At 37.4% G+C, this 115,343-nt stretch carries 102 protein-coding genes, 1 rRNA gene and 1 other RNA gene (2 of these 104 only partly in view); 56 read left to right on the top strand and 48 right to left on the bottom strand.

Going from position 1 to position 115,343, the window contains the following annotated elements:
• On the top strand, positions 1 to 1,927 hold the 3' portion of the coding sequence (locus ACJJVM_RS03575) for a PAS domain S-box protein (protein ID WP_405210835.1). 1,724 nt of this gene lie to the left of the window's left edge; 1,927 of the gene's 3,651 nt are visible here — the last part of the coding sequence; its start codon lies off the left edge, out of view; its stop codon occupies positions 1,925 to 1,927.
• 179 nt (positions 1,928 to 2,106) lie between these two features.
• Here ACJJVM_RS03575 and ACJJVM_RS03570 read toward each other — a convergent pair whose 3' ends face one another.
• From ACJJVM_RS03570 to ACJJVM_RS03550, 5 genes are all read right to left on the bottom strand, one after another.
• A complete protein-coding gene (locus ACJJVM_RS03570; RefSeq protein ID WP_339847634.1) occupies positions 2,107 to 2,616 on the bottom strand; it encodes a WG repeat-containing protein in 510 nt (169 codons plus the stop codon).
• Between the two features lie 18 nt (positions 2,617 to 2,634).
• Positions 2,635 to 4,047 carry a hypothetical protein gene (locus ACJJVM_RS03565; RefSeq protein WP_405210834.1) on the bottom strand — a complete coding sequence of 471 codons (1,413 nt, stop codon included), beginning with the start codon at positions 4,045 to 4,047 and terminating at the stop codon, positions 2,635 to 2,637.
• A gap of 158 nt (positions 4,048 to 4,205) precedes the next feature.
• On the bottom strand, positions 4,206 to 4,826 hold the full coding sequence (locus ACJJVM_RS03560) for a response regulator (protein WP_405210833.1): 621 nt from the start codon (positions 4,824 to 4,826) through the stop codon (positions 4,206 to 4,208).
• Positions 4,823 to 6,622 carry a sensor histidine kinase gene (locus tag ACJJVM_RS03555; RefSeq protein WP_405210832.1) on the bottom strand — a complete coding sequence of 600 codons (1,800 nt, stop codon included), beginning with the start codon at positions 6,620 to 6,622 and terminating at the stop codon, positions 4,823 to 4,825. Before ACJJVM_RS03555 ends, ACJJVM_RS03560 begins: the two co-directional genes overlap by 4 nt.
• Positions 6,623 to 6,671: 49 nt before the next feature.
• On the bottom strand, positions 6,672 to 7,247 hold the full coding sequence (locus tag ACJJVM_RS03550; RefSeq protein WP_405210831.1) for a hypothetical protein: 576 nt from the start codon (positions 7,245 to 7,247) through the stop codon (positions 6,672 to 6,674).
• A 249-nt stretch (positions 7,248 to 7,496) separates the two neighbouring features.
• Between ACJJVM_RS03550 and ACJJVM_RS03545 the strand changes: the two genes are divergently transcribed.
• Complete coding sequence (locus ACJJVM_RS03545; RefSeq protein WP_405210830.1) at positions 7,497 to 8,042, top strand: hypothetical protein; 546 nt, start codon at positions 7,497 to 7,499, stop codon at positions 8,040 to 8,042.
• A gap of 372 nt (positions 8,043 to 8,414) precedes the next feature.
• Here the strand turns inward: ACJJVM_RS03545 and ssrA are convergent.
• Positions 8,415 to 8,814, bottom strand: a transfer-messenger RNA (tmRNA) gene (gene ssrA / locus ACJJVM_RS03540).
• Positions 8,815 to 8,987: 173 nt separating this feature from the next.
• Between ssrA and ACJJVM_RS03535 the strand changes: the two genes are divergently transcribed.
• Together ACJJVM_RS03535 and ACJJVM_RS03530 are read left to right on the top strand one after the other, a co-directional pair.
• Positions 8,988 to 10,193 (top strand): NAD(P)-dependent oxidoreductase, encoded by a 1,206-nt coding sequence (locus ACJJVM_RS03535; protein WP_405210829.1) that lies wholly within the window; start codon positions 8,988 to 8,990, stop codon positions 10,191 to 10,193.
• 87 nt (positions 10,194 to 10,280) lie between these two features.
• The gene (locus tag ACJJVM_RS03530) at positions 10,281 to 11,201 is read left to right on the top strand and encodes a TIGR01777 family oxidoreductase (RefSeq protein WP_405210828.1); all 921 of its coding nucleotides are present in this window, start codon (positions 10,281 to 10,283) and stop codon (positions 11,199 to 11,201) included.
• Between the two features lie 48 nt (positions 11,202 to 11,249).
• Here ACJJVM_RS03530 and ACJJVM_RS03525 read toward each other — a convergent pair whose 3' ends face one another.
• Positions 11,250 to 11,915, bottom strand: a complete 666-nt coding sequence (locus tag ACJJVM_RS03525; protein WP_405210827.1) for a YceI family protein — start codon at positions 11,913 to 11,915, stop codon at positions 11,250 to 11,252.
• A gap of 244 nt (positions 11,916 to 12,159) precedes the next feature.
• Between ACJJVM_RS03525 and ACJJVM_RS03520 the strand changes: the two genes are divergently transcribed.
• From ACJJVM_RS03520 to ACJJVM_RS03480, 9 genes are all read left to right on the top strand, one after another.
• A complete protein-coding gene (locus tag ACJJVM_RS03520; protein WP_405210826.1) occupies positions 12,160 to 12,735 on the top strand; it encodes a nucleotide exchange factor GrpE in 576 nt (191 codons plus the stop codon).
• 83 nt (positions 12,736 to 12,818) lie between these two features.
• Complete coding sequence (dnaJ, locus tag ACJJVM_RS03515; RefSeq protein WP_298352333.1) at positions 12,819 to 13,946, top strand: molecular chaperone DnaJ; 1,128 nt, start codon at positions 12,819 to 12,821, stop codon at positions 13,944 to 13,946.
• A gap of 301 nt (positions 13,947 to 14,247) precedes the next feature.
• The gene (locus ACJJVM_RS03510; protein ID WP_298352334.1) at positions 14,248 to 15,186 is read left to right on the top strand and encodes an ABC transporter ATP-binding protein; all 939 of its coding nucleotides are present in this window, start codon (positions 14,248 to 14,250) and stop codon (positions 15,184 to 15,186) included.
• The gene (locus tag ACJJVM_RS03505) at positions 15,183 to 16,487 is read left to right on the top strand and encodes an ABC transporter permease (protein ID WP_405210825.1); all 1,305 of its coding nucleotides are present in this window, start codon (positions 15,183 to 15,185) and stop codon (positions 16,485 to 16,487) included. Before ACJJVM_RS03510 ends, ACJJVM_RS03505 begins: the two co-directional genes overlap by 4 nt.
• Positions 16,472 to 17,464: a mechanosensitive ion channel family protein gene (locus tag ACJJVM_RS03500; RefSeq protein ID WP_405210824.1), complete on the top strand. Its 993-nt coding sequence runs from the start codon at positions 16,472 to 16,474 to the stop codon at positions 17,462 to 17,464. The genes ACJJVM_RS03505 and ACJJVM_RS03500 overlap by 16 nt, the downstream gene beginning before the upstream one ends.
• Complete coding sequence (locus ACJJVM_RS03495; protein WP_405210823.1) at positions 17,457 to 18,353, top strand: DUF6268 family outer membrane beta-barrel protein; 897 nt, start codon at positions 17,457 to 17,459, stop codon at positions 18,351 to 18,353. The genes ACJJVM_RS03500 and ACJJVM_RS03495 overlap by 8 nt, the downstream gene beginning before the upstream one ends.
• Positions 18,354 to 18,355: 2 nt before the next feature.
• Positions 18,356 to 19,519: a sigma-54 dependent transcriptional regulator gene (locus tag ACJJVM_RS03490; RefSeq protein ID WP_299148199.1), complete on the top strand. Its 1,164-nt coding sequence runs from the start codon at positions 18,356 to 18,358 to the stop codon at positions 19,517 to 19,519.
• A gap of 8 nt (positions 19,520 to 19,527) precedes the next feature.
• Complete coding sequence (locus ACJJVM_RS03485) at positions 19,528 to 20,406, top strand: PPK2 family polyphosphate kinase (protein WP_405210822.1); 879 nt, start codon at positions 19,528 to 19,530, stop codon at positions 20,404 to 20,406.
• Entirely contained in the window at positions 20,399 to 21,826 is a 1,428-nt protein-coding gene (locus ACJJVM_RS03480; protein WP_405210821.1) for a M20/M25/M40 family metallo-hydrolase, read from the top strand. Before ACJJVM_RS03485 ends, ACJJVM_RS03480 begins: the two co-directional genes overlap by 8 nt.
• Before the next feature lie 5 nt (positions 21,827 to 21,831).
• On the opposite strand, the gene ACJJVM_RS03475 is transcribed toward ACJJVM_RS03480, so the two are convergent.
• Positions 21,832 to 22,206, bottom strand: coding sequence for a hypothetical protein (locus ACJJVM_RS03475; protein ID WP_405210820.1), 375 nt, complete (start codon positions 22,204 to 22,206; stop codon positions 21,832 to 21,834).
• A gap of 120 nt (positions 22,207 to 22,326) precedes the next feature.
• On the opposite strand from ACJJVM_RS03475, the gene ACJJVM_RS03470 reads away from it, so the two are divergent.
• The 3 genes from ACJJVM_RS03470 to ACJJVM_RS03460 are packed head-to-tail and all read left to right on the top strand — an operon-like array spanning position 22,327 to position 24,506.
• Positions 22,327 to 23,673: an MATE family efflux transporter gene (locus tag ACJJVM_RS03470; RefSeq protein ID WP_298352549.1), complete on the top strand. Its 1,347-nt coding sequence runs from the start codon at positions 22,327 to 22,329 to the stop codon at positions 23,671 to 23,673.
• A gap of 35 nt (positions 23,674 to 23,708) precedes the next feature.
• Positions 23,709 to 23,939: a hypothetical protein gene (locus ACJJVM_RS03465; protein WP_038600020.1), complete on the top strand. Its 231-nt coding sequence runs from the start codon at positions 23,709 to 23,711 to the stop codon at positions 23,937 to 23,939.
• A 3-nt stretch (positions 23,940 to 23,942) separates the two neighbouring features.
• A complete protein-coding gene (locus ACJJVM_RS03460) occupies positions 23,943 to 24,506 on the top strand; it encodes a phosphatase PAP2 family protein (RefSeq protein WP_298352367.1) in 564 nt (187 codons plus the stop codon).
• A gap of 8 nt (positions 24,507 to 24,514) precedes the next feature.
• On the opposite strand, the gene meaB is transcribed toward ACJJVM_RS03460, so the two are convergent.
• On the bottom strand, positions 24,515 to 25,561 hold the full coding sequence (meaB, locus tag ACJJVM_RS03455; protein WP_405210819.1) for a methylmalonyl Co-A mutase-associated GTPase MeaB: 1,047 nt from the start codon (positions 25,559 to 25,561) through the stop codon (positions 24,515 to 24,517).
• Between the two features lie 98 nt (positions 25,562 to 25,659).
• Positions 25,660 to 26,127: a DUF2383 domain-containing protein gene (locus ACJJVM_RS03450; RefSeq protein WP_405210818.1), complete on the bottom strand. Its 468-nt coding sequence runs from the start codon at positions 26,125 to 26,127 to the stop codon at positions 25,660 to 25,662.
• Between the two features lie 209 nt (positions 26,128 to 26,336).
• Between ACJJVM_RS03450 and ACJJVM_RS03445 the strand changes: the two genes are divergently transcribed.
• From ACJJVM_RS03445 to ACJJVM_RS03430, 4 genes are all read left to right on the top strand, one after another.
• Positions 26,337 to 26,882 carry an RNA polymerase sigma factor gene (locus ACJJVM_RS03445; RefSeq protein ID WP_035327995.1) on the top strand — a complete coding sequence of 182 codons (546 nt, stop codon included), beginning with the start codon at positions 26,337 to 26,339 and terminating at the stop codon, positions 26,880 to 26,882.
• Positions 26,866 to 27,471, top strand: a complete 606-nt coding sequence (locus ACJJVM_RS03440) for a hypothetical protein (RefSeq protein WP_038600036.1) — start codon at positions 26,866 to 26,868, stop codon at positions 27,469 to 27,471. The genes ACJJVM_RS03445 and ACJJVM_RS03440 overlap by 17 nt, the downstream gene beginning before the upstream one ends.
• Before the next feature lies 1 nt (position 27,472).
• A complete protein-coding gene (locus ACJJVM_RS03435) occupies positions 27,473 to 29,179 on the top strand; it encodes a hypothetical protein (protein WP_405210817.1) in 1,707 nt (568 codons plus the stop codon).
• 90 nt (positions 29,180 to 29,269) lie between these two features.
• Positions 29,270 to 29,953, top strand: a complete 684-nt coding sequence (locus tag ACJJVM_RS03430) for a peptidoglycan DD-metalloendopeptidase family protein (protein ID WP_405210816.1) — start codon at positions 29,270 to 29,272, stop codon at positions 29,951 to 29,953.
• Here ACJJVM_RS03430 and ACJJVM_RS03425 read toward each other — a convergent pair.
• From ACJJVM_RS03425 to ACJJVM_RS03390, 8 genes are all read right to left on the bottom strand, one after another.
• Positions 29,925 to 30,743, bottom strand: a complete 819-nt coding sequence (locus ACJJVM_RS03425) for a Cof-type HAD-IIB family hydrolase (RefSeq protein WP_405210815.1) — start codon at positions 30,741 to 30,743, stop codon at positions 29,925 to 29,927. The two genes, ACJJVM_RS03430 and ACJJVM_RS03425, sit on opposite strands and share 29 nt — an antisense overlap.
• Positions 30,744 to 30,808: 65 nt before the next feature.
• Entirely contained in the window at positions 30,809 to 34,171 is a 3,363-nt protein-coding gene (gene secA / locus ACJJVM_RS03420) for a preprotein translocase subunit SecA (protein ID WP_405210814.1), read from the bottom strand.
• Positions 34,172 to 34,266: 95 nt separating this feature from the next.
• Complete coding sequence (locus ACJJVM_RS03415) at positions 34,267 to 34,488, bottom strand: DUF2795 domain-containing protein (RefSeq protein ID WP_013751528.1); 222 nt, start codon at positions 34,486 to 34,488, stop codon at positions 34,267 to 34,269.
• A gap of 176 nt (positions 34,489 to 34,664) precedes the next feature.
• The gene (locus ACJJVM_RS03410; protein ID WP_035328013.1) at positions 34,665 to 35,240 is read right to left on the bottom strand and encodes a cob(I)yrinic acid a,c-diamide adenosyltransferase; all 576 of its coding nucleotides are present in this window, start codon (positions 35,238 to 35,240) and stop codon (positions 34,665 to 34,667) included.
• A 21-nt stretch (positions 35,241 to 35,261) separates the two neighbouring features.
• Complete coding sequence (locus tag ACJJVM_RS03405) at positions 35,262 to 35,450, bottom strand: hypothetical protein (RefSeq protein ID WP_405210813.1); 189 nt, start codon at positions 35,448 to 35,450, stop codon at positions 35,262 to 35,264.
• 124 nt (positions 35,451 to 35,574) lie between these two features.
• A complete protein-coding gene (locus tag ACJJVM_RS03400) occupies positions 35,575 to 36,264 on the bottom strand; it encodes an ABC transporter ATP-binding protein (protein ID WP_038600050.1) in 690 nt (229 codons plus the stop codon).
• Positions 36,265 to 36,389: 125 nt separating this feature from the next.
• A complete protein-coding gene (locus ACJJVM_RS03395; protein ID WP_405210812.1) occupies positions 36,390 to 37,004 on the bottom strand; it encodes an O-methyltransferase in 615 nt (204 codons plus the stop codon).
• A 217-nt stretch (positions 37,005 to 37,221) separates the two neighbouring features.
• On the bottom strand, positions 37,222 to 39,141 hold the full coding sequence (locus ACJJVM_RS03390) for an ABC-F family ATP-binding cassette domain-containing protein (protein WP_405212167.1): 1,920 nt from the start codon (positions 39,139 to 39,141) through the stop codon (positions 37,222 to 37,224).
• 268 nt (positions 39,142 to 39,409) lie between these two features.
• Between ACJJVM_RS03390 and ACJJVM_RS03385 the strand changes: the two genes are divergently transcribed.
• From ACJJVM_RS03385 to ACJJVM_RS03245, 29 genes are all read left to right on the top strand, one after another.
• Positions 39,410 to 40,195, top strand: a complete 786-nt coding sequence (locus ACJJVM_RS03385) for a polysaccharide biosynthesis/export family protein (protein WP_405210811.1) — start codon at positions 39,410 to 39,412, stop codon at positions 40,193 to 40,195.
• Between the two features lie 3 nt (positions 40,196 to 40,198).
• Entirely contained in the window at positions 40,199 to 42,637 is a 2,439-nt protein-coding gene (locus ACJJVM_RS03380; protein WP_405210810.1) for a GumC family protein, read from the top strand.
• Positions 42,638 to 42,642: 5 nt separating this feature from the next.
• A complete protein-coding gene (locus ACJJVM_RS03375; protein WP_405210809.1) occupies positions 42,643 to 43,515 on the top strand; it encodes an ABC transporter permease in 873 nt (290 codons plus the stop codon).
• Positions 43,515 to 44,330 carry a polysaccharide pyruvyl transferase family protein gene (locus tag ACJJVM_RS03370; protein ID WP_405210808.1) on the top strand — a complete coding sequence of 272 codons (816 nt, stop codon included), beginning with the start codon at positions 43,515 to 43,517 and terminating at the stop codon, positions 44,328 to 44,330. Before ACJJVM_RS03375 ends, ACJJVM_RS03370 begins: the two co-directional genes overlap by 1 nt.
• Before the next feature lie 6 nt (positions 44,331 to 44,336).
• On the top strand, positions 44,337 to 45,584 hold the full coding sequence (locus tag ACJJVM_RS03365) for an ABC transporter ATP-binding protein (RefSeq protein WP_405210807.1): 1,248 nt from the start codon (positions 44,337 to 44,339) through the stop codon (positions 45,582 to 45,584).
• Positions 45,585 to 45,586: 2 nt separating this feature from the next.
• A complete protein-coding gene (locus tag ACJJVM_RS03360; protein WP_405210806.1) occupies positions 45,587 to 46,471 on the top strand; it encodes an FkbM family methyltransferase in 885 nt (294 codons plus the stop codon).
• 9 nt (positions 46,472 to 46,480) lie between these two features.
• Positions 46,481 to 47,419, top strand: coding sequence for a glycosyltransferase family 2 protein (locus ACJJVM_RS03355; protein ID WP_405210805.1), 939 nt, complete (start codon positions 46,481 to 46,483; stop codon positions 47,417 to 47,419).
• Between the two features lie 22 nt (positions 47,420 to 47,441).
• On the top strand, positions 47,442 to 48,221 hold the full coding sequence (locus tag ACJJVM_RS03350; protein WP_405210804.1) for a glycosyltransferase family 2 protein: 780 nt from the start codon (positions 47,442 to 47,444) through the stop codon (positions 48,219 to 48,221).
• Entirely contained in the window at positions 48,221 to 49,081 is an 861-nt protein-coding gene (locus tag ACJJVM_RS03345) for a glycosyltransferase family 2 protein (RefSeq protein WP_405210803.1), read from the top strand. The genes ACJJVM_RS03350 and ACJJVM_RS03345 overlap by 1 nt, the downstream gene beginning before the upstream one ends.
• A gap of 3 nt (positions 49,082 to 49,084) precedes the next feature.
• The gene (locus ACJJVM_RS03340) at positions 49,085 to 49,864 is read left to right on the top strand and encodes a glycosyltransferase (RefSeq protein WP_405210802.1); all 780 of its coding nucleotides are present in this window, start codon (positions 49,085 to 49,087) and stop codon (positions 49,862 to 49,864) included.
• 73 nt (positions 49,865 to 49,937) lie between these two features.
• Positions 49,938 to 50,801 carry a glycosyltransferase family 2 protein gene (locus tag ACJJVM_RS03335; protein WP_405212166.1) on the top strand — a complete coding sequence of 288 codons (864 nt, stop codon included), beginning with the start codon at positions 49,938 to 49,940 and terminating at the stop codon, positions 50,799 to 50,801.
• Positions 50,785 to 51,870, top strand: coding sequence for a glycoside hydrolase family 99-like domain-containing protein (locus ACJJVM_RS03330; RefSeq protein WP_405210801.1), 1,086 nt, complete (start codon positions 50,785 to 50,787; stop codon positions 51,868 to 51,870). The genes ACJJVM_RS03335 and ACJJVM_RS03330 overlap by 17 nt, the downstream gene beginning before the upstream one ends.
• Positions 51,871 to 51,911: 41 nt before the next feature.
• Positions 51,912 to 52,979 (top strand): glycosyltransferase family 2 protein, encoded by a 1,068-nt coding sequence (locus ACJJVM_RS03325; RefSeq protein ID WP_405210800.1) that lies wholly within the window; start codon positions 51,912 to 51,914, stop codon positions 52,977 to 52,979.
• Entirely contained in the window at positions 52,976 to 53,923 is a 948-nt protein-coding gene (locus ACJJVM_RS03320; protein ID WP_405210799.1) for a glycosyltransferase family 2 protein, read from the top strand. The genes ACJJVM_RS03325 and ACJJVM_RS03320 overlap by 4 nt, the downstream gene beginning before the upstream one ends.
• 2 nt (positions 53,924 to 53,925) lie before the next feature.
• Positions 53,926 to 55,041, top strand: a complete 1,116-nt coding sequence (locus tag ACJJVM_RS03315; RefSeq protein ID WP_405210798.1) for a glycosyltransferase family 4 protein — start codon at positions 53,926 to 53,928, stop codon at positions 55,039 to 55,041.
• Positions 55,038 to 56,168: a hypothetical protein gene (locus ACJJVM_RS03310; RefSeq protein WP_405210797.1), complete on the top strand. Its 1,131-nt coding sequence runs from the start codon at positions 55,038 to 55,040 to the stop codon at positions 56,166 to 56,168. The genes ACJJVM_RS03315 and ACJJVM_RS03310 overlap by 4 nt, the downstream gene beginning before the upstream one ends.
• Before the next feature lie 89 nt (positions 56,169 to 56,257).
• Positions 56,258 to 57,421 carry a cytidylyltransferase domain-containing protein gene (locus ACJJVM_RS03305; RefSeq protein ID WP_405210796.1) on the top strand — a complete coding sequence of 388 codons (1,164 nt, stop codon included), beginning with the start codon at positions 56,258 to 56,260 and terminating at the stop codon, positions 57,419 to 57,421.
• Positions 57,414 to 58,289: an N-acetylneuraminate synthase family protein gene (locus ACJJVM_RS03300; RefSeq protein WP_405210795.1), complete on the top strand. Its 876-nt coding sequence runs from the start codon at positions 57,414 to 57,416 to the stop codon at positions 58,287 to 58,289. The genes ACJJVM_RS03305 and ACJJVM_RS03300 overlap by 8 nt, the downstream gene beginning before the upstream one ends.
• Before the next feature lie 2 nt (positions 58,290 to 58,291).
• The gene (locus ACJJVM_RS03295) at positions 58,292 to 59,692 is read left to right on the top strand and encodes a UDP-glycosyltransferase (RefSeq protein ID WP_405210794.1); all 1,401 of its coding nucleotides are present in this window, start codon (positions 58,292 to 58,294) and stop codon (positions 59,690 to 59,692) included.
• Positions 59,692 to 60,834, top strand: a complete 1,143-nt coding sequence (locus ACJJVM_RS03290) for a glycosyltransferase family 4 protein (protein ID WP_405210793.1) — start codon at positions 59,692 to 59,694, stop codon at positions 60,832 to 60,834. The genes ACJJVM_RS03295 and ACJJVM_RS03290 overlap by 1 nt, the downstream gene beginning before the upstream one ends.
• Positions 60,831 to 62,297: a glycosyltransferase family 2 protein gene (locus ACJJVM_RS03285; RefSeq protein ID WP_405210792.1), complete on the top strand. Its 1,467-nt coding sequence runs from the start codon at positions 60,831 to 60,833 to the stop codon at positions 62,295 to 62,297. The genes ACJJVM_RS03290 and ACJJVM_RS03285 overlap by 4 nt, the downstream gene beginning before the upstream one ends.
• Positions 62,294 to 63,325, top strand: a complete 1,032-nt coding sequence (locus ACJJVM_RS03280) for an exostosin family protein (protein ID WP_405210791.1) — start codon at positions 62,294 to 62,296, stop codon at positions 63,323 to 63,325. Before ACJJVM_RS03285 ends, ACJJVM_RS03280 begins: the two co-directional genes overlap by 4 nt.
• Position 63,326: 1 nt before the next feature.
• Positions 63,327 to 64,319 carry a glycosyltransferase family 2 protein gene (locus tag ACJJVM_RS03275; RefSeq protein WP_405210790.1) on the top strand — a complete coding sequence of 331 codons (993 nt, stop codon included), beginning with the start codon at positions 63,327 to 63,329 and terminating at the stop codon, positions 64,317 to 64,319.
• Complete coding sequence (locus ACJJVM_RS03270; protein ID WP_035328067.1) at positions 64,319 to 64,864, top strand: serine O-acetyltransferase; 546 nt, start codon at positions 64,319 to 64,321, stop codon at positions 64,862 to 64,864. Before ACJJVM_RS03275 ends, ACJJVM_RS03270 begins: the two co-directional genes overlap by 1 nt.
• On the top strand, positions 64,864 to 65,973 hold the full coding sequence (locus tag ACJJVM_RS03265; protein WP_405210789.1) for a glycosyltransferase family 4 protein: 1,110 nt from the start codon (positions 64,864 to 64,866) through the stop codon (positions 65,971 to 65,973). Before ACJJVM_RS03270 ends, ACJJVM_RS03265 begins: the two co-directional genes overlap by 1 nt.
• The gene (locus tag ACJJVM_RS03260; RefSeq protein ID WP_405210788.1) at positions 65,973 to 67,046 is read left to right on the top strand and encodes a glycosyltransferase; all 1,074 of its coding nucleotides are present in this window, start codon (positions 65,973 to 65,975) and stop codon (positions 67,044 to 67,046) included. Before ACJJVM_RS03265 ends, ACJJVM_RS03260 begins: the two co-directional genes overlap by 1 nt.
• A gap of 40 nt (positions 67,047 to 67,086) precedes the next feature.
• Complete coding sequence (locus tag ACJJVM_RS03255) at positions 67,087 to 68,412, top strand: O-antigen ligase family protein (RefSeq protein ID WP_405210787.1); 1,326 nt, start codon at positions 67,087 to 67,089, stop codon at positions 68,410 to 68,412.
• Positions 68,366 to 69,382, top strand: a complete 1,017-nt coding sequence (locus ACJJVM_RS03250; protein ID WP_405210786.1) for a glycosyltransferase family 4 protein — start codon at positions 68,366 to 68,368, stop codon at positions 69,380 to 69,382. The genes ACJJVM_RS03255 and ACJJVM_RS03250 overlap by 47 nt, the downstream gene beginning before the upstream one ends.
• Positions 69,383 to 69,418: 36 nt before the next feature.
• The gene (locus ACJJVM_RS03245; RefSeq protein WP_405210785.1) at positions 69,419 to 70,813 is read left to right on the top strand and encodes a sugar transferase; all 1,395 of its coding nucleotides are present in this window, start codon (positions 69,419 to 69,421) and stop codon (positions 70,811 to 70,813) included.
• Positions 70,814 to 70,818: 5 nt separating this feature from the next.
• Here the strand turns inward: ACJJVM_RS03245 and ACJJVM_RS03240 are convergent, their stop codons facing one another.
• The 11 genes from ACJJVM_RS03240 to ACJJVM_RS03190 all read right to left on the bottom strand — a co-directional run bounded on the left by ACJJVM_RS03240 (position 70,819) and on the right by ACJJVM_RS03190 (position 81,909).
• On the bottom strand, positions 70,819 to 72,015 hold the full coding sequence (locus ACJJVM_RS03240) for a DUF4105 domain-containing protein (protein ID WP_405210784.1): 1,197 nt from the start codon (positions 72,013 to 72,015) through the stop codon (positions 70,819 to 70,821).
• A gap of 106 nt (positions 72,016 to 72,121) precedes the next feature.
• Positions 72,122 to 72,457 (bottom strand): hypothetical protein, encoded by a 336-nt coding sequence (locus ACJJVM_RS03235; RefSeq protein WP_298352495.1) that lies wholly within the window; start codon positions 72,455 to 72,457, stop codon positions 72,122 to 72,124.
• Between the two features lie 343 nt (positions 72,458 to 72,800).
• Positions 72,801 to 73,991 (bottom strand): ADP-forming succinate--CoA ligase subunit beta, encoded by a 1,191-nt coding sequence (gene sucC, locus ACJJVM_RS03230; RefSeq protein WP_035328085.1) that lies wholly within the window; start codon positions 73,989 to 73,991, stop codon positions 72,801 to 72,803.
• A gap of 93 nt (positions 73,992 to 74,084) precedes the next feature.
• Positions 74,085 to 74,360: an ATP-dependent Clp protease adaptor ClpS gene (locus tag ACJJVM_RS03225; protein WP_035328087.1), complete on the bottom strand. Its 276-nt coding sequence runs from the start codon at positions 74,358 to 74,360 to the stop codon at positions 74,085 to 74,087.
• A 97-nt stretch (positions 74,361 to 74,457) separates the two neighbouring features.
• The gene (prmA, locus tag ACJJVM_RS03220; protein WP_298352504.1) at positions 74,458 to 75,318 is read right to left on the bottom strand and encodes a 50S ribosomal protein L11 methyltransferase; all 861 of its coding nucleotides are present in this window, start codon (positions 75,316 to 75,318) and stop codon (positions 74,458 to 74,460) included.
• The gene (locus ACJJVM_RS03215) at positions 75,318 to 76,922 is read right to left on the bottom strand and encodes a S8 family peptidase (RefSeq protein WP_405210783.1); all 1,605 of its coding nucleotides are present in this window, start codon (positions 76,920 to 76,922) and stop codon (positions 75,318 to 75,320) included. The genes prmA and ACJJVM_RS03215 overlap by 1 nt, the downstream gene beginning before the upstream one ends.
• A 2-nt stretch (positions 76,923 to 76,924) precedes the next feature.
• Positions 76,925 to 77,437: a hypothetical protein gene (locus ACJJVM_RS03210; protein ID WP_299151488.1), complete on the bottom strand. Its 513-nt coding sequence runs from the start codon at positions 77,435 to 77,437 to the stop codon at positions 76,925 to 76,927.
• A 106-nt stretch (positions 77,438 to 77,543) separates the two neighbouring features.
• The gene (gene tpiA, locus ACJJVM_RS03205) at positions 77,544 to 78,296 is read right to left on the bottom strand and encodes a triose-phosphate isomerase (RefSeq protein ID WP_038600150.1); all 753 of its coding nucleotides are present in this window, start codon (positions 78,294 to 78,296) and stop codon (positions 77,544 to 77,546) included.
• 205 nt (positions 78,297 to 78,501) lie between these two features.
• On the bottom strand, positions 78,502 to 79,578 hold the full coding sequence (locus tag ACJJVM_RS03200) for an ABC transporter permease (protein WP_405210782.1): 1,077 nt from the start codon (positions 79,576 to 79,578) through the stop codon (positions 78,502 to 78,504).
• A 1-nt stretch (position 79,579) separates the two neighbouring features.
• The gene (locus ACJJVM_RS03195; RefSeq protein WP_405210781.1) at positions 79,580 to 81,322 is read right to left on the bottom strand and encodes a BT_3928 family protein; all 1,743 of its coding nucleotides are present in this window, start codon (positions 81,320 to 81,322) and stop codon (positions 79,580 to 79,582) included.
• A gap of 47 nt (positions 81,323 to 81,369) precedes the next feature.
• Entirely contained in the window at positions 81,370 to 81,909 is a 540-nt protein-coding gene (locus ACJJVM_RS03190) for a DUF1599 domain-containing protein (RefSeq protein ID WP_405210780.1), read from the bottom strand.
• A 291-nt stretch (positions 81,910 to 82,200) separates the two neighbouring features.
• Between ACJJVM_RS03190 and folP the strand changes: the two genes are divergently transcribed.
• Both folP and ACJJVM_RS03180 read left to right on the top strand, forming a co-directional pair.
• Positions 82,201 to 83,034, top strand: coding sequence for a dihydropteroate synthase (folP, locus tag ACJJVM_RS03185; protein ID WP_405210779.1), 834 nt, complete (start codon positions 82,201 to 82,203; stop codon positions 83,032 to 83,034).
• A 113-nt stretch (positions 83,035 to 83,147) separates the two neighbouring features.
• Positions 83,148 to 86,165: a hypothetical protein gene (locus ACJJVM_RS03180; RefSeq protein ID WP_405210778.1), complete on the top strand. Its 3,018-nt coding sequence runs from the start codon at positions 83,148 to 83,150 to the stop codon at positions 86,163 to 86,165.
• Here the strand turns inward: ACJJVM_RS03180 and ACJJVM_RS03175 are convergent.
• The 5 genes from ACJJVM_RS03175 to thrS all read right to left on the bottom strand — a co-directional run bounded on the left by ACJJVM_RS03175 (position 86,117) and on the right by thrS (position 93,346).
• Positions 86,117 to 89,797, bottom strand: coding sequence for an IgGFc-binding protein (locus ACJJVM_RS03175; protein ID WP_405210777.1), 3,681 nt, complete (start codon positions 89,795 to 89,797; stop codon positions 86,117 to 86,119). The two genes, ACJJVM_RS03180 and ACJJVM_RS03175, sit on opposite strands and share 49 nt — an antisense overlap.
• Positions 89,798 to 90,041: 244 nt before the next feature.
• Positions 90,042 to 90,386 (bottom strand): 50S ribosomal protein L20, encoded by a 345-nt coding sequence (gene rplT / locus ACJJVM_RS03170; protein WP_021778208.1) that lies wholly within the window; start codon positions 90,384 to 90,386, stop codon positions 90,042 to 90,044.
• Between the two features lie 121 nt (positions 90,387 to 90,507).
• A complete protein-coding gene (gene rpmI / locus ACJJVM_RS03165) occupies positions 90,508 to 90,705 on the bottom strand; it encodes a 50S ribosomal protein L35 (protein ID WP_021778209.1) in 198 nt (65 codons plus the stop codon).
• 119 nt (positions 90,706 to 90,824) lie between these two features.
• A complete protein-coding gene (gene infC, locus ACJJVM_RS03160) occupies positions 90,825 to 91,337 on the bottom strand; it encodes a translation initiation factor IF-3 (protein ID WP_262485475.1) in 513 nt (170 codons plus the stop codon).
• Between the two features lie 65 nt (positions 91,338 to 91,402).
• On the bottom strand, positions 91,403 to 93,346 hold the full coding sequence (gene thrS / locus ACJJVM_RS03155; RefSeq protein ID WP_405210776.1) for a threonine--tRNA ligase: 1,944 nt from the start codon (positions 93,344 to 93,346) through the stop codon (positions 91,403 to 91,405).
• 413 nt (positions 93,347 to 93,759) lie between these two features.
• Here thrS and rrf point away from each other — a divergent pair.
• Positions 93,760 to 93,867 (top strand): 5S ribosomal RNA (gene rrf / locus ACJJVM_RS03150).
• Positions 93,868 to 94,354: 487 nt separating this feature from the next.
• On the opposite strand, the gene ACJJVM_RS03145 is transcribed toward rrf, so the two are convergent.
• A complete protein-coding gene (locus ACJJVM_RS03145) occupies positions 94,355 to 94,783 on the bottom strand; it encodes a DUF4268 domain-containing protein (protein ID WP_298354460.1) in 429 nt (142 codons plus the stop codon).
• Between the two features lie 2 nt (positions 94,784 to 94,785).
• Entirely contained in the window at positions 94,786 to 95,454 is a 669-nt protein-coding gene (locus ACJJVM_RS03140; protein ID WP_298354457.1) for a ZIP family metal transporter, read from the bottom strand.
• 82 nt (positions 95,455 to 95,536) lie between these two features.
• On the opposite strand from ACJJVM_RS03140, the gene ACJJVM_RS03135 reads away from it, so the two are divergent.
• The gene (locus ACJJVM_RS03135) at positions 95,537 to 96,685 is read left to right on the top strand and encodes a class I SAM-dependent RNA methyltransferase (RefSeq protein ID WP_405212164.1); all 1,149 of its coding nucleotides are present in this window, start codon (positions 95,537 to 95,539) and stop codon (positions 96,683 to 96,685) included.
• Positions 96,686 to 96,717: 32 nt separating this feature from the next.
• Here the strand turns inward: ACJJVM_RS03135 and ACJJVM_RS03130 are convergent, their stop codons facing one another.
• From ACJJVM_RS03130 to ACJJVM_RS03115, 4 genes are all read right to left on the bottom strand, one after another.
• Positions 96,718 to 97,443, bottom strand: a complete 726-nt coding sequence (locus ACJJVM_RS03130) for a DUF6048 family protein (RefSeq protein ID WP_405210775.1) — start codon at positions 97,441 to 97,443, stop codon at positions 96,718 to 96,720.
• Complete coding sequence (locus tag ACJJVM_RS03125; RefSeq protein WP_405210774.1) at positions 97,406 to 97,912, bottom strand: DUF6452 family protein; 507 nt, start codon at positions 97,910 to 97,912, stop codon at positions 97,406 to 97,408. The genes ACJJVM_RS03130 and ACJJVM_RS03125 overlap by 38 nt, the downstream gene beginning before the upstream one ends.
• A complete protein-coding gene (gene rlmD, locus ACJJVM_RS03120) occupies positions 97,912 to 99,327 on the bottom strand; it encodes a 23S rRNA (uracil(1939)-C(5))-methyltransferase RlmD (RefSeq protein WP_405210773.1) in 1,416 nt (471 codons plus the stop codon). The genes ACJJVM_RS03125 and rlmD overlap by 1 nt, the downstream gene beginning before the upstream one ends.
• A gap of 167 nt (positions 99,328 to 99,494) precedes the next feature.
• Positions 99,495 to 100,661, bottom strand: coding sequence for a mechanosensitive ion channel (locus ACJJVM_RS03115; protein WP_298354444.1), 1,167 nt, complete (start codon positions 100,659 to 100,661; stop codon positions 99,495 to 99,497).
• 211 nt (positions 100,662 to 100,872) lie between these two features.
• Between ACJJVM_RS03115 and rocD the strand changes: the two genes are divergently transcribed.
• Positions 100,873 to 102,153 (top strand): ornithine--oxo-acid transaminase, encoded by a 1,281-nt coding sequence (gene rocD, locus ACJJVM_RS03110; protein ID WP_299151463.1) that lies wholly within the window; start codon positions 100,873 to 100,875, stop codon positions 102,151 to 102,153.
• Between the two features lie 87 nt (positions 102,154 to 102,240).
• On the opposite strand, the gene ACJJVM_RS03105 is transcribed toward rocD, so the two are convergent.
• Positions 102,241 to 102,579 (bottom strand): CCC motif membrane protein, encoded by a 339-nt coding sequence (locus tag ACJJVM_RS03105; protein WP_298354439.1) that lies wholly within the window; start codon positions 102,577 to 102,579, stop codon positions 102,241 to 102,243.
• Between the two features lie 15 nt (positions 102,580 to 102,594).
• Positions 102,595 to 102,819: a DUF2752 domain-containing protein gene (locus tag ACJJVM_RS03100; protein ID WP_405212163.1), complete on the bottom strand. Its 225-nt coding sequence runs from the start codon at positions 102,817 to 102,819 to the stop codon at positions 102,595 to 102,597.
• A gap of 255 nt (positions 102,820 to 103,074) precedes the next feature.
• Here ACJJVM_RS03100 and ACJJVM_RS03095 point away from each other — a divergent pair, with 255 nt between their 5' ends.
• On the top strand, positions 103,075 to 103,623 hold the full coding sequence (locus tag ACJJVM_RS03095; protein ID WP_405210772.1) for a Smr/MutS family protein: 549 nt from the start codon (positions 103,075 to 103,077) through the stop codon (positions 103,621 to 103,623).
• Here the strand turns inward: ACJJVM_RS03095 and ACJJVM_RS03090 are convergent.
• Positions 103,613 to 104,545 carry a hypothetical protein gene (locus tag ACJJVM_RS03090; RefSeq protein ID WP_405210771.1) on the bottom strand — a complete coding sequence of 311 codons (933 nt, stop codon included), beginning with the start codon at positions 104,543 to 104,545 and terminating at the stop codon, positions 103,613 to 103,615. The genes ACJJVM_RS03095 and ACJJVM_RS03090 overlap by 11 nt on opposite strands.
• 209 nt (positions 104,546 to 104,754) lie before the next feature.
• Here ACJJVM_RS03090 and ACJJVM_RS03085 point away from each other — a divergent pair, with 209 nt between their 5' ends.
• Positions 104,755 to 105,912, top strand: a complete 1,158-nt coding sequence (locus ACJJVM_RS03085) for a cysteine desulfurase family protein (protein WP_405210770.1) — start codon at positions 104,755 to 104,757, stop codon at positions 105,910 to 105,912.
• A 1-nt stretch (position 105,913) separates the two neighbouring features.
• Here the strand turns inward: ACJJVM_RS03085 and ACJJVM_RS03080 are convergent, their stop codons facing one another.
• The 5 genes from ACJJVM_RS03080 to ACJJVM_RS03060 all read right to left on the bottom strand — a co-directional run.
• Complete coding sequence (locus tag ACJJVM_RS03080; protein WP_405210769.1) at positions 105,914 to 108,382, bottom strand: carboxypeptidase-like regulatory domain-containing protein; 2,469 nt, start codon at positions 108,380 to 108,382, stop codon at positions 105,914 to 105,916.
• Complete coding sequence (locus ACJJVM_RS03075; protein WP_405210768.1) at positions 108,372 to 110,081, bottom strand: M23 family metallopeptidase; 1,710 nt, start codon at positions 110,079 to 110,081, stop codon at positions 108,372 to 108,374. Before ACJJVM_RS03075 ends, ACJJVM_RS03080 begins: the two co-directional genes overlap by 11 nt.
• A 77-nt stretch (positions 110,082 to 110,158) precedes the next feature.
• Complete coding sequence (locus ACJJVM_RS03070; protein ID WP_405210767.1) at positions 110,159 to 111,052, bottom strand: DUF4249 family protein; 894 nt, start codon at positions 111,050 to 111,052, stop codon at positions 110,159 to 110,161.
• A 6-nt stretch (positions 111,053 to 111,058) separates the two neighbouring features.
• Complete coding sequence (locus ACJJVM_RS03065) at positions 111,059 to 113,437, bottom strand: TonB-dependent receptor (protein ID WP_405210766.1); 2,379 nt, start codon at positions 113,435 to 113,437, stop codon at positions 111,059 to 111,061.
• A gap of 123 nt (positions 113,438 to 113,560) precedes the next feature.
• A protein-coding gene (locus tag ACJJVM_RS03060) for an NADP-dependent isocitrate dehydrogenase (protein ID WP_405210765.1) crosses the window boundary here: on the bottom strand, positions 113,561 to 115,343 show its 3' portion. It continues 440 nt past the right edge of the window; 1,783 of the gene's 2,223 nt are visible here — the last part of the coding sequence; its start codon lies off the right edge, out of view; its stop codon occupies positions 113,561 to 113,563.

Below are 115,343 nucleotides of genomic sequence, written 5' to 3'. Positions count from 1 at the left end.
CTTTCAAATTTTAATGCAAAATCTAGAAGCTGGCGTCGTGGTGCACGCCCCAGATACCTCAATAGTGCAATGCAATGATAGAGCTTCAGAAATATTAGGTATTAATCAAGAAGATGTACAAGACAAGGGGCTGTGTTATATCAATTCTAAACTTATAAACTTTGATAAGTCACCACTAGCATTATCAGAATATCCTGTAAATAAAATTGCAGAGACTAAAGAGTCTATAAATAATCAAATCATCAGGCTTATAGGCCCGAATGATGAGGATGTAAAGTGGACAACTCTTAATGGTTTTCCCGTACTTAATGATGTAGGAGAAATTACAGAGATAGTTACGGTTTTTATTGATATAACTGAGCAGCGACAAAATGAAAAGGACAAACTTAAAGCCAAATTATTATTAGATAGGACCGAAAAAGAGTTAAGTGATGCTCAGACCCTTGCAAAAATAGGAAGCTGGCTGGTAAAAACTCCAGGTAATAAAATGGAGTGGTCTAAAGAGATGTATAATATTTGGGGCTATGATTATAATGAGGAGTTGCCAGATTATGAAGATGTTATCGATAGGGTACACCCAGATGATAAATTAGAGCTCCAAAAAATTCTTGACAAAGCCTTTACTTTAGGCAAACCATACAATGTAGAATTCAGAATTTTAATCCCCCACAAACCTCAGAAAACGATAAGATCAATATGTCAACCGGTAACTGATAATGATGGTGAAGTAATAAGCCTAGCGGGTACTAATCAAGATATAACTCAACAAAAAAAAATAGCTCAAGAACTTATAAGAGCAAAAGAAAAAGCAGAGGAGAGTGACCGATTAAAATCTGCATTTCTTGCAAATTTAAGCCACGAGATGCGCACCCCTATGAATGGTATTTTAGGGTTTTCAGAATTACTAAGGAGAAAAAACATATCTGAAGAAAAAAAGGATATTTATCTAGAACTTATAGAAAAAGAAGGACACCGTCTTTTGAGTTTTATCTCTAACATTGTTGATATCTCTAAGATAGAGTCTAACATCATAAATATTGAAAATTCTCATCTTAATCTCAATTCCCTTATTGATGATTTATATTCAAAATATCAATTAAAACTAGAAGGTACAAATGTTAAACTTGAAGTTAATAAGGGGCTATCAGGTACAGATAGCGGTATAGAAACTGATGAGAATAAACTCGTTCAAATATTATCTAACCTACTAGAAAACGCAATAAAATTTACAAAGGAGGGCTCTATAGAATTTGGCTACACATTAAAGGAAGAAATACTACAGTTCTATGTTAAAGATTCTGGAATAGGAATAGATGAAGAAGAACAAAAAAACATCTTTGACCGATTTACGCAGGGTAAAAGGGAGCAAACTCATAATCTAGGTGTAGGATTAGGTTTGTCTATTGTAAAAGGCCTAATTAAAATTTTGAATGGATCTGTATGGATAGAATCAAAAATGGGTGAAGGATCAATATTTTATTTTACAATTCCTTATAAAAAAGTAGTAGATAAGATTACTATTGTAAATGACCCTAGTGAAACAACTTTAGAAAATGGTGATTTTACAATTTTAATAGCCGAAGATGATAATTTGAGTTTTCTTTATGTAAAAGCTTGTCTTTCTAATTATAACTGTACCGTTATACGAGCTGTTAATGGTAAGGAGGCCGTAAAAATTGTTAATAAAAACCCCTCACTAGATCTCGTATTAATGGATATAAATATGCCAGAAATGGACGGTAACGATGCTCTAGTAGAAATAAGGAAAACAAATAAAGAAATAAAAATAATTGCTCAGACCGGTCTCGCTATGTCTGGTGATAAAGAAAAAATGCTCAATGCTGGCTTTACCGACTATGTATCAAAACCTATTTCTACCTCACAACTCATAAGCACAATAAACAAGCACTTAAAGATAGCAACGTAAGCTCATAGCTTCATAAACTCTTAACGTATTTGTTACCCAAAAATAATAAACCCCGCAAACACTAGTCTTACGGGGTTTAATGAATTGTAGGTTCCTATGAAGTTAATTTTAATTTGATGGAACTTAAGCCTCACGGATAATAATTAATGGTTCTCATAATTTTTAAGTGCAGATTTAGACTAGTTCATCTTCCTAGTGGCAGGGACATCCCAAACATCAACATATTTAAACTTTCTAATAATCTTACCTTTGGTGTTAATTACGCCCCACTTACGTTTATATTTTACAGCACACTGGTCATCCTTATATCCTTGTGCACCTCCAAAACCGTACAACAAGTCATCATATTTATAGTCAATGACAAGCTCTCCTTTAGTATTGATGAAGCCATATTTCTTGTTTAATTTTACAGAAAACAATCCTTGGCATCTCTCGCCTAGTTCTTTATAGATTATAGGGATAACAACTTCGTTGGCTTTATTAATAACACCGTATTTACCCTCATATTTTACTATGGCTAGCGGTTCTTCACCTTGAAAGGTTGGTTCGTCTTCAAAGCAATCATAAAAAAAATCTAGAACTTTATCATACTCATAAACCTGTCCTATCATTTCTTTTCCGTCTTGAGCATTCAAGAGTTGTACTGCACATAGAATTACTGTTGTCAAAATTAATTTTACTGTTTTCATATTATAGTTATTAGTTTGTTAATCACACTTCTTTCCAAAAATTGGCTTCGTGCCATCTTGAAATTTTACTACTAAGCACGTCTTGCTTTTGATATATTTTAAATCCTTTTTTAATTGGTCATTATTTGCATTTTTTCTATTCTTAGGGTGATAATAGAGTTCGATTTTTTCTACATATTCACTGTCTAGTAAACTTTGAGGTAGTGATTTGAGATACTTAGAATACACAGAAAACGTTTCTAGGTTATCTAATTCGTCAAAAACAGAAGAGTCAACATTTATGTGGGTTAAGTAACCATTTCCAATAAATGTGATATCATTAAGATTACTTAACTCTTTAATCTCTGAGTTTAGGGTAAAAGACCCTCCATTTAATAGATCTGAAGTTAAATCTCCTGTAGAGTACAAATCTAAGGTTAGGCTTTCTAGGTTTACTAATTTTTCAATGTCTTTAGGTAAACTTTTACTCTTATAATTTCTTAGTGTGAGACTCCTTAAATTTATAAGGTTATTAATGTTTTGGCTAAGCTTATAAGAATTCCAATTAGCAAACTCGGCTTTTTTTAGACTAGCCATTTTCTCATCAGTGATAAGACTTTGTTTTTTTGCTATTTCGGCTATATCATTATCTCTTTTTGCAATAGCGTTTTGATATGCTCTTTCTTTCTTTTCGCTCTCTATAGATTTTCTCCTATCTCTTTCTTGTAGTCCCGAAACTATACTATTTGAGATTTGGCTTACAGCATTTCCAAGTTGTTGAGAAGAAGTTTTAACGCTAGCGACACGATCTTGTGTTTCTTGCATAATTTCGGCTCCTCGCTCTCTATCTAGTCGAGCTGCCTTTTCTGCTGGAGATTCTTTTACGCTAAAATCAGTTGAATTTGTATCATTACTTTCGTTGGATGTTGCATTATCACTATTATCTGTTTTCGAGTTAGTATTGCTCGTATTATTTGAATAGTTTTCACTGTCCTCATCATTGGTGATATTTTGATTTGAAGTTAATAGTTTATTCCAAGCGGCATACATTTGATTCCAATACCCTTCAGCGTTTATGATTTTATCTTTGTGATAATTGTCCATACTATTACAGTACCTAGAATCATCATTACAAATCCTTTTAAAATCTTTATAGTAATTAGTTATCACTATTATATCACCGTCGATTGGGTTGTTCCAATCTGCCTTTACTTCATTTAATACTTTAATATTTGATTTGATTACAGAGACGGGGATAGTTTCGGGATTGCCTCCTGGGTATGTCACAATCGCTGTAGTACCATAGATGTCCTGAAAAAATAATTTTCCAGTTTTCAAATTGGTGCCACGATATATTTTGTCTTGAGCTTTTTCTGCTTTGTCATAGTCGTACGACTGAGAAAACCCATAGTTGCTGATTAAAATTAGAATGGTTGTTAAGAAGATTCTCATTTTGAATGGTTTTAATTCACTCAAAAATAAAATCTTAGATACCCAAGATAAATACCCAAACTTGGGTAAATATGGTATGTAAGTGATTACTTGTTTTATAGATTTAACTCGTTCTCAACGCAGTTAAAGTTTCTTAAGAAGATACTAGAATGCAATCACTATTCAAAATCGTATCGCTTTTGTAACCCATAGCGCAACAATTCTCCGGAGCCACTAAGGCCTAATTTCTGGATCATATTCTTACGATGTGTTTCTACTGTGCTTCTCGATATAAATAGGAGTTCGGCTATTTCAGGATTGTTTTTTCCTTCTGTAATGAGTTTTAGGATTTCCTTTTGTCGCTGTGTGAGCACATTAATTCCTACATTATTTTGAGAGGAGGCGGGAGTAGCAACACCTTTGTCATAATAATCTTCGCCAGCATTTACTTTACGCACGGCTTCAAGGAGTATGGAGAGACTAGAGTTTTTGAGTACATAGCCTTTTGCACCTGCAGCAATCATCTGGTCAATCGCTTTCTTTTGATCAAACATTGTGAAGGCAATCACCTTAGTTTCTGGAAATTCTTTTAAAATTTGTGTCGTTGCTGCTATGCCATCTATAATGGGCATTCGTACATCTGTGACTACAATCGATGGTCTTTTTTTGCTAACTAAGTCAATTAATTCCTCACCATTTTTTGCGAAGCCTACGAGTTCAATATCTACCTCATATTTTAGAAAGAGTGCAATCCCTTCACTAAAACTCAAATGATCTTCAGCAATGGCGAGTCGTATCATACTATTGGGATGTTGATTATGATTGACGTTCCGCGACCTTCTTTGGCGTCTATTGTTAAGTTTCCGTCAAGCGCCTTTATACGTCTTTCTATAGAGGATAAGCCCATTCCGTCTGTTTTTAATGATGTTTTTTCTGGATCAAATCCTTTGCCGTCATCTTCATATACAAGATTAATTTTATCTTCAAAATAAGTGAGGTCGATGGTTACCGCTTTCGCGAAAGCGTGCTTAATTGTATTTGTAATAAGTTCTTGAATAATCCTGAAAAGCGTAAGCTCCACCGCATTACCTATACGAGTGTCCTCCCCGTGAGAAAACACCTCAATGACCAGTTGGTTTGCACCTGAAACCTGTGCCGCATACTCCTTAATAGCAGGAAGCAAACCTAGAGAAATAGGATTTCCAGAGTTGCGCTCGTGAGCAATGCTGCGTACTTTTTGATAGGCAAGCTCAAGTATATCATCTGTTTTTTTAATGAGAGTTTCTTGCTCTTCTTCAAGCCTATTTTTCTTAATCTTAAGATTTTCCATATACAGCTTTAAGGTTGCAAGAAGTCCACCTAAATTGTCGTGTAGGTCCTCTGCTATGCGCTGTCTTTCTTTTGCTTGACCTTCTACCATAGCGTCTATGCTGGAGAGTTCTTGGTTTCTTAAAAGTATCTCGTTTTCTCGCTCTGTGAGTAATCGCTTTTTACGCTGATTTTTAATCAAGAAAATAGCTGTAAGGGCAATTGCAATAAGCGCAAGGAGTGTGGCAATGAGTAATGAACGATTAAGTAAACGTTTCTTTTTCTCAAGCTCATTTTCTAGTTCTAGTTCGCGCGTTCTATATAGGGTCAAGTTTTTATTCTGACTTTCAATTTGTGCGCTATCTGTATACTGTACATATAATTCTTTATAATAAAGAGCGCTATCAAGCGCCGCAATATTTTTATAATCTGAAGCGAGGTAATTATAGAGGTTACGTTTATTATTTATCTTAAACTGTTTTATCCCAATCTTATCTGCTCGACGCATATAGGTGATGGCCTCTTTAAAATTTTCATTAGAGCGAGGTACGGTAGCTCTATTGAGATGAGCATAAAACAGATCGTCTGAAGTTCCATATAATTCTGAAAGTTGCAACGACTTGTCAAAGTGATAAATAGCCGAATCCTGTTGCGTCGTAAAATTTGAATAATACAAGCCTAAGTAACTGTGATAAAGCTCCACTCGCGATGAATCTCCTATTCTTCTGGCAATTGCTTTTGCCTTATTCATTTGAGAGAAAAACTCTTTTTTGTGAGTAGCATCAAATTTTGCTGCCGCTAGACCTATTCTAGCAAGTAACTCACCTATTGGGTCATTGAGCTGCTGGCTATTAGTCAACAACGTATTGAGTAAATTCTTGTTTTCTATAGCTAGATGCTCTTGCGAACTAATAATATAATGCAGTTCATAGTTTAATCTATTTGCTTGAATAGGAGCGTTAGATTCTTTAAATAACTTCTGGGCAATCGTGAGGTTACGATAGGCAAGATCTTCTTGGTTTGCATAGCTATAAGATTTACCAAGGCTTTTGTTGTAGTATGCTCTGTCTATACCTGAAAGTGCTGTGCTATCGATTTTTTTAAGATAAACAGACGCTGTATTCATTTCCTTCTCATACATTCTAAACAAGACCTGTATGTTGAGAAGAACATTTTTGTTAGTCTGTGACGACTCAAAACCTTCTAGTACTAAAGCTGCTTTATCTACTTGCTTGTATTGCAGTAATGAGTCAATAGTTTTAATCTGCGCACTAAGTCGGATGCTCAAAGCGCAGAAAAAAAGGAGTAATATGTAAAGTCTTTTTACTGGCATTTTTTTATTCTGTACCTGGTTTTAGGACGCCGCCGTTTGTTGTTAAGGGTTGTGCTATTCCATCGACGCTTGATTTTTTCTTATATTCTTCTACGACTTCAGTAACCATTTCGTTTAATTCTGTCCTTGGTATCCTTCCATTGTTAGTGTGTTCAAAAGCCTTAAATAAAAGTACTCCAAGATTTTTCAAAATTTCATCCTCAAATAAATTGACATTTTCTTCGTGAACTGTAATTACCGGTAAACTTTTTTTAAAATCAATAAGTTCATCGAATTGTCCTTTTTCTGTATAAAATTCTAGCTTAAAATTATCACTAATTGCAGTATTATTACCAGTAGCTTTGTGGTTGTAAACATAAAGTATTCCTGCGACTTTGTTACCTGAATACAATAGGCTATGCTTACTTTTAGCTGTGTCATTTTTGTACAAAAAATTATACTTAGGTTTTCCATTAGTCATATTGTCCTTAGGCAAGCATACTACAAAAGAATAGCTACCGTCAGATTCAATGTACGCATCATCTGTAATATGAAAATTATCTAATGGTTCTCCACCACCGATATTACTTTTACTTGTCATATATTTTATTTTTTAAAATTATTTGTAAATATCTCTCATATTATCACTTTTGAAAATACCCAATCTTAGGTAGTTTGCATATTGTCTTTTGCACAATCGTTATGGGGAAATTTAACAAGGATTTACTAGGTGAGGTTGCAATATATTGAAAATAAGAATAATGCAATAGATATCCCTAAGGTTGGGTATAAAAATTAGACAGGAGGTATACTAGTTTTGATTTTTTGTAATTCTAAAAAGACATAATTTATGAAATTTTTTTACTCGACATTGGTAATACTTACCATATTGCTTTTAACAAGTTGCGGCACTATAAATAATCTAGGTGAAGGTGCTCATCTTGCAAGTTACAAAGCAGATAAAAGAGGAAGCCTTATAGTGGTTAAAGATGGACAAGCGACTATGCTTTCAGAAGTACAACCAGATGCTATTATATCTTCAGTTATGAAGTTCACTAATAAATTAGATATTAAAGGTAAATTTACAGCAGATCAAGCGGTTGATATCACACAGGCTGTTACAAAACTAGGTGAGCGTACCGAAGCAGTAAATATTTTAAGAGATGCCCTTTACAGACTTGCTGAAATTCAAAATTCTAAATGTGAAATAGACTCTGTGACGGAAAAAATTTTTATGAAAATTGTTGAAAGTGCAGAGACTATAGCACTTGCAGATAAAGAAAGTAGTGCAGCGGAAAACGCTAAAACTCAATTAGAGTTATTCACTAAGAGGAAGGATTATATAGAGAGGATTGGTTCAGATAACTATTTAAAATCACTCGATGACGATAATTAAGGTATATTCTTTTAGAAACGTAACCTAAATATTGAAACTGAATAACATTGGTCGCTCTAAGCGGGCTTTTTAGGGCTCAAATGATGTGTTAGTGTTGAATTTGAATAAATAAGAGAATGAGAGGATCGTTTTGTTGTTATATCCTGAAGTAAGGAATGATACGTAACCGCTGCATATTTTAATGAGGTAATGGTACATAGTTGTGGTTTAGCCAATATTAATATTTTAGACAATAAAAATAATCTAGACATAAAAGTAAGTTATCGTGTTTTATCAATTTTAAAAATGAATAGAATTGATTAAGTATTCTTGTCAACCTATTTGTTACCCAAAAATAATAAACCCCGTAAACACTAGTCTTACGGGGTTTAATTGTGGAGTCGGAGGGATTCGAACCCTCGTCCAAACAAGCAATGTTATTGCTTTCTACGTGTGTAGTCTCTGTTTAGATTTTCGTGAGATTGCCGGTCAGTGACTACCAACGCACCCCTTATCTTCAATTAAGTTTCTCTCTCGCATCAAAGCCCTACAAGAGATAGGTTTACTTTTACGAAGTCACTATATCGATTGCCGTAAACCAAGGCTCTCGAGTGACTTCCTGCTTGTCTACCTTGTAGACCGAGGCGTAATCTTACTATAATTCAGATTATGCAGCTAGGGCGTAGTTATTCTCGCCGTTTAAAAAAGTTGAAATATGAGATTTACGAGCTATTTTCCAGCGCTCGACACGCTTACAATACCATTGATCTCGCTGTCAAAACCAGTCGACCCCAGTAGTATCACTCTCACACGTACTCCGTAACTCATAAGCTGTAAAGTTTATAAGATCTCTTGTACGCTTTCGCGAAAGCGGAATAGCAAATATAGCACTAAACCTTATATTTGCTCTTAATAAAATGCAAAAGCTATACCAACAATATAGCCTGCCAAAACTTCACACACATTATGAAATTTGCCATCATCACAGAACGTAAGAATCCACCAGACAGAAGAGTTGTTTTCTCACCAGAAAAACTAGCCGAAGCTCGAGAGCAGTTTGAAGATGCAAGTTTTGTGGTTGAGGAGTCAGACATACGCGTTTTTCCAGATATGGCATATACCATAAACGGTTTTGATGTAGAGGAAGATATTACAGATGCAGATGTAATGATAGGAGTGAAGGAAGTGCCTCTTGATGCTTTAATACCTGGTAAAAAGTATTTCTTTTTTAGTCACACCATAAAAAAGCAGCCTTATAACCGCAAGTTGCTCAAGGCTATTCTTGATAAAAATATCGAGATGTATGATCACGAGGTTATTACTAGAGCAAATGGAGCACGTCTTATAGGTTTTGGCCGTTATGCAGGACTCGTAGGCGCTTACAACGGTTTTAGATTACTTGGACAACGCGATAACCTATTTGAGCTTCCTAAAGTAGAGAACCTAGCAGATCTTAATGCCGTAAAAGCAGAACTTGATAAAATCTCAGTACCTGCCATAAAAATTTGTCTTTCTGGAAGTGGTAAAGTAGCTAGAGGCGCAAAAGAAATACTAGATCACCTTAAAATAAGAGAGGTGACAGATCAAGAATACTTAAGTCAAGAATTTACAGAGCCAGTATATTGCCTCATAGATGTACTAGAGTATAATAAAAGAACAGATGGACAGCCAGGTAGCAGAGCAGAGTTTTATAAAGATCCTTCTGGTTATGAGAGCGATTTTATGAAGTATGCAAAAGTTACAGACTACTTTATAGCCGGTCATTTTTATGGAGATGGAGCCCCTTACTTGTTTACACGAGAAGACGCAAAACACCCAGATTTCAAAATCAACCTAGTTGCAGACATATCTTGTGATATAGATGGCCCCGTGGCAAGCACCATAAGACCATCTACTATAGCTGAGCCTTTTTATGGGTACAATCCACATACAGAGAAAGAAGATAACTATAAGAATGAGAGCGTGATAGCTGTGATGGCGGTAGATAATCTTCCTTGTGAGTTACCTAAGGATGCTAGTGAAGGTTTTGGTGAATTATTTTTAGAACACGTCATTCCTGCGTTTTTTAACGGTGATAAAGATGGTATACTTGAGCGCGCTCGTATGACACAAGATGGTAAGCTTACACAACGCTATGCTTATCTTCAGGATTATGTAGATGGTAAGGAATAGTGTTAAAAATGGCATAATTTTCTTACATATGTGGATTTATACTTTGGTGCCGTTCGTATCTTTAGTTGCTGAATGCAAAATAATTAGATGAAAGTTTTAATCACAGGTGCTACGGGATTAGTGGGGACAGCCCTAACAGAATTATGTCACAATAATGGAATTGATGTTAACTATCTAACAACATCAAAAGATAAAATACAATCAAAAAATAATTACCAAGGATTTTACTGGAATACAAAAACAGACGAGATAGATGAAGCTTGTTTTGACGGCGTAGAAACTATATTTCACCTAGCTGGAGCTACAATTGCACAACGCTGGTCTGTAGAAAATAAAAAAGCAATTTTTGAAAGTCGGGTTGTTACAACTAGATTACTTTATAGTACGCTTTCGCGAAAGCGTAAAAAAGGTGAAAATATAACTGTAAAGCATTTTATTACAGCCAGTGCTGTAGGAGGGTATCCATCTTCTTTTACAAAACTATATGATGAGTCTTATCCTGAATATGCTTCTGGCTTTTTAGGTCAAGTAGTAGAGCAATGGGAGACCGCTGCGCTGGAGTTTCAAAAAATAGATGTTATGACCTCTAGAGTACGCACAGGGGTAATACTTGATAAAGAAGCAGGAGCGTTACCTAAGCTAATGAAGCCTATTTCTTATGGAGCAGGTGCGCCGTTAGGTACTGGTAAACAATGGCAATCGTGGATACATATAGATGATATGGTTGGTATATATTACCACATTTATAAAAATAAATTATCTGGCGTTTATAACGGCGTTGCACCCTCACCAGTAACCAATAAAAAGTTTACAGAAGTGGTGGCAGATGAGCTAGGTAAACCACTTATACTTCCTAAAGTACCTGCATTTGCTCTTAAACTTATGCTGGGCGATATGGCAGCGGTGGTTTTAGAAAGCCAGAAAGTAAGTTCAAATAAAATACAAGAAGACGGTTATAGGTTTAAATACAGTGATATAGATAGTGCGGTAGCAGACTTGCTTGCATAAAAAAAGCCACTCAATAGAGTGGCTTTTTAATTATATAACTTTTTGAGCTTAAGCTTTTGTAGCTTGTAGCTTTACAGTAAGCTGGATGTCATCTGAGATAAATTTATCTCCTAAGTTATCAAAAATAGATTTTGATCCATAGTTTACTCCCCAGTTTGTGCGGTCTATTGTAAATGGCTCACTTGTAAGTGTCATATTTGCTCCATCTACGCTGTAAGTTACAGGGAACTCAATGTTCTTTTTCTGATCTCTTATTGTAAGATTACCTTGCATCATTTTCTTTCCTTCTTTTTCTGTAACTCCAGTTACTTCAAAAGCTGCTGTAGGATATTTTGCCACATTAAAGAAGTGATCTTCTTTACCCTCGGCCTGTCCTTTAAGGTGTCCTTCAAGAGAAGCTTTTCCTTTTCCTTCAAGATCTGTAACAGTAATACTAGTCATATCTATTAAGAAGGTACCTGTAATTTTGTCTCCAGCCACTTTTACAACACCACTCTCGATGTTTATAGTACCCGTGTGATTTTCTGTAGGTTTGCTTCCTACCCAGTCTATGGTAGACGTACTAGTGTCTACAGTAAATTTCATTGCATCTACTACAGTTGCAACTTCTTTAGCTTCGGTAGCGTCAGTTTCATTTGTTTTGTCTCCTTTACAAGACACAGTACCTGCGATAAGAGCAACCACTGCGAGTGTATTTAAAATTTGTTTTTTCATTTTGATATTTAATTAGTGAGTTGCAAAATTAACATTTATTAGAAGTAGCTTTCTTAATTATTTCATAAATGCGTGATTTAATAAGAAGTATGCCTGTCACCAGTAAGTAGTATGCTTCATATTATTAATTTCAAAGAGTGGTACACCTGCTTATTTTGATTCTAAAAAAGCAGTGACATTTTGACATTTTATAGCAATTGGCAGTACTTTTGCCACTTCAGTAAAAAATTGATTTAAGACCATTATGGCAACAGAAGATAAAAAACAAGATACAACCGTAGACGAGGCTGCTCAAGAGCAACTTGTAAACGAGGCAGCACAAGCAAATGATACTAAAGATGCCGAAGAAGCGGCTCCTAAAGATGAGCGTACAGAGCTAGAGGTTGCTCAAGACGATCTTGCTGCCGAAAAAGATAAGTTTTTACGCCTATTTGCAGAGTTTGAAAACTACAAAAGACGCACTACAAAAGAACGTATAGAATTATATAAAACTGCCGGTCAAGAGGTAATACAAGCATTACTACCTGTGGTAGATGATTTTGATAGAGCGCTTAATGAGTTTAAAGGTGATAAGGATGACGTACACGTGAAAGGTATGACTCTTATTAGTAATAAATTTAAGGAGACCCTTAAGTCTAAAGGGCTTGAAGAAATGGAAGTAAAGGCTGGAGATGCTTTTGATGCAGACCAGCACGAGGCTATCACCCAAATTCCTGCACCTAGCAAGAAGCTAAAGGGTAAAATTGTAGATGTGATTGAAAAGGGGTATAAACTAGGTGACAAGATCATCCGGTTTCCTAAAGTAGTTACAGGGCAATAATATAAATAGTATAAGGAGAAGTGTAGGTGAGGGCTTACCATCCTTAATGATTTAAGAGTACTCAGTCTTACTGAGTTTTTATTATGAAAGAAGATTTTTACGACATATTAGGTATCTCAAAAGGAGCTACTGCAGCAGAGATTAAGAAGGCATACCGTAAGAAGGCAGTACAGTATCACCCTGATAAAAACCCAGGAGATGAGACTGCAGAGGCAAACTTTAAGAAAGCAGCAGAGGCCTATGAGGTATTAAGTGATGAGCAAAAACGTGCTCGATATGATCAGTATGGTCATCAAGCCTTTGAGGGCGGCGGCGGCTTTGGCGGCGGCGGGATGAATATGGATGATATCTTTAGCCAGTTTGGGGATATCTTTGGCGGCGCTTTTGGCGGTGGCGGAGGTGGTTTCTCTGGTTTTGGTGGTGGCTTTGGCGGTGGTCAGCGCCGTGTGAAAGGAAGTAACCTTCGTATACGAGTAAAGCTCACATTAGAAGAAATAGCAAACGGCGTAGAGAAAAAAATCAAGGTAAAACGTAAGAAGCAAGCAGCTGGTGTTTCATATAAGACTTGTACAACTTGTAATGGTGCTGGACAAGTAACCAAAATCCAGAACACTATCTTAGGTCGTATGCAAACTAGTGCACCTTGTACTACTTGTGGTGGCTCAGGACAGATGATAGACAAGCGTCCTTCTGGAGCAGATGCTCAAGGACTTACTGTAGAGGAAGAAACTGTAAGTATCAAAATACCAGCAGGAGTTGTAGATGGAATGCAACTTAAAGTGACGGGTAAAGGTAACGAGGCACCAGGTAATGGAATCGCTGGAGATCTACTTGTAGCTATAGAAGAAAAAGATCACGACTTTTTACAGAGAGAAGGAGATAATTTACACTACGACCTCTATATAAGTATAAGTGAGGCCGTACTTGGTACATCAAAAGAGATAGATACTGTAACTGGTAAAGTGCGTATCAAAATAGAAGAAGGTGTACAGAGTGGCAAGATTTTACGTTTACGAGGTAAAGGTATCCCATCTATAAATGGATATGGTAAAGGAGATTTACTTGTGCACGTAAATGTGTGGACACCTAAGATTCTTAACAAGGAGCAAAAGCAGTTTTTTGAAAAAATGGCTGCCGATGATAACTTCTCACCAAACCCAGAAACAGGTGATAAATCATTCTTTGAGAAGGTAAAAGATATGTTCTCATAACAAGACCCTTTCAAATTTTATGAAACCAAATTAATCGGGTTCATAAAAAAAAGTTATATTTGAATAACGTTAAACAATGTTTGACGTTATTTTTCTTTTTCATAGCAATTTTTTTTCCCATCCTGAGCTTACGCCTAGGGTGGGTTTTGCTTTTAAGACGTTTTGTAATTAAGTCATTGTACACTGGTGAGCGCTCTTTAATTATTCTTGCATCTACGGGTTTATAAATTTCCTAAAATATACCCAACACGCATACGTCACTCAGGTCATATCCCTATCTTAGCTTGATTAACGTCTTTATATGAATTCACTACTTGTAGCAGATACAGTTTCAAAAAAGTTTGGAGACTTTACTGCACTTAACGATGTGTCTATTACCGTGCCAGAGGGAAGTATTTTTGGGCTTTTAGGTCCTAATGGAGCTGGTAAAACGACACTTATACGCATCATTAACCAGATTACAATGCCAGATACTGGTAGTGTGACCTTAGGGGGAGAACCTTTACAGCAACATCACATACGCGATATAGGCTATATGCCAGAAGAGCGCGGTTTGTATAAATCTATGAAGGTAGGAGAGCAGGTGCTCTATCTAGCGCAGCTCAAAGGAATGTCTAAGGCAGAAGCAAAAACGAGAGCAAAGCACTGGTTTGAAAAACTTGAGATAGGTGACTGGTGGGGTAAAAAAATACAAGAACTCTCTAAGGGACAAGCCCAAAAAATACAGTTTGTGGTTACGGTAATGCACCAGCCTAAATTGCTCATTTTTGATGAGCCTTTCAGTGGTTTTGATCCTATTAATGCAAATCTTATTAAAGACGAGATTTTACAACTTAGAGATGAGGGTGCAACAGTCATTTTTAGCACACACCGTATGGAGTCTGTAGAGGAGCTATGTGATCATATTGCACTCATAAATAAATCTAACAAGATTTTGGATGGTGAGATAAACACCATAAAGAGAGCATATCAAAACAATACATTTGATATAGGGGTACAGGTGGTAGATGAGACCGCTTTCGCGAAAGCGCAACAACAACTAGCCTCTTCTTTTAAAGTTACTCCTGCACAGTTTAAGAGTTTAGGTAATGAGCATAAATTGCGAGTTGAAATGGGTGATAATGGCACGCCAAATGAACTATTAAGCACCTTACAAACATATGGACAAGTAACACACTTTGTAGAAGTGATCCCGAGTGTAAACGATATTTTTATTCAAACCGTTAGTCAGAACAAATGAGCATCCTTTCTTTAATAATAAAGCGAGAGTATATCGCACGAGTAAGAAATAAGTCATTCTTGATAATGACTTTTCTGAGTCCGCTTATTTTGGTAGGTATGATACTGCTTATCTCTTATTTAACGCAGCTCAATAGTGAAGATAAACGCACAATTGTAGTGGTTGATGAGTCTGGACAATTTGAATCTGTATTTTTTAATACAGATAAAACAAGCTATGTAAACCTTAGTGATCAAGGGCTTGATGCTGGTAAAGAAGTTGCAAAAGATGATGCTTATTATGGTCTCATTCATATCTCAAAAAACCCAGAAACTGCTACAAACCCTGTTACGTTTTACGGTAATGAGACTCCCTCTTTTGATTATATAGGAGATATAGAAGATCGTATCGAAAAGAGGATTACAGATCAAAACCTAGTTGCACAGGGCATAAATCTAACGGCGCTAGAGACTGCAAAAAGTACGATTGATATTAATATAGAAAACTTTTCTGGTGAGTCTAGCTCAAAGATGAGTAACTGGGTAAAAGCAGGTTTTGGTGGCGCGGCTGGTTATCTTCTTATGATGTTTATTATTATATATGGTAATATGGTAATGCGTTCTGTGATTGAGGAAAAGACCAATAGAATTATAGAGGTAATAATCTCTTCTGTAAAGCCTTTCCAGCTTATGATGGGTAAAATATTGGGTACAACTCTAGCAGGCATCACGCAGTTTGCTATATGGGTTTTAGTAGGTGGAGTTTTACTAGTGGTACTTACGGCATTTTTTGGGGTAGATCCATCTGCCGCCACAGCTGTAAACCCAGCTGCATCGCAAGCTCAACAAATAGCCCAAGACCCTAATATGATGATAGAATTGCTCCAAGAGGTGCAAAAATTACCTTTGCTACAGCTAGTGGGAGGTTTCTTTATCTACTTTATAGGCGGGTACTTTTTATATAGTTCTATTTATGCGGCCATAGGCGCAGCGGTAGATAATGAGACAGATACACAGCAATTTATGCTACCTATCATTATGCCACTTATGCTGGCTATATATGTAGGCTTTTTTGCTGTAATAGATAATCCTCACGGTACGGTAGCAACTGTGTTTTCTATTATACCGCTTACATCACCTATTGTGATGTTAATGCGCATACCCTTTGAAGTGCCACTATGGCAAATTATACTATCCATAACATTACTTATAGCCACCTTTGTTTTTACAGTGTGGTTTGGATCAAAAATATATCGAGTAGGAATCCTTATGTATGGAAAAAAGCCTACTTACAAAGACTTAATTAAATGGTTAAAGTACTAGCGTTTCTTCTTTATCTACAAGAAGAAACGGTAGATAAGGTAAAGGACATCATAGAGCAAGATATCTGGGGCACAATAAAAGAGTGGCTTAGTTTTGAACTTATAAGTTTAGGTAAAGAACCTAATCATATAGGCTTTACTGTAGGCCACCTTATTATGCTTATTGTTGCCTTTATACTCACAAGTATTGTTCTTAAGTGGGTACGTGTTTTAATGACACGTAGGATGGAAGGTGATGACAAGCTGAAGTTTGTAAGTGTTTTTAAATTTATAAAATACATTGCTTATATAGTAGTAGTACTCGCAACGATGAGTGCTTCTGGGATAAATATAACCGTGCTACTTACAGCCTCTGCAGCATTATTTGTAGGTCTTGGTCTTGCTCTCCAAGAAGTCTTTCAAGATGTAATAGGTGGGATTTTAATAATGGTAGATAAATCAATTTCGGCAGGTGATATTATTGAGATGGATGGTCGTGTAGGTAGAGTTTTTGAAATAAAACTACGCACCACTAGAGCTCTTACTAGAGATGATAAAGTGATTATAATACCTAATCACAAGTTTATTACAGACACGGTCTATAACTACACCCAGAACCATAAAACTACAAGAGAAAATGTAAAAGTAGGTGTTGCATACGGTAGCGATACCAGAGCCGTAGAAAAGATATTACTGGACTGTGCAACAGAGCATCCAGATATTTTAAAACATCCTAAACCTTTTGCGCTTTTTGAAAACTTTGGCGATAGCTCACTAGATTTTGGGTTGTATTTTTTTGTACGTGATAGTTTTGTAGATCCTAGAATAAAAAGTGCGCTTAGGTATGCGATAGATGACCGCTTTCGCGAAAGCGGAATTACCATCCCGTTCCCGCAGCGCGATTTACATCTTTTTAATACAGATAGACCAGTGTTTGTGCCAAAGGAGAAATCTGAGGAGAACATTTCACTTTCAAAAAATGACACTATAGATGATTAAACAAGCCAGATTTATTATTGCTTTATTATTGTTTACAGGGACAATGAGCGCACAGTTGACAGATTTGGCACGAGTAGAGTATACCTATTTCCCACAGAGTGATTCAGATAATTCTTTTAGGAGGTTTAGATCATTTATAAACGTACCTGTAAAACTTAAAGAAGATGTTTATCTCGTACCAGGTTTTGAGTACCGTAATGTAAATTTAAAGTTTGAAGATGTTACTCCTTTTAGCCGTGAGGATCTGGATAGATTTCAATCGTTTAGTTTTTCGCTAGGCTACACGCAAAAATTAAATGATAAATGGCGTTTGGGTGCAAAAATAGGCACAAGGATTACCTCAAATTTTAGTACAGAATCTTTTTCTAGTAGTGATGTAGTGCACACCGGCGCAATATATTTTATAAATGATAAGACTAAAGATGGTCTTGATAAACCGTGGAGACTTATTGTAGGTGGGAGATATGACACAGAGTCTGGTAGACCGTTTCCATTACCTTTTGTAAATTACTATCGTGAGTTTCATCCAGACTGGTCGTTTACCTTGGGTGTTCCTAAGTCTAATATAAAGCGCTATTTTGGTAAAAACAGAGAGCATATCATTCAGAGTTTTTTAAGTCTTGACGGTTTTTATGCAAACATTCAAGATAATGTAGAAGTAAATATACCAGAAGGGGAGTTTGAAACAGCAGAGAGTATCTCTATGACGGTTGCTCTTTTTGGATTAGGGTATGAATATTGCTTTACAAAACATCTAGTGTTTTATTTTTATGCTGGACACACCGTTATAAACGACATACGACTACGTGATGGAGATCGTAATGACGTTTTTACAATAAATGATAAGAACACCTTTTATGGTCGTTCTGGAATAAAATTTAAATTATAATAATGGCAAAGATTTTAATTATAGAAGATGAGGCTGCGATAAGACGCGTTCTTACCAAAATATTATCTGAAGAGAGTAAAGAGTATCAGGTAGAAGAAGCTGGAGATGGCCTAGAGGGTATAAACAAAATTAGAGAAGAAGATTATGACCTTGTGCTTTGTGATATTAAAATGCCAAAAATGGATGGTGTTGAGGTGCTAGAGGCTGCACGTAAGCTCAAGCCAGAAGTACCTATGGTAATGATCTCTGGTCACGGTGATCTTGATACAGCTGTAAACACAATGCGCCTAGGCGCTTTTGATTATATATCAAAACCACCAGACCTCAATAGATTACTTAATACTGTGCGCAACGCACTAGACCGCAAAACGCTCGTGGTAGAAAATATAAAGCTCAAAAAGAAAGTGAGCAAGAAGTACGAGATGGTAGGTGAGAGTGAAGAAATAGGGCAAATCAAAGCGATGATTGAGAAGGTGGCTCCTACAGATGCACGAGTACTTATTACAGGACCTAATGGAACAGGTAAAGAACTTGTGGCACACTGGCTACACGAAAAAAGTGAACGTTCTAAAGGACCACTTGTAGAGGTAAACTGTGCCGCAATACCATCTGAGCTTATAGAAAGCGAACTCTTTGGCCACGTAAAAGGAGCTTTTACAAGTGCAAATAAAGATCGCGCAGGAAAATTTGAAGCAGCAAATGGGGGTACCATCTTTCTTGATGAGATAGGCGATATGAGCCTATCTGCACAAGCCAAAGTACTAAGAGCACTTCAAGAAAGTAGAGTGCAGCGAGTAGGTAGTGATAAAGACATTAAAGTAGACGTGCGCGTAGTAGCAGCGACTAATAAAAACCTAAAGCAAGAAATTGCAGATGGAAATTTTAGAGAAGATTTATATCACAGGCTTGCGGTTATACTAATCAAAGTACCTGCACTTAATGACCGTCGTAACGATATTCCTATCCTTATAGCACATTTTGCAAAGAAGATCTCACAAGAGCAAGGCACCGCGCTTAAAACGTTTTCAAACAAAGCCATAGATCTTTTAAAAGCCTATGACTGGACGGGTAATATACGAGAATTACGCAACGTGGTAGAGCGTCTTATTATCTTAAGTGGGGCAGAGGTTACCGAGGGAGATGTTAAGCTATTTGCAAGTAAATAACATTTGGTATGAGTGATATGGATTACAACACATTTAAAGTAACAGCGCCCGTAAAGCTTTCAGATAAGAGCACGACGCTTTTTCAAGATCAAGAAGAAAAAGAACTAGAGAAAAAACTCAAAAAAGTACGTAAACAGCTCGGTAAACTTCAAGACACAATGTACGCACACGATAAGTATGCGGTACTCGTATGTTTGCAGGGTATGGATACCTCTGGTAAAGACAGCCTTATAAGAGAAGTCTTTAAAGACTTTAATGCTCGTGGTGTTGAGGTACAAAGCTTTAAAGTACCTACAGATCTTGAGCTGGGTCACGATTACCTGTGGCGTCATTATATCGCACTACCTCAGAGAGGAAAATTTGGTGTTCACAACCGCACACATTATGAAAATGTACTAGTCACGCGCGTACATCCCGAGTATATTCTGGGTGAAAACCTACCAGATGTCCACACGGTAGAAGATGTAAATGACGCTTTCTGGGATAAGCGCTTTGAGCAGATCAAAAACTTTGAAAAGCATCTTGTAGAAAACGGGACACTTATCTATAAGTTCTTTATGCATCTATCAAAAGATGAACAAAAAAATAGATTGCTACGTCGTCTGGAAAAAAAAGAAAAAAATTGGAAATTTTCTGCCGGCGACCTCAAAGAGCGCAAGCTATGGGATACCTATCAAACTTATTATGAAGACGCTATAAACCGCACCTCCACAGATAAGGCACCGTGGTACGTTATCCCTGCAGATAATAAACCCGCTGCTCGTCTAGCAGTTGCAAGCATTTTACTAGAGACACTCTCGCAATATGAAGATATACAAGAGCCAGAACTAGATGATAAAACAAAAGCAAATCTTTCAGCATACAAAGAACAGTTAGCAAATGAATAAAGTACTCAAAAACATCTTTACGGTTGCTTTGGTGGTGGGGGTTTCCGCTTTCGCGAAAGCGCAAAACGATTCAATCACCGTACGTAACATCTATACAGAAGCATTAACAAAAGGGCAGAGCTACCAGTGGCTTGATTACCTCTCTAATGATATAGGCTCTCGCCTAAGCGGAAGTCTAGGTGCCGAAAGAGCCGTAACCTGGACAAAAGCCGAACTTGTAAAAGCAGGCCTTGATAAAGTCTGGTTACAACCGGTAATGGTACCTAAATGGGTGCGTGGCGAGGCAGAAAGAGCACATATAGAAGGAGAAAATGCACGCATAACCTCTGTGCCTATTTGTGCACTAGGAGGATCTGTGGCAACTAAGTCTGTAGGGCTTAGAGCAAACGTAGTAGAGGTAATGGGTATAGAAGAGCTCAAAGCGCTTGGGGAGGAAAATGTAAAAGGTAAAATAGTCTTTTATAACCGCCCTATGAATGATGAGCTTATACGCACCTTTCAAGCGTATGGTGGTTGTGTAGACCAGCGATATGCAGGAGCTATGGAGGCTGCAAAGCTAGGTGCCGTGGGAGTGATAGTAAGATCTGTTACGCACAGTATAGATGATTACCCACATACGGGGTCTATGTCTTATGGAGATTTACCTGCGTCAAAACGTATACCTGCCGCTGCCATAAGTACAAAAGGGGCAAACCTTTTAAGTACATCTTTAAAGCTCAATCCAGAGTTAAAATTCTTTTACAAGATGTCTTGTAAAAATATGGGAGAAGTTGAGTCATACAATGTGATAGGTGAGATAACAGGGAGTGAGTTTCCTAATAAATATATGGTTGTAGGTGGTCATTTAGACTCTTGGGATCTAGGAGATGGCTCTCACGATGACGGTGCAGGAGTTGTACAGAGTATGGAAGTGTTACGACTTATGAAGGCAGTAGGATATAAACCTAAGCATAGCATACGTGTGGTATTATTTATGAATGAAGAAAACGGTTTACGTGGCGGTAGAAAATATGCAGAAGAAGCTAAGGCAAAAGGTGAACAACACATCTTTGCACTAGAGAGTGACTCAGGTGGGTTTACACCTAGAGGTTTCTCATTTGATACAGATGATCGCAATTATAATGAAGTACTAAGCTGGAAATCACTTTTTGAACCTTACCTCATACACGACTTTACAAGAGGAGGTAGTGGTGCAGATATTGGTCCGCTTAAAGCTACAAATGATGGTATTGTACTAGCTGGCTTACGACCAGACTCGCAACGTTATTTTGACCATCACCACGCGGCAAATGATACTTTTGATGCGGTAAATAAACGAGAACTAGAACTAGGCGCAGCAACTATGACAAGTCTTGTGTACTTAATGGATAACTATATTCAAAAACCTGCCAAATTAATACAGGCACCCATAAAGCAATAAGGGTTTTAGATAATGCCTTTTTCTTGATAAATGGCAATACCTTTATCTATCATATCACTAATGGATGCTTCTAGCGAGGCGTCCATTTTTTTTATATGAAAACAACTCTTGCCCTTAAGACATTTTTTAAGCACAGGGTCTAGGTCTGTAAAAGCCGCAACATCTGTATAAATGGGGAAGAAGTAAAGTCTGCAATCTTTGGGTTTGGGTATCACACTTGCAAAGTAATGACCATCTACTTTTTGTTTGCCTTGCATTGTGGGTATAGTTCCCGCCGCCTCAAGACCTGCGCTGTCGTCTTTTCTGAGTTGTAGCTTGTCTTCGTGTGCTTTAATAAGTGTTCTTAAAGCTAGGTCTATTTCTATAGGGTTAGTGAGCATAGGTATGATGTACTATGTGATTAATGCTTTAAGATAAGAATTTGCTATTAAACTACTCGGTCTTTGTTTATGGATGAAGTATTTTTGCGCTTTCGCGAAAGCGTAAAAAAATCCAACCCAATGCAGTTTTCAGACTACACAAAAGAATTTGGCACAAACCTTAAAATAGCATTCCCTATAATGCTGGGACAGCTGGGTCATATACTTGTAGCTCTCGCAGATAACTTGATGGTAGGGCAGCTAGGTGCCGCACAACTGGCTGCAGTAAGTCTGGGTAATAGTCTCGTTTTTATAGCACTCTCTATAGGTATAGGTTTTTCTTTTGCCATCACGCCACTTGTGGCAGAGGCAGATGGTCAAGGTAATATAGAGAAGGGGCGACTGCACTTTCACCACGGGGTGATTATGTGTGCTGTAAACGGTGTGTTGCTTTTTGTAACCTTGCTTATTGCAAAGCCGGTTTTGTATATGCTAGATCAACCGCCAGAGGTGGTAGCGCTTGCGATACCGTACCTTGAGATTGTAGCGCTGTCTATGATTCCGCTTATGATTTTTCAAGCTTTTAAGCAGTTTGCAGATGGATTGTCACAAACTAAATATGCGATGTATGCCACTATACTTGCAAATATTGTAAATGTCTTATTTAACTATGTGCTCATTTACGGGATCTGGATTTTCCCAAGGCTTGAGGTTGAGGGGGCTGCCTGGGGAACACTCATATCACGATTTTTTATGCTGGGGCTGCTCATTTTTATGCTTTCGCGAAAGCGTAAATTTAAATCTTACTTTTTCTGGGATGGTGCAAGTCACATACAGCTTAGCGAGTTTAAAACACTTATAAAATTAGGTTTTCCCACAGCTTTACAAATGCTTTTTGAAGTAGGTGTGTTTACGGCGGCTATTTTCTTATCTGGAATTCTGGGGACTAATGCCCAGGCGGCAAATCAAATTGCGCTTAACCTTGCGTCTATGACATTTATGATAGCTGTAGGGCTGGGAGTCACGGGTACCATACGTGTAGGAAACCAAAAGGGGAAAAGGGATTATCCAAACTTGAGACGTATCGCTTTTTCTATCTTTATACTTTGTTTCCTTATCGAGGCGGTCTTTGCCGTAGGTTTTATAGTGCTCAAAGACTGGTTACCTCCTTTTTATATAGATAATCCAGAGGTGATTTTTATGGCAGCACAATTACTCGTTGTCGCAGCATTGTTTCAGCTCAGTGATGGAGTACAAGTTACCATTCTAGGTGCGTTAAGAGGTTTACAAGATGTAAATATCCCTACGGTGATATGTTTTATAGCTTACTGGGTAATAGGCTTCCCGGTGATGTGGTATTTTGGAAAAGAGGCGCAAATGGGTGTTCAAGGCATCTGGGTAGGGCTACTGGTAGGGCTCACAGCATCTGCCACAATGCTATATTTTAGATTTAACTACCTTAGTAAAAAGTTGATAAGTGGGGTGTAACCGCACCATAACAAGAGATATATAAATAGATAATTATGACAGTACCAAAGTTCTTACTAGGTGATAATTCAGATTTTTCTGATCATATTTTTGTGATTCATACAGAGTTCCCTCGTTTTATAATAGACCTCACTATTGATGAGATAGAGTGGTTTGAAGAGTTTGACCGTCAAGACGAAGATGAGCTTGCCTCAGAGACCGAAAATGCTATAAAAGAAGCTACAGAGTGGTACGACGCCGAAATGGAAAAATTTGAGAACGAGTAGGTAATGGAGCAACTCGTACAATATGATCAAGAGCTTTTTTTATTCTTAAACGGTCTGGGTAGTACTACCTGGGATCAGTTCTGGCTTATTGTAACAAATAAGCTTAGCTCTATACCCTTATATGCACTCTTACTTTTCTTTATTTACAAGCAGTACGGGATGAAGGGCACACTCATTACTGTGGTATGCGTGGCATTACTCATTACTGGGGTAGACCAGCTTGCAAATGCTTTTAAGCACGGTTTTATGAGACCAAGACCGTGTAGAGTTGCCGCTTTTGAAACTACCATAAGATACATTGCAGAGCGCTGTGGTCGTTATGGATATTATTCTGCACACGCTGGTAATAGTATGGCTGTTGCCGTTTTTGCAGGTCTAGCGCTTAGGCGTAGTTATAAGAATTTGATTTTCTTTTTGCTTTTTTGGTCTGCGGTAGTGGGTTATAGTCGCATTTATGTGGGAGTACATTATCCTGGCGATGTCCTTACTGGGTGGATTATAGGAGCAGCCATAGGCTATGGTCTTTATAAATTGCAGCAGTTTTTGATTGTGAAATATGATAAGTAGTTAGACTATTACTTACTTGCGATGTCTAGCAATTGCTGCGCTGCTATAAAGGGAGAAACTTCTCCCTGAGCTACTTTAGATAAGACAGCATCTAGTTTACCTACCACCTTGTCATTTGCATAAAAGGCGTCTTTGAGCTTATTTTCTATAGTTTGTAGTAGCCAGAATTTATTTTGTTCGGCTCTTTTTGTTTTAAAGTAAGTTGAGGTTTTTGTTGTTGCGGTATAATCAGATATGAGTTTCCATACTTCTTCAATCCCCGTGTTTTCTAGCGCACTACAGGTTGTAACCTTTGGTTTCCAGTTGCTGGGTTTAGGAGGGAAGAGGTGTAACGCTTTCGCGAAAGCGGTCTTAGCCAGCTTTGCAGCTTTTGTATTATCACCGTCTGCTTTATTGATCACAATGGCATCTGCCATCTCAATAATACCTCTTTTAATGCCTTGTAACTCATCACCAGCCCCAGCTAGTTTGAGTAGCAAAAAGAAGTCTACCATAGAGTGTACGATGGTCTCGCTCTGACCTACACCCACCGTTTCGATTATAATCACGTCATAACCTGCAGCCTCACAGAGTATAATGGCCTCTCTAGTTTTACGAGCCACGCCACCTAGTGATTGTCCAGATGCGCTGGGACGTATATAAGCTTTAGGGTTTTGAGCAAGTTCATACATTCTAGTTTTATCGCCTAGAATACTACCGTGGGAGACTGAGCTTGTAGGGTCTACCGCTAGTACGGCAACTTTATGTCCTTGTGAGGTAAGATAGTTGCCAAAGGTTTCTATAAAAGTGCTCTTGCCCACGCCAGGCACGCCGGTAATACCTATCCTTACAGATTTATTAGCCTTACTTAGGCAAGCTTCTATAAGTTGTTGTCCTTTATCTTGATGTGATTGCACTGTGCTCTCAATGAGAGTGATGCCTTGAGAGAGTGCCGTGATATCTCCTTGAGCAATAGCGGTTGCTAGCTCTTGAGTATTTATAGTTTTTTGCCTTTTACGAGTCTTGTAAAACGCAGGATTAATACTCTTGTTGATATGTGTAGCATCTTTACTCACAGAAGTACCAAATTACTACTTTCTTCATAATTATATGAGTTTAAGAGTTGCGTTTTATCCCTAAAAGAATTGCCAAGTGTAAAGAAGTAAAACTAGACTTATGAGTCTTTGTACTTCTTTTTAACCTTGGCTTTAAGCTTTGCAAGATCTGCGTGTGATTGCTTTATCTGGAACTCCATAGGTACAAGCACTTCTAGTATATGTACGGGTAACCAGCTGTCATCTATAAGACGTTTGAGGAGTATGAGTACCATCTCGTCTTGAATCATACAAGCGCCCACAATGTTTGTAGGTGTTTTATGCTCCATAGCAGCTATTACATCTAGCCAGTCACGATCTGCACTACCCTTTACAATATCTAGCCTGTTTGGCGTGATACCTTCTTCTGCCATTCGGGATACTATCTTGTGACAAAACTTATTACGGCTTACGCTTTCCTTTGCTAGAAATCTTTTGTACTCTGTAATCTCAATTTCTTCTGCAGCATTAAAATAGCGACGCTCTGCCCAGAAACATTCGTCTAGCAGGTCGTTAAGATTTTCATATGCAATATCGAGGTGATTCATATACTGAGCTTCAAATATAGACTAGTCGCGGTATTTAAAATAGTCTTACTTCATTATTACTTAAAAATTATGAATAGTTTATTTATAATCTAGTAGTATCTTAATGGGCTGTTAACTCAAAAAAAATAAAACTTTTTGCAACATTGCAAAAAAGACCTCGTCTTTAAGAAGAATAGCAATAATAAACCAATCAAAACCAACCATCCATTTTGCTAGTTAGTGATCTCATACAAAAATGCAAGGCAAATGATAGAAAGGCACAGCTGCAGCTGTACAATAAATACTGTGATGGTATGTATTGCGTAGCCTTTAGATTTTTGAAAAATGCATTTGAGGCAGAAGAGGCAATGCACGAGGGCTTTATAAATGCCTTTGCAAAGCTTCATCAGTTTACGGGAGAAGTCACCTTTGGAGCCTGGCTTAAGCGTATCGTGATTAATAAAAGTCTCGATATGATCAAGGCAAAAAAAGCAACACTTATCCCACTTAATGAGGAAGTAATGGGCAAGGTAGATGATGATAATGATTGGAATGTGGCAGACGGAGTAACCGTAGATCACATTAAGAAAACCATCAGTGAGCTTCCTGAGCGATATGAGTATCCTCTTATGCTATTCTTAATAGAGGGATACGATCACCAGGAGATCTCAGAGATATTACAGATTACAGAAGTCGCTTCTAGAACGCTGGTGCACCGCGGTAAAAAGAAGCTTCAACAACACTTAAAGACCCTTAATTATGGCACAGGATATTAGAGAGCTTATCAAGAGCGAGAGCGGTGAGCAAGAGCAGCTGCGAGAAGGCCACTTATCACGTTTTGAGCAATTACTTGAAGAGCGTATGCCAGAAGAGCAGAAACCTTCTAAGCCTAAAGGCGGTATATTTTTATGGATGAAGATAGCAGCCGTGCTTATTGTAGCTGGTGGTATTGTAATGATGGTGTATAATAACGCTTTCGCGAAAGCGGAAGACGCACCCATAGTACAAGCTACCCCAGAAAATACAGAAACGGTAGAACCAGAAATCTTATTAAGTGCTATATCACCAGAATTTAAAAAAGTAGAAGATTACTACCTCGCTAGTGTAAACCTAGAGATTGCCCGCCTTGAGATAACAGATGATAATAAAGAGCTTATAGATGCTTTTATGAAACAGCTGTCAGATCTTGATGCAGAGTATAAAAGTCTCAATCGTGAGATTACCGAAAGTGGTGTAAGTGAAGAGATGGTAAACGCAATGATAGAAAACTTAAAATTGCGTGTGGAGCTTATGATAAAGCTCAAAGCAAAACTTAAAGAAATGAAAAACGCTGCTCAACAAGAAGCAGCCATTCAAACGGTATAAGATGAAACAGTATAAGATATTATGGCCAGTGATGATGTTACTATTTGTAGCATCTGGGAGCGTATTTGCGCAGGCTAAAAAAACAAAGTTAAACGAGCGCTTTTCTGTAAACAAAGACGTGCAGATAGATGTAGACACACGTTATGCAGATGTGATTTTTGAAACTTGGAACAAAAATGAAGTCGCAATAGAGGCATATGTAGAGGGAGCAAATGCAAGTGAAGCAGCAAGGTCTTGGGATCTTGACGTGAGTGGTAATAGTAACCAGGTACGAGTTACAAGTAAAGGAGGTTATGGAGATTCAAAAGTTTATGATATAAGTGATCTAGATAACGTACACCTAGATCTTGATCTAGGAGAAATTATAGGGCAGTCACTTAGTATTGTTGAGCCTGTGATGAATGGTCTTGTAGGGCCGCTACTAGAAGGTATCTCTGGAGCAAGACTTCCAGATGAATATTATGAAGAAATGGGGAAAATGAAATTTGACCACGAGGCATATAAAAGAGAAGGTAGAGCTTACATAAAGCGATGGGAGCGTGAGATGGATAAGAGTTTTGGCCCAGAGTTTGAGCGTAAAATGGAGAAGTGGGAGAAAGAAGCAGAGCAAAGGTCTGAAGACTGGAGCGAGCGCCTTATAGAGCAATCTGGCATCCCAAAATGGCCTTTTAATAGCAAAGGAAATATCACTTTTGATAGTGATGAGTATGAAAAAGACAAGCAAGCTTATGTAAATAAGTTAAACCGAAAGTATGGTACAAGAGTGAGTGTGCGTGAGGTAGATAGCTGGCTTGAAGATGTTGAGGCCTGGGGAGAAGATTTTGGAGAGAGAATGGAAGATTGGGGTGAGAACTTTGGTAAATCTATGGAGAAGTGGGGTGAAAATTTTGGTGAAAACTTCGGGAAGTCTATGGAGAAGTGGGGAGAGTCTTTTGGAAAAGATATGGAGAAGTGGGGAGAAAACTTCGGCAAGAAAATGGAAAAATGGGCAGAAGAGCACGAAGGTGAGTGGGAAGAAACGCATACAAGAGATGAAAACGGAAATAGAAGTAGCCACTACAGCCTTAATTATGATTCTGATAAGGCTTCATCAAAAAAGTCTAACCGAAACGTAAAACGTGTTATTATCATAAAAATGCCTAAGCGTGCAGAGCTAGATCTTAATGTACGTTACGGTAAAGTAAAAATGGCAGATGCTTATAATGCAAAAGCTGTTATCTCACACGGTAGCCTTGCTGCCACAACCATCGATGGAGGAAACACCTCCATCGATGTTTCTTACAGCCCGGTAACCATCACAAACTGGAACAAAGGAACTCTCGTGACTAATCACGTTAAAGATTGTAATATAAACACAGCTACAGACATTAAAGTAACGTCTAACTCTAGTAACGTACACATTAATCGTCTAGATGGTTCTGGTATGATATCTGGGTCATTTGGTAAGTTGTCAATCCCTCAAGTGAGTGATAACTTTGGGACGCTTACTTTATTTTTAGAAAATAGCGACCTCGCTTTAAAATTACCGCAGGCGGCATTTAACTTTAGTTACAGTGGTGATCATAATGACTTCTTTATCCCTAAGCAACTCGAGACACAGTCTATGAAAAATGGATCTACAGAGATGGTAAATGGGTTTCATAAATCTAGAAGTACTGGTAATACCATTACGATTAATGCTAAGTATAGCGACGTAGTATTGCAATAAACAGCGATTACATACTAAATTATTGTGCAGCTATGGCTGCTTTTTGTGTTTTGTATTGAAGTTGTATTTTTAGGCAACAAATAACAACCAATGGATACTAGTTTTTTTAGTGCGCTTACAAAAGAATTTACATCTCCTCTCCACACTCCTTTTCAAAAAGAAGACTTCTATCCGCTAGATTTATCTACGTCAAATAATGAGCTAGATGTTGAGCTCCTTACAAGACCTTATGATCATCATAAGTTCTTACAGCTGTATCTTAAGATAAGTGGTTCTAAGGTAGCCTACGGCGGTTATCTAGAGAAACGACCTCTCTATGATAGATCAGATTATTTTCAGGCACAAGATCCGGGAGATAAGCGCAATATTCATCTTGGTGTAGATTTGTGGTGCAACGCAGGAGAAAGTATTGTGAGCCCGCTAGATGGAGAGATACATAGCTTTAAACACAATAAAAATTTTGGTGATTATGGACCTACGCTTATTGTAAAGCACACCATAGACGGACAAGAGTTTCACACGCTATATGGTCACTTAAGTGTAGCATCTTTGCATAATAAAAAGATTGGTCAAAAGGTGAAAGCTGGTGAAGTAATTGCCACTCTAGGTACTCCAGATGTAAATGGTGATTATGCGCCTCATCTACACTTTCAGATAGTTATAGATATGCAAGGTAAAGAGGGTGACTACCCTGGTGTAGGAAGCCAAAATGATCTTGAGTTTTATAAAAAGAATTGCCCAGACCCTAATCTGCTATTAAAAATTTATGAATAGCCTTTGCGACGGCATCTTCTTTATTTGTAAAAGCGCTCGTATAATCTGCTAGTGATTTTAGAGTATCTGTTGCATTTGCCACGGCAACTCCAAAACCAGCACAACGTATCAACTCATCATCATTATGATTATCGCCAAAGGCCATTACAGCCTCTAGCCCAAAGTTATGTTCCCTCTTTAATAAGACCGCTAGCGCCTTCGCTTTGTCTATGTATTTTGGGGTAATCTCAAGGTAGGTGTCCTTAGATCTATAAAGATGAACTTTATCACTATAGAGTGGTTCTAGTAATGCAACTAGACTATCAAGTTCTTCTGGGGCTCCCATACACATTAGTTTGTGTATGCCTAGCTTTTTGTTATTTAGAAAGTTAAGACTTTCAGTAGCCGCTTGATAGATAGGAGTAGCTCTTGTGTTGTTTATTTCGCGTAAGCTCCATTTATCTTCTTGGTCTGTAAACCAGTGCTGGTTGCTATAAATACTTAAGTTGTAAGAATGTTTTGTATGATGTGGGATAAGTGTAGACAGTACTTGCGTATCGTAGCTATTATTTTCTATTATAGTTCCATCCTTTCCTATAATAAGTCCTCCATTAAAGGCAATAAGTGCCTCACCTAGATTGCCCAGCCCTTCTTGTAAGTAGCGCATAGCTTGTGGTGGGCGTGAGGAAGCTAGTATGAGGGGTAATTCCGCTTTCGCGAAAGCTGAAATAGTAGCATCACTCAACCATCGGTCTGCATTGAGTAACGTACCGTCTATATCTGAACATAAAAGCTTTATGGAGTCTGTCATAGCTATAAAAATAATAAGGCGGCCTCAAAAGAGAGCCGCCTTATGTAGAAAATTATTAAAACAATCTAGCTGTTTACAATCACCCATTGTCCTTTTGCAATAAGTGGTTCAGCCTGTTTGTACTTTACTTCTTTTGTCTCACCATTTATTACATTTTTAATCGTAACACGATCGTTACGACCTATTTTAGGTTGAGATCTTACAATAGTTTCGGTAACCTGTTGTTGCTGTGGTTGTGTGTTACCAGCAGCTCTAGCCTGTGCAGAACGCTCATCCATATTAGGAATTTCTTCCTTTTGAGTTTGCATTTCTTCACGGCGCTCACGTATTTGTGATGCATCGCTCACCTGCTCTTGGTTACCCTGAGGAATCTCTCCTTTAAATAGGAATGAAATCACCTCTTTATTAACCTTATCAATCATTTTTTTGAAAAGCTCAAATGCTTCAAACTTATAGATTAATAATGGATCTTTTTGCTCGTGTACAGCAAGGCGTACACTTTGCTTAAGCTCATCCATCTTACGAAGGTGTGTTTTCCAAGCGTCATCTATAATGGCAAGTGTGATGTTCTTTTCAAAATCTGTCACGAGTTGCTTACCGTCTGAGTCGTAAGCTTCTTTAAGATTTGTAACTACACGTAGCTCTTTTGTACCATCTGTAAATGGTACCACGATACGCTCAAACTTTGCATTAGGATCTTCATACACTCTCTTGATGATAGGGAAGGCAAGGTCTGCATTCTTAGTCATCTTTTCTTTATAGTGATCAAAAGCTGCTTTGTAAATGAGGTCTGTAAGATCTTTTGCAGACTTACTGTTAAAGTCGTTCTCGCTTACTGGGCTCGTCATAGAGAAATAACGAATGAGCTCAAACTCAAAGTTCTTAAAGTCTTGTGCTTGCTTGTTTGACTCTACAATAACCTCAGAGGTGTCATAGATCATATTTGCAAGGTCTACACGTAAACGCTCTCCATATAGTGCGTGACGACGACGCTTGTATACAACCTCACGTTGCATATTCATCACATCATCATACTCAAGTAAGTTCTTACGTACTCCAAAGTTGTTTTCTTCTACTTTTTTCTGTGCGCGCTCTATAGATTTTGAAATCATACCGTGTTGTATCACTTCTCCTTCTTTGAGCCCCATTCTATCCATCATCTTTGCAATACGCTCAGACCCAAATAAACGCATTAGGTTATCCTCAAGCGATACATAAAACTGTGAGCTTCCTGGATCTCCTTGACGCCCAGAACGACCACGTAACTGTCTGTCTACACGACGTGAGTCGTGACGCTCTGTACCTATTATGGCAAGACCACCGGCTGCCTTTACCTCGTCAGATAACTTAATATCTGTACCACGACCTGCCATATTTGTTGCAATGGTTACCACTCCGGGGTTACCAGCCTCTGCAACGATGTCTGCCTCACGTTTATGTAGCTTTGCGTTAAGTACGTTATGAGGTATTTTACGCAGGGTAAGCATTTTACCTAGTAATTCTGATATCTCTACAGAAGTTGTACCTATCAAGACTGGACGTCCAGATTTTGAAAGTTCTGTAACTTCATCTATAACGGCGTTATACTTCTCGCGCTTCGTTTTGTAAACTAAGTCATCTTTATCTTTTCTTGCAATAGGGCGGTTAGTAGGTATTTCTACTACGTCTAGTTTGTAGATCTCCCAGAATTCTCCAGCCTCTGTAACCGCTGTACCTGTCATACCAGATAACTTGCGATACATACGGAAGTAGTTTTGAAGCGTTACTGTTGCAAAAGTTTGTGTAGCATCTTCAATTTTTACATTTTCTTTTGCCTCAATCGCTTGGTGCAGACCGTCACTATAACGACGACCATCCATAATACGACCAGTTTGCTCATCTACAATCATCACCTTGTTTTCCATCACAACATACTCGGTATCTTTTTCAAATAACGTGTATGCTTTAAGCAGCTGGTTCATTGTGTGAATACGCTCAGACTTGATTCCAAAATCTTTAAAGAGTTCTTCCTTTTCTGTAGCTTCTTCTTCTGGTGATAATCCTTTTGCTTCTATTTTTCCTATCTCAAGACCTATCTCTGGCATTGTGAAGAAATCTGGATTGTCTTTACCAGAAAGTGTCTCGATACCTCTGTCTGTAAGTTCAATCTGATTGTTCTTTTCATCTATCGTGAAGTATAGTGCCTCATCTATTTGATGCATTTCACGATTATTGTCTTGCATATAGAAGTTCTCCGTCTTTTGTAATAACTGGCGTATTCCTTCTTCACTCAAGTATTTTATGAGGGCTTTATTTTTAGGTAATCCGCGGTATACTCTTAAGAGTTGTTTACCACCTTCTTTTGTGTCACCTGCAGCAATAAGTTTTTTTGCTTCTGGTAAAACTTTTACAAGCTCCTGGCGTTGTAGGTTTACAATCTTCTCTATTTGTGGTTTAAGATCATTAAACTCGTGCACATCACCTTTAGGTACAGGTCCAGATATAATAAGTGGTGTACGAGCATCATCTACAAGTACAGAATCTACCTCATCTACAATTGCATAGTTATGTGGGCGTTGTACTAGATCTTCTGGTTTATGAGACATATTATCACGTAGGTAGTCAAAACCAAATTCGTTATTTGTACCATATGTAATATCTGCCGCATATGCTGCACGACGCTCAGGACTGTTAGGTCTGTGATAATCTATACAATCTATAGTCATCCCGTGAAACTGGAATAAAGGAGCCATCCACGCGCTATCACGCTTAGCTAGGTAATCATTTACCGTTACAAGGTGTACACCATTACCAGTAAGTGCGTTAAGGTAAACAGGTAGCGTCGCCACGAGTGTTTTACCTTCACCTGTTTGCATCTCTGCTATTTTACCTTGATGCATTGCCACACCACCTATGAGCTGTACGTCATAGTGTATCATATCCCAGGTTACTTCTTTACCAGCAGCATCCCAGCTATTTGACCAGATGGCTTTATCACCTTCTAGTGTTACATAATCTTTTGTCCCACTAAGTAAGCGATCATACTCTGAGGCTGTTACCTCAAGTGCTGTGTTATTAGTAAATCGCTTTGCAGTTTCTTTTACAACTGCAAATGCTTCTGGAAGTATTTCTGTAAGTGTTTTTTCAGAAATCTCGTAAGCCTCGTCTTTAAGCTTGTCTATCGCTAGGTAAACGTCTTCACGCTCATCTATATCTTCGGTAGCTTCTGCTTTTGTTTTGAGTGCTTCGGTAGCTTCTGTATTTTCTTTAAGAGCAGCAGCTAGAGTAGCCTTAAACTCAGTGGTTTTATCTCTTAAGCCATCTAGTGATAACTTTGCTAATGCTGCTTCGTGTGCTTTAATTTTTTCAACGATAGGAGTAATTGCTCCTACATCTTGCTTAGACTTATCGCCTACAAAAATTTTTAATACACTATCTAAAAATCCCATAATATGGTGTTGTTTTGTGTCAATTTTGAACCCGTAAATTTAATCAAAAAAAAAGCCTCATAGAGAGACTTTTTAGTGTTTTAACGGGTATATATTTAATATTCGTCTTCGTTCCAGAGATAATCCTCGTCTGAGGGATAGTCTGGCCAGATCTCTTCGATAGAATCATAAGAATCACCTTCGTCTTCGATAGCTTGTAGATTTTCTACAACTTCAAGTGGTGCTCCAGTTCTAATCGCATAATCGATCAACTCATCTTTAGTAGCAGGCCAAGGCGCGTCACTTAGGTAAGAAGCTAGTTCAAGTGTCCAGTACATAGCATTTGTGTTTTTTAATTTGTGCAAAAATAATTTTTCTAAGCAGAAATGCAAGTGAATTGAAGATTATTTCAAAATAAATGTAAGAACGTGGCTTTCAGACCTTGTAGAGAGTATAATTACGCTTTCGCGAAAGCGTGATACCTCTCAATAATTGTTTTCTGTATTCGGTACTCTTAATCTAGCTTGGTAGGTATCCATTTTACCTCATCTGCTTGTAAGTCTTTAGACAACTTTCGTGCCAGTACAAATAGGTAGTCAGAAAGGCGGTTTAGGTATTTAAGTGTATGCTTGTCAAACGGCTCTAGCTCGTAAAGCGCTGTTGCCAAACGCTCTGCGCGCCTACATACAGTACGTGCTACGTGACAATGTGACACGGTGGTGTGACCTCCAGGGAGTACAAAATGAGTCATAGGTGGAAGCTCTGTTTCCATCTTATCTATTTCATTTTCTAGTAGTTCAATATCTTCTTCGTTAATTTTTGGGATATTGAGGCGCTCTTTGCCATTTTTGAGAATCATCTTCTCTGGGTCTGTAGCGAGTACAGCTCCTACGGTAAAGAGTTTGTTTTGAATATGTATAAGAATCTCCTTGCTACGCACATCAATCTCTTGATCACGTATGAGCCCTATAAATGAGTTGAGCTCATCTACAGTACCGTAGCTGTCTATTCTTATATGATGTTTTGGGACTCGCGTACCGCCAAATAAGGCTGTAGTACCGGCGTCACCAGTTTTTGTGTATACTTTCATTTGTGATGAAGTTGTATGCTGTTATTGTTGTTCTTTTTCTCTTTCCTTGCGTTTTTTTTGAAAACCTTCATTAAAGTTGCGCGTTCTTCTCCCACGTTGCTTTGTGGTATTACGTTTTGTATTTGTAAAAACTAGTAAGAATAAAACGGCAACCCCTATGATACTTACAAGTATCTGTGTGATAGGAGAGAGGTTGTTAAAAAAGTCCATAGTTTGTTATTGTGTCGTGAAGATAAAAAAAAGGATATGATTCTTCTTTGAAAAGTGGTAAGTATGTAAAACAAAAAAACGCCAGCAAGTGGCGTTTTAAATAGTTTTTTTGAGTAGGATTTAGTTACTTTTTATTTTTTACATCGCTCTCTATAACTCCATCTCTAAGGCGTATTACTCTATGCGCGTGCTCTGCAATATCTTCTTCGTGTGTAACTAGGATCACTGTATTACCTGCTGCGTGTATAGCGTCAAATAGTGCCATAATCTCAACCCCTGTTTTTGAGTCTAAGTTACCCGTAGGCTCATCTGCAAGTATGATAGACGGTTTATTTACAAGTGCACGACCTACGGCTACACGCTGGCGCTGTCCTCCAGAGAGCTGGTTAGGTTTATGATCCATACGGTCTGCAAGGCCCACATCTGTAAGAACCTCTTCGGCTCTTTTATTACGAGCAGACTTTGATAATCCAGCATATACCATAGGCAGTGCGACATTATCTAAAGCTGTTGTTCTCGGTAGTAGGTTAAATGTTTGAAAAACAAAACCTATCTCTGTATTACGTACATCTGCAAGCTCATCATCACTCATCTGGCTTACATCTCGACCATTAAGAACATAAGATCCTGCGGTAGGTGTGTCAAGACACCCTAAGAGATTCATTAATGTAGATTTACCAGACCCAGAAGGTCCCATAAATGCTACATACTCGCCCTTGTCTATATCTAGATCTATACCTTTAAGTACGTGTACAATTTCGTTTCCTAGAGGGAAGTCACGTATGATGTTTCTTATTTTAATGAGGTTACCCATAGATGTGTTTAGTTTGCTATTAGAAGATGTTACACACAATTTGTTACACAATTTACTTAAAAATGTAAGTAAGATGTAAAGATGCTTGATTTAACCTCAGTTATAATGGTATAGATTATCCTCAATTATAACTTGATGTAAAAATCTTCTTTGGCTTGTTTGGGTCTAAAAAATACCATTCCAAAATAAAATGCATCTACCGTAGCAGTTGCTTGTGGTATTGCTTTTATATACTCCCAGGCTTCTGTCATTTCTTGCGACCAGTGTATGTCGTCAAAAACCCATACACTCTCATCGTTTACAGTAACTAGAAGTTTATTTACATAGTTTATAGTAGCGTCTTTGGCGTGATTACCATCAAAGTATATGAAGTCAAAATTCTTCTTGATGTGGTTATCTAGCTCTGTAGTAAAGTCGCCTACGCAAATTTTTACGTTTTTTATACCGGCATTATCCAGCTCTTGTTGTGCTATTTGAGCCGTCTGAGGGCAGCCTTCTATACTTGTAATTTGGGCATTACTTTTTATAGCTAGTGCTGCAGTCGCAATACCTAGTGAAGTACCTAGTTCTAGTACCTCTTGAGGCTGAAAGTAGGCAATAAGGCGCTGGAGTAATAAAATACGTTTATGAGTTGCTCCAGCATAGGTGGCGATGTCCTTTATCTTTCTTTCGGCAGACTTAAAAACGCGTGAGCCAGCACCATAATCTGTTACTGTGATGGTTTGCTGGTTATCTAGCAATGACTTTTTGTAGGCGTATAACTGTTGTGAGATGCTAGGGTCACTCTTTCCCCGTAATACTTCCTTCTCTAGTTTGAATATAAAAGGGGAGTGTATCCCGTGTAGATGAAAGGTTTTAGGGAGCCATTTTATGTATGCAAGCGCAGTATGTAAACTATTATTATTTGCGATAACTAGTGTTTTTAAAACCGAGGGTTTACAGGTGTTTGGATAACGGTTACTCTTCCATTTTTGAGCTCAGTTCAAACCAGCGTTCCTCTTTTGTCTCTATGTCGTCTATTATTTTTTGAAGTTTTATGCTCTCTTCTGTGATCTCATCTTGAGAGAGATCAGGATTTAAAAACACTTTTTGTTTTTCTTCCTTTTGTCTCTCTAGCTTTGCAATCTCGCGTTCTAGTTTTGCGTGCTCCTTTTGCTCATTAAAAGAGAGTGCTCCTTTGTGCTGTTTTTCTTTCCAGCTTTTGGTGTCACTTGTTGTTTGAGTTACGGATGCTTCAAATTTTTGCTTGTTTTCTAGCTGTGCTTGTTCTTTTTCTGCTTTCGCGAAAGCGTTACTTATCCCACCCTCGTATGCTCTAAAGTCTGAGTAGTTACCCGGGAAGTTTTCTACCACGGCATCTCCTTTAAAAACAAAGAGGTGGTCTACTATTTTATCCATAAAGTAACGGTCGTGAGAAACCACCACTAGACACCCTGGGAAGTCTAATAAAAATTGTTCAAGCACGTTGAGCGTTACTACATCTAGATCATTTGTAGGCTCATCTAGAATTAAAAAGTTAGGATTCTGAATAAAAACGGTACATAAATAGAGTCGCTTGCGCTCTCCACCACTTAGTCGCTCTACAAAGTCATACTGCTTCTTGCGGTCAAACAAGAAACGTTCTAATAGTTGGCCAGCAGAGATGGTACGTCCTTTTTTAAGAGGGATGTGATCTCCAAACTCCTTTATAACATCTATCACCTTCTGACCCTCTTTTATGGCGATTCCTTTCTGAGTGTAATAACCAAATTTTACCGTGTCGCCCACAATCACCTTTCCAGAATCTGGAGGTAGTGCACCGGTCATTATATTAAGAAATGTAGTTTTGCCAGTACCATTTTTACCTATGATACCTACACGCTCACCCGTTTTAAAAACATACTCAAACTTGTTGAGTAAGGTGAGATCTCCGTACGATTTACCTACATTATGAAACTCAAGGATTTTACTCCCCATACGCTCCATATTAATTTCTAGTTGTACCGTGTGATCATTGCGGCGCTCGTGAGCACGTGATTTTATCTCTGCAAAGTCGTCTATACGAGATTTTGACTTTGTGGTACGAGCTTTAGGCTGGCGGCGCATCCACTCCAGTTCTTTTTTATATAGCTGTTTTGCTTTACCCGTTTCTGCCTCCCAGGCAGCAACGCGAGCATCTTTGTTTTCTAGATAATAAGCATAGTTACCTTTATAGTTATAGAGTTTTCCATTTTCTAGCTCTACAATCTCATTACACACGTTTTCTAAAAAGTAACGGTCGTGTGTAACCATAAAAAGCGTGATGTTTTCTGTTCTAAAATAATCCTCGAGCCACTCTATCATCTCTAGGTCAAGGTGGTTAGTAGGTTCATCTAGAATAGCCAGATCAGGTTTAGTAAGCATCATCTGGGCAAGTGCGAGGCGCTTCTTTTGTCCACCACTTAGTAACTCAACCTTACGACCTAGGTCGTCTAGCTTAAGCTTAAAGAGAATCTGTTTATACTGCGTCTCAAAATCCCAAGCTTGTGCTGCCTCCATAGCATCAAAGGCTTTTTGATAAGCATCTGCCTCTTCCATATGAAGAAGTGCCTTCTCATAGTTTGCAATAGTTTTAAGTATAGGGTTATCTCCTGCAAATATGGTTTCTTCTATCGTAAGGCTTGGGTCTAAGTCTGGTTCTTGTGGTAAGAAAGAGATGGTAATACCCTTTCTGCTCACAACCTGTCCATCATCTGGCGATTCAAGACCAGCAATGATATTAAGGAGCGAGGTTTTACCTGTACCGTTTTTGGCAACAAAACCTATTTTTTGGTCCTTATTAATTCCAAAAGCGATGTCTTTAAAAAGGTGGCGTTCACCAAATGATTTTGATACGTTTTCTACAGAGAGGTAGTTCATTGTGTGTTGTGTGGATGCGGTATGCTGCATCTTTTATGATATAGTACAGTGTAAATCTGTAAACTATAAATATGATAAAGGTTTTTTTTACGCTTTCGCGAAAGCAAAAATAAGGCTTCCCAAAAGAACTATAGCGTTTTACGAGATGCTCTCTCGCCGATTATTGATACTTTTTTTGGAAAATTTTAAGCGATGAAATGCACACCTCTCTATGAAAGTTTTATTTTTATCGATGAAAGTCTATATTTGTGAGCCTAACACAACTTAAATGAGATACCCATTATTATTATTGATACTCGTGATTATGGCGAGTACAGCATCTTGTGTACCTCTCAAGGATATCACATATCTTCAAGAAAATGAGACTGCTACAGATAGTATAGTCTCGCTACAACAACAGCAACCTCCGTACAGAGTTCAAGTAGGTGATATATTAAGTATACGTCTCAAAGCACTAGACCAGCAACTTGTTGAGTTTTTTAATCCATCTGGAGAAGAGGGTGTATCGCTTAACGAGGGTTTTTATTACGATGGCTTTGCTATAGATACTCACGGTAATATACGTGTGCCAGAACTAGGAGAGATAAATGTACTAGGGAGAACAACCGAAGAAATACGTGAGATTATAGAGCAACGATTACTAGCAGATTATATAAAAGACGAAGCAGATCTTTTTGTGACAGTTAAGCTACCAGGTATACGATACACGCTAGTAGGAGAAATAGGGAGCTCAGGAACGCAAAATGTACTCGCCGAAAAAGTGACTATACTAGAAGCCATAGCAAACGCTGGTGGAGTACCTATAACGGGAGATCTTACAGATGTACTCATTATAAGACAGTATCCAGGTGGGCAACGCGTGCATCACATAGACCTGACTAAAATAGATGTAATGCAGTCACCTTATTACTACATACAACCTAACGATATTATTACCGTAAACCCATTGCCACAAAAAGCGATAGGGATAGGTACTACCGGCTTACAGGCCTTTACCACCATACTGGGACTAGTCACAACACTAGCTTCTGTTATTTTACTAGCAACACGATAGAAGATGGAAGAAGAGTTTGACCCACAGAGTTCTGGAAGTTTTTTTGATTTTAAGGGCTTCTTATATAGATTACTTAGTTACTGGTGGCTGTTTTTAATATGTCTAGCCATCACATTTTCTATAGCTCGCTATATCAATGTGCGCAAAGTCCCAATTTATAGAGAGACCAGCTTGATCTCCATTAAAGATGATCAAAACCAAATGTTTGGGGGCAATACCAGTCTCGTATTTAACTGGGGAGGAACTACAGACAAGGTCCAGACTAGTATTATAATGCTTAAATCGCGTACACACGCAGAGCGAGTGGTACAGTATTTACAATTTTACACCAATTACCAAAGACAAGGCAAGTACAATATAGAAGATGTATATGGTTACACACCATTTACTTTAAAACTCAATGACTCATTCCCGCAGTTATACGGTAAGCGTATGACCTTTATAGATGAAGGTAATGGAAACATAAGGGTGAAGATTCCTTTTACGGGTGGTACAGCCCCTTTGTTTAATTATTCTACGCTTAAACCCTCATCTATTACAGCTCCTAATACGGACTATGATGAAGTATTTCAACTAGGAGATACTATCAATACCCCATTTTTAAAAGCAACTTTATTACCTACAGATGTTTATCCTCAAGAAGGGCAAGAGTATTTTGTAAGTCTAGGCAATTTTAATGGTACCGCTGGAAGATATAGAGGTATAGGAGTAACTCAAACTCCGAGAGGGAGCTCTACACTAGAATTAAGCCTGGTAGGCACAAATAAAAAACGCCTTATAGATTACTTAAATGCTAGTGTACAGGTGCGTACAGAAGAACAACTAAGGCAGAAAAATCTATTTGCAACAAAGACCATAAAGTATATAGATAGTAGTCTTAAAACTAGCAATGTAGACCTTGATAAGGCCTTAGAAGATCTTAATAAGTTTCAAAATAAAAATAGTGCTGTGACACTTTCTGGTGGTGCAGAGCAAATAAGTATTGCTTTACAAGACCTTGATAATGAGAAAGACGGTCTGTCACGACAGCTAGTTTATTACAAGCAACTAGAAGATTACCTACGCACACGTACAGATTATACAAATGTGCCTGCTCCCTCTGTATCTCTTATAGATGAAGGTAGTATTACCGCTGGGGTGGCAAATATTGTACAATTAGCATTACAGCGTAGTAACCTAGCCTACACAGCAAAGGAGGGTAACCCTGCTTTTAGAGATTTAGACAGACGTATAGATGCCGAAAAAGAGGTTCTTTTTGAAAATATAAAGTCAAGTAACCGGTTAATCAAAGCACAAATATCCAATCTTAATAGACAGATAGGGCAGGCTCAAGGAAAATTAAAACAGTTTCCAAAAGAAGAACAAGAACTGGCAGAAATACAAAGACGCTTTACAATAAGTCAAGAAGCCTATAACCTGTATACAGAAAAACGTAGCGAGGCAGAGATTATAAAAGCCTCAAATGTATCTGATATTCTATTTATAGATAGAGCAAAAGATGTTGGGAAGGGGCCTATAGGTCCTAATACAAAACTAAACAAGGTACTTGCAGGCGTATTTGGTATGGTAATTCCGATTGCTTTTGTACTTATTATCTTCTTTTTAGACACAAAAGTAGGAACTCCAGAAGATGTCAAGAAACGCTCTAGTATTCCTATTTTAGGCACAATAGGGAAGAGTAAGCGTTCCTCCGGTCTTGTTGTGAGAGATTATCCACGTTCTGCAATGGCAGAGGCTTTTAGAGGGTTGCGATCTGGGTTGCAGTTTATGTATAAGAAGCGTGGTGTGGAGGGAGCAAAAACGGTTTTAGTAACTTCTAGTGTAAGTGGTGAAGGAAAGACATTTACTTCAATGAATCTTGCTTCGGTTTTCGCTTTAAGCGAAAAGAAAACAGTACTGGTAGGACTCGATTTAAGGAAGCCTAAAATATTTGACGATTTTGAGTTAGAAAATGATAAAGGTGTAGTTAATTACTTGATAGGCGATGCTACGCTGGATGAGGTAAAGCAGAAATCTGGTATTAATCATCTAGACGTTATTCTTTCTGGGCCTATCCCGCCTAACCCTTCTGAGCTTATTATAAGTGATGCTATGGGTGAGTTTATTGATACTCTTAAACAAGAGTATGATTATATTGTATTTGACACGCCACCATTAGGGTTAGTATCTGATGCATTTGAACTGATGCCTTATGCAGATGCTTCTCTATATATGGTACGTCAAGGTTATACTCGTAAGGATATGCTAGGTCTTGTTAATGAGAAGTATCAAAGAGAAGAGGTGACACACATAAGTTTTGTACTTAACTATTTCCAGCAAAAACGAAAATATGGCTACGGTTATGGCTATGGTTACGGAACTTATAATAATGGCTACCACGAGGATGATGCACCTACGGGTATCTTAGGCAGGTTTAAAAAGCTGTTTACTAGGCGCAACTAAGATTTATGAGCCGTAATACGATAACAGAAGATAGTTGGCTTTATGAAATTAAGCCTAAAGGCAAACTTATTGATCTTAACTTTAAAGAGATTTGGAGTTATAGAGACCTCCTCGTGCTTTTTGTTAAGCGTGATATCGTTACAGTTTATAAACAGACTATACTTGGCCCGCTATGGTTCTTGATTCAGCCATTGTTTACCAGTATTGTTTTTACGCTTATTTTTAATAATATAGGTAATGTGAGTACTGGTGCGGTTCCTGCTTTTTTATTCAACCTAGCTGGTATAACCTTATGGAATTATTTTAAGGAGTGTCTTACTACAAGTAGCACAACCTTTACGGCAAATGCTGGGCTTTTTGGAAAAGTATACTTTCCTAGATTTATAGTACCGGCTTCACGAGTTATTTCTGGCCTCTTTAAGTATAGTATTCAGGTATTGATCTTTGTTTTATTTTACCTCTATTTTGTTTTCTATAAAGGTGTAGATATAGCACCCTCTCCATTCTTTATATTGAGCCTTTTATTAGTCTTTAATATGGCACTCATAGGTCTGGGAGTTGGGATGATTCTAAGTGCACTTACGACAAAGTATCGAGATTTGACCATACTAGTATCCTTTGGTATCAACCTACTTATGTATGTAAGCGGGGTTATGTATCCTCTAGAAGAGATGCGAGCAAAGTTACCAGAGTATTATTGGCTCATAGAGTATAATCCTATAGCACAAACGATTGAGTTATATAGAAATTTACTATTAGGTACGGCACAAGTCAATTTTGCTATGATGGGAATAAGTCTTTTAATAGGCGTCATATGTTTTCTGGTAGGACTTGTTATTTTTAATCGTACCGAGCGTAATTTTATAGATACAGTGTGATGAAAGATAAAATTAGATTGTATTGGTGGAGTGAGGTTCATATTCAAAAAAAGAAGAAGGAAAATTATGGTGACCTTATCGGGAAGTATCTAGTTGAAAAGATTTCTGGTAAAGAAGTACAGTGGCTAAGAGCTAATAGATTTTATTTAAAAAACTTTTGGAAACCCTTGTATGTGACAGTGGGTAGTATTTTAGAGCATATAGGAGCGCATTGTACTGTGTGGGGAAGTGGTATAATAGCCAAAGATTCTCAAGTTGCTAATGCACATTTTTTAGCAGTAAGAGGTCCGCTTTCGCGAAAGCGTTTACAAGAACTCAACTATACTTGTCCAGAAGTTTATGGTGACCCAGCATTATTATTACCATCTTATTTTAATCCTAAAGTTGATAAGATATTTAAAGTAGGTATAGTACCTCATATAAACGATTATAATAGAACTCTCGATTTATATGTGAAGGACAAAGATATTTTAGTGATTGATTTTATGACAAATGATATTGAAAAAACTACTAGAGATATATTGTCTTGTGAGTTTATATTGTCGTCTTCACTACACGGACTCATAGTGTCTCACGCTTATCAAATTCCTGCTATTCAAATACGTTTGTCTGATAAAATTCTAGGGGATGGCGTTAAGTATCACGATTACTTTATGTCTGTAAACTTAGAACCTTATCAACCTTTACCTATGGGAGTGGCTCTTAAAGAAGAAGAATTAATTATGCTCGTAAAAAATCATAAGGAATCTTTACCTTCTTTAGAAAAAATACAAGAAATTCAAAAACAACTTATTGAGGTTTGCCCTTTTAAATAGACTTATATGGAGGATCATATTATTCTAAAAGCTTCAAATATTTCTAAACAATACAGATTGGGTCTTGTAGGGACTGGGACGTTAAGCCACGACATTAATAGATTGTGGCATAAAATAAGAGGAAAAAAAGATCCCTATCTGAAGATAGGTGCTGAAAATGATAGGGCTCTACAATCTAAGTCTGATTATGTGTGGGCACTTAAAGATATTAACTTTGAAGTTAAGCGTGGAGAAATATTAGGAATCATTGGTAAAAATGGAGCAGGTAAGTCGACCTTGCTTAAGATATTGTCACGAGTAACAAGCCCCACAACAGGCTCTATTAAAACAAGAGGTAGAATTGCCAGTTTGCTAGAAGTAGGAACTGGAATGCATCCCGAGCTTACAGGTAGAGAAAACATATACCTTAATGGTGCTATACTGGGAATGACAAAAGTTGAGATAAGCACTAAAATAGATGAGATAGTAGATTTTTCTGGTTGCAAGATGTATATAGATACACCCGTAAAGAGGTACTCTAGTGGTATGCGTGTGCGACTAGGCTTTGCGGTAGCTGCCTTTTTAGAACCCGATATTCTTGTGATTGATGAGGTACTAGCAGTAGGTGATGCAGAGTTTCAAAAGAAGGCCATAGGTAAGATGCAGGATATATCTCAGTCTGGAGGTAGAACGGTTCTTTTTGTTAGTCACAATATGGCCGCTGTACAAAACCTCTGTAATCGAGTACTCATTTTAGATAAGGGTAAAATAGTAAATAATGATGGTGATCCAGCTATAATAGGGGTAGAGAAGTATTTGAGTCTAAGCAAAAGAAGCTCAGAGATAAAAGCCTTAGATCCTAATTTTGATATCAAGCTACATCAAAAAAGTGTTTACCATTTTGACGAAAACTTTACTATTGATTTATGTGCAAATTCTTTATTATCAACTTCTAAAAATGCCTACATAGATATCGCAGTTGTAAACAAGTTAGAAGAATTTGTCCTTCATTATAGGATGGATGTTAATTGTAACCCTATGATTTTATATCCAGGTACAAATAAGTTTACAATACAAATAGAAAACCCTCGCTTAGTAATGGGAGAGTATACTATAATCGCTTATGTATATGATAAGGTTAAGAACGTACTGTTATGGGTAGAAAACACCTTACCATTTCAAATTGTAGATGTAAATAGTGATAGTATTAACACCACAACTGTAAAGTCACAAATTATACCTAATGTTTCAATAAGTAGAATAGACTCAATATAACTATGCTAAGAAAATATATTTATAAGTCTATTAACCGTCTGGGATATAGAATAGAAAGAAAAAGAACTAGAGAGGAGCTTTGGGAGAACCATCAGATTTATGAGATAAAAAATAATCTCAACCTTTTCTTTGGGGCTAAACCCTATATTGAGCGTTTAAACTCAAGGTATGATAATTTTAAACTAGAGGCTCAAGATAAGGGTCTTATAGTGCAATTTTTGAACTTAAAAGTTTATGTAGAAACCATAGAGGAGTTTTTTATTATAGATGAAGTTTTTCTAACAAATGACTATAATTTTAGTACTCTTTGTGATGCTACGGTAATCGATATAGGAGCAAATATTGGAATTAGTTCACTATTCTTCTCAACTCTTGAAAATGTGAAAAATGTTTATTCATTTGAACCAGTTTTAGACACCTATAAGCAGGCTCTTATGAATTTTGAGATGAACCCCTCAGAAAAATTAAGTACTATAAAAAACATAGGTTTAGGGAAATCTACTAGAGAAGAAACTTTTATTTACAATAAGCATTTTAAAGGTAATACGGGAGTAAGAGGTTTACTAAGCAAGACGATGTCTAACTTAACAAACAATGAAACAAGAAAGGTTCAAATAGAAAATGCATCTAAGCAGTTGAGGCCTATTGTAGAGCGTCACTCTTTAGGTAGTATTGTTATAAAGATGGATTGTGAAGGAGCTGAATATGAAATCATAGAAGATTTAAATCACACAGGTCTATTAAAGGACATTGATATAATTATGTTAGAGTGGCACGATAAAGGTCCTCATTTTATTGAAAAAGTACTTAAAGAAAACAAATTTCAGGTTTTCTCAAGAAGTCTAGGTCCTAATGCAGGAATCATCTATGGTGTAAATAGCAAATAAATTTTTGAGATGCTCATTTCAGTTATAATACCAGCCTACAACGTAGAACGTTTTATAAAAAAAACAATCAAATCGGCTCTTGATCAGTCACAAGTTGGAGAAGTGATTGTAATAGATGATGGTAGTACAGATAGCACCTTGCAGATAGTTAGTGAGTTACAGGCCTCTACACCTATTTTAAAAGTGTATCAACACAAGGATGGAATAAATAAGGGTCGTGGCGCCACAAGAAATCTAGGAATACATAAAGCTACACAAGACTATATTGCTTTTTTAGACGCAGACGATTTTTATCTTGAAGATCGTTTCAAAGGTGATGAGCACGTATTTAACGATAGTAATGTCGATGGGGTTTATAATGCAGTTGGGTTTCATTTCTATAGAGAACCACTAGATTCTGAAAAAATACACTTCAAACCTAACACTCTTTCTAAGAGATTGAAACCAGAGGAACTCTTTGATGGTATTGTGTCAAGTAAATATGGGTACTTACATTTAAATGGTCTCACTGTAAAGAAATCCGTATTCGACAAAAGTGGCTATTTTAATGAAACGCTAAGAGTAACTCAAGATTCAGATATTATCTTTAAAATGGCGCTTGTGTGCAATTTGTACCCAAGCAATATAGAAGAGCCAGTTTCAAAAAGAGGAATTCATACAGAAAATGTTTTTACCAAGAGTGAAATATATAAAGAGTATAATCCTAAGCTTTTTGAATCACTTGTGAGTTGGTCCTTAAAAAATAAAATTAAAAAGGATAAGATAGATACGCTATTAAACTGGCAGTGGTTCCATAAATTCGAACAGAAAAAGACAGTGGGAGCTTATACTCGGTATTGGATAGCTTTTATTTTCAAAAACCCACGATTAATGTTATCTATACTAGCCATAAAGTATTTTCCAATTATTAGATTAAGAAAGCGCTTGTTTCCAAGATTTTATAATTGAATTACCTTATTATTAAATTAAAATGCCCAAACTCTCCATTGTCACAGTTAATTACAATAATCTGAACGGTCTTAAAAAAACCGTTCAGAGCGTGCATACTCAGACTTCTCAAGAATTTGAGCATATCATCATTGATGGAGGATCTACAGATGCAAGTGTTGAGTATATAAAAAAACATCAGGATAGTTTCTCATACTGGGTGAGTGAACCTGATAAAGGTGTTTATAATGCTATGAATAAAGGGATTGAGCGAGCTTCAGGCGAGTACTTGCTATTCCTTAATGCAGGTGATCATTTTATAAATGAGCAGTCCTTACAACGCGCTTTAACCCATTTATCAGGAGAGCATATAATTTATTTTAACCTTCACGTGGTAGAAGGCTCACGTGACTTTACAAAGACCTATCCTAGTCGTTTGTCATTTTCTTATTTTGTAGAGGATACATTACCTCACCCAGCTACTTTTATAAAGAAGACCGCTTTCGCGAAAGCGGGAACCTACAGAGAAGATTTTAAGATAGTATCAGACTGGAAATTTTTTATAGATGCCATATGTAGATATCAGTTATCTTACAAAAAAGTATCCGAAACTATAACTACATTCTACATAGGAGGAATGAGTTCTGATCCAAAAAATTATGACCTAAAAAATAATGAGCGTACTGAAGTTTTAAGTAAGGAGTATACAGCATTTTATCAAGATGTTAATGATACCTTACATATGAGAAAAACACTTAATAGTTTAAAAAAATCAAGGATTATAAGTTTACTAGTGAAGCTTAAGTTTCTAAACAAATTTTAATGAATAGCCCTGAAGTTTCTATAATAGTACCTTGTTATAACCAGGCTCATTTTTTAAATGACAGCTTGCAATCTGTTTTAAATCAGATTTTTGACGCTTGGGAGTGTATTATAGTAAATGATGGTAGCCCAGATAATACAGAAGAAGTAGCTCAAAAGTGGTGTGCAAAAGATGCAAGGTTTAAGTATATAAAAAAAACTAATGGTGGTTTATCTAGCGCTCGTAATGCAGGTATAGCGATAAGTCGTGGAGATTTTATCCTTCCACTAGATGCAGATGATTTGATACATTCAGACTATTTACAAAAGCTCTTACCAGTAATAGAAAATAATGACGCTATAGAAGTAGTTTCTTGTTATAGTATTTTTTTTAGAAATACTATTGATAATGTAGTAAATACAAGAAAACCCACTGGTACAACAATAGATGCTTTATTATATGAAAATATGATAATGGCAACATCTTTATATAGAAAGGAATCTTGGAACCGCGTAGGAGGCTATGATGAAAGTATGAAAGATGGCTTTGAAGATTGGGATTTTTGGATTTCTATTTTAAAGGATGGAGCAGAATTTAAAATTGTCCCAGAGTTCCTTTTTTACTATCGTAAAGCTGCAGCGTCAATGTTAACCAATACAGTTGCAAATCATCTAGAATCAGTAACAAAATATATTTATAAAAAGCACCCTGAGGTTTATATAAATAAGTTTGATACCACTATGGATTATGTTTTTTATTTAATTAAAAAGCATAAAGCTAGTGAGGATAATTTAAAAAAATCTCTTGAATATAGAATAGGAAAAGCTGTAACAAAGCCTTTTAGATTTATTGCCAAATTAAATAAATCAAAAAATAAATAGCTTATGATATCTGTTGTTATACGTAATAAAAATCAAGAAGTAGCACTGGAGTTTTTATTAAAAAACCTGACACAGCGATACAGTGAAGATATTTCTGAAATCATAGTAGTAGATAATTTATCTACAGATAGAAGTAAGGAGATAACCGCTAGATATAGTGCACGCTTTGAAACTATAAAAGAGTTTAGTTATGGTGGTAGTGCAAACTTTGCTGCTAGTAAAGCTCAATTTTCTATAGTCGTAATATTTAGTGCGCATTCATATCCCGTGAGTCACGATTTTTTTAAAACAATAAAGGATAGATTTGAATCAAATAATAACCTGGCTGGTGTACGTTGCTTGCATAGCCCAAATGATTATAGAAATTACATAAACAAAATAAGTGCAAATACTGACCCTAATAAATCAGGGTTAATATTCTCGGGTTCTGCTTTTAGTAAAAAAGTTTGGGAGAAGTATCCATTTAGAGAAGATGTCGCTACATTCGAAGATAAGGAGTGGACAAAAAGAGTGGTTAATGCAGGGTTTGATATTGAGTTTGCACCTGCTATCTTTAGTTATGAAATACGCAGAACAAAAAAGCAGCAATTTTTTAGGTGGAAGAATGATTTAGTAGGCAATTATCAGCTTTGGCATAAAGATGTAAGTATCCTTTCTGCTGGTAAAGGTTTTATTGCTACTGGATGGAGGCTTAAAAAAGCCCTAGTTGTTGATTTATGGTATGCCCTAAGGCGCTTTGTTTATACTATAAAGTTTTACTTTAATAAACCAAAAAAGTTTTAGATATATAAATAATCTTCAGTAGTGCTGTATGTTTTTCCTATGTCTTTTCAATAGAAAATAGTATAATTTTTAAATACAAATTATTAAAATATCAATCATAATACCTTCTTACAATCAAGCAATGTTTCTTGATGAAACACTTGATTCTGTTTTTCTTCAAACAGAGAAAAGTTGGGAGTGCTTAATCATTGATGATGGTAGTACAGATGAGACTGCCGCTGTAGCCCATAAATGGGTGATTAAAGATGATAGATTTAAATATTTTAAAAAAGATAACGGCGGGTTAAGCAGTGCACGCAACTACGGACTTAAACTTGCTCAGGGCACTTACATTCAATTGTTAGATTCTGATGACTTGCTTATGCCTACTAAGTTTGAGAAGCAACTTGTAAATTTAAATAATACAGATATCTGTATTTGTGATTACAGGCCATTTGATAATGAGACAAATCAAGATGTAGTCCATAGATATTTAACTCCTTTTGTATCCCCTAATAATTTGGTTAATAGTGTTATACTCAACTGGGAGTCTAAGCTGTCAATACCTTGCCATACTGCGTTATTTAGAAATGATATTCTATTAGATAATGCATTAAATTTTGATGAGTCTCTTGATAATCACGAAGACTGGGTGTTTTGGGTGAAGTATTTTTATTATTCTCAAAAGGTTAGTTTTAACAGGGAGATGCTAGCAGAGTATAGAATCCATCCTTACTCAATGACACAAGACTATTTTAAAATGAAGAATGGCTTTTTGCAAGCCATACGACTTTTAGAAGAGTTTTTTAAGAATAACAAACAGCCTGAATACGCAAGAGTTTTATTAAAAAAAAGGCGAGAAATTTTAAGAAGAGGTAGAGAGCCGCTTTTGATTAAATACCCTAAGCGGTTATACCGTAAAATTATAAGTAAGTACAAGAATGTCAAAGGAAATTAAAGCAATCGCTATTCATTTACCGCAATTTCACCCCATTAAAGAAAATAATGAATGGTGGGGTAATGGTTTTACCGAATGGACTAATGTTTCTAAAGCAAAGCCTTTTTTTGATGGACATTATCAACCTCATTTACCAGCAGATCTTGGTTTTTATGACTTAAGACTTGAGGAGGCAAGGATTGCACAGGAGGATCTAGCTCGTGCTAATGGAATATTCGGATTTTGTTATTATCACTATTGGTTTAATGGAAAACGTATACTAGAAACACCATTAGAGCGTAAACTTAAAAATATTAAGGAAGATTTTCCTTTTATGTTATGTTGGGCAAATGAGAACTGGACAAGAGTTTGGGACGGTGGGGAAAAGAATATTCTTTTAGAGCAAAAGTATTCGCACGAAGATGATTTACTACATATTAGGGAATTGATAAGATACTTTAAAGATGAGCGCTACATAAAATCTAATGGAAAACCCGTATTTGTTATATACCGACCTAACTTGTTTCCTGATATTAAAAAAACAATAGCGATATGGCGAGAGGAGGTTAAGGTAGCAGGTTTTTCTGATATCTATTTGGGGTACGCGCTAGGAGAAAAAAACCAGTCGCTTCTTGGAGAAGGAGGATTTGATTTCTCTTATGACTTTCAACCTAATTTTAGTAGTAGACCTTCCAGTATTAAAAATAATCTGTTTAAGAGGTATACTACCGCATTACTACGTAAATTTAAATGGACTATAGATAATCGTTATGAGTTATTTTATGATTATGAACAGTTTGTTGATTTGCAGATAAATACTGAGTTTAAATCGAAGGTCTATCCTGGAATAACTCCTATGTGGGATAATACCGCTAGACGAAAAAAGAATTATTTTGCTTTACATAATTCAACTCCGCAGAAATATGCAAAATGGTTAAAGCATATCATTTTAAATTATCCTTGGCAAAAAATGCCAGAAAATTATCTATTTATAAATGCTTGGAATGAGTGGGCTGAAGGAAATCACTTAGAGCCTTGTCAAAAGTGGGGTAAACAGTATCTAGAAGAGACATATAAAGCACTGAAATAATCTAATTTACCTACAATAAAGCCATAAATATTTAAAATAGAATGCAAGATCTTTTAACCGTAGTCTTACCCAACAGGAATAGAGATTTACAACTTGTTGTAAAGTCTATAAGCTCTGTTTACAGTCAGATCGAAGAAAATGTTAAGCTAATTCTGGTAGATTATGGAAGCCCAGTAGGTTATCAAAAGGAACTGAAAAATGTCTGTGCGAAATTTTCTAAACTCCAAATTATCTTATATCAAACACAAGGGCAGCTTTGGAACAAGTCTAGAATTATAAATTCAGTACTAAAAGACTGTTCTTCTCAATACTTTATGGTAAGTGATATAGATATGCTGTGGCATCCTGATTTTTTGGAAGAAGTACACTCATATTTACACAGTTCAAAAGTCCTTTATTTTCCCGTGGGTTTCCTAACGGAGAGCGAAAGTAAAAGAGAAGTTTCATTTCATAAATATATCGTTAAGGGTATCTCAACTCACGAAGCAACCGGAATTTCGATTTTTCCAACGGTAAAACTCAAGTCTATAGGTGGTTTTGATGAATTTTATCACGGATGGGGAGGGGAGGATACAGATGTACATATAAGACTGCAAAGAGCAGGTGTTACAGTAGAGTTCGTAGAAAACACTCTTTACTTCAAGCATCAATGGCACCCTAAAATGTATCGAAGTTTCAAGAGTAACTATCCTTTTGCTGAAACTTTAGAATTAATAAATGGTCAATACCTAAACAGGGTACAAAAAGGAAGTGTTGTAAAGGCAAATAATTCATCTGGCACAGGCATAATTCCTGATTCATATGACCTTAATGTAGACGAGGTCAAAATCAATGTTCTTACAACTCGTGATCAAGTAAAATCTGCCTTGTATTATATAGAAAACTGTGTAGGGAAGAGAGTTTTATTAACAGTAAGAGAGCATCCAGAAAGGCACGACTTTATTAAGAAAATAAAGAGAAAAGCGAGAGGTAAAGCCTTGAATTTTATAACGATTAAAGAAGCAAATAACATTATCTTAGAATGGGTTGTTTCTAAAGCTAGAGATTCTTTTTATCAATATAAAATGTCTGAAAGTAATGTCATCACACTTGAAGTACATTATAGATGAAAATGCCTATGTATTTTGAAAAGCTAAATTTACTTAGAGACCAAGAACCTACCGTAAGTGTTTTTGTACTTTGTTATAATCAAGAACCTTATATCCTTCAAACCATAGAGAGTATTCTTTCTCAGAAAACTAATTTTCCATTTGACATCATTATAAGTGATGATTCAAGTAGCGATAAAACGCCACAAATTTGTGAAAGTTTAGCTGCTATAAATAGTAATATCACTTTTATTAAGCAGGAAAAGAATCTAGGCTTGATGGGTAACTTTGTAAATACTTCAAAGCGGCTCAGAGGCAAATACGTTGCAATTTGTGATGGTGATGACTACTGGATTAATAATAATAAACTTCAACTTCAAGTTGACTTTTTAGAAAAGAATAAAGAGTATAGTGTAGTAGGTACAAATTGTTTTAAATCTATAGATGATAAAATAAATAAAATAGATATAGATAAATATACTGGGCCTATTGCGTTAAGTGAGCTTTCTCTAGAAAATAAAATTATAGCACCTACTGCAGTGTTTCTCAATGTGTATCGTGTTCTAGAATTACCACAGTTTTTTCATAAATTTCCTTATGGCGACTGGCCATCGTATTTACTAGTTATGTCTTTAACAAATACTGCAGCATTTAAACTAGCAGAGGTTACGGCTGTTTATAGAAGTACTATAGGTGTGTCTGCACGTATGAGAGAGGATAATACTAATGTGGCTCTTCAAAATTTAGAAATTATTAAAAGCTTAATGCATTTGGAAGTTCTAAAACCTAATGAAGCATTATTTAAACATAGTTTAGAGCACCATCAATTGGCACTAGTAACATCTTACAATAGAGATAAAAAGTTTTTAAAAGGAGCTTTTTTAATGTTACAAATACTTAAGTCAAATCTATCCTTGACATTATTTAAGCGATACATTTACTCCTTAAAAAAGTCTATAGTATAACAATGAAGATCTTACTAGTATCAATGAATTCTATACATTTTCGTCGTTGGTCTGACCAACTCCGGGATAGTGGTCACGAGGTGTATTGGTTTGATATTTTAGATCAAGGGTATGCACCATCAATGTCTTGGATGACCCAAATAACAGGTTGGAAAAAGGGTTTTTTGATAAAAAGAGGAAGGACAACAATAAAAAAATATTTCCCAAAAATTTATAACTACCTGAGCGATAAACTTGACACTAAAGTTGAGACCGCTTTCGCGAAAGCGTTACAAGACATAAAGCCAGATGTTGTACACAGCTTTGCATTATATACTTCTTGTTTACCCATATTACATATTATGAATAAGGAAGTAAACATAAAATGGATATATTCTAGCTGGGGAAGTGACTTATTTTACAAGGAAAATAAACCCAATTATCACAAGGAGGTTCCTGCTGTGCTCGCAAGAGTTGATTACCTTTTTACAGATTGTTTAAGAGACTACCATATAGCAAAAAATGGTGGCTTTTCTGGAAGATTTTTAGGCGTTGTGCCTGGAGGTGGAGGTTTTGAATCTCATACAGATAAATATTATGTAAAAAATTCTTCTTTTGTAGTAAAAGGTTATGAGGATGCACTGGGAAGATGTATTAATGTATTAAAAGCAATAGATGTCATTGCCAGAAAACATACTGACATATCTATCATAATATTTGGAGCTTCTAAGAAGGTTACTGAATATCTTAATAGGAATACTGGGAGAGATTATGAGGTTAAAGTGTTTGGGAAAGTAAGTAACTCAGAGGTCATAGATTTAATGCTTCAATCTAAGTTTTATATAGGTAATAGTATAAGTGATGGTCTTCCTAATACACTGTTAGAATCTATTTTTTGTGACTGTATACCTATCCAGTCTAATCCCGGAGGTGCAACCGAAGAAATTATTAAGGATACAATAAATGGATTTATTATAAGTAATCCAGAAGATGTAAATGCAATTGCCAATAGTATAGAAATGGCGCTGTTATCAAACCCATCATCTATATTAATGGAAAATAAAGAGATTAAAAAAGCCTATGAAAGAAATGAAATCCAGGCAAAGGTGTTAGCTATTTATAATTCTTTAGCTGTATGATTTTATCTGACATTTCTTTACAACAGGAAAAAGATTATTCTAAATTAGAATGCCTACTAGACGGCAATTCTATTTATTTTACATTATCGCATATTAATTCTAATATTTCATTAGTGTACGATGCATTTGTCGTAGCGCTTCTACCACTTTTATTAGAAAAACAAGAAGACATAGTGGTTCAAGGTACTATGGATGACGTACTCTGTAAGCAGTTAAATGATGTCTTAATACCGAGACTTTGTCAAGTCAATAAGATAGCTATAACTCTCAAAGTTATACCAGATGTTACAGAAAATGCCATTACTCTTAATAAACAAGTCAATGCAACGGGACTGTCTTGTGGGGTAGACAGTTTGGCAACTGTAAAATATTTTTTTGACAATGATATAGGCTTAGATTATCTAACTTTTTTTGATGCTGGTTCACACGGTATTTATAATGGTAATTATGCTAAGGAAAATTATGAGTATAGGTTGAAAAACAGCGAAAGAGCTGCCACTACAATTGGTTTACCTTTGGTAAAAGTCAAGACTAATGCGCATAGTTTCATACGTGGCTCATTTGAATCTGCTCACAGTTTTTTAAATATTTCTTGTAGTCTAGCAACACTAGGCCTGATAAATAACTATCATTATGCATCTGCATATGCTGTATCTCAAAGTAATTTCAAACCTGGTGATACAAGTAATTTTGATAATTTTTTATTGCCACTATTATTTACCTCTTATTTTAATACACATTCTACACTGCAAACAAAAACTCGCTTAGAGCGCATTTCTTATATTCAACATTATGATGTTGCTAATGCTTACCTAGATATTTGTACAAATTCCATACTTGCTAAGAAAATGAACGTGCAGAACTGCACATCTTGTGATAAATGTCTTCGTACGGCAGCAACATTAGAGCTGTATGATTCTTTACCTACATTTGATAAAGTTTTCGATTTAAATATTTATCATAGTAAAATTGACAATTATATAGCCAAACTCATATCAAAGAAAGTATCCATCCACGAGCGAGAGTTTTTAGATAGTTGGTTAAAAGAGAACAAAATAACTACCTTACAATACTGGAAAGCCTTTAAATTAATAGCAAAAAGAGTTATATCGAGAATAGGCTCTTAAATCGATTATCTGACTTTTTTTACCGATAAAATACACTGAAGGGCGCACTGGTATTTAATATTTTTATAAATTCACCAAAATTTAAACAAATGAAATCCATTGGATTTATCCCCTTGCGCAAAGGCTCAAAGGGCATACCAGGTAAAAATAAAAAGAAGCTGCTAGGCCGTCCTTTATTTTGCTGGGCGCTTGGTGAGGCAATTGCATCTCAATTAGACACAATTTATATTTTTACAGATGATGAAGATATCATCACTTTTGTTCATAAGGAATACCATTGGACAGACAAGGTAAAGACCGTAAAACGTAGTGAAGAAAGCGCTACAGATACAGCCTCTACAGAGATGGGAATGCTAGAGTTTGTAAATCGTTTAGAAGAGCCTTTTGATATGTTATGCTTACTGCAAGCAACCTCTCCTTTTACTACTTCATTTGATATAAATGCTTGCTTAGATAAAGTGCAATCGGGAGCAAATTATGATTCGGCACTTACGGTTGTAAATACGCATCGTTTTACTTGGTATGAAGACGGTACACCAAAAAATTATGACGTTTTTAACCGCCCACGTAGACAAGATTTTGAAGGTTTACTTATAGAAAATGGAGCGTGTTATGTGACGACAAGTAGCGCTTTTCGCGAAAGCAAAAACAGAATAAGCGGTAACATTGCAACAGTGCAAATGCCTGAAGATAGCCTCACAGAGATAGATACCCTCACAGACTGGAAAATAGCAGAAGAGTTACTAGCTGCTCGTTTAAAAACTAAGAAACAAAGTAATCGTATCACGCATCTTATACTCGATGTAGACGGCGTTTTTACAGATGGTTGTATTTATTATGGTGCAGAGGGCGAGCTTATGAAAAAGTTTGATATGCGCGATGGTATGGGGCTAGAGATATTGAGACAGTACAATGTAGAGGTAATGGTAATGACCTCTGAAGACTCGCAGATTGTGGCTTCTAGAATGAAGAAGCTCAAAATTAAAGACGTCTTTATGGGCGTAAAAGATAAATATAGTCTGCTTTCTAGAATCATAACTGATAGAGACCTCTCCTTTTCAAACATTGCTTACATAGGTGATGACGTAAATGATATGGCAAATATTTGTGCGGCAGGATGGTCATTTACTCCGGCTAATGCAACAATGCCTATCAAAAATCACGCAGACGTAATACTACAAAATAATAGCGCAGAGGGAGCGATACGCGAGGCCTGTGACTTTATTATAAAATATAACAATAGATATGAGTAATTATAAAGCTCCATACACCATTGCAGAGATAGGTGGTAACCATAAAGGTGATATGGAGATAGCAAAAGAAATGATAAAAGTAGCCGCTATCTTTTCTAAGGTAGATGCCGTAAAATTTCAGAAGCGACACAATATAGAACTGCTCACTAAGGAGCAATATGAAGCTCCACACCCTAACCCTATAAATTCATATGGAGATACGTATGGGGCACACAGGGAGTTTTTAGAATTTGATGTAAACCAGCACGCAGAGCTTAAGACTTTTTGCGAAGAGCTAGGCATTACCTATGCAACTTCGGTTTGGGATACTACGAGTGCAAAGGAAATAGCAGGGCTTCATCCTGAGTTTATAAAAATACCAAGTGCTTGTAATAATCATTACGAAATGCTAGGGTGGTTATGTGAGAATTATAAAGGGGAAATTCACTGCTCTACTGGGATGACTACTAGAGATGAGATAGAGGAACTAGTACAGTTTTTTGAAAAGCATAACAGAGGTAAAGACCTAGTGCTTTATAACTGTACGTCTGGATATCCAGTACCCTTTCCAGATGTGTGTTTACTTGATATTAAAACACTCATAGAGAAGTATGGCGATCGTGTAAAACACATTGGGTTTTCTGGTCACCATCTAGGTATTGCTGTAGATGTTGCTGCTTATACCCTAGGAGCAAATATAGTAGAACGCCATTATACACTAGACCGTACTTGGAAGGGTACAGACCACAGTGCCTCACTAGAGCCAGCAGGTATGCGTAAGCTTGCGAGAGACTTGAGAGCAGTATATCAAGCATTAGACTATAAAGCGACAGATATCTTGCCTATTGAGCAAGTACAACGCGATAAGCTTAAGTATCGTAAAGCATAATAATGGGTAAAAAAGTTTTCATTCTTTTTCCAGATGGTGTAGGCTTGCGCAACTTTGCTTTTACTAAGTTCAAAGAAGTAGGAGAGGCGCAAGGGTTTGACATCACATACTGGAATAACACCATATTTTCGTTAGAAAAGGAACTGGGTTATAAAGAAGTGGTGATTGAAAACACAAGGATTCACCCTAAAACGCCTGCACTTAGTCACGCAAGAAAAAGGGTAGAACTAGCGCTTTCGCGAAAGCGTGAAAAGGATAATGTCTATCCTACTTATCGTTTTCCATTGCAGTGGAATAGTATAAAGAAAGCCTTAAAAAGTGCTTTTGTAAAGTATCACGAAACATTTAGTGCCACACCAAAGGGATGGCAACGCATAATGAACCAAATGCAAGCTGCCGAACGATCTACTGTTCGCTACCAGGATCTTAAAGCACAACTAGAAGAACACCGTCCAGATATTGTTTTTTGTACCACACAGCGGGCTACACAGGCCATTGCACCTATACTAGCAGCGCAGGATCTTGGGATAAAAACGGCGTGCTGGATATACAGTTGGGACAACCTACCTAAGGGAATGACTACGGTAGAAACAGATTACTATTTTGTATGGTCTGAGTTGATGAAGGAGCAGCTCTTACAGTATTACCCAAAAACGAGAGAAGAACAGATATTTGTAACAGGGACTCCGCAATTTGAGCCTCATTATGATAAGGATTTATTGCTTTCGCGAAAGCAATTTTGTCTAGAGCATAACCTTAGTGAAGAGACACGATATATTTGCTTCTCTGGGGATGATCAAACCACATCACCATTGGATCAATATTATCTAGAAGATACGGCAATTGCTGTACGCAAATTGAGACAAGAAGGTGAAGATGTAGCAATTGTATATAGAAAAGTTCCTATTGACTTTTCGGGTAGATATGATGAGGTTTTAGCTAAATATAGTGATGTCATAACACCTATAGATCCTTTATGGAAACCTATGGGGAGTCAATGGAATCAGGTAATGCCTACCAAAGAAGATTTTGCTTTATTAGTAAATACTTGTCATCACTGCGAACTTGTGGTAAACATATGCTCGAGTATGGTGTTTGACTTTGTGGCGCACGATAAGCCTACTATTTACCCCAATTATGAGCAGCCACAACTTAAGAAAGGAATACGTGACATAGGGCAGAACTATAAATACGTTCACTTCCGATCAATGCCAGATTATGATACAAGTGTCACTTGGGCAATGAATAAAGAGGAGATTTATGATGGAATTAAAGGATTACTTAATGGTAGTCTTAATCCTGTGCCCGTTACTAAGAAGTGGTTTGGGATTGTAAACAACCCAGAACAGCCTGAGAAGGCAAGTGAGCGTATTTGGGAGGGTGTAAATCAAATTCTTGATTAATGCATATAGCCTTTATAACTCCAGAATATCCACATCCAGAATTAGGTAATTCTGGAGGGATGGGTACGAGTATCAAAAACCTCGTTATGGCTTTTTGTAAAATGGGTCATAAAGTCAGCTTATTTGTTTATAATCAACATAAAACGGACACTTTTATCGAAGATGGGATAACCTTCCATTTGATTGCCAAAAAGCATTATAAGATAGGAGGCTTCTACTTTTATAGAAAGCATATAGAGCAGTATATAAATAAGCATAGTAGTGATGTCGATATTATCGAGGCTCCAGATTGGACAGGCATCACTGCCTTTATGAGCTTAAGAAAACCACTTGTAATACGTTTTCACGGAAGTGATACGTATTTCTGTCATATTGAGGGAAGACCACAAAAATGGAAAAATGCTTTTTTTGAAAAGCAAGCGGTAAGAAAAGCAAAGGCATTTATAGCACCTACGCATTTTGCAGGAAAAAAAAGTATTGAGCTTTTTAAACTACAGTATTCTAATGTGAAAGTTATATGTCACGGTCTTAATCTTGAAAATTTTAATAACAGTTCTCCAGAGGTATTTACATCGAAACGTTTACTTAATATAGGGACACTTATTAGAAAGAAAGGGGTGTTCCAATTGATAGAGATGTTTAATAAAATTATAGTTGCGCATCCCAAAGCAAAGCTTTTTTTTATAGGAGCAGATAGTTATGATGTACAAACCGGTAGTGCTTCTACTTGGGAGCTTATGCAAGAACGTATGAGCCCTGCAGCTAGAGAGGCGATTACATATTTAGGTAAAGTACCTTATGACCAAGTTAAAGAAGAGATACAAAAAGCACATATATGCATTTTTCCTTCTCTTGCAGAAACACTTGGTATGGTTACTATTGAATCTATGGCTTTGCAAAAGGTGGTAGTTAATACTAGTATAGGGTGGGCACAAGACCTTATAGAACACGGTAAGGATGGTTTTATGCATCATCCAGATGATATTGATGCTTACGTGGACACTATAAGTACAGTGTTTAAAAATGATGCTCTTAGAATTAAAATTACAGAAGCGGCAAGAGAAACTATAGAAGAACGATTTGATATAAATCACATTGCTCAGACTAATGTTTCATTTTATAATAAAGTCATAAGCCTATGATTTTTATAAAACACGATGGTAGTAAGGTTAAGAGTGCTGAAGGAAAGGGCGATGCTATTGTCGCTTGTATCTACACAATTGCCAAAAATAATCCTGATAAGTTTCTTGTAATATATAAGACTGGTTGCGATATAGAACGCTTTTTAGAGCAAGCAATATCTTTTAAGTCCAAAAATCATTACGTCTCATCATATAATGCACTTAATTCAGATTTTGGCTATGTAGAGGATAAACCGTTTATACCTACAAATAATAGGGTGGTGTACCCAACCTGGAAAAAGGGAACCACCGCTTTGCTTATTCACGCATCATTAATTAATCAGGTCGCAAATCAGATTAAGCCAAGTGACAATTATTTGTACTGGATAAATTCTCTAGGAAAGCTTACAATTCCACTTGGAGTACTCAATTATCAAATTCCCATTTTTAATGATGTAGCCTCTTTTAGCAATGAACTTTTGTATCGTTTTGTAAAACAGCATTATAAAAGAAGATGGACGCTACACTTGCTGTTGTGCCATTTGTATTATGATAAAAAAATGCCTTTGTACGCTTTCGCGAAAGCGCAATTTTATAAAACCCGTTCATTATCCTTAGATATGGAGTCTTTGCAAGAGGTAGATTCTTGTAAAGATTATGCACCTCTTAAATACGATGTCATTATACCTACGATAGGGAGGGAGGAATACCTTAAGGACGTTTTAGAAGATTTAAATAAACAACCAAATCCTCCATCTCAGGTCATTATAATAGAGCAAAACCCTAGTGAGGATAAAGAATCAAAACTTTATTACATAAATGATGAAAAATGGAATTTTACTATAGTTCATAAATTACTAGACACTGCGGGAGCTTGTAGAGCAAGAAATATAGCAGTGTCACTTGCTACTGCTCCTTGGTTATTATTTTTTGATGATGATGTACGTGTTGAGTCAACGTTTATTGATGAGGTAACTTCATTTATAAATAGAACCAAAGCAACTTGTATTACGTTTGCTTGTTTACAAAAGGGTGAAAAGGAGACAATGAAAGCTTATAAACAATGGGAATCTTTTGGCTCGGGCTGCTCTATTGTACATAGAGACATATACAGTAAATGTTCCTTTGATATGGCTTTTGAAAATGGATATGGCGAAGATGTGGATTATGGAATGCAGGTACGTAATATGGGTAAGGATGTAATATATGCACCTTGCATACAGATACTACACCTCAAGGCTCCTACAGGTGGTTTTAGAAGTCCGCACAAGTTTCCTTGGAGCACAGAAGCCTTAACCCCAAAGCCATCTCCTCAAATAATGTATCTCAGGAAGAAAAATTACACCTTAGAGCAAGTAAGGGGGTATAAGGTTGTTCAATTATTTAAAACATTTGGATTTTTTAAAACTAAGAACCCTCTGTCTCACTTAGCGAGATTTAAAAAAGCCTGGGTACAAAGTGAAAAATGGGCATCTAGGTTATGATTAAAATATATACAGATAACTCACTTCTCAATCCAGAAAATAGAGGGATAGCGCATCCCTTAATATTTGATTTGTACTATTTTGAGAAAACTCATAAAGATGTCTTAGCGCTTTACAGTCTAGTAGATACCCCTGAAAGCGCTGATGTTTTTCTATTTCCTATAAACTATCATTTCATAAATAAAAGAGGTTATAAAAAGCATTACAGAGATTTATACAATACCGCCTTAAAATTTGAAAAAAAAATAATGGTCTACTCTGGTGGAGACTATGGTAAAACCTTTAATGATGATAATGTAATTGTATGGCGTAATGCAGGATTTAAAAGTCATAACGACAAGCAGACTGTAATTATACCAGCATTTATAGATGATCCTATAGGTCGAGACGAGGTCTCTGGAGAAGTAATAAATTATACAAGTTCACCTCAAATTTCTTTTACTGGATTTGCTTCAAAAAATTATCTAGAGCGATCTCGTGTTATAATCTCTGTTATAAAAAGAAACTTGCTAAGAGCTTTTTTTAAAGATGAAACAGATTTCCAAAATGTCTTTTATGCTGCTTTGCAACGTTATAAATATCTGAAGAAATTAGAAAAATCTGATCGTGTAGAGACCAGTTTTATTTATCGATCAAAATACAGAGCAGGTGCCAGATCTAAAGCCGAAAGACAGAAAACTTCAAAAGAATTTTTTGAAAATTTAAACGGCGCTCCGTATACCTTTTGCCTAAGAGGAGCAGGTAATTTTTCTGTAAGATTTTATGAAGCCCTAGCCTGTGGTCGTATCCCAGTTTTAATAGATACAGATTGCCACTTGCCACTTGAAGGTATAATAAATTGGGAGCAACATATTTGTAAATTAACTGTAGAAGATAATATAGAGGAAGCGCTACTGGCTTTTCATAAAAAATATGATCAAGTTTCTTTTGCAACCTTGCAAAAGTCTAATCGTAAATTATATGTAGATTATTTGGTAAGAGATCGTTTTTTTTGCAATTTATATCATTCTTTAAAACGTATTATATAATTTGAAATTCTCTCTAATAATTTGCACCTATATGCGTCCAGTAGCGCTTACCGCGCTACTAGACTCTGTAAAAACCCAAACGGTTTACCCAGATGAGATCCTTATTATAGACGGAAGTGTTAATGATGAGACAGGGGTCCGCTTTCGCGAAAGCGGAATAAAAAACCTCGTCTACTACAAAGTTTCAGACGCACAAAGAGGTCTTACTAAACAGCGGAATTACGGAATAGATCGAGTAAGTAATACGATGGATGTGGTGTGCTTTCTAGATGATGATACAGTGCTTGAACCTACATATTTTGAGAAAATACTTGACGTGTATCAAGCATATCCTAATGCTTATGGTGTAGGAGGTTATATTAACAACGAAGTGCAGTGGGAGCGTGCAGAAACATTAAACCCAAGAGATATACATCACTTCTATTATGATGGGTATAGAAGGAAAGAGGGAGCGCGTTTTAAATTAAGAAGAAAGTTAGGTCTAGATGCAAATACTCCACCAGGCGTCCTACCGAAATATGGTCACGGCAGGTCTGTTAGTTTCCTGCCTCCTACTGGAAAAATTTATAAAGTAAAACAGCTTATGGGAGGAGTCTCCAGCTTTCCTCTAGAGGTTTTGAAAAAGAATAAATTCTCTGAATATTTTGAAGGTTACGGTCTTTATGAGGATGCAGATTATACATTCAGAATTTCAAAACTAGGACAGCTATATGTACATACAGGCGCAAACCTTGCGCATCATCACGACGCTTCTGGAAGGCCTAATCAATATCATTATGGTAAAATGGTAACACGTAATGGCTGGTATGTGTGGAGAGTGATGCACCCTAAGCCTGGATTTATTAATATTATAAAATGGTATGCGATAAGTAGTGTTTTGACACTTATTCGTTTTGTAAATGTGGTTACTACTTCTAGCCGTAAAGAAGCATTAACAGAAGCTCTGGGTCGCACTGTTGGTCTTTTTAGCTTACTTTTAAGCAAACCTAGATAATGCGTTATAAAAAGGACATACAACGTTATAAAGAGTACAGTAAGAGCAGTGCATTATTACTGGTGTTAACACAGCAAGGATTGTGGGCTTTGTTTGTATATCGTTTCTTTAATGCCATTTATAGATCTACAATGCCCAAGATTGTAAAAGCACCCTTACTGGTTGTTGGTGTTTTTTTTCAGAAATGGATTGAAGTGATTACAGGGATAACATTACCCTATGCAGCAACAATAGGTGAAGGCTTATATATAGGTCACTACTCAGGTATAATTATTAGTCCAGAAACCGTAATAGGAAAGCATTGTAATATCTCGCAAGGAGTAACGATAGGTGTGAGTGGACGAGGAGCACACCGCGGTGTTCCTACAATAGGTAATCGTGTTTATATGGCTGCTGGAGCTGTTATCGCAGGAGGAATAAATGTAGGTGATGGGGCTGTTATAGGAGCAAACTCCTTAGTAATTACAGATGTTAAAGAAGGTACTACAGTATTGGGAGTACCCGCAAAGATGGTAAGTGCTAAAGATTCTAAAGATTACATATAATGGATTTTTTAGTTATTTCTGACGCTCCTATCTTAGATAAAAAGGGAATATATGAAGGGTATGCCCCTTATATAAAAGAGATGAATATTTGGCTTGATTCTGTAGATCAAGTAACCTTTGTATGTCCCACTAGTTATAAAAGAGCACTACTCACTGCTCCATTTGATAGACAGGACATCAATATTAAAAGTCTCCGAAGACTAGAATTTAACAGCTTTTTTGTCGCACTTATATCTATACTTACATTGCCGTATCAAGCCATCGTTTTATGGAGTGCTATGCGTAAGGCAGATCACATACACTTGCGGGCTCCGGGTAACCTGTGCTTACTTGCTTGTATGGTACAAGTTCTGTTCCCTAATAAGAAGAAAACTGCCAAGTATGCTGGAAATTGGGACCCTTTGTCAAAACAACCACTCGCTTACAGACTTCAAAAAAAGATTTTATCGAGTACCACACTTACTAAAAATATACAAGTACTAGTGTATGGAGAGTGGGAAAATAGTACCAGTAATATCACCCCTTTTTTTACAGCAAGTTATTACCTAGAAGAGATAGACTCTTTTAAAAAGAGAAATTTTGATAAACCTTTAAGAGCAATTTTTGTAGGTACAATGGGAAGTAATAAACGACCATTTGAAACGGTACAGTTTATAAACAAGTTACGTAAAGCTGGTCTTGATATAGTGCTTGAGATGTTTGGCGATGGTCCACAAATGGAAGATATTAAATGGTATAGGAAGGAAAATGGTCTCCTTGATTACGTCATTTTAAGAGGAAACCAACCGGCAAACGCTGTAAAAGAAGCTTACAAAAGATCTGATCTTGTCATACTATTATCAAAAAGTGAAGGCTGGCCTAAGGTTATTGCAGAGGGTATGTTTTGGGGAGCAATTCCTATAGTTACTCAAGTTTCTTGTGTTCCTTGGATGCTAGATAATGGCAGCAGAGGAATACTTGTTGAAGATCCAGATAAAATAAACACCACTCAACTAATCAAACAGCTAGAAGATAGTGCATCTTTACATAAAATGAGTAATGCTGCCACACAATGGTCTAGGCAATATACGATGGACACATTTACAGCTCAGATAAAAGAATTGCTTTAATGAGAGTATTACAACTTATAGACTCACTAGATGCAGGAGGGGCAGAGCGTATGGCAGTAAATATAGCAAATGCTTTATCTCAGAATGGTGTAGAATCATATATATGTGCCACAAGACGAGGCGGATCGCTAGAAAATGAACTGTTTGTAAAAGAGAGCCTTTTTATTTTAAATAAAAAAGCGACCCTAGACGTAATTGCTTTTTTTCGATTTTTTAAATGGTTAAAGAGAAAACAAATAAATATAATTCACGCACATTCTACTTCAATACATCTTGCAATTTTTGCAAAAATTTATAACAATAATATCAAGGTTATCTGGCACGATCATTATGGAATGAGTGACTCTTTAGAAAATAGAAAAGCCTATTTACTCAAGCTACTAGGACCTTATATAAATACAGCGATAGTTGTAAATCCTAAGCTTGCCATATGGTCTAAGGAAATGCTTAAGATTAATAAAGTACACTTTTTACAAAATTTTGCCACTGTAACGGTTAATCAATCTAAAAAGACGTTGCTTAATGGAGAAGCAGGGAAGCGCATAGTGTGTCTAGCAAATTTACGCCCTCAAAAAAATCATTTAGCGCTTATTGATGCTTTTGCAAAAACACAATTGCAGTTTCCAGATTGGACGCTTCATCTTGTGGGGAAGTCTTTTAATGACGATTATTCAAAATCTGTGATGGATAGTATTATTACAAATAACCTATCTAATAATGTCTTTTTGTACGGAAGTTGTCAAGATATAAGTCACATACTTAACCAAAGCACTATTGGGGTCTTAACTTCTTTATCAGAAGGGCTGCCGGTATCTCTACTTGAGTATGCAAATTGTGGTTTGCCGGTTGTAGTAACAAATGTTGGGCAATGTGCTGAGGTAGTAGGTCAAAATGGATTTGTTATTAATAACGTTATTGAAGAGCTTCCTGATGTGCTTACTCAATTAATCAAAAACAAAGATAATATACGAGGGGTAATGGGAGACCGCTTTCGCGAAAGCGTAAGTACAACCTATAGCAAAGACGCTTTTATAGAAAAGTTAATGCTCATTTATAATGATTTAATATCTTAGGGTGGTGAGTATTTCTCAAAATAAAACATATACAGTCTTTTTGATAATTCATATTATCATTGGGGTTTTGGTGTACTTTGTAAAGCCATTTGCAATTGTTTATTTTCTTGGTGTTGTAGCTTATTTTATAATCCAGATTTTAAGGACTGGGAATAAAAATAATGAAGCCCTTATGGGGGCGGCTTATATAGCAGGGGCAGAGGTTTTTTTTAGAATGAGTAATGCCGTCCCTATTTATGAAGCAGGGAAGTATTCTGTAATTTCATTTATGCTAATTGGGCTCTTTTTGAGCGGTGCTAGCCGAAAATCTGGTGTTTACTGGATATATATATTCTTACTATTACCTAGTGTGCTTGTAGCTTCAATAACACTTGACTTAGGTACAGATGTGAAGAAAGCCGTTTTCTTTAACCTTAGCGGTCCCGTGTGTTTAGGAATATCTGCATTATATTGTATAGATAGAAGAATAACGTATCGCCAGCTATCTAATCTTACAAAATGGATTCTATTACCCATAGTCGCAATGTCTATTTATATAACTCTTGGAACTCCAGATCTGAGGGAGACTTTACGCAGTACTGGAGCAAATTATGCGGCTACCGGTGGTTTTGGACCTAATCAAGTATCTACCGTACTAGGTTTAGGTATGTTTATGGCTCTAGTACAATTAATTGTTAATAGTAAGAATAAAGTGCTGTTATTCGTTCATCTGGCCTTAATAGGCTTTTTGCTTTATAAGGGTATAATTACTTTTTCGCGTGGTGGGGTTATCACAGGTTTAGTCTGTAGTGGTGCTTTTTTAATAATCTATTTTGCTGGATCCAAAGGAAAAGTTAGAAGGAAGATGATAACCTATCTCATCTTACTGGGTGGTGTTGTAGTAGGGGCTTCATTGTATAGCTCCTTTCAAACCAATGGACTTATAAATAAACGATATACAAATAGAGATGCAGCTGGTAGACTTAAGAGTGATATCACAACAGGTAGAGCAGAGTTACTAGAGACAGAGATATCTGCATTTTATAATAATCCGCTTGTAGGAGTTGGTGCAGGAAAGGTAAAAGAGTTAAGAGGTAATGAAAACATTGTTGGAGTTGCCTCTCACAATGAGATAAGTAGACTATTATCAGAACACGGTATACTAGGTTTAGTAATACTTGGCATTTTAATCATTTATCCATTAGTTTATAGATCCAAAAACAGGCGTAACTATTTGTTTTTTTCTGCGCTGTTGTTTTGGTTTTTAACTATAAACCACTCTTCAATGCGTATTGCGGCACCAGGTTTTATTTATGCTTTATGCCTATTAAATATTGTAAATGAAAACAAGAAAACTCCTGTACGTAGGCAGCGCGCTCTCCGCTAGTGGTAAAACGCTTACTACTATAGAAACCTTGAGCCCGCTGCTCGAGCAGGAGAGCTATGACGTAATAATTACATCTCAAAAGCCTAATAAACTTCTCAGGTTGCTGGATATGATTGCTACCTTTTACAAGGTAAGGGACACTGTAGATGTCGTTCTAATTGATACCTACAGCACGCTTAACTTTTGGTATGCAGTGATCATAGGGAGGCTTTGTAGCAAGAGTAACCTTCCTTACATTCCCATCTTACACGGTGGTAATTTACCAGAGCGGTTAGAAAAAAAAGCGGGTATCTGTAAAAAGTTATTTGGTGATGCCAGCTGTAATGTTGCGCCTAGTGGTTATTTATATTCCGCTTTCGCGAAAGCGGGATTCTCAAACCTTATACACATTCCTAATACACTTGAGATAGAAAAGTACCCGTTTACAGAGAGGGAGAACTTTAAACCCAAGTTACTCTGGGTGCGATCATTTGCCAAAATATACAATCCTTTAATGGCGATTAAAGTTTTAGAACAGCTCCTCACTCATCATCCGGATGCTACGCTCACGATGGTAGGGCCAGAAAAGGATGGGAGTTTGCAAAGCTGTAAAGAGTATGCTAGAACTAATAATTTACCCGTGACTTTTACTGGAAAATTATCAAAAAAGGAGTGGATTAAAGAGAGCACAAAACACGATTTCTTTATAAATACCACAAATTTTGATAATATGCCGCTAAGTGTAATTGAAGCAATGGCATTAGGATTAATTGTAATATCTACAAATGTGGGAGGTCTCCCATATCTTATAAAAGATGGTGAAGATGGATGTCTTACTCCTGCTGGAGATGTTCAACTATTTGTTTCAAAAGTACTTAGTGTGATTTCTAGTAATCAAGACTCTATAGATATCACAAAAAATGCACGTGAGAAGGCAAACTCTTTTGCCTGGCAAAACGTAAAAAGTAAGTGGCATCAAGTGCTCTGCTAATTTTGTGATATATTTACCGTACTAACCAACCCTCTAATGTCGCGTTTGCCAGATATACATTTTGACGTTTCAGAACGTAAAGTTTTGTTGCGTATTTTTGATATTATAGCGGTACTGGGCACGTTATATCTTACACAAATTTTTCTCCAGTTTGACTACCTAGAACTTAATAGTGAGAATCGTGTAGCTATTATTGTGCTCATTGCGTACCTCTCTATTTTTGGGACTGTTTTTGAACTGTACTTCTTACCCAAAACAGTAAAGTTTCAAACAATGCTTAAGAATGTTATTCTTACAGTATCTGTTACCGTATTGTTTTATTTACTGACCCCTTTTTACACACCTATTTTACCAGAAAACAGATTACAGATTGTGTTTTTCTTCTTGGCTATGGTTGTAGGTATAAGTCTCTGGAGATGGTTATATATCACTGTTATTGCCGCTCCTAGATTTTACAAAAAAGCCATTGTAGTAGGAGACTCTTTTAATATTACCACAATAATTAAAAATTTAGAAAGTGCAGATCCTAATTATAAAATAGCGGGTTATGTAAATACAGAACCTATGTCTATAGAAGAAGTAATTGCAACAGATGCTAAGCGTTACCCGCCAGAAGGCTTATTACAAACTATAAGTGATAATGGTATCTCAGAGATTATTGTTGCAAGCAGCTACTCAGATGGTATTACCTTGCCGTTATACAACGAGCTCATACTTCTTTTAGAAAAAGGATTCCCTATAAGGGAGTATATGCAGGTTTATGAGGAGATTGTGCAGCGGGTACCTGTTCAACACGTAGACAAAGATTTTTATCGCTACTTTCCTTTTAGCAGAAGTAATCAAAATAAGTTTTATAGACTTATACATAGGGTGTTTGATCTTTTACTAGGCATTATTGGTATAAGCTTCTTTGTAGTCTTTGCTCCATTTATTTGGTTAGGTAATTTAATAGGTAATAGGGGGCCACTTTTTTATACACAAACGCGAGTAGGGCATAATGGTAAACCTTTTAAAATTATCAAGCTACGCACAATGATTGTTAATGCCGAAAAAGATGGAGCTGCCTATGCCCAGAAAGGTGATAGTCGTATCACCAGCTTTGGGAGGTTTTTAAGAATGAGTAGAGTAGATGAGATTCCTCAATTTTTCAATGTAATTTTAGGAGAGATGAGCGTGATAGGACCTCGACCAGAGCGTCCAGTATTTGTGAAAGAATTATCTAAAGAAATTCCTTTTTATGAGACAAGGCATATTGTAAAACCTGGTCTCACTGGCTGGGCACAAGTAATGGGAAGTTACACCACTTCTGAAGAAGGGGCACTAGAAAAGTTGCAATATGATTTATATTATATCAAGCACCGTAACCTTTTTATGGATTTGAGTATTATCCTTAAGACTATAAGTACGGTAATCAATTTTAGAGGGCAATAATAAAACTATGCTTCTATGCGTGTAAGTTTTATATTTCTCAATATATAAATATACCTTACAGTTATTGCTATAAGAAGCGGCAACAATGAGGGAGCATAACTCTGTACTCCTATCGCCCAGTGAGCAAATAGTAAACACATTAATATAACTGCTAGTTTCATATAAGGATAAATCCATCTTGCAGGTTGCACCTTCTTAACGGCAAATGCTGCAAGTATGTGAAAAGGAAATGCCCAGAGAATATTATAATTCCAAGCGGTAGCAATATGATCTGTCCCAAACCACAAAAAAGCCACTAGCACACCCGTAACACCCGTAAAAAGTAGAAGAGTAGTATCTAGCCACCCTATTCCATTATCACCTTTAAAGTCTTTATAGGTCTTGTAAATGATAAATAAAGCAATGAGTCCTAGTATAAATAGTGGGCTTACATAAAAAGGTACTCCATAAGAGTGTATAAAACTAGGTTCAAATATAGTCTGAGAGTTTTTAACCAGTGCTTTTGAACTATTTCCACTAGTTACTTGGGCTGTTTTAAAAGAAGCCATAAGCTCGTTAGGTAAAAATAAATGCTCCTCTGGCGTGGCAACACGATCTATCACAGATCCTAGAGCTACATCTATTCCTAAACTTCCCCAGCTGTTCCAGGGTACATACTGTCTTATAAGATCTCTATGAGTGAGCGTTGTATCTATACCTGTATGTTGTAATGCAAGAGACCCTTCTACAGAAGATGCAACGGCATAATAAGGTCGTGTTGCACAGTTGTCATAAAAGAAATCATATTTATAGTAGCGATTAGTCTCACTTAAATTATTGAGTAAAAACTCATAGGCACCTTGCTTTTCTTGCTGGTTTAGGTTGAGCTCTTGTGATTTTATCCAGCGCTTTTGTGCTTTATAGCTGTACTCAAAATTTTTATAAGGAGCGGCAGCTAGCTTGTAAAGTAGTTTTCCTCTAGCAAATTTTAAGTAAAAATTAGGCGTGTCAAAGTCAAAAACACCATAATTAAAAACCAGGTCTATCTTGTTAGGCACATCTTTAACACGCACAGAAGTGTGCCCAAAGGCATCATAAAGTTCTGGACCAGGTCCTATAGTTATGAGCTCGATACTTGCCTCTGTAGAGAGTGTAGGAAATCGTTGCTGTGCCTCACAAATAAAAGAGTAAGCGAGTAAAAGTAGGAGTAGTGCCTTTTTCATAGATGGTAAAGATAGTTGAGATACGATTAAGGAGCAAAGCCTATCTAGTAACTTAAACCCATAAAAAAAGCCAGACATAGTCTGGCTTTACAATATTAAAGAAGTTTTATACACCCGGTACGATACGTACAGGCACTGTAAATTGAGTTCCTACAGTTTGGGTGTCTAGTTTTTCATAATTAAGGCGTGACTTAATAAAAGCAGCTACATATTCTTCTTTAGTGTCTACATCTATAACAACTACCTCATTTGCTTTGTTTACCATTAAGGTAACCTGTGCAGTTAGATCTTTTTTTACCTCAAATCCTGGCTCGCTTAATAGAGTTGCCACTTGTTGAGTTACAGTCTTTCCTTTCTCGTCAGACGTTGGTTCAGTTTCGGTTGCAAATACTGTGCTTATTGATAATAAGGCTACAAGTACTAATAGGTTTACTTTTTTCATAATAGGTTTTTGTTTTTTTGATTAATTCTATAACAAAGAGACGGCTATTTTTTCAATATGTGACACCTCGACTTGAAGCTTAACTGTTCTTTAACCCTCATTTACAGTCGTTAACGTTGTGTTGATTTTCAAATAACGCTTTCGCGAAAGCGTCATAAAGCACACCCTAAGTAATCTTTAAAAACCTTATTTATGTCACCTTAATTAAGCAATTTTTATGACCGAATAGATATCGATTATGAGATTTTATTACATATAGTGCAATGTTACCAAAACAAAAAAATCCCGCTCTATAAAAGCGGGATTTTGCAACGTGATAACTCACGTTTATATAATGTAAGTCTTAAGCTAGTACAGCCTGAACTTTATCTGCAGCTTCTTTAAACTCGATAGCAGATTGAACGTCAAGTCCAGAATCATCTATAAGTTTCTTTGCGATATCTGCATTAGTACCTTGTAAACGTACAATGATAGGCACGTTTATAGTTCCCATATTTTTATATGCATCGATAATACCTTGTGCCACACGGTCACAACGTACAATTCCTCCAAAAATGTTTACTAAGATTGCCTTTACAGCTGGATCTTTAAGTATTAATTGGAAAGCAGCCTCAACACGCTCAGCATCTGCAGTACCTCCTACGTCAAGGAAGTTTGCAGGCTCACCACCAGATTGCTTGATAAGGTCCATAGTTGCCATTGCAAGTCCAGCACCATTTACCATACACCCTACGTTTCCGTCTAGGTCTACATAGTTAAGTCCTTTCTCACCAGCTTCAACCTCTACTTGGTTTTCCTCACGCTTGTCACGCATAGCTGCATAATCTTTACGACGGTATAATGCGTTATCATCTAGTGATACCTTAGCATCTACTGCCATAATCTTATCGTCGCTTGTTTTAAGAACAGGGTTGATCTCAAAAAGTGAACTGTCAGAATCTGTGTATGCTTTATAAAGAGCAGCAACAAACTTTGTCATATCCTTAAAAGCAGCACCACTTAACCCAAGGTTAAAAGCGATTTTACGTGCTTGGAAAGGAAGTAATCCTGTTGCAGGATCTATCTCTTCGTGAAAGATAAGGTGCGGAGTCTCCTCTGCTACCGTCTCAATATCCATCCCACCTTCTGTAGAGTACATAATCATATTGCGACCTGTCCCTCTGTTAAGAAGTACAGACATATAATATTCTTCTGGCTCGCTGTCACCTGGGTAGTATACATCCTCTGCAACAAGTACTTGGTGTACTCTCTTACCTTCAGCGCTAGTCTGAGGTGTTACAAGATCCATCCCTATAATCTGGTCTGCGATTGTTTTTACTTCATCAAGACTTTTTGCGAGTTTTACACCGCCACCTTTACCGCGTCCACCTGCGTGTACTTGGGCTTTGATTACGTGCCATCCAGTACCGGTTTCTTCTGTAAGTTTTTTGGCAGCTGCAACAGCTTCATCTGGAGTCTGTGCTACATAACCGCGTTGGATACGTACGCCAAAACTATTTAATATCTCTTTTCCTTGATATTCGTGTAGATTCATAATCTTCGTTTAAGATGCTTAATTTGCCTCGCAAAAATAACAAATGCGCTACGGGAGCGCAATAGTTTTTGTGATTAATTCTGAGGAATGATTTTATACAATTTCTGCACTGAGTCCCGCTTGTAAAAGTTTAGAACAACGAGGCTCTAAATCTTTGTAATCGCCAGACTTTACAGAGCACTTCCCTTTGTAGTGTACTAGTAGTGCACACTGGTGTGCTTGATTTTCTTCGTGATCACAAGCATAGATGAGTGTATTGATCACGTGATCAAAGGTATTTACATCATCATTATAGAGTATAATCTCGTGTGCCGGTGATTCTTCGGTTAAGATGTCTAGTTCTTCTTGATATTTTTCTTGATTGCTCATATCATTAAGATTTTTGCTACAAATTTACAAATTTTGTGGGTTTACGCTTTCGCGAAAGCGTAATTCTAACATAATATTATCAACTCTCTAACTGTGTCTAGCCTCGCTTCTCAAACTTACAAGCGACCCAATTATTGCGCTCGTAGTTACTAACGAAATAAAGTCCGTGTTCATTGCATTTTTCAGAAATAAGCGGAATATCTTCTGTATAAAATCCACTTAATAATAAAATTCCATCTTCGGGAAGACAGCTAGCATAGGTAGGGATGTCACTTAGTAATATGTTGCGATTTATATTTGCGATGATGATGTCGTAATTTTTGTCACTAAGTAAAGAGGCTTCTCCCTCATAGGTGGTGATGTGTTTACAGTTGTTACGTTCCACATTTTCTATAGTGTTAAGGTAGCACCAGTTGTCTATATCTATAGCATCTATAGGTTGTGCGCCACGCATCTCTGCAAGTATAGCAAGCACGCCTGTTCCACATCCCATATCTAGTGTTTTCTTACCTGTAACATCAAGTTTAAGAAGGTGCTTGATCATCATATGGGTAGTCTCGTGATGGCCGGTCCCAAAAGACATTTTTGGCTCTATTACGATATCAAAGGCTACGTCTGTTTTTTTGTGAAAGGGCGCTCTCACGGCACATTTACCATCTACTTCTATAGGTTCAAAATTCTTTTCCCACTCCTCATTCCAGTTTACTTGCTCTATCTCTTCTGCAGTATATGTGATTTTAAATTCTTGAGAATTTAAAATCTGTATATCATTGAGTAGTTGGTCAAAGTGTACCTCACCTTCTGGAAACGCCTCTTGCTTCTGTATGTATGCAATTACACCGGTAGAGGTCTCTGTAAAGCTTTCAAAACCTGCGTAGCCTAGCTCTGCAATGAGAATTTCTGTAGCAGGGTCACGTGGTTCTATAGTAAATGTGTAGCCTAGGTAGATGGGAGTCATTAGTTGTTTTTTTGTAAGTTGTATGTTGCTTCTGGGTCTATGGTGAGAAGTATAGATCCATTTACATCGGGCAAAAATACGGTTTCTGTATCGATGAGAATCTCTTCTTTTGCAGTAAAATCTACTCGGGCAGCTTCTCTAAATTGCTCATTTCTTATAAGTACTTTATAAGGAGCTCGTAAGCTAAAATTCCATCTTGTAAAGTTTTGATTTTCTAAAAGCGTATAGCTGTCTGGTTGCAGCATCTCGTGTGTCATTTTTACTGCTCTGCCAGTGTGTAAAGAACCTGCGCCATAGAGTCCACGTAGCGGCTCGTTAGCCTTAATGTGATCTATGTTTGTAGCAGAGAGTTTTATAATGCTACTCATCTCATCTACAGATAAGTCATTGTTTACAGAGAGCATAAGACCTATAGTGCCGGTTACTAGTGGTGCTGCCGGTGAGGTAGCTTGATAAGGATTGTATGCAATCTCTCCATTTTTTTGAAACTTGTAATACTGAAAGATGTCATTACCCGGTGCCACAATATCTACTGTAGCGTCAAGATTATTTGTAGAGCTTAAGTACAGTCTATAGGTGTCTTTTGGGTCATTATTTACAAATCCTCCTGTGCGGGAGAGGTGATACTGTTGTTTTTCGGCATAATATTTACCATTCTTTTCTTCTATGTTGAGACCATCTTCTATAGTATCATATTTATGTTGCACACTACCTACAGATAGTACGTGCTCATAGGCGCCTGGGTATCTTAATTGTGTTCCGTTGGTTTTACTATAAGGTGTATTATGGGGTACAGATATAATAATGGTCCCTAGATCTCGCATCTCATTAATTGCCTCTTGAGCGGTCTCGTAATAAGTGCGACTTCCCCAGCTGCAGTTTATTACTTTCACGCCGCTTCTCGCAAGTTCTAGTAGTTGATTAAACTCTTTAAAATCTCCATAAGTTGTGGTTTTTATACTACAATCATAACATACACCTGCACCAGCATAGGCATTATCACCTTGAGCAGCTGCAATTGCGGCAATATTATAACCGTGACCACTAGAGAGGCTGCTTTTTTTTACCATTGTAAGTTTACCAGCAAACTCTGGGTCTTCTGGATCTACATATCCATCAGAAATACCAATGTGCACATCTGGAGAACCCGTTGTGTAATACCAGGCTTGGGGTACTCCCATAAAGTCATAGTAGTCAAATAATAAAGATGAGCCCAGATTTTGTCCCGTAGTACTTGTTACTCCATAATCATTAGGCTCATAGATTTGTAGTTTTTGAGCCGTTATGCTTTCGGAAAACTCAAATATATCTGGAGCAATCATTTTTAACTCTTTCTGAAAGGCAGGTGTAGTGGCAATAGCAAAGAAGGTGCGCTTGAGCTTATCACGAGTAGCGTATTTAAACCCTCTTCTAAAGATCTTTACGTCGTGTTTTTCAAAAAGCGTTTTTAAACGCAAGTCATCTCCTGTATACGTAACAACAGAGTCTTGCGTTTGTGTAGGTATTTCTATAGCATTTGAAACAGTTCTTATATAAAATCTGTCCTCTTGTGCCGTAATGGTGTAAGAGAAAGCAATAAGTATGATGATGACTAGCCGCTTCATACCTATGATTTTTTAATCGTAGCTATTTCTTTTTCGAGCGTTGCGACCTTATCTAGTGCTTGTTCTATTTGTTTCTCTTGGCGTATGAGGTGTAGTGTGAGTTCTTCTACTTTTTTGAGGAGTAATCTATTCATCTCACCTAGTTCTATACCGTTTTTAAGTACCTCTTCGGTAGAGGGTATTTCTGGTAGATGCCCGTTTGTGTTTATGTAGTTCTCAATTTCGCGTAAGCGGGCTAAATCATACCCGTCTTCAAAAACAGTATCTGCCCATTCCTTTAGATCTACTTTTACAGAGCGAGCGTGTATGCGTCCGTTTACTTCTAGCTTATCTGTAGGCTTCTTTTTGCCTATGCCCATATTGCCACTTTTAGTCACATAAATGGCGTTGCTTTCTTTTTTGTTTTTAAAGAGGGCGAGTGATCCATCACGGTTTGTGGCAGTCTCACTAGTAGTTTGAGCGGCACAGCTTGAGGTAGTTAACATTATAAGTAGAGCGAGCGTAAGTATTTTCATTACAATAAGATTTAGCTCTAAAATACTAATACCAATTGATATAAAATAAAAATGCGCCAGCCGTGATGGCTAGCGCATTCCTATTTATGATAAAATGTGGCTGCTTTTAAGCAAAAGCATTTACAATTTCAAAAAAGTCATCTGCCTTAAGCGATGCGCCACCTATGAGGCCTCCATCTACGTCTGGCTTGCCAAAAATCTCTTTTGCATTACCAGGTTTTACAGATCCTCCGTAAAGTATAGTTACATTTTCTGCTACTTCTTCGTTATAGGTCTCTGCAACTGTTTTTCTTATAAACGCGTGCATATCTTGTGCCTGCTCTGGTGAGGCCGTCTCTCCCGTACCTATTGCCCATACGGGTTCGTATGCTAGCACGATACTAGACCAAGCCGAAGCATCAAGGTGAAAAAGTGCGTTTTTGAGCTGGCTCTCTACAACCTTTTCTTGGTTGCCAGCCTTGCGATCTTCTAGCTCTTCTCCAAAACAAAATATCACTCGCATCTCGTTTTCAAGAGCAGCATTCACCTTTTCTGTAAGAAGCTCATCTCCTTCATTAAAATAAGCACGACGCTCGCTATGACCTAAAATTACTGTATTTACCCCCACACTTTTAAGCATCGCTGCAGAGATCTCACCAGTGTAAGCTCCACTTTTTGCCTGGTGCATATTTTGTGCGGCTACTGTGATGTTACTATCGCTTAAACTCTCAAAGGCGCTATGTAAATTAATGTATGTAGGAGCAATAATAACCTCTGCATCACCATTATTTACTTTGCGTTTTAAGTCTGTGATGAGACCAGCTGTGGCAGCAAGGTCATTGTTCATTTTCCAGTTTCCGGCAACGATGTGTTTTCTCATTATGTATATTTTTCGGCGCTAGGGTAGTAGCTTGTTAGTTGTATGTGATTATAGATGAGCTTATCAAAGTGATTAATAAGGGTTGTTATGATGAGTACGCTTTCGCGAAAGCGTACTCATCATAACAAATATAACACCCGTAATTGAAGTTTGGGGTGCGGTTAACGTAGTTTTCACGATACCGTTTTCGTAAGGTTGCAGTGTCTTATCCCAGTTTTACCTTTGGGTCTAGCCATTTATATACAAAGTCTACTAAGATATTAATGATAACAAATAGGGTTGCAATCACTAGTACAGCTCCCATAATAATAGGGAGATCTAACGTATTGAGCGCGTCTACTATCTCTTTACCAAGTCCGTTCCACCCGAAGATGTATTCTACAAAAACAGCACCGGCTAGCATAGATGCAAACCACCCAGAAATAGCAGTTACAACCGGGTTGAGCGCATTTTTAATAGCGTGGTTTTTAATAATCTGGTAGGTGCTAAGCCCTTTTGCACGGGCGGTACGTATGTACTCTTGATTATATACTTCGAGAAGTGAGTTGCGCATAAGTTGTATCACAACTGCTAGTGGGCGTATGCCTAAAACAAGGGCTGGTAATATGAGGTTTTTCCAGCGTATGTGTACCTCTTCGCCAAAATCATTCATCTCATACAGACTACCCGTCATATTAAGATTAGTAAATGAGTGCAATGCATAGCCAAATAGCCAAGCAAACAAAATAGCACTAAAAAAACTAGGAACACTCATCCCCAGGGTGCTCACAATTTGTATGGTCTTATCTACCCAGGTGTCCCTCATTTGCGCCGAAATAATACCGAGTATAATCCCAATAACTACCGCTATAAGTATGGCGCTTACGGCCAGTACAATAGTGTTAGGTAGCGTTTCTGCAATAACCTGAGTGACCGGTTTACCCGTTTTCTGAAAGCTTTCTCGTAAGTATGGATATTTTAATACTACAGTAGTGTTACCTATCGTAAATAGGGGAGTAGCGTTATACTTTCCAGAAGTGAGAGAGGTGTAGTTAGTATGATCACTTGCGTGAAAAGATAATGGTGACAAGTCATTGAGGTAATACCCATACTGAGTACTTACAGGCTTATCAAAACCATACTTTGCACGCACCTTTGCTAGTTGTTCTGGGTCTTCATTTTGATCTAGCATCATACGAGCGGGATCACCGGGTAGTACCGTAAATAAAAAGAAGATAACCGTCACAACTCCCCATAAGGTGAGAAGTGCATAACCTAGTTTATATATAAGTTGCTTGACCAAGTTATTTTATATCACTAGGAGTAAGTTTTCCTTGTTTTATGGCAAGCGCATCTTCTAGAGAAATTGCTTTATACTCAAAGCCTTCACCAAAGAGTGCTTGTGCATACTCCTCAATAGTTTGTGTAAAACCTGCTTGAGCGCGCATTGCATTTACCTCTTCTGGGTTTTTTACAGGCCACATAAAATCACCAGACCCATAGTTTACGCCTTGCGTTCCATATACTTGTGGGAGGTCTTGCTGTGAGAGATAACGATCCTCCATCATTGCAACGAGGCGCATAGGTAATTCTCCCTTTGCTCCAGCCTCCTTTATAGTGTCTAGATAAGTGTCTATTTTATTAGAATGCTGCACTACATACCAGGCTGCGGTGTTTGTAGGTTCTCCTACAATGCTTTTACCTGGATAACCAGATGTAGTAAGTATGCGTTCTACCCGCTGTAAATTTATGCTGTCTAGTAGTTCCTGCTGTTTCCATAAAAAGCCTTGCAACTCTTCTGGGGCTACACCTGCTTTTTTAGCCTCTGCTATTTTTTCTGGACCTTCAGAGAGGTACATTAGTTTGCGGTACTTCTGGTCAAGATATGCAATACTGTCTAGCTCATATTTAAGCGCAAAGTCCATTTCTGGTTTACTATTTTCTTGTGGTACAAGTCGTAAATCTTCTGCATCATTGTAATGCAATTTTTGAAGAATGGTTCCTTTATGCATACTCACAATACCAGGGTTTGCGCGTACAATGGTTTTAAGTACCGTCTCATCTGTAAAGAAAAACTTAAATGGCAATCTGTTTTCTTGTACAAAAGCGTCTGCGGCGTCTTGGGCAGATGAGCTTAGCCCTATTACATTATACCCTTTGCGTATAGCCTCTTCTGTTATATTACGTATGTTGTAATAACCCTGAGGTTCTGTGTTGAGTAAATTATAGGCAATGATTACGATTAGATTTTCTTTCTCAAGATAAGTGGTTGTATAATCCCTACCGTCACGCTCTATAGTAAAGTCGTGCACAGGTGGTTCATATCCCTCACTAGTTTGTACTACCTCATAAGATACGTATGTGCCATCTACCTCTGGATACCCACCATCTGTAGTGATTACCTCTTCTTTACCATCTACAAGAAAGGTCCATTGATACTCAAAGGTCGCCTCTGGTGCTCCTTCTGGTACCACCATACCCTCTGCAATATTAGACCCTACTTTATATGCTCTAAAATCTAGCCACGGTAGGTGCTCAAGTACGTGCATACCAAAAAACATACATCCTAAAAATGATACAAAAACAAGCGATGCATTTATAAGTTTTGAGAAGAGTGGTTTAATGTGTTTCTGGTTAATCATTAAGAAGAGAATCAATACTAGAAGTATCACATCCTTTGCAAAAGACTCCCAAGGCACGAGCGGTATCGCATCGCCAAAACACCCACAATCTGTCACCTTATTAAAGTAAGCCGAGTAAAACGTGAGAAATGTAAAAAATACAATCATCCCAAACAGCAGCCACAAGGTGATTTTCTTTCTAAAACCTACGAGCAGTGCAATACCCAGTAACACCTCTACTACAACCAGTATGATGGAGATAAGCAGTGCATAAGGAGATAAAAACTCTAACCCTAGCACCTCTGCGCTAAAATATTCTTGAAGTTTATATGAGAACCCAAGCGGGTCATTGAGTTTTATAAAACCAGAAAAAATAAACAAAGCACCTACTATAAAGCGTGCTATGTGTGTAAGTACCTTCATCATAAAAAAGCTTTGGTCGTTTTTAATATATCTGTAGTCAGTAATAAATATTAAGCCTCTCCTAAGTGTATCATTGCAAACACCGCATAGTTTATCATATCTTGATAATTTGCATCAATCCCCTCAGACACCAGTGTTTTACCTTTATTATCCTCTATCTGTTTTACACGTAACAGCTTCTGCAATATAAGATCAGTAAGGCTGCTCACACGCATATCTCTCCAGGCCTCACCATAGTCGTGATTTTTATCCATCATCAACTGTTTTGTGAGTGCGATTTTCTCGTCATAAACCTTTACAGCCTCCTCAAGCTCGAGGTCGGGTTGCTCTACTACACCGCGCTCTAGGTTTACTAGCGCCATCGCACAGTAATTTATAATGCCTATAAACTCAGATTGCTGTCCCTCATCTACCTTTTGCACCTCGTTTTGCTGTAAGCCACGTATGCGTTGTGCTTTTATAAAAATCTGATCTGTAAGAGACGGCAAGCGCAGTATGCGCCACGCACTCCCGTAATCCTTCATCTTTTTTATATACAAATCTCTACATTGAGTGATTACCGCATCATATTGCGCAGACGTATCGGCCATAGGGTTTCTTTTGATTTTTGGTAAATTTCGGTTAAAAACTTCAATATAAGAAATACCCCTTGCCTTATAAAGAGAGAAGTGTACTATCTTTTTGAAGCACACAATTTATGGTGTACTTTTGGGGGAGTATCCCGCTTTCTGTTGCAATTCCTCGCGGCGGTTGCACCAGCCAGCTGTGGGATTTACACGGCAATCGGGGCTAGAGACTAGAGGTAGTCTATACCTCGAGACTTTATAAGTGATACTACTGTATATAAATACCTAACTACATCTAAACAACGTTAACCTATAATGACCATAAACTGCAACGGAAAGCTAATAGATCTCACCACACCAAAGGTAATGGGTATTCTCAATCTCACACCAGATAGCTTTTATGATGGAGGAAAGTATGGTGATATAGATGCTGCCATAAGTCAGGTTGAGGTGATGCTTAGCGATGGCGCTACGTTTATAGATGTAGGTGCATATAGCTCTAGACCTGGTGCGACAGATATTTCGGTAGAGGAGGAGGAGCGCAGGCTCATACCGGTGGTAAGGCAGTTAGTTACTACTTTTCCGGAGATTGTGATAAGCGTAGACACCTTTCGCGCAAGCGTAGCAAAAAAAGCAATTGAGGCAGGTGCAGCTGTAGTAAATGATATAAGTGCCGGGATGCTGGATGATGATATGATGGCTGTCGTAGGGGCATTGCAGGTGCCTTATATAATGATGCATATGCGAGGGACGCCTCAAACTATGAAGCAACTTACCACTTATGATAATTTTCTTAAAGAGGTGATGTACTACTTCTCAGAGCGAGTTGCAGTGGCAAAAAGTCATAAGATTAATGACCTTATTATAGACCCTGGTTTTGGCTTTGCAAAAACTACAGCGCAAAGTTTTGAGCTACTCAATAACCTTGACTTGCTTGATGCTTTTGAAGTACCCGTGCTAGCTGGTGTTTCTCGTAAATCTATGATTTATAAAACTTTAGATGTGACAGCAGATAATGCCCTTAATGGCACGACTGTTCTTAATACGGTGGCAATAAGTAAAGGTGCACGTATACTGCGAGTACACGATGTTAAGGAAGCTATGGAGGTGATATCACTCTCAAATGCTTTGATACCTAACTTGTCTTAATAAGATTAGGTTTTATAACAATTGCAATTAATCTCCGTTAGGATACACAAAACCGCCTTTGATTAACAGAATTTTGGCAAAAAAATGCTATTTTTCACCTCTTAAACATATCTATGATGAAAATCCTACGTCTAGCATTAGCTTTCATACTATTTTCTTTTTCTAATACCTTGGTTTTTGGACAGTCTAGTCCTGGTGGACCTAATTGTGCAGAGGCTGTACCTTTTTGTACGGAAGATTTGGCACAACCTTTTGATAATTGTTACGCCGGCAGTCCCAACCCTAATTGTTCGTCCTCAGGAGAATCAGGTATAGATTATGGTGATGTGTTAACAACACCCTACCCGACTTGGTATTTTTTACAAATAGATGAACCTGGAAATCTAGAATTTGAAATTATTCAAAATACAGCTATTGCTGATGATGGTACCCCAACAGGAACCGGGCTTGATGTAGATTATGCACTTTGGGGGCCTTTTAACGACACCAATGTTTGCGGTAATTTGGGAGCACCTTATTCATCAAGCTATTCTAATGCTGCCGTGGAAACCTTTACAATTGTAAATGCAATGCCAGGCCAAATTTTTGTATTGGTTATAACTAATTATGATGAAGATCAAGGTGAAATATTTGTATCTCAGACTAATCAAAATAATAACAACGCAGGAAATACAGATTGTTCAATTGTTAATGCTTCTTTAGGTGCAGATCAAGAGGCCTGTGAAGGAGAGACAGTAACGCTAGATGCTACATCACCAGATGCTGCTGGATATGCTTGGGCAGTAGATACAGGTGCAGGTTTTATGCCAGTACTAGATGGTACGGGTACACAAGTAACTACAGCAACTCTAGATGTAACCACTTCTGGTAACTACCAAGTGACTATAACAGATTTTAATGGTGACACGGGTGAAGATGAGGCGTTAGTTACATTCTTTACGGTACCTACAGCGACAGAGCCAGCAGATCTTTTTGAGTGTGATACAGATGCAGACGGATCGGCTACTTTTAATCTAGACACACAAATAGGAGATATCCTTAACGGGCAAGACCCTAATGAGTTTGATGTGACTTTTCACTTAAGTCTTGCAGATGCTTCTGGTCCGGCAGGAATAGGAGCCCTTACAGGTACCGCAGCTTACACTTCTACTACAGATGAGATATTTGTGCGTGTAGAAAATGCAAACTTGGCTGAATGTGTAGCGACTACAAGTTTTATGATTAACGTTGTAGACTTACCTGTAGCAACAGCACCAGGTCTTTATGAGATTTGTGATGATGCTGCAGATGGTGATGATACAAATGGTATTGCCACCTTTGACCTATCTACACTTAATGATGATGTTTTAAATGGACTTGACCCTATGCAATTTGTGGTGAGTTATCACGCAACAGGTCCTGATGCGACTGCAAATGCAAATCCATTACCACTTGCTTATGAAAACGTAGGTTCTCCAAATAATGATCAAATCTTTGCACGTGTTGAGAATACGGCTTTTACGGGTTGTTTTTCTATCACCCCAGTAAATTTACGAGTAAATCCTCTACCTGTATTAACTTCACCTGTGACGCTACGCCAGTGTGATGATGATATGAATGGGGTAAGCATTATAAATTTAACCCAAGCAGAAGGCGAGTTAAGCACAAATGCCGCAAATGAAACCTTTGTTTATTTTGATTCTTCTGGGGCAGCTATCCCAGACCCTACTGCTTATATGAATAGTAGTAACCCATTTGTTGAAGCAATTGGAGTTACGGTAACAAACTTAAATGGGTGTTCTCGCGATGGGACCATAAATCTTATAATTAGTGCTTCTCAAATACCTGCAGACACATTATTTGCAGATGAGATGGAGTGTGATACAGATAGTGATGGAGTGGCTTTATTTGATTTTTCTGCAGCTACAGCAGCTATAGAAGCATCGTTTGCTCCGCAAGTTGTTATCGTGTCTTACTATGAAACACAACAAGAAGCTTTATCTGAAGTAAATCCTATTGCAGATCCTTCTGCTTATAATAACAACCTTACGTACACAAGTGCTGGAGGTGTTCAAGATATCTGGGTACGAGTTGAAGCAGACACAGACAATGGTTGTGTAGGTCTTGGAGAGCACGTACGTCTTACCGTTGTACCTAACCCCACCTTTTTACCCAACATCTCTTCACTTGAAGAATGTTCACCTATCGCAAATGCTGCACAATTTGATCTAACCGAGAACGATGCCCAGATTACGGGCGGTGATTCTAATATTCTAGTTACTTATTATGAGAATGTAGGGAATTACACGGCAATGAATGATATTGCTAACCCTACTGCTTTTTCAAACAGCAGCAACCCTCAGACCATTTACTACAGTCTAGAGAATGCCACTACGGGTTGTACCACATTTGATTTTGTAAACCTGGCAATGAGCTTTGAGCTCATCGTAAACCAAAACCCTGTACTCACCACACCTACCGAGCTTCAAGTTTGTGATGATGATGGTGTGATAGATGGACTTACCACAGTAGACCTCTCTTCAAAAGATATTGAGATCACGGGTGGTTTTGATGCAAACCTTACCATCACCTACCACCTAGATCTTGCTGGGGCTGATGCTGGTGATGCAAGTATTCCAGACAAAACAATGTTTACAATGACCACCAATCCTCAGATTGTAGTGGCTCGTGTGACCGATAATACCACGGCTTGTTATTCTACAGTCAACCTTAGTGTGCGTAGCTTCCCGGTGCCAGTACCCGTAACCCCTGCAGATTATGAGGAGTGTGATGATGATAACGACGGAGTTTTTGACTTCTTCGTGCTTTCCTCTAGAGACGCCGAAATCACCGGTGGTGACCCAACCCTTACCGTCGCCTATTACCTCACCCAGGCAGATGCAGATAATGCACCGGTGGGTCAGGAGCTTGACAATATGATGTATATCAACAATGAGCCTTTTGAGCAAATTGTGTATGCCCGTGTTTTTAACGATGCCGGTTGTTACAGCACTACACCGCTTACCCTGCGTGTGCTCAACACCCCGATGCCTAACCAAGATGCGCTTCCATACGCCTTGTGTGATGACGATACCGATGGGCTTCAGCTATTTGATTTAAGCACACAAGAAGCTAATATTCCTAGACTGTAGTAAATGGTCTGAGGGTTGCTGCTGTTTGAAAAAGCAGTAGGGTTAGCAATATCATTCATTGCCGTGTAATTCCCTACATTCTCATAATAAGTAACTAGAATATTAGAATCACCGCCAGTGATCTGAGCATCGTTCTCGGTTAGATCAAATTGTGCAGCATTTGCGATAGGTGAACATTCTTCAAGTGAAGAGATGTTGGGTAAAAAGGTGGGGTTAGCCTCCACATTGAGTAATACGTGTATCCCTAGACCACGACAGTCGTTTGCGGTATCGCCATCTACACGTACCCATATGCCTTGCTGTCCATTTGTATCTGTATAGGTGAGGTTATTTGTATAGGCATCAATAGTTGCCGTGATAGGATTGGTCTCTGTTTCTGCTTCTTGCTGGGTTTCGTAGTAGCTTACAGTGAGCATTTGCCCCGCAGGGAATAAAGCTAGCACTTGTGCTGTAGCATCAGAGAAATCAAATACTGACTGACCATCACTATCTGTATCACACTCAAAATATTCTAATTGAAAAGTATCAGGAATCTCTGAAGTATCCACCTCAAGATCAATCTGAGCCTGACGTGTACATCCATTTATGGTAGAAATAGTAACGCTTACGGATTCGTTGTTTTGTATTTGGTTTGTGTACGCTGTAGGATTAGCTATTGCAGCACCACTAAGGTCATAATATAGAAATGTCTCATTTTCGGAATCACTGCTTAATAAAACTTGCGACTCTGTTAGATTAAAGAACGCAAAGCCATCTTGATCAATATCACACTGACTTAGTGACACAGGAGAGTTTATAACTGGTAAAGGTGCTACAACTATATTAAAAGTAACAATAGCAAAGCAGGCATCGTTTTGAGTGTTTGAAACTCTTGCCGTGATAGGTTGTACTTCTGCGTCAGTATTAATGAATGTGGTGGGTAGAGCACCATTGTTTGCATTTGCATCTCCTGGATTATCGTGATATGTAACAGTAAAAATTGTAGGATCTTGACCATTGAGAATATCATCATCTAGTGTAGATAAGTCAAAGGTAGTAAACTGGTTTGTGTCATCTCCATCTGCACTGTCATCGCACACTATATATGATCCAGGGTCTGTAGCTGTAGCTTGCGGTATAATAGTTAAAGTAATGTCTGTAAAATCTGCGCAGTTATCGTTGCTTACATTATCTATTCTGGCAGTAATAGTTTCTGTGCCGGTAACAGTAAAATTTGTAGGAGTTGTAATTAGATTAGTTTCTGAAGAAGCATCAGTAGGAGTGGGGTAGAAGTCTATATTATATAATGTATCACTTTGAGTTCCTAAAATAATACTGTTAAGGGTTGTTAGGTCAAAGTTTTCTATTCCATCTGCAGAGCTATCATCGCAAATGTTTTGTGTAGGAACTGCATTTGCTGTGGGTTGACTGTCTACTATGAGGTCAATAGCGGTGGTGTCAAAACAAATCGCACTAGAGTTACTCTCTATTCTAGCGTAAATGGTTGTGCTTGTTGTGTCATAAGCAGTAGGAGTAACAAAAGGCATTATATTATCAATAGCTTGTTGCTCTGTAGCGTGCCAGCTTACTGTAAAATTTGAAGCGCTTTGAGTACCTAAAATGATACTTTCGGTCAACATTTCTAAGTTGAAAATCGCGGTACCATCATTTGTATTATCATCACATATACGTACTGGTGGAACAGGGTTTGCTATTGCTTCATCTGTAATAGTTACGGTAAAGCTCAGTTCATCTGGACACATATCTGGGTCTGCGGGATTTTCATCATAAACAAACACAGTGGTTGTTGTGGTGATGGGAGTTGTCCAGTCTATAAGCGTAGCAGTAGGGTCAGATTGTAGAGCTGTGTAATATTGAGGGTTGTTGAGAAAATTTCCCGAAAGGGTAGCGGGGTCAGCGAGTGTAAAAGTTTCACAAGCAGTAAGATCATCTATAACATCAATAGAAGGATTATCTACTAGGGTTATTGTGATATCAACATCTATAGGATCGCAATCGCCCACAGCAACGTAATTATATATGAGTGAGGGATTAGATATGGGATCTGTAGTAGGATCAAAAATATCTGTACCACTATCTAAAGGAGGTGTCCAGGTCCCTCCCGTGGGAGGATTACCATCAAAACGCTCCAGAAGATTTATGGGTCCAGCGGCAGCACATATATCTGTATCTGTATCTTCTGGTGTTACAGCAAATCCTGAGTAGTAGCCACCAAATCCTGCACTATTATTTGCTCCTACTAACCCTATAGCTATAGGACCATCTGCTACAACAGCTATGTCATCTGTGAGCATAGATATATTAAATGTTTCCCATTCTGTGGTACCTGGATTTGCAAGAGCGGTAGCAGGATCTAATGTAGTTCCATTAAGGGTTACTGTATTACCTACTCTAGATGTGATAAATACATTAGCTACGTATTGATCAAATATTGGTGAAACTTCATTTACACTTGGTATAGCATTCACATCGTTTTGAAAGAAGCAACTTAGTGGTGGCACAAATATCATACCTGGAGTGGCATCTGGCACATCCGGAATGGTAGGGTCATTTGCTCCAGCTCTACCTCCTATAAATTGATAAACATAAATGCCTTTACTCTCGCTTGCTTCAATAAACATATTGCGATGTGCAGAGCCATCATCAGGTAAAAATAGATTAGCTTGATCTATAAATATGTAATCACCAGCAGTACCTAATGTAAAATTTGGCGTAGCCGAACCATTAATATATAAATCTGTATTGTCTTGCGTGATTACTACAAGAACTCGCTCTAGAAGATCATTTCCATTACCTCTTACAAGCATATACTCACTACCTACGAGGTTCTCAGGCACGATTTGATCCATCATTATATCACTACCATTAGCAATATTACTTGTGGGTTCATTACTATTTAAGTTACCTACATTTACAACAATAGGATGTGCGTCATCAGACTGTATAAGTGCACCTATAAATCCTTCGGCATTTGCAGTATTAACTAGACTTGAATATCCGGTAATTGTATAGCTTTCTCCAGCGTTTAGATTAATTACTAGTGGTGAATCCGTAGTTATGTTGGGTTCAAAAACAAGATCATTATCGTACTCACTTATAGTAACAACCGTATTGTCTTCTTGGGCCATTATACTTGTAAAGAAACTGTGGTTACCCGCATTGCTATTTAACTGCGATAAACCTACTCTAAAGCGTGATCCTAATGCATCAGCTCCCTTTCCAGTTAGATAACCAGAATGATTTCCAGAGGAAGATTGAACTCTTAAGGATGTATAAAATAATTCAGTAGAACTTACAACTATCCCTTTAGTGCTTAAAGCTTGATTAAGTTCTGTATTAGTTATTAGAATATTAGCGCCAATATTAAAAGATGCGGGAGCCCCAGCAGATATGGTTTGTGTCCCTAGTACTGTTCCATTACCTAGGCTTATAGTGATAACTATAGGATCTGTTGTAGCAGTTGCCGGATTATCATAAGGAGTAGAAAAATATAAATAAGCAGATGTAATATCTTGTCCTCCCACGTCTCTCGCGTGTACAGGCGGTATGTAATGAGTGCTACCCAGTTGTGCAAATACAGGAAGTGTACATAGAGTGAGTACTATAAGTAGAGCGTAGTTTTGGATTTTCATAACCTCTAGTTGGTATAAGGTGTGCCTTAAAAATAGTGATATTTTGACTATCAGGGTACTAGAGGGGAGGTAATTATCTGCTTTTGGAGGTGTGAGGTGTTGTATTCCGCTTTCGCGAAAGCGTAAACACTCTTGTAAACTATAGAGGTGAAAACCGTAAGTAAATGAGTTTAAAAACAAAAATCCCGCTCAAAAGAGCGGGATTTTATATAAGTGAGATGTATTATTAAATGAGGCTTGCGCCTTACTTTACTTTATTAATTATTGCTTCAAACGCTTCTGGGTGGTTCATAGCAAGGTCTGCAAGCACCTTACGGTTAAGCTCGATTCCATTTGCTTTAACTCCTCCCATAAACTGAGAATAAGACATACCGTGCATACGAGCACCCGCATTAATACGAGTAATCCATAATGAACGGAAATTTCTTTTCTTCTGACGACGGTCTCTGTATGCATAAGACATTGCTTTGTCTACTGCATTCTTTGCAACTGTCCATACGTTTTTACGTCTTCCAAAGTATCCTTTGGCTTGCTTCATCACCTTTTTTCTTCGGGCTCTTTTAGCAACTGAATTTACTGATCTAGGCATAATTTAATGTGTTTTTGTAGCAGGCGACACACGCTGTGTGCTCTTGTGTATCTCGCTCTTAAGCGGCGAGACGGCCATACTCCAGGGTTTAAAAATAATTTGTTTTAACCGGTTAAAGTGATTACTTAAGGTTAAGCATCAATTTAACATTGTTCTCATCTGCTTCGTGTACAAGACCGTCGTGCGTCAGAGCTAGCTTGCGCTTTTTAGATTTTTTTGTCAAAATGTGACTCTTAAAAGCGTGCTTTCTTTTGATTTTACCAGTTCCGGTAAGCTTAAAACGCTTCTTAGCACTGGATTTTGTTTTCATTTTAGGCATCTGTTCCTATTTTTTAAATTATCTCACTTATTTTCTTACTAAACCCTCCTTACTCAATGAGTAGGAGGGTTTTTATAATAACTACAGCTCTTGAGTTTACACTCGAGTCTGTATTGTATTTATTTCTTTTTAGGTGCGATGAACATTGTCATACGCTTTCCTTCTAGTCTTGGGAGTTGCTCTACTTTTCCTAACTCTTCTAGCTCTTGAGCTAGTTTAAGAAGTAGTATTTCTCCTTTGTCTTTATAGATGATAGAACGACCTTTAAAGAAAACATACGCTTTAAGTTTTGCTCCTTCTTTAAGGAACTTCTCTGCGTGTTTCTTTTTAAACTCGTAGTCGTGATCATCTGTGTTAGGACCAAAACGAATCTCCTTGATTATCACTTTTGAGGCTTTTGCCTTCATTATCTTCTCACGCTTCTTTTGCTCGTATACAAACTTTTTATAGTCTATAATCTTACAAACTGGTGGAGCAGCGTTAGGTGATATTTCAACAAGGTCTAGCTCTAGTTCGCTAGCTAGTGCTTGTGCTTTTTGGATAGGGTATATCCCTACTTCCACATTGTCTCCCACTAGACGTACTTCTTTTGCACGTATCTTTTGGTTGATTTTGTGTTGGTCTTCCTTAATGATCCTTGCAGGACCTCTCGATCTTTTTCTACGTATTGCTATGGCTTTTCTATTTTAAATTAAACTTAATCAAATGTTTTCATTGTCGATGCAATCTCGGTAGATACAATTTTCGCGAAAGCGTCAATAGTCATACTACCTAAATCCTCACCACCGTGTCTTCTTACAGATATTGTGCCATCTTTTTCCTCTTGCTCTCCTATAATAAGCATAAACGGAAGTTTTTGCATCTCTGCTTCCCGTATTTTCTTACCCATAGTCTCGCCTCGGTTATCTATAAGAGCGCGAATTTCGTGATTTTCTAGCAAATTTAATACATTCTGAGCATATTTCTCATATTTCTCACTCAATGTCAGAATTGTAGCTTGCTGTGGCATAAGCCAAAGTGGGAAATTACCGCCTGTATGTTCTAATAATATAGCAACAAATCGCTCCATACTGCCAAAAGGGGCGCGGTGTATCATTACCGGCCTGTGCATCTCATTGTCACTCCCTTTGTACTGTAATTCAAAACGCTCAGGCAAGTTGTAATCTACCTGTATAGTCCCTAGTTGCCAGCTGCGACCTAAGGCATCTTTTACCATAAAGTCTAGCTTAGGTCCATAAAATGCTGCCTCACCAGTTTCAACAACATAGTTAAGCCCTTTTGCTTTTGCAGCGTTAAGAATGGCACTTTCTGCTTTTACCCAGTTTTCGTCTTCTCCTATATACTTATCTGGATTTTCTGGATCACGTAAAGAGACTTGAGCTGTAAAGTCTTCAAACCCTAATGAGCCAAAAACATAAAGTACCAAGTCTATTACTTTCATAAACTCTTCATCCAGCTGGTCTGGTGTACAAAATATGTGTGCATCATCTTGAGTAAATCCTCTTACACGCGTAAGACCGTGTAGCTCTCCAGACTGCTCATATCGATATACGGTTCCAAACTCTGCAAAGCGCTTAGGTAGTTCTTTATAACTCCACGGGCGACTGTTATATATCTCACAGTGATGAGGGCAGTTCATAGGTTTGAGTAAAAACTCTTCACCCTCGTTAGGTGTTTGTATAGGTTGAAAACTGTCTGCTCCATACTTTGCATAGTGGCCAGATGTTTCATAGAGTTCTTTTTGCCCTATATGTGGTGATACCACCATCTCGTAACCCTGTTTCTTTTGTGCAGCCTTAAGGAAGTTTTCTAAACGCTCACGTAAAGCAGCTCCCTTAGGTAGCCATAAAGGTAAACCTTGACCTACTCGCTGTGAGAAGGTAAATAGTTCTAGTTCTTTCCCTAGTTTTCTGTGGTCACGCTTCTTTGCTTCTTCTAGAAGTTCTAGGTATTGCTTAAGATCTTTTTGTTTTGGGAAAGAAGTTCCATAAACACGAGTAAGTTGTGGTTTGTTTTCATCACCACGCCAGTATGCACCAGCAACACTCATAATCTTTACGGCTTTTATGATACCTGTATTAGGTATATGTCCCCCGCGACATAAATCTGTAAAGTCGTCGTGATTACAAAAAGTGATAGTACCATCTTCTAGATTTTCAATAAGTTCTACCTTAAACTCATTTCCTTCACCTTTATATTTGTCAAGAGCTTCTTGCTTTGTTACAGATCGCATTTTAAAATCGTGCTTTCCACGAGCAATCTCGAGCATCTTATCTTCTATCTTCTTAAAGTCTTTATCAGAAATAGTTTGATCACCTAGATCAACATCATAATAAAAACCATTTTCTATAGCTGGGCCTATAGTAAGTTTTGCTCCAGGGTATAACTTTAATATAGCTTGAGCAAGCACGTGAGAAGAAGAGTGTCTAAAAGCAGTCTTCCCTTCATCGTCATTCCAGGTAAATAAGGTAATCGATCCATCTTCTGTAAGTGGGGTAGAGGTCTCTACGGTCTCCCCATTAAATTTTGCAGAAATAACGTTGCGCGCCAGCCCCTCGCTGATGCTCTTTGCGACATCCATAGGAGTAGCTCCCTTGTCTATCTGTTTTACATTGCCATCTGGCAAAGTGATATTGATCATAGTTCGATTATTTATAAGAAGCAAAGATAGGATGTTCGATGTAGGTTTACAATAACTAGGTAATCTGTTTTACATTATATATAGGACAAAGTTTTTTACGCTTTCGCGAAAGGTGTTTTAATTTCAATTAATAGTATATCAGCGTTCTATGGTTTTAATAGCTGTTGTAGTTGGGTTTTTGAGAGCGATTTTAGAAATATTTCCCATTTTTTCTTGTCAGACTTGAACTTCTGTGTATCTTTGCCGTCCGTTTAAATGTGAGCGGTAGTTCTTATAAATGTTTGTTTAATTGGCTTTAAAATTTATTTCAAATTATTTTCAAAAGATAGTTTGTAAAGTNTTTATGTTAAGATATTTTCTTTCGCCTTGAGCGAAAGAGTTTAAGATGATTTTATATCATTTTATTCTAAAACTAAGGTGGTTATAGCGACGGGGCTCACCTCTTCCCATTCCGAACAGAGAAGTTAAGCCCGCCAGCGCCGATGGTACTGCACTCGTGGGAGAGTAGGTCGCCGCCTTTTTAAGCTCCAATACAGAAATGTGTTGGAGCTTTTTTTATACAAGAAAATCAAAGATAATCTCTTGTTTACATATATGTAGTTCTAGAATTACATAATAGAGGCACTATGATTAGCTCTCATCTGAGTAATGTAGGGCGGCCTTATTATCTATTCCTTCTTTACGGTTATAAAATACAGATATCTTTGTGCGGGTGTGATGGGCGTATATATTGGAGAGATCTAAATTTAATGCTGTATTAAATCGAGCATTATCTTTTATAGTTTATAAATCTCAAATTACTTGTTTACCATTCTTAAGTATCCTTTACTACATAGAGTTACAGGTCGCTTATAGAGCTATCCAAACGGTAAGAAATATTAGAATGTTTGTAACCAGGTGCTATGAAGGATAGGCGCTACTAAAGAATTACTTATTAAGAGATATAAATACACTCACTCTGAATTCTAATCTTAAAAGTATAGGGTATATATGCGACTGAAATTACAACTAGTCTTTTATAAAGTCTTGATATTCTAGATAGAATAGCTCCAGTTTTGACATATACTCATATAAAAAGTCAAAAACTTTTGGCCAGTCATTTTTATTATTGATTTTCACTCCTTCGAGTCTTATGTAAACTCTAGAGATGACCTTTCCACTATCAAGAAGATATTCATCATCAAAAATAAGATTAGGAGACACTTCTTCCAGTAGTAAAGATTTTAGACTTAGAAGTTTTTCGTAATAGTATGCCTTATCAATTTCGTCATTAGATTCAGAATCTATAGCCACCAAGGCATAGCCATTAGTAAAATCAAATTTTAAGGTTACGTCTTTTATTCCTGTGTTATAAAGTATCCATTTACGGGGATATCTTTTTGCAAAGAAAATCCAAAACTGCTTCCGTACTTTTTTAGCTTCTTCTTTAGAGTACATAACTATAAGAAATATGCGATAATTATACCTATTAAAATTACACCAAGCTTTGTTGCGTTAAACTGATGATTTTTTGAAGATTCAAAAAGTATGGTTGTTGACACGTGTAATAATACTCCTACTACTAATGCATTTACTTCGCTACTGTAAGTCTCCAGAAGTGATGACTGTGTCTTTAAGAAAGCTCCTAGCGGTGTCATACAAGCAAATATGATTAGAAAAATGCTTGTTTGTATGGTAGACATTTTTGAGTTTAATAAAAAAGCAGATAAAATAACTGCAATGGGAATTTTATGAACTATAACTCCATATAGTAAATCTTGATTTTCGGCAAGTGGGAAACCCTCTATAAGAGAGTGTAAGCAAAGACTTATAAATAATAATATAGGAAACGTTCCTTCATCTTTATGGTGAACGTGACCGTGCTCTGCCCCTTTAGATCCAAATTCTAAGATGATCTGAATAAGTAAGCCTAGCATTATAAAAATCCCAATGTTAGAATTATTACTACTGTATACTTCAGGCAAAAATTCAAATATGACTACTGAAAGTAAAAAAGCTCCACTAAAAGAAAGTAAAAGCTTAATCCCATTATTTACAGCTGGCTTAAAAATAAGTGCAAATGTGAGTCCTATTAAGACGGCTATGATGGGAAGAATAATTGCAAGCAAATGGAATGAAGTTTTGGGTCGTTAAGGCGGTAAAATTAACGTATTTTTGCGGCATATGAGTAAGAGTAGTGAAAACTTTAAGATGGTGGCCAAAACGTTTTTTGGCTTTGAAAAAATTCTAGCAGAAGAGCTTAGAAACTTAGGCGCTGGAAATGTAGAAATAGGGACGCGTAATGTCTCTTTTGAAGGTGATAAGGGGTTTATGTACAAAGCAAATTTGTGCTGTCGTACCGCTATTAAAATTTTAAAGCCCATTGCCGAGTTTAGGGTGATGAATGAGGATGATCTCTATAGACGTATGCAACGCATAAACTGGAGGAAATATCTAGATGTAAAGAAGACCTTTGCGATTAATGCAACTGTAAGCGGTAATACATTTACACACTCGCAGTATGTTGCCTTTAAAACTAAAGATGCTATTGTAGATAAATTTAGAAAAGAAGAAAACGTACGTCCTAGTGTTGATACTAAGCACCCAGATCTTAGGCTCAACGTCCATATACAAGACAACTGGTGTACATTGTCACTAGATAGTAGTGGCGCATCATTACACCACCGTGGTTACAGAACTGCAACAAACATAGCACCTATTAACGAAGCACTCGCGGCTGGTTTAATTATAATGAGTGGCTGGCACGGTCAGTCAGATTTTCTTGATCCTATGTGTGGGTCTGGTACAATGTGTATAGAGGCTGCAATGATAGCCTGTAATGTGCCTGCAAACTTAAATAGAAAAGAATTTGCTTTCGAAAAATGGGGAGATTGGGATGTAGATCTGTATGAACTCATAGAGGCATCTGCTCTTAAACGTGTTAAAGATTTTAGATACACGATTACTGGTTATGATAAAGCACCATCTGCCGTAGAGAAGGCTCGTGAAAATGTAAAAAACGCGCAGCTTTCAGATTTTATCACTATAAGTGAGAAGAACTTTTTTGAAACTAAAAAACAAGGTAGTGACTTCTTACAAATGGTGTTTAACCCACCTTATGGTGAGCGTTTACCTATAGAGATGGAAGCGTTTTACAAAGAGATAGGTGATACACTTAAAGGTGGTTATCCTGGATCTCACGCCTGGATGATTACTTCTAATATGGAGTCACTTAAGCACGTGGGGCTTAGACCTAGTAGAAAAATTAAGTGTTTTAACGGTAGTTTAGAAAGTCGTCTGGTTAAATATGAGATGTACGAGGGAAGCAAGAAGGCTAAGTACCAAGATGATAATGAATAGTTGTACGCTTTCGCGAAAGCGTAATTAATCCCCTACTTTTTAAAAATAGGGATAAGATATGATAGCGTATATCCATAACCCACACCTACCGTAGAGTCTTCGGTAACTTTACCGAAGCCCGGAATATAAAGATTTGCATATCCATCTGGGTCTTTTGTTGTGATAGATCTCTTAATCTGAACATTAACACCTAGGTAGATATTGCTAAAAAGTTCTACTTCTAGACCTAATTTAAGCTCTAGCCAAGTAGCATTGAGTCCAGAAAAATCTTGGGAGTCTAGTCTTGTGTCATCACCAAAAAGGGGATTTGTAGTGTATATGGTATAGCTGTCTAGCTCTTGACTAAAACTAGAAAAACCAGCACGTACACCTGCATAGATTAGGTTATTCATCCCAAACCAGTTCTCATAAGCATTGTAATTAAAACCGGCTTTTATGTAACTACCTTTTGTAGTATTCTCAATATTGGGTAAATCTGTTACTTTGGTTTCGTTGCCTAACTCTGCGGCTAGATAGTAGTTTTTCTTTATTCTAAAATCGCCTACTACTTCAAAGCCTGTGTAATTGTCATCAAGAAAAGATCGTACAGGTTTTGATAAATCTATACCTACTCTGAGGCCGTAGTAATCTGTAGGGACTTTTGCTACTGTATCAACTGCTATAGCTTCTTCTCCTATATCTTGAGCACTAACACCAGCAGATATAACGGTAAAAAGTAGGCTAGTGAAAAATACTAATGTGTGCTTCAACTTGATCATTTACCGTTGGGTTTTCTATTATAATATTCTGTATCCAAGTGCCATCATCTTGAGGAACTAGTTCTGCTAGTAACTCGTCATATATCACTCTAAAGCCGCAAGCCTTGCTTACATACTCCTCATCGCGTATGTAGGTAAACACTAGGTCATCTACATTTATAGGCTCGTCATCTTCTTCTTGAGAGTTTATTATAAATGAGTAGGTTGTAACATCTTCTATAGTACGTAGAGGGATAGCAATACTGTCTATGCCTGCACTCACTGTAAAGCCTGTATCTTCTGGTATAGATCCTTCTGCTACGATAGCAAGATTATTAGGAGCTTTTGGATCTGAAGGGCTGTCTGCATCATAAAACTTTATAATAAGCAGTGGGGTAGTGGGTGTAGTTTCTGCACAAATGTCATCACGCTCACAGGCGCTTTGCCCAAAGCATATAATGAGTAACAGTATATAAAAGAGTTTTTTCATTATGATCTTTTCTCTAAAAGTACAACATTCTCTACGTGATGAGTTTGAGGAAACATATCTACAGGTTGTACCTTAGTTACCTTATACACGTCATCTAGTAACGCAAGATCTCTTGCTTGTGTTGCACTATTACAGCTTACATATACAATTTTTTGAGGTGAGATATTTAATATCTGGTCTACAACGTCTTTGTGCATACCATCCCTAGGTGGGTCTGTTATTATAATATCTGGCTCACCGTGTGTGGCAATAAACTCTGAGTTAAAAACCTTCTTCATATCCCCTACAAAGAACTCAGCATTTTCTATACCATTGAGTTTTGCATTTTCCTTTGCAGCGGTGATAGCATCTGGTACAGCCTCTACACCTATCACTTTTTTAGCTTTTTTTGCAACAAACTGTGCGATAGTTCCTGTACCTGTATATAAGTCATATACAAGCTCATTACCTGTAAGGCCAGCAAAGTCTCTTGTAATTTTATATAACTCGTACGCTTGCTCTGAGTTAGTCTGGTAAAAGGACTTAGCATTGATCTTAAACTTAAGACCTTCCATCTCTTCAAAGATGTGATCACGCCCTGCATAACAAATTACCTCCTGATCATAAATGGTGTCATTGCCCTTACCATTAATTACATATAGTAAAGATGTAACCTCTGTAAAGGTGTCTTTTATGTAGTTAAGAAGTAGTTCTCTTTTTTGTACATCTTCCTTATAAAACTGTACGAGTACCATAAGCTCCCCAGTAGTAGAGGTGCGTATCATAAGCGTGCGTAAAAGACCTTCTTGATTTCTGGCATTGTAAAAAGCCATATCATTTGCGGTAGCAAATTCTTTTATACCATTACGTATAGCATTACTAGGGTCGCGCTGTAGGTGACATTTTTCAATATCAAGTATCTTATCCCACATACCTGCAATATGAAAACCAAGGGCGTTGCGATCTTCTATCACCTCGCCACTTTTTATTTGCTCTAGTGTGAGCCATTTTGAGTCAGAAAATCCAAACTCCATTTTATTTCTATAGAAGTACTGCTCTTTGCTTCCGGCAATAGGAGTAACTTCTGGTAATTCAATTTTTCCTAGGCGGGTTAGATTATTTACTACCTCTTGCTGTTTGTACTCAAGCTGGTATTTATAATCCATATGCTGCCACTTGCAACCACCACAAAACTCAAAGTGCTGGCATTGTGGTTCTGTACGCTTTTGCGAAAGCGTAACCACCTCTGTTGCAGTACCCTCATAGTAGGCTTTACGTTTTTTTGTAGTCTGTACGTGTACCACATCTCCTGGTACAGCGTTGTTTATAAATAACACCTTACCATCTGGTGCGTGACCTATGGCTTTACCTTTTGCGCCGGCATCTGTTACGGCTATATTTTCAAAAATCTTACGATTAGTTTTACGTCTACCCATAGTGGCAAAAGTAGGATTTATATTAAAGCTATTTTCCGAAAATTATAAGAGATTATCAATAGTTTGTAAAGTATGACGCTTCTTGTGTTTTGTAATCACTAGAGCATAAAAAAAGGCTACTATAAAAATATAGTAGCCTAATTATTGAGGGAATTATTTATGAGGTGTTAGTCAACTTTATTGTTGAACTTATGTAAGATTTTTTTCATTTGCTCTCCTGCAGCTTCTCTACCTCCTAGACCAAAGCTCAGAACCACTGTAAGTGCTATAGTACCAAGTGTAAGACCAAAGGCAAGGTTAATAATCTCATCTGCAATGCCCATAGTGCTTAACCCTATTGCAAGGAAGATAGCGATGATAGCCATACGTACGATAGATGCTAAGAAAGCATTTTCTTTGGCTGCCATATTTTTATAAACGATGCTTGCAATCCAGTTACCTATTACTAGAATAACAAGTCCAAATAATATTTTACCACCATATACATTTATAGTTGCAAAGATTTCTGAAAGTTGTTTAAACTCTAACTTTTCTATAGCGGTAGTGATACCAAAAAGGAGGATAAAAAAGTAAACAATGTTACCTATAAGGTTTACCACATTTGTGTTACCCGTCATTTTATCAAGTTGCATTTTTTGAAGCGTAGCATTCATATTCATCCCGTTAAGAAGATCTTTTACAAGACCACTTAAGAAACGAGCACCTATTGTAAAGGCAAGAAGTATGATTGCTGCAACAGCTATTTTTGGTATGGCTGCCATAAAGCTAGATAGCATTGTAGTTGCCGGTATAGAGATAGAGTCCATCTCTAATATATTAAGTGCTACTATAAGTAATGGTATAAACACAAAAATGAAAACTACTTTTTTAAGGATGTTTACAACATCAATTTTAGTAGAGATTTTTAATTTAGGCAGTGCTTTACGTATGGTATCTCCAGACATTCCTACAAACTCTGCAACGATTGTTGCCAGCATATACCCTATGTATGTTACAAGACCGGCACCTACTATGCGAGGTATGAAGCCTAGAAAATCATCCAGCATATTTTTAAGAGGATCTAGGGCAGAGGTAAGACCTAAACGACCTAGCACAAGTGTAAAAACAAATATCATTACTAGTAAGTAAACTAGTTTTGATATAAATTTTGATAAAGTGATGGTGTCACTTTTTAATTTCTCATCAAGACCACTCTTTTTAATGATCTTTGCAGTTAATTTTTTGAGTAGCTTTGCTATAAATATACCTACTATAAGAAGTAGTATAGCGACAAGTGCGTTGATTAAGTAATCACCACTACTTAAGTTTTTAAGTAAATCGTTGAGATAGTCCATTTTGATTAATTATTTTAGTTTAGTCAAATGTACTTCGATTACTTAGGGTGCTATTTTATTTCTAGAAGCATCAAGACGTTAAAGATGAAATGCATATAAAACACGACATAATACACAGTTGTACTATGTTTTATGAGGTTGATTTCTCTCCTCTGACATAATTGTTAAGAATTAGGAATTGTAAATTATAGATTAAAAAAACTTACAAATTATGGCCACTGTTGATCAACTTACATCACAACAGGCAATCGCTCTCGAAGACAAGTACGGAGCACACAACTACCACCCGCTTCCAGTTGTACTTTCAAAGGGAGAAGGCGTTTACGTCTGGGACGTAGAAGGAAAAAAGTACTTTGATTTTTTATCTGCATACTCGGCAGTAAATCAAGGTCATTGTCATCCTAAAATTGTAGGAGCAATGACAAGTCAAGCACAAACACTTACACTTACGTCAAGAGCATTCTATAACGATATGCTAGGTAAGTTTGAGAAGTATGCTACAGAGACTTTTAACTATGACAAGCTCTTACCTATGAATACAGGTGCAGAGGCAGTAGAGACAGCTCTTAAACTTTGTAGAAAGTGGGCTTATGAGGTAAAAGGAATAGACGAGAACGAGGCAGAGATTATAGTATGTGAGAACAACTTTCACGGGAGAACCACAACCATCATCTCATTTTCTAACGACCCTGTGGCTCGTAAAAACTTTGGTCCTTACACAAAAGGATTTATTAAAATAGAGTATGATAATCTTAAAGCCCTAGAAGAAGCACTTAACAGCAGTTCTAATATAGCAGGTTTTCTAGTAGAGCCTATACAAGGAGAAGCAGGGGTATATGTACCTAGTGAGGGTTACCTAGCAGCGGCAAAAGAACTGTGTAAAAAACATAATGTACTCTTCATAGCAGACGAGGTGCAGACAGGTATAGCAAGAACAGGACGTTTACTTGCTACCTGTGGTAACTGCGATTGTTTAGATAAGCACTGTTCTGGTACACCAGAGGTAAAAGCAGATATCTTAATACTAGGTAAAGCCTTATCTGGAGGCGCATATCCTGTATCTGCAGTACTAGCAAATGATGATATTATGGGTGTAATAAAGCCTGGTAATCACGGTAGTACCTTTGGAGGAAATCCGGTTGCAGCGGCTATTGGTATTGCAGCACTTGAAGTTATTAAAGATGAAGAGCTTGCAGATAATGCACAAGAGCTAGGTGAACTCTTTAGAGCAGAGCTTGCAAAATTTATAGAGACAAGCTCTATTGTAAATGGTGTACGTGGTAAAGGATTACTTAACGCTATCCTTATTAACGATACAGAAGATAGCTCTACCGCTTGGGATATTTGTATCGCTTTACGTGATAATGGATTACTAGCAAAACCTACCCACGGTAATATCATACGTTTTGCACCACCGCTTGTAATGACTAAAGAGCAATTACTAGAATGTGTTGCGATTATTACAAAAACGCTTAAGCAATTTGAGAAGTAATAACTCTTAATGATATAAAGTAAAAAAGCCGCTTCAGTTATGAAGCGGCTTTTTTCTTTACTTTAATTCATCTTTTACATAAATGAATTATTCTGTAGGAAGTCCCATTTGTTCCATCATCTCACGTTGACTTTCCATATATGCATCCCATCCTCCCATAGAAACGATAGAATAAACAGACCATAAAAGCGAAATTACACCTAGTATAAGACCTACAATAGCAATAATTTTTGCCGTTTTAAATTGTCCTGCATTATCATAAATTTCAGGGTTCTCCATTAGTAACTTTTCGTCTTTCTTAAGTAAAAAGAAAGCAATACCAGAAAGTACTATTCCTCCTAATCCAGCAGAACAGCAACAAGCAACAAATGATATAATCCCTAGTACAAGAGATATCGTTACATTAGGTAATTTTTGTTTTTCCATTTTTTGAGTGGTTAATTAGTTAGTTGTCATTTTTATAATGTAGCTCACAATAATTGTAGCGACTGTCAATATAGCTAAAATTATGATACCCTTATTAGCATATTTAAAACTTATAAAGTGATTGAGTACTAATAAAAGTAAGAGTGTAATTAAAGGATAGATGGCAGGGTACATATAAAATGCATCTACAAACTCACCTCTTAGTATTAAAGCAATAGAACGCTGTATACCACACCCCATACACTCATATCCGAGGTATTTCTTATTAATACAGGGTAGCATATATTCTTCCATTCAGTTCACTCTAAGTGTGTAAACGCTTCAGTTATTATGCAAGCGCTCTCAAATTTAATAACTATTAGAGGAGATAGCCCTCCTTATGCGATAAAAAATGCAATATTTTATGCATTATGAGAAAGCAGTATAAAGTCAGTATCTAGATTCATTTTATACACAATGCTTATTTTTACCTATAAGGTTTAATACTTCTATGTTATGGTAAAAGGAACACGCGTACAAGCACTAGATGACGATTTTGAAGGTCTGGTAGTAGAGACGGTAGATGGAGAGATACTTGTAGAAGATAGTGATGGGTTTATTTTACGCTTTCGCGAAAGCGAACTCATACCCATTATAGATGATAGACTTAACCGTGATCTTGCTTATGTACCAGATAGTGTAATCTCTGAAAAAGAGCAGCCTAAAAGACGACAAGCCCCAAAAGTCTCTGCAAAAGAGCGCAATGCTCCTATGTTTGAGGTAGATCTACATATTAATAAACTTGTAAAATCTAAGCGTGGTATGAGCAATTATGAGATACTCACCCTACAGCTTGATACGGCAAGAGGTCAACTAGATTTTGCCATACGAAAGCGCATTCCAAAAATGGTTTTTATACACGGAGTAGGTGAGGGCGTACTGCGAGAGGAGCTCTATACTTTACTACGTAGATATGACGGTATTAAATTTTATGATGCAGATTTTCAAAAATATGGAGCAGGAGCAACCGAGGTCTACCTCTACCAAAACGCCACTACTCGTTAAAATCTGGCTTTTCTGTTATAACAACGTCTGGTGATGTATATACCCCAAAATTTTGAGTAGACTCATCACGCTGCTCATCTTGGTTTGCAGGGTTTATATAGACAAGTAACCTTGTAAATATAGATATCTGGAAGTCTGTAATAACATACTCGTTATCACGATACTCATCTACAGTGGTCTCTACCGCAATAGCTGGATTTAAGTAATCATCTTCGGTAGGCGCATCGGGGTTTGAGTTGTCATTTGCTGGGTTGAGATCCATATTTGCATCTTCGTTGCGTGTGAGCACTCCATCACCATCATCATCTGGGTCAAGGTAATCTGGTATCTCATCACCATCTGTATCTCTAGAGAGCATTGTATCTATAGCAGTCCCATCTACATTGAGAACCACACCTTCTAGCTCGGTAGGTACGTTATCACCATCATCATCAGAGTCTAATATGTCTGGAATGCCATCCTCATCAGTATCCTTAAGATCTGCAGTACCCGCGACACCTTCTGGGTCTTCTATCTCAGAAGGTATGCCATCCTCATCAGTTTCGGTCCCTGATCTTGTAATGAGCACTTCTCCCTCTGTACTTATAAACTCTTCTGCCACCACCGGTGTTGCAGGTGGTATAAGGCTACAAAAGTAATCACTAGATACCGCGTCATTAAAACGTCTGTATGAAACTTGGTCATCACCAGAGAGTGTAATGTCATCAAGTTCATCTACTCCCCCAAAAATATCTTGAGAGGTTGTAAACTGTAGCGCTAGCGTCTCGTTAGTACTTGTGTTAATTTTATAAAACACATACTCGCTATCTGTACAAAGTTCTAGCTCAAGATCATCAAAATCTATCTCTGTGACAATAAGATCACCATCGTCACACGAGGTAGCGATAAAAGAAAGGATAACTAAGGCTAGAAGCTTTTTCATATAAATTATGTTTATGACAAAAATAGGGTAAAGAGATGTAATTACGCTTTCGCGAAAAAAGTTATTTAAACAGCATTAACACCCTGCACTTACTAGTTACAATGTGCCGCTTCGGTACAAGCTTGCTCATCATATAGAAACGCTAAAGTGTAAGAGCTGTCGGGATATTTTAGTTATTTTTGTAGACTAATCCCTAAGGAATAACGTTTATGTCTCAGGTTTATTTTGATAATGCTGCAACCACTCAAATACGTCAAGAAGTATTAGAACGTATGATGGAAGTTATGAGAGAGGTGCCTGGTAATCCATCTTCTACACACGCCGTAGGTCGCACCGCAAAAAGTCACGTAGAAAGTGCACGTAAAACCATAGCAAAGATTCTTAATGTTACCGCGGGAGAGATTATTTTCACATCTGGAGGTACAGAGGCAGATAATCTTGTCATAAATAGTGCAGCTCGAGACCTAGGAGTACAACGCATTATTACCTCTCGTATAGAGCATCACGCAGTGCTACACGCAGCAGAAGAAGCAGCAAAAACTTATAACATTTTACTAGAGTACGTTCCCTTAAAAGAATGTGGTACTCCAGACGAAAAAAAGCTAGAAGAAATGCTCGTATCAAATGATGCAAAAACGCTCGTGAGCCTTATGCACGTTAATAATGAGGTGGGTAATATGATAGACATAAAAGCAATCGCGACTATGTGTAAATCATATGGAGCACTGGTACACTCAGATATGGTGCAAAGCATTGGCCATTATGCTATAGACCTTCAGGAGATTCCTGTAGATTTTGTAGCGGCTGCTGGTCATAAATTTCACGGGCCAAAAGGTGTAGGGTTTGCATTTATAAGAAAAAATAGTGGTCTTAAGCCACTTATCTTTGGTGGTTCACAAGAGCGTGGTTTACGAGCTGGTACAGAGGGTGTACATAATATTGCAGGACTTGAGACAGCAATGCAATGTGCATATACTCATCTTGAAGAAGAGAGCAATTATGTGAAAGGGGTAAAAACCTATTTCGCCGAAAGGCTTAAAAAAGAAATCCCTAGTGTAAAACTTAATGGGAATTGTAGCAATCCAGAGAAGAGTACATATACATTACTTAATGTATGCTTACCTATTGCTTCAGAAAAGGCATTATTGCTGCTTTTTCAATTAGATATGAAGGGTATTGCTTGCTCTAAAGGAAGCGCTTGCCAGAGTGGGAGTGATAAAGGATCACACGTACTTCAAGAAATCTTATCTGAAGATGATCTTAAAAAGCCTAGCGTGCGTTTTTCTTTCTCAAAGTATAATACAAAAGAGGAGGTAGACTACGTGATAAGTGTACTTAAAGAGTTTCTAGAAGGTGTACTTGCGTAGTCTAGAACTTAGCAGATACTCGTACATTAAAAACTCTAGGAGATAAAAAGTTAGGAATTGCAAACTGCTGTTGTGTACTTGCGTCTCTTACAAAGGTGTTTGTAATCGAGTTCAGTCTATCAAATATGTTATAGATTTCAAAACCAGCTGTAAGATCCTTGAAGACGTGCAGCCAGTGACCCTTTGGGAACGGTTTTGATGCATCTGTAAATACATAATTTATACCTGCATCTGCTCTAAAATAGTCTCTCAACCTAGGTAATTCTGAAAACACATAAGGATCTGCATAACTAGGTGATCCTCCTGGTAGGCCTGTCTGGTATACCATATTAATGTAAAGTTTCAAGCTAGGAATATTAGGCGCGTAGTCTTGAAATAGAAAAGCAACCTTTAATCGTTGGTCTGTAGGTCTTGGTATATACCCTTGATTATCTATATTTTCTTCTGTGCGCAGTACACCTAGACTTATCCAGCTTTGTGTACCTGGTACAAACTCACCATTAAGTCTGGTATCTATACCATAAGCTCTTGCCGTAGCATTATTTGTAGCTCTGTAACGTATGCGTACATTTTCTAAGGTATATGGATTTACATCTGTAAGACCTTTATAATATGCTTCTGTCACTAGTTTAAATGGGCGTTCCCAAAGATTAAAACTCCAGTCGTGGCCAGCTACAAGATGAAAAGATTTTTGAGCTTTTACATCTGGTCGTACCTGTCCCAGTGAGTCTCTCAACTCTCTATATAAAGGAGGTTGGGCATAGAGACCTCCAGATAATCTAAAAATCATATCTGAGTTGCCACCAGGTTTTAAACTAAGTTGTGCTCTCGGGCTTACCACGGTTTGTGTTGTATTCTCAATGTTATCTCCGCTTACCGTCCACTGTTGTGCTCGTACTCCAGCATTTATCCAGAGTTCATTATTTCCTATCTCGGTACGTTTGCTGTATTGTCCATAAGCAGAGAGTCTATTAATCTGGACATTATTACGGGCACGTATGTTTGTAAATGGCTCAAGAGGCGCATCAAATGCCGCATAAGGTTGCTCATTTGTAAAATCTCCTATAGGTGGTCTTATAGAAAACCCAGCAGAGTCTATAACCTCATATTCTTCTAGTCTATCACGTATATCTTCACGAGTATATTTTATGCCCCAATCTATCTGGTCTGTATCTTTCAGATACGTTCCTTTATGCTCTACATTTATAAAAAGTGCATCTAGATCATTACGAGCGTGTGTAAGTTGTGAGCCTATACCTTGTGTAAACTCTACATCACCTAGGTCTTCATCACCTATGTTAGTATTAGGTCTTCCTAAGCGATAGTCTGCAAAAATATCAAAATACTCTTGCTCTTGTGTGTGATATGCAGATCCTAAAACTTTGAGTGTGGTATGCTCATTAAGTTGGTAAGTACCTTTTAAGGCTCCAAAGTAAGTCTCATACTTATCTTCTTCTTGACCTTCATAAAAGACAATAAGGGCTAGAGGATCTGCAAGACTACCAAAATTGGTTTGTCGTGTAAGTGGCTCATAGTCATATTTATTTATCGCAATGTTCCCTAAAAAGTCTAGTTGAAATTTATTTGTAAACTTATACGTAAGCAATGACTGAGCGTCAAAAAAACGTGGTTTAAAGTTAGTTTCTGTTTGTTTTGCATTTACAAGAAGGCTATTATCGCGATAACGTACACCTGCAAGTGCTGTAAATCTCCCGTCTTTAGAAATTCCTTCACCAGAGATACTACCGCCTAGAAGGCTGGCATCTACACTGGCCGCAAAATCTACAGGCCTTCTGTAGGTAATGTCAAGTACAGAAGAAAGTTTGTCTCCATATTTTGCCTGAAATCCTCCAGCACTAAAAGCTACATTTTGAACTAGATCACTGTTTACAAAACTCAATCCTTCTTGCTGTCCAGAGCGTACTAAAAATGGACGGTAAACTTCTATTTCATTAATGTATACTAGGTTCTCGTCAAAGTTACCACCGCGCACAGCATATTGTGTACTGAGCTCATTGTTATTACTCACTCCTGGTAATGACTTGAGAAGATTTTCTACTCCCGCATTTGCACCTGGTGTCTTGCGTATAGTCTCTGGAGCTATGGTAGTCACGCCTTCTACACGCTGCCTGGTAGTAGTGGTAATAATAACTGTACCTAGTTGTTCAATATCGGTTTTTAATACTGGGTTAAACTCAATATCGGCATTTGCTTTAAGGTTGAAGGTTTGTGTTATTTTTTTAAAACCTACATAGGTATAAGATATTGCGATATCTTCATTTGCAGGAATCACTATTACATAAAAACCATTGTCATTTGTAACAGTGCCATCTCCCATAAATGCAACAGAAGCTCCTGGTACAGGTGTGTTTTTATCATCTAGTATGATGCCTCTTATAGTTGCCGTTTGGGCAAGACCTAGAGTTGTAAAACATAAAAGTAGGATGAGTAGGAGGTAGTTATTTTTCAATGGATGGTTTTCTAAAGAATGTAGTTTCAAATGTAGTACTATTTCCCACATTATCAGTCACGATAAGTTTGAGTTCGTTCTTAGTATCTGTAACGGCATTATCGTTAAAATCGTGTGTGAGTGTTTTGGTTTTTGGCTCATACTCAAGTAAGATAAACTTACCGTTTACTGTAGCACGGTATCCCTTTATACCACTTGCCAGGTCTTTTATCTCAAATTTAAGGTAGCGATATTTTGACATCCATTTACCTTTTGTAAAATTGCTCGCCTTTACCACCGGCGGGTCTGTGTCTTTTGCAATTGTATATTCTCCTAGGGTACGTGTGTTAATTTGAAGTTTATTATCCTTAATACGGGTATTACTGTAATACACATCACCTTTGTAATTTATTCTACCTAGATATAGCTTATCGCGATCTGACTCATTATAACCAGATAGGTCATATGATATACTTATATTTTTATGTACGGGTAGTACATCCTTGTGCAAAGTTAGTTTGTCACCCTCTGCTTTGAGATTTAAAAAGTAGTCATCATAAAATGCTCCTTTAGGAATATATACCTCAAATTTTCCTTCATTAAAATTGTATCCTTGGTCACTATATACAAAGTCTTTACCCTCTGTATTTGTTCTTGGTGAGCTTAGGCTATCTTTTTTACCACTTATAGGTATGTTTATGATTACTTCGTTATGTGCAAAATCTTTTACTTTTATTTGATACTGGTAAGCAAGACTATCTTCTATGGTAAGTATACCGTTATCGACCTGCTGCGTGTATATACTAAGCGGATTGTTTCTTTCTATAAACAACTTCTGTACGCGCTTTCTTTTGTCTTTATACAACCCATAATCTATCATTCGGTTGAGGTATCTGGTTTCTGCAAAGGAGAATTTATCCATTTTCACCTCAAAATTAGTCTCACCATTTATAGAGGTCGTGATGGTATAGATACCATTCTTATTATTTGCTAGGTCTTGCTGGTCTATGGTACCTATCGCAAAACCTATAGCTCCTATGGCCTTTATATTTTCTGCTTGGTAACTCCCGTCTGCCTTTTGGGTGAGGCGCACATCTATAGCTTCGGTTCCTTTATTGATGGTTGATTGATCACCTATAGGGTATGCACGTAAGTGATTTATAGTAGGCTTTCTAGTGTCTTTTGCCGTAAGTCCAAATAAGAAAGGATTCATAGGTCTTGCATTACCATCTCTTATTTCAAAGTGAAGGTGAGGACCGCCACTACTACCTGTGTTTCCACTATATGCAAGTATTTCTCCCTTGCCTATGGTAAGCTCTCCTTTTTTAGGAAATAGCTCAATCTCATAAGACTGTTTTTTGTATTGTGCTCGTTTTATATAAGCTTCTACCTCTGGACAAAATTTTTGTAAGTGTCCATACACAGTTGTATATCCATTAGGGTGAGCCACATAAATAGCTTTCCCATAACCGTAGTGAGATATTTTTATGCGTGTGATACTACCTTCGGCAGCTGCATAAACGGGTAAACCAGTTCTGCGCTGTGTTTTTAAATCAAGCCCACTATGAAAGTGGTTACTGCGTAACTCCCCAAAACTTCCAGCAAGTACAAGCTCGCCATCTAGCGGATTTACAAAGTAGTTTTCAGGAATTTCATTTTGAGAATATATTAATCCGGTTATCAGGACTAGTGCAAATGATAATAGCAATCGTTTTGACATAGGTACTAAAGTAAGTAATAGCTTTGTATAATTAAAAGTGATGGTGGTAATAAGTCCGCTTTCGCGAAAGCGTAATTCTATTCTTCTATAATCAAGCTCGCCGAAAACTGTTGCGACAATGAGAAATACCCCAGTATAAACGCATCTGGTCTATTTAAATTATCAAACTGATCTATATTATCTATGTCTGTAATATTAAGAATATTCCCTCTCACCGTTGCAGTAGGTGTCTGGAAGGGGCCGTTATCGCCCTGTTCACTTTGTTCTAAAAGTCCGTTCATATAATCATAAAACTGCTCATTTGCTCCCAGAATACTTATATCTACAGTATCACCGGGGTTAAGTGGTGTGTCTTCTGCATCATAAAAATAAGAGAACTCAAATTGTTGTCCTGGGTAAAAACGATCTTCTGTAGGGAGGTATTCATTAAAATCTAAATCAATGAGATAGTAATTTTCTTGTTCTGGAATATCTGTAAATGCAATAATTACTTCCTTATCGTCTTCATCAAAAAGTCCTCCATCACCTTGCTCAATAGTATCTATAGGAACAGACGGTGCAAATGTAGTTCTGGCAAAATAATCTTGCCCCTGGTGCGTGACAAAAAATAAATACTCAGACTCGCTAGTAAGCCAGCTGGTAACAATCTTATTATCTGTAACAGGAGAAACTGTTGTCGCAAATGGTCTGTATACACCTGGTTCACCCGGTACAGCCTCATAAGGTACAAACCCAGACTCATCACTTTTTTGAATAAACATATTCTCTACCTCTGCCGGTTGTATCTCACCAAAGAACGAAGAAGAAAGTGACACCTTTATGTTTGCCGCTGTTAATTGTTGCGTAGTGTCAATGCGTATGAGGGCATCTACAATAAGGCGAGGGTCTTCATCATTAAGATCTACATCTATTACATCTTCGCACGATGTAAATACTAGTAATAATGCTATAAGGAGTGTTATATATCTCATCTCTTACTAAAATTTAAAATTATAGGTAACCGCAGGAATGATTCCAAAAATGGCAGTTCTTACTGCCTCGTTATTACCAGTGTCTGCATTTTGTCTAAAGTTTATAGAGGCGGCATTACGGCGGTTATAGGCATTATAAATACTAAAAACCCATTCTGATTGCCACGATCTGTTCTTGTTTTTTTCTGGCGTAAGTGTCGCGCTTAAGTCTAGTCTATGGTAACTAGGTAATCTTTGCTCATTACGGGGTCCATATGTAGGGATGACAATACCTTGAAACTCAAATTGCCCCACTGGGAAGTTAGTAGGCTGTCCTGTTTGAAATAAGAAATTACTTCCAAATTTCCATTTATCACTAAGCTCATAATTAAGATTCATAGAGATATCGTGAGTTTTATCATAAGGTGTGTTATACCATTGCCCGCGATTAATACCTAACTCATTTGCAGTTCGACCTGGGGTGCGCTGCTCAGACTTAGATAAAGTATATGCTAGAAAGCCTTTAAACTTTCCGTCATTTTTACGCAATAAAAATTCAAGTCCATAGGCTCTAGCCTCACCTTGTAAAATAACTTGCTCTATGGCTTCGTTTGCAATGAGTTGAGCACCGTCTATATAGTCTATACGACCATCTATGTCTTTATAAAAAGCCTCGGTCTCTATGGTATACTCACTGCTACCTATCTCAAAGTTTTTAAAATAACCTATAGCATATTGATCCAGTTGTTGTGGTGCAGTAAACTCACCACTAGGTGTCCAGATATCAAGCGGAGTAGGGGAGCTTGTGTTAGATAATAAATGCAAGTATTGTACTAGTCTAGTATAACTCGCTTTGATAGACGTATCGTCATTAAAAGCATAAGAAGCCGCAATGCGAGGTTCAAGCGCATTAAATGTTGCTAGCTTATCTCCTCTAGAAAAAGAGGTATCTACACCTATAGGGTCTTCGCTTTGATAAATAAGTAAGAAGGGATCAAAAGATACTGGCTGGTCATCTCTGTAAATGTTAACCTCGTCTTGTCCCAATCTCGTAAAATTACTAAAGCGTAAACCATACTCAACTGTAAGGTTTTGCGATAATTTATGTTCTACGTCTACATATGCAGCAAACTCATTTGCATATTTTTTTACAAGCTGCTCTTCTACAATACCAGAGTCTGGACCATTAGGTTGAATTTTACCAGGATTAAAAGTATAGTATAAGTTATTAATACCTGAGTAGATCTTCATCTTGTCGTTAAGGTAGTGGGTAAGATCATATTTGATATTTATATTATTAATACCAGAGTTCCACTCAAAGCCTACAAAATCTAGATCAAGCCCATAGTAGTAATCACTATAAATAAGAGAGGCGTTTGAAAATAGCTTGTCACTAAAAATGTGATTCCATCTTAAATTACCTACCGCATTACCATATACATTTTTAAAACTATCGCTTACGCTAAAAAGGTCTCGACCAAAATAACCAGATAGATACAAGCTATTGTTATCATTAATTTTGTAATTAATCTTTGTATTAAGATCGTAGAAATAGGCTTTATTGTCTATATCAAATAGTGGTAAAAATAAATGTGCATATGATGCTCTACCGCCAAAGAGGAAAGCTGCTTTATCCTCTACAATAGGTCCTTCTACCAGCAGTCTACTTGCTACAGCGCCTATACCTCCGGTAACCTTTGTTTTCTTGCTGTTACCTTCCTTTTGATAAATATCTAAAACAGAAGATACCCGTCCACCATATCTAGCTGGTATACCTCCTTTATATAGTTTCAAATCCTTAATAGCATCTGGGTTAAACACGGAAAAAAAACCAAAGAGGTGTGAGGAGTTAAAAATGGTAGCCTCGTCTAGAAGAATTAAGTTTTGATCTGCAGCGCCACCTCGTACATTAAATCCAGAGGCTCCCTCACCAGCACTCGTTACACCAGGTAGCAGGAGTATCGCTTTTATAACATCTGCTTCTCCTAGTACAACTGGGATGCTTTTAATAGACTCAGAAGTGAGTGCATTTACACTCATTTGTGGTTTGCGTATTCTCACACGTTCTACCTTCTCTTCTATGACAATCTCATCTAGTTGTTCTAGTGATGTAGAGAGGGCTATATTGTTACGTATATCTTTATTGAGCTCTATAGTTTCTATCACATCTTTATAGCCTAAGTAGCTTACCTGTACCTTATAAATGCCTTCGGGTAGTGTGATAGAGTAAAAGCCATATGAGTTAGTCACAACACCATCATTAAGCTCAGGAAATAAGATGCTTACTCCTATCAAGGTTTCATTACTTGATACATCTGTAATGGTACCGCTCAAGGTGTATTTTTCTTGAGAGAGTAGGGGGTGTAACGACCCTAAAAATATCAGTACGTATAAAATATTTTTCATTGTAAAGATTTGAAGTAAAGCTAGTGACAAAATACCGATAAACTTGTTAAAAATAAAAAGCCTCTTCAAAAATGAAGAGGCTTTTGTGGGTGATGATTACGCTTTCGCGAAAGCGTAAAAACCTTAATCTATAATCGCGTTAAATGTTGCGCTTGGTCGCATTGCTGCAAATGTTTTGTCGCTACTCACACTGTAGTAACCCTCTATATCTTGAGGACTTCCTTGTGCTGCGTTAAGTTCATTTATGATAGTTTGCTCATTTTCTTCCATTTTCTTTGCAATAGGAGCAAACTCTGCGGCTAGATCTGCATTTTTAGTTTGGCTAGCTAGTCCTTGTGCCCAGTATAATGCAAGGTAGAAGTGACTACCACGGTTATCTAACTCGTTTACTTTACGAGAAGGTGATTTTCTGTTTTCTAAAAACTTGATAGTCGCCTCGTCTAGTGTGTCTGCAAGTATTTGTGCTCTCTCATTACCCTTAGTAGTAGCCACGTGCTCTAGTGATACTGCTAGTGCAAGAAATTCTCCAAGAGAATCCCAACGCAGGTGACCTTCTTCTAGAAACTGCTGTATGTGCTTAGGCGCAGATCCTCCAGCACCTGTTTCAAAAAGTCCACCACCATTCATAAGTGGTACAATAGATAACATTTTTGCACTTGTCCCTACTTCAAGTATTGGGAAAAGATCTGTGTTGTAATCACGCAATACGTTACCAGTTACAGAGATAGTGTCTTGACCATTTTTAATACGCTCAAGTGAGAAACGTGTGGCTAGTACGGGAGACATAATCTGTATATCTAGTCCCTCTGTATCGTGATCTTTAAGGTAAAGATTTACCTTTTTAATAAGCTCTGCATCGTGTGCACGCTCACTGTCTAGCCAGAATACAGCTGGAGATCCAGTTGCTCTAGCACGACTTACAGCAAGTTTTACCCAGTCACGTATAGGTGCGTCCTTTACTTGACACATTCTCCAGATATCACCTTCACTTACCGTGTGTTCTGTAAGAACGTTACCAGCATTGTCTACCGTACGTACTGTTCCTGCAGTAGGTATTTCAAAAGTCTTATCGTGAGATCCGTATTCTTCGGCTTTTTGAGCCATAAGACCTACGTTAGGTACTGTACCCATAGTAGTAGGGTCAAAGGCACCGTGCTTTTTACAAAACTCTATGGTTTCTTGAAAAACACCTGCATAGCTACTATCTGGTATAACTGCCTTAGTATCTTGTTGCTTTCCTTGTGCATTCCACATTTGTCCAGAAGCGCGTATCATAGCTGGCATAGATGCATCTATAATCACATCACTAGGTACGTGTAGGTTTGTGATGCCTTTATCTGAGTTTACCATTGCTAGGTCTGGACGAGCATCATAACAGGCTTGTATAGCCGCCTTGATTTCTTCTCTCTCAGATGCTGGTAATTCCTCTATTTTGGCAAGTAAATCTCCAAAACCATTATTTACATCTACACCTATTTTATCAAGAGTAGCACCATACTTTTCAAATACTGGAGCAAAAAAGACTTTTACTGCGTGACCAAATATTTTTGGATCAGAAACCTTCATCATTGTCGCCTTCATATGCAGAGAGAATAAAAGTTCTTTCTCCTTTGCATCTGCAACTTGAGTTTCTAAAAAGTTTATAAGCGCTTGTTTCTCCATAAGAGAAGCATCTATAATCTCTTCTGCAAGAACCGGAGTCTCGGCTTTAAGTACTGTTACTTTACCAGTAGCATCTACGTGTTCTATACGTATGTTACCTGCCTCTTTTATTGTAACAGACTTTTCGTTGTTTCTAAAGTCTCCGTGAGACATCGTCGCTACGTGAGACTGTGAATCTGCACTCCAAGCACCCATACTGTGCGGGTTATTGCGAGCATATTGCTTAACTGGCTTAGGTGCACGT

It is taken from the genome of Dokdonia sp. Asnod2-E02, assembly GCF_045063915.1.
In the GTDB taxonomy this organism is placed as follows: domain Bacteria; phylum Bacteroidota; class Bacteroidia; order Flavobacteriales; family Flavobacteriaceae; genus Dokdonia.
The sequence above is the reverse complement of the archived record's forward strand: the minus strand, read 5'-3'. Positions and strand labels throughout refer to the sequence as shown.

Excerpts from the sequence above, each read along its gene's own strand:
- ACJJVM_RS03570 (WP_339847634.1), bottom strand. The coding sequence starts at position 2,616 with ATGAAAACAGTAAAATTAATTTTGACAACAGTAATTCTATGTGCAGTA.
- ACJJVM_RS03565 (WP_405210834.1), bottom strand. The coding sequence starts at position 4,047 with ATGAGAATCTTCTTAACAACCATTCTAATTTTAATCAGCAACTATGGG.
- ACJJVM_RS03560 (WP_405210833.1), bottom strand. The coding sequence starts at position 4,826 with ATGATACGACTCGCCATTGCTGAAGATCATTTGAGTTTTAGTGAAGGG.
- ACJJVM_RS03550 (WP_405210831.1), bottom strand. The coding sequence starts at position 7,247 with ATGACAAGTAAAAGTAATATCGGTGGTGGAGAACCATTAGATAATTTT.
- ACJJVM_RS03545 (WP_405210830.1), top strand. The coding sequence starts at position 7,497 with ATGAAATTTTTTTACTCGACATTGGTAATACTTACCATATTGCTTTTA.
- ACJJVM_RS03535 (WP_405210829.1), top strand. The coding sequence starts at position 8,988 with ATGAAATTTGCCATCATCACAGAACGTAAGAATCCACCAGACAGAAGA.
- ACJJVM_RS03530 (WP_405210828.1), top strand. The coding sequence starts at position 10,281 with ATGAAAGTTTTAATCACAGGTGCTACGGGATTAGTGGGGACAGCCCTA.
- ACJJVM_RS03525 (WP_405210827.1), bottom strand. The coding sequence starts at position 11,915 with ATGAAAAAACAAATTTTAAATACACTCGCAGTGGTTGCTCTTATCGCA.
- ACJJVM_RS03520 (WP_405210826.1), top strand. The coding sequence starts at position 12,160 with ATGGCAACAGAAGATAAAAAACAAGATACAACCGTAGACGAGGCTGCT.
- dnaJ (WP_298352333.1), top strand. The coding sequence starts at position 12,819 with ATGAAAGAAGATTTTTACGACATATTAGGTATCTCAAAAGGAGCTACT.
- ACJJVM_RS03510 (WP_298352334.1), top strand. The coding sequence starts at position 14,248 with ATGAATTCACTACTTGTAGCAGATACAGTTTCAAAAAAGTTTGGAGAC.
- ACJJVM_RS03505 (WP_405210825.1), top strand. The coding sequence starts at position 15,183 with ATGAGCATCCTTTCTTTAATAATAAAGCGAGAGTATATCGCACGAGTA.
- ACJJVM_RS03500 (WP_405210824.1), top strand. The coding sequence starts at position 16,472 with ATGGTTAAAGTACTAGCGTTTCTTCTTTATCTACAAGAAGAAACGGTA.
- ACJJVM_RS03495 (WP_405210823.1), top strand. The coding sequence starts at position 17,457 with ATGATTAAACAAGCCAGATTTATTATTGCTTTATTATTGTTTACAGGG.
- ACJJVM_RS03490 (WP_299148199.1), top strand. The coding sequence starts at position 18,356 with ATGGCAAAGATTTTAATTATAGAAGATGAGGCTGCGATAAGACGCGTT.
- ACJJVM_RS03485 (WP_405210822.1), top strand. The coding sequence starts at position 19,528 with ATGAGTGATATGGATTACAACACATTTAAAGTAACAGCGCCCGTAAAG.
- ACJJVM_RS03480 (WP_405210821.1), top strand. The coding sequence starts at position 20,399 with ATGAATAAAGTACTCAAAAACATCTTTACGGTTGCTTTGGTGGTGGGG.
- ACJJVM_RS03475 (WP_405210820.1), bottom strand. The coding sequence starts at position 22,206 with ATGCTCACTAACCCTATAGAAATAGACCTAGCTTTAAGAACACTTATT.
- ACJJVM_RS03470 (WP_298352549.1), top strand. The coding sequence starts at position 22,327 with ATGCAGTTTTCAGACTACACAAAAGAATTTGGCACAAACCTTAAAATA.
- ACJJVM_RS03465 (WP_038600020.1), top strand. The coding sequence starts at position 23,709 with ATGACAGTACCAAAGTTCTTACTAGGTGATAATTCAGATTTTTCTGAT.
- ACJJVM_RS03460 (WP_298352367.1), top strand. The coding sequence starts at position 23,943 with ATGGAGCAACTCGTACAATATGATCAAGAGCTTTTTTTATTCTTAAAC.
- ACJJVM_RS03450 (WP_405210818.1), bottom strand. The coding sequence starts at position 26,127 with ATGAATCACCTCGATATTGCATATGAAAATCTTAACGACCTGCTAGAC.
- ACJJVM_RS03440 (WP_038600036.1), top strand. The coding sequence starts at position 26,866 with ATGGCACAGGATATTAGAGAGCTTATCAAGAGCGAGAGCGGTGAGCAA.
- ACJJVM_RS03435 (WP_405210817.1), top strand. The coding sequence starts at position 27,473 with ATGAAACAGTATAAGATATTATGGCCAGTGATGATGTTACTATTTGTA.
- ACJJVM_RS03430 (WP_405210816.1), top strand. The coding sequence starts at position 29,270 with ATGGATACTAGTTTTTTTAGTGCGCTTACAAAAGAATTTACATCTCCT.
- ACJJVM_RS03425 (WP_405210815.1), bottom strand. The coding sequence starts at position 30,743 with ATGACAGACTCCATAAAGCTTTTATGTTCAGATATAGACGGTACGTTA.
- secA (WP_405210814.1), bottom strand. The coding sequence starts at position 34,171 with ATGGGATTTTTAGATAGTGTATTAAAAATTTTTGTAGGCGATAAGTCT.
- ACJJVM_RS03415 (WP_013751528.1), bottom strand. The coding sequence starts at position 34,488 with ATGTACTGGACACTTGAACTAGCTTCTTACCTAAGTGACGCGCCTTGG.
- ACJJVM_RS03410 (WP_035328013.1), bottom strand. The coding sequence starts at position 35,240 with ATGAAAGTATACACAAAAACTGGTGACGCCGGTACTACAGCCTTATTT.
- ACJJVM_RS03405 (WP_405210813.1), bottom strand. The coding sequence starts at position 35,450 with ATGGACTTTTTTAACAACCTCTCTCCTATCACACAGATACTTGTAAGT.
- ACJJVM_RS03400 (WP_038600050.1), bottom strand. The coding sequence starts at position 36,264 with ATGGGTAACCTCATTAAAATAAGAAACATCATACGTGACTTCCCTCTA.
- ACJJVM_RS03390 (WP_405212167.1), bottom strand. The coding sequence starts at position 39,141 with ATGAACTACCTCTCTGTAGAAAACGTATCAAAATCATTTGGTGAACGC.
- ACJJVM_RS03385 (WP_405210811.1), top strand. The coding sequence starts at position 39,410 with ATGAGATACCCATTATTATTATTGATACTCGTGATTATGGCGAGTACA.
- ACJJVM_RS03380 (WP_405210810.1), top strand. The coding sequence starts at position 40,199 with ATGGAAGAAGAGTTTGACCCACAGAGTTCTGGAAGTTTTTTTGATTTT.
- ACJJVM_RS03375 (WP_405210809.1), top strand. The coding sequence starts at position 42,643 with ATGAGCCGTAATACGATAACAGAAGATAGTTGGCTTTATGAAATTAAG.
- ACJJVM_RS03370 (WP_405210808.1), top strand. The coding sequence starts at position 43,515 with ATGAAAGATAAAATTAGATTGTATTGGTGGAGTGAGGTTCATATTCAA.
- ACJJVM_RS03365 (WP_405210807.1), top strand. The coding sequence starts at position 44,337 with ATGGAGGATCATATTATTCTAAAAGCTTCAAATATTTCTAAACAATAC.
- ACJJVM_RS03360 (WP_405210806.1), top strand. The coding sequence starts at position 45,587 with ATGCTAAGAAAATATATTTATAAGTCTATTAACCGTCTGGGATATAGA.
- ACJJVM_RS03355 (WP_405210805.1), top strand. The coding sequence starts at position 46,481 with ATGCTCATTTCAGTTATAATACCAGCCTACAACGTAGAACGTTTTATA.
- ACJJVM_RS03350 (WP_405210804.1), top strand. The coding sequence starts at position 47,442 with ATGCCCAAACTCTCCATTGTCACAGTTAATTACAATAATCTGAACGGT.
- ACJJVM_RS03345 (WP_405210803.1), top strand. The coding sequence starts at position 48,221 with ATGAATAGCCCTGAAGTTTCTATAATAGTACCTTGTTATAACCAGGCT.
- ACJJVM_RS03340 (WP_405210802.1), top strand. The coding sequence starts at position 49,085 with ATGATATCTGTTGTTATACGTAATAAAAATCAAGAAGTAGCACTGGAG.
- ACJJVM_RS03330 (WP_405210801.1), top strand. The coding sequence starts at position 50,785 with ATGTCAAAGGAAATTAAAGCAATCGCTATTCATTTACCGCAATTTCAC.
- ACJJVM_RS03325 (WP_405210800.1), top strand. The coding sequence starts at position 51,912 with ATGCAAGATCTTTTAACCGTAGTCTTACCCAACAGGAATAGAGATTTA.
- ACJJVM_RS03320 (WP_405210799.1), top strand. The coding sequence starts at position 52,976 with ATGAAAATGCCTATGTATTTTGAAAAGCTAAATTTACTTAGAGACCAA.
- ACJJVM_RS03315 (WP_405210798.1), top strand. The coding sequence starts at position 53,926 with ATGAAGATCTTACTAGTATCAATGAATTCTATACATTTTCGTCGTTGG.
- ACJJVM_RS03310 (WP_405210797.1), top strand. The coding sequence starts at position 55,038 with ATGATTTTATCTGACATTTCTTTACAACAGGAAAAAGATTATTCTAAA.
- ACJJVM_RS03305 (WP_405210796.1), top strand. The coding sequence starts at position 56,258 with ATGAAATCCATTGGATTTATCCCCTTGCGCAAAGGCTCAAAGGGCATA.
- ACJJVM_RS03300 (WP_405210795.1), top strand. The coding sequence starts at position 57,414 with ATGAGTAATTATAAAGCTCCATACACCATTGCAGAGATAGGTGGTAAC.
- ACJJVM_RS03295 (WP_405210794.1), top strand. The coding sequence starts at position 58,292 with ATGGGTAAAAAAGTTTTCATTCTTTTTCCAGATGGTGTAGGCTTGCGC.
- ACJJVM_RS03290 (WP_405210793.1), top strand. The coding sequence starts at position 59,692 with ATGCATATAGCCTTTATAACTCCAGAATATCCACATCCAGAATTAGGT.
- ACJJVM_RS03285 (WP_405210792.1), top strand. The coding sequence starts at position 60,831 with ATGATTTTTATAAAACACGATGGTAGTAAGGTTAAGAGTGCTGAAGGA.
- ACJJVM_RS03280 (WP_405210791.1), top strand. The coding sequence starts at position 62,294 with ATGATTAAAATATATACAGATAACTCACTTCTCAATCCAGAAAATAGA.
- ACJJVM_RS03270 (WP_035328067.1), top strand. The coding sequence starts at position 64,319 with ATGCGTTATAAAAAGGACATACAACGTTATAAAGAGTACAGTAAGAGC.
- ACJJVM_RS03265 (WP_405210789.1), top strand. The coding sequence starts at position 64,864 with ATGGATTTTTTAGTTATTTCTGACGCTCCTATCTTAGATAAAAAGGGA.
- ACJJVM_RS03260 (WP_405210788.1), top strand. The coding sequence starts at position 65,973 with ATGAGAGTATTACAACTTATAGACTCACTAGATGCAGGAGGGGCAGAG.
- ACJJVM_RS03250 (WP_405210786.1), top strand. The coding sequence starts at position 68,366 with ATGAAAACAAGAAAACTCCTGTACGTAGGCAGCGCGCTCTCCGCTAGT.
- ACJJVM_RS03245 (WP_405210785.1), top strand. The coding sequence starts at position 69,419 with ATGTCGCGTTTGCCAGATATACATTTTGACGTTTCAGAACGTAAAGTT.
- ACJJVM_RS03240 (WP_405210784.1), bottom strand. The coding sequence starts at position 72,015 with ATGAAAAAGGCACTACTCCTACTTTTACTCGCTTACTCTTTTATTTGT.
- ACJJVM_RS03235 (WP_298352495.1), bottom strand. The coding sequence starts at position 72,457 with ATGAAAAAAGTAAACCTATTAGTACTTGTAGCCTTATTATCAATAAGC.
- sucC (WP_035328085.1), bottom strand. The coding sequence starts at position 73,991 with ATGAATCTACACGAATATCAAGGAAAAGAGATATTAAATAGTTTTGGC.
- ACJJVM_RS03225 (WP_035328087.1), bottom strand. The coding sequence starts at position 74,360 with ATGAGCAATCAAGAAAAATATCAAGAAGAACTAGACATCTTAACCGAA.
- prmA (WP_298352504.1), bottom strand. The coding sequence starts at position 75,318 with ATGACTCCCATCTACCTAGGCTACACATTTACTATAGAACCACGTGAC.
- ACJJVM_RS03215 (WP_405210783.1), bottom strand. The coding sequence starts at position 76,922 with ATGAAGCGGCTAGTCATCATCATACTTATTGCTTTCTCTTACACCATT.
- ACJJVM_RS03210 (WP_299151488.1), bottom strand. The coding sequence starts at position 77,437 with ATGAAAATACTTACGCTCGCTCTACTTATAATGTTAACTACCTCAAGC.
- tpiA (WP_038600150.1), bottom strand. The coding sequence starts at position 78,296 with ATGAGAAAACACATCGTTGCCGGAAACTGGAAAATGAACAATGACCTT.
- ACJJVM_RS03195 (WP_405210781.1), bottom strand. The coding sequence starts at position 81,322 with ATGATGAAGGTACTTACACACATAGCACGCTTTATAGTAGGTGCTTTG.
- ACJJVM_RS03190 (WP_405210780.1), bottom strand. The coding sequence starts at position 81,909 with ATGGCCGATACGTCTGCGCAATATGATGCGGTAATCACTCAATGTAGA.
- folP (WP_405210779.1), top strand. The coding sequence starts at position 82,201 with ATGACCATAAACTGCAACGGAAAGCTAATAGATCTCACCACACCAAAG.
- ACJJVM_RS03180 (WP_405210778.1), top strand. The coding sequence starts at position 83,148 with ATGATGAAAATCCTACGTCTAGCATTAGCTTTCATACTATTTTCTTTT.
- ACJJVM_RS03175 (WP_405210777.1), bottom strand. The coding sequence starts at position 89,797 with ATGAAAATCCAAAACTACGCTCTACTTATAGTACTCACTCTATGTACA.
- rplT (WP_021778208.1), bottom strand. The coding sequence starts at position 90,386 with ATGCCTAGATCAGTAAATTCAGTTGCTAAAAGAGCCCGAAGAAAAAAG.
- rpmI (WP_021778209.1), bottom strand. The coding sequence starts at position 90,705 with ATGCCTAAAATGAAAACAAAATCCAGTGCTAAGAAGCGTTTTAAGCTT.
- thrS (WP_405210776.1), bottom strand. The coding sequence starts at position 93,346 with ATGATCAATATCACTTTGCCAGATGGCAATGTAAAACAGATAGACAAG.
- ACJJVM_RS03145 (WP_298354460.1), bottom strand. The coding sequence starts at position 94,783 with ATGTACTCTAAAGAAGAAGCTAAAAAAGTACGGAAGCAGTTTTGGATT.
- ACJJVM_RS03135 (WP_405212164.1), top strand. The coding sequence starts at position 95,537 with ATGGTGGCCAAAACGTTTTTTGGCTTTGAAAAAATTCTAGCAGAAGAG.
- ACJJVM_RS03130 (WP_405210775.1), bottom strand. The coding sequence starts at position 97,443 with ATGATCAAGTTGAAGCACACATTAGTATTTTTCACTAGCCTACTTTTT.
- ACJJVM_RS03125 (WP_405210774.1), bottom strand. The coding sequence starts at position 97,912 with ATGAAAAAACTCTTTTATATACTGTTACTCATTATATGCTTTGGGCAA.
- rlmD (WP_405210773.1), bottom strand. The coding sequence starts at position 99,327 with ATGGGTAGACGTAAAACTAATCGTAAGATTTTTGAAAATATAGCCGTA.
- ACJJVM_RS03115 (WP_298354444.1), bottom strand. The coding sequence starts at position 100,661 with ATGGACTATCTCAACGATTTACTTAAAAACTTAAGTAGTGGTGATTAC.
- rocD (WP_299151463.1), top strand. The coding sequence starts at position 100,873 with ATGGCCACTGTTGATCAACTTACATCACAACAGGCAATCGCTCTCGAA.
- ACJJVM_RS03105 (WP_298354439.1), bottom strand. The coding sequence starts at position 102,579 with ATGGAAAAACAAAAATTACCTAATGTAACGATATCTCTTGTACTAGGG.
- ACJJVM_RS03100 (WP_405212163.1), bottom strand. The coding sequence starts at position 102,819 with ATGGGGTGTGGTATACAGCGTTCTATTGCTTTAATACTAAGAGGTGAG.
- ACJJVM_RS03095 (WP_405210772.1), top strand. The coding sequence starts at position 103,075 with ATGGTAAAAGGAACACGCGTACAAGCACTAGATGACGATTTTGAAGGT.
- ACJJVM_RS03090 (WP_405210771.1), bottom strand. The coding sequence starts at position 104,545 with ATGAAAAAGCTTCTAGCCTTAGTTATCCTTTCTTTTATCGCTACCTCG.
- ACJJVM_RS03085 (WP_405210770.1), top strand. The coding sequence starts at position 104,755 with ATGTCTCAGGTTTATTTTGATAATGCTGCAACCACTCAAATACGTCAA.
- ACJJVM_RS03075 (WP_405210768.1), bottom strand. The coding sequence starts at position 110,081 with ATGTCAAAACGATTGCTATTATCATTTGCACTAGTCCTGATAACCGGA.
- ACJJVM_RS03070 (WP_405210767.1), bottom strand. The coding sequence starts at position 111,052 with ATGAGATATATAACACTCCTTATAGCATTATTACTAGTATTTACATCG.
- ACJJVM_RS03065 (WP_405210766.1), bottom strand. The coding sequence starts at position 113,437 with ATGAAAAATATTTTATACGTACTGATATTTTTAGGGTCGTTACACCCC.